This is a genomic window from Streptomyces sp. DG2A-72 (assembly GCF_030499575.1).
Taxonomy (GTDB): Bacteria; Actinomycetota; Actinomycetes; order Streptomycetales; family Streptomycetaceae; genus Streptomyces.
Map to the genome: position 1 here is coordinate 1,874,602 of NZ_JASTLC010000001.1, position 112,316 is coordinate 1,986,917.

A 112,316-nucleotide genomic window follows, 5' to 3' on the forward strand; every position below is an offset into this window, starting at 1 on the left:
CGTCGGCGGACGCCGGCACGCTGTGGCTGCGCGCGCCGCGCGGGATGACCGCCGGCAGCGTCTCGGCGCGCGGGTCGCGCTCCAAGGTGTAGGCGACGTGGGTGGCCGCCGCGACGCCGGGGCGCGGACGGTGGCCGACGAGCCGCCCGAGCAGCACCAGCGACCGGTGCTCGTTCGCCGTACGGACATACGCCTCGTCGGCGATCCGCTCCGAGTGGAAGGTGAGCAGGTCGCCCAGGACGGCGGTGGCGTCGAGCAGGCCGATCGCCGGGTCGTCGGGGGTGCGGACGGTCAAGCCGTCGAGCGCCGGGTACGCGGGTGAGGCGAGCCGGTCGAGCAGGGCGGCCAGGAAGGAGCCGTACTCGCCGACGCGGTAGTCCAGCGCGGTGCGGCCGGGTGGGTTGTGGAGCGGGGCGGGGGCTAGGCGCTCGTCGTGGCCGCCGCATGCGCCGCCGCAGGAGCACGCGTCGCTCATCGGGCACCTCCCAGGGATATCGCCAGCAGGCCGTTCTCCGGCCGGTCCGGGTCGTTGTCGCAGGTGGCGATCTCCAGCGGGCCGAGCCGCAGCACGCCGTCCTCCCTCTCTCCTCGGTCCTGTTCGAACAGCCGCCGCAGCCGGGTCACCCGGACGCTCTCCACGCCCGCGACCGCGGCGGCCACGGCGACCAGACGGCTGAGCCGGACGGGTTCGCCGAAGCTGAGCGCGTCGGGGTGGAAGAAGCCGTTGCGGCCGCTGCCCAGCACCCGGTACAGCTCGGCCAGGATCTGGCCGTGCTGGTGACCGGGCTTGGCACACACGGTCAGCACGATGTCGAGCGGGACCAGCCGGGCCGGGCCGACCACGAGGTCGTGACCGATGCGCCGGTACGGCTCCAGGGCCTGCTCGACCGAGGCGAGCAGCGTGGCCAGCGGGGCGCCGGTGCCGTAGGCGTCGATCGCGATGTGTGCCTCCTGGAGGCTGCCGGTCCAGCGGATCTCCGCTGCGGCCCGCTGCACGCCGGGCAGGGCGGAGGCGAGGGCCGCGTAGTCCTCGGCGGTGACCGCGCGCAGCCGGGTGCGGCGCAGGTCGAGCGGGGCCAACTGGCGTGCCTGCTCGACGGGTTCGGGTTCCGTGCCGCCGGTGGCGGGCAGCGGGTTGCGGACCACGGCGGCCGGTGGCGGCTCGCAGTCGTCCTGGACGACGAGGTGGTTGACGGCCTCCGCGCCGACGTTGCCCGCGGTGCCGCCGCCGAGCCGGTAGTGCAGGGCGAGGCGCGATCCGGGGGTCGGCCTGGCCCCGTGCCGTCCGTCGCCGAAGCGCAGCGCGATACGGCCGTCGTCCTCCAGTTCGCCGACGAAGTGCCGGTCGCGGGAGCCACTGTCGAGCAGATCGCGGCGCGGCTCCCAGACGGTGTCGTCGCCTTCGAGGGCTCGTACGGCGGGCAGCGCGCGGCGCGGATCCTGCGCGAGCCCGGCGGTCGCGGAGCCACGGAGCACCGGCTCGTCGGGGTGGAGTCCGGCCGCGTACGACGGTCCCCAACTGTGCGCGATCTCCCAGGCGATGTGGCCGTCGAGGACCGTGCCCGCACGGGCCCGTGCCGCGAGCACCTCGACGCGCTGCAGCTTGGCGTCGAGCAACTGGTCGCTGCGGTACAGCAGTTCCCGCAGGGCCCGGACCGGATGCAGGCGGAGTTCCAGGCGCTCGAGGATCTTCAAGCCGTAGACGACGGCGAGTTCGGCGATCTCCGCGTCGCCGAGCCCGTCCCGGTCCCGGGCGCTGCGCCACAGTTCGACGAGCCGCTGCCGTATCCGCCCGGGGATGGCGGCGATCCGCTCCGCCTGGCCCGCGGACACGGTCCGCGGGTCGGGGAAGGGGACGGCCTGGGTGACGGGCGTACGGCCCAGGACGGGCCGGAAGCGGGGCCGGATCCCCGGGTAGACGGACTGGGCGAGCAGGGTGCGCAGGGCGGCGGCCTGGGCGTACGCGGTGCCGGGGACTACGCGCTCGTGCCGCTGCCCCGCCCGTTCCAGGCCGAGTCCGGCGCGTACGGTCGTGGCCTCGCCGACCACCTCGAACAGTTCGCGGACGTCGTCGGGCGTGAGCGCCTGGCCCTCTTCCGTCTTGTCCGTGAGGGAGTTGATGAGCCGCGCGGGCGCGTTGCCCTCCTCGCGGTCGTGGCAGCCGAAGGCCGGGGGGTCGCAGGGGGCGACCACGGCGGGCTCCTGGGGCACGGTGACGGTCTCGGGGAGCCCGGTCAGGGAGCGGCCGTGATCGACGAGGACGACATTGCCGCGGGCGAGGCTCACGTCCTCGACGGGCAGGCAGTCCCGGCCGCCGCGCGTGGTGAGGCAGAGCGAGAAGCGCAGGGCGTCCTCGGTGGCCCAGGTGACCTCCAGGACCGGCTGGTCCTCGATGCGGTCGACGGCCGGGGTGACGGAGGTGAGGCGTACGGCCTGGCGGTGGGCCGGGTCCTGGTCGCCGGGGGTGCCGGTGCGCGGGCCCTTCACTTCCTCCAGGATCAGCAAGTCACCCGGTTTCAGGTCCAGTTGGCGGTCCCGGCAGGTCTCCGGGTCCTGCCACTCGTCCCTGAGCGTGGCCGACGTGGCGCCCTTGGGCAGGGTGCACACCTCGCCGCCCCAGGTCCACAGGCGGATCGCGTTGTGCGCTACCCGCAGCTCCAGCGGGTCGGCGGTGACGACCGGTTCGAAGACCTCCACCGAGCCGCGTTCGTCGAGGTCGCCGAGGTCGGCCTCGCCGATGACCGTGCCGGGCTCGGGCCGGTCGTGCGGGTCGAGGGTGCGGACGTCGACGGAGGCGAAGCGGTAGGTGCCCGGGGCGAGCGTGTGGTCGCCCGCGGTCTCCACGGCGACGTAGGCGCGGGCCGTGCAGCCGTCGTGCATCGCGTAGTCGATGAGGCGGACATGGCGGCGTACGGAGACCCGGCGGCGCGCGGTGTCGAGATAGGCCTCGGTGGCGACCGCGTCCTGCTGGTAGCTGATCTGGTCGCCGGTGTACGCGAGCAGCTCGACGAGGGTCATGCCGAGGTCGGCGGGGTTGCGCTCGACCCAGTCGGGGGTGGTGAGGGCGAGCCGGTCGAGGAGGAGCTTGCGGATGGTGTCGTAGTCGCGGGCCGTGTAGTCGACGACGGGGGCGTCCGGGAAGTCCGGGGTCTCGTCGCCGTCTTCCTTGCAGTCGAAGGGAGTTGGGCAGTCGGGCCGGAAGGAGAAGGCCGCGCTGTGGTAGCGCTGGTCGAAGCCGCGGTACGGCTCCGTGCCCGGGCGGCCGTACGGGTCCGTCTCCACGAGGGCGAACCGGTAGCGGGAGGTGTCGCCGGCCCGGTCGAGGGTGACGTAGAGCCGGTCGTCGAGCTCGGGGTCCTCCTCGCGTTCGACGCTGACGTCGACGGCGGTGATCCCGGTGATCCGGCGGCCGCCGTCGATGCGGACGTTCTCCGGGCCGATGCCGTGCGGGGCCTTGCCGAGGAAGGTGACGGTGAGCAGCAGCCCGTCGTCGCTGACCTCGACGGCGTCGACTCCGTTGAGCTGGGCGGCTCTGACCTTGGCCCGCCGGGGAGTTGTCGTGTGCGTCATGCGGTGGCCCTCCCTTCGAAGACGTCGTCGCGGCGGGTCCCGTCGGAGCGCAGGGCGTACGACAGGTTCACGCGGACGACGTGGTCCTCGCTGACCACGTCGAGGGCCTCCACGTCGATGAGGTCGCCCAGCCAGCGCTGGAGGGATGCCTGGACGGAGAGTTCGAGGGTGCTGATCAGCTCGGGGCTGGCCGGCGCGAACACCAGATCCAGCAGCCCGCACCCGAAGTCGGGGCGCATCACGCGCTCCCCGGGGCTGGTGAACAGCAACTGCTCGATCAGGTCGTGGACATGGTCCCCGTGCCGGGCATGCGCGGTGCGGCCCCGACGGTCGGGGCGGAAGGGGAAGGCAATGTCGCTGCGGGGGTGGGTGCGTGGGCTCATCGGACGGACACCTTCCGCTGGGAGCCGGTGACGACGGGCGGCCCCTGTGGCACCAGGGCCGCGCTGAAGCACTGGCCCGCGGAGCTGTCGAGCAGTGCCGGGGCGCCCGCGAGGGTGACACCGCTCGCGGAGGCCGTGAACCGTACGGACACGCACGGATGCGGTAGGCCGTTCACGGTGTGGGTGCAGCCGACGACGGTGTAGGTGTCGGCTGTGGTGGCTACCGCCCGGCCGCCGATCAGCACCGCCGCAGACGGCGCATGTGCCGCTGTGGCACGTCCCCCGTGCGGGCAACTGATCACGGCGTCGGCGCCGAGCAGGTTCCCGGAAGTCCCGGACACGATCCTCGTTCCCCCGTTCCTAACGCTTCGAATCCACGGTCAACTGGCCCTCGTTGACGGTGACCCTGCCGTCCTTGAGGGTGATGCGGGCCGGACCCGAGGCGATGACGATCGCCTCCTCGGTGATCCGGATGTACGCGCCCCCCTTGGCCTGCAGCAGAATCCCCTCGTCGGGTCCCGTCACGTCGTTCATCACGATCTTGTGCGCGAGTTGGGTCTGCACGACGACCGGCTTCAGGGCCGACGGCCGCGCCAACTCCCGTTGCGCGTCGGGGGAAGCTCGGTGCGCTCGCCCCACCAGCAGCCCGTCCAGATCGGGAAGCTGGGGTCGCCCTGCTCGAACTCGACCCACACGCCGGCGTCCTTCGGCGGCACCACGAACTGCCCCGCTTGCTCGCCGGTGAACGGCAGGCAGGGCAGCGCCCAGGTGGAGGGCTCGTCGCCGAGCACATCGGGGACCTGGACGGTGATCCGTCCGATGCCCAGGGGATCGTTGTTGTCGATCACCCGGCCCCGGAACTTGCCCATGTACCGGTTGTTCGCTGCCGCCATGCTGGACTGCTCCTGTTTCTAGGATTCTTCGGGGTGTGCGCCACCGTCACGGCCGTACTGTGTCGCCGCGCGCGACGAGGCCTTCCCTGGAGAGCGTGAAGTTCTGGGTGAACGAGCCCGGGCGGAGCGTGTGCGTCACGGACTTGACGTAGTAGTCGCCGTCGTACATCGCCCCGGAGCCACGGACCCCGACAAGGCTGCGCGGGTGCAGCAGATAGCCGTGCCGGGTGACGTCCAGGGAGCCGGAGCCGGTGATGACGTCGGCGGAGGTGGCGGCCCGGGCCAGGAGTTCGGCCTGTGCCTGCTGGATCTGCTGCTTGGCTGTGCCGGTCAGGGTCCTGCGCTTCAGCGCGGGGGTGGGCCGACGGCCGAGCGGCGGCCGCAGCGGGCTGATCGAGGGCTGGCCGAGCAGCGTCGTCTGCCGGTTCGCCGGATCCTGCCAGCGCGCCTGGGGCTCCTCGCGGGCGGTCCCGTCGTACGCGAACGTCAGCTGATCGACGGTCGAATTGGGGCCCATGTTGACGTTGAGGGCGTGCTGCCGGGTGCCGAGCCGTACCTCGGGTCCCCAGTAGGCGGAGGACTGTCCGGGCGTGGGCCCCGGCTCCAGATAGAAGGCGTACCCGTTCCCCTGTGCCAGCTCGTTCACGTACTGCAGATCGGTGCTGCTCTGGTAGTGGACCCGCAGTTGCTCGTGCGGGGGTTGCAGGATCTGCTCGTCCTTGACGTCGGGCTGGATGCCGTAGTCGCGGTAGCGGCCGAGGATGGCGTGGACGCGGCGGGAAGGGGCGAGATTGGGGTAACGGTCGGTCCGCTCCTCCAGGTCCATGAGCAGGGTCAGGTCCTCACCGGTGACGGTGAGGGTGGTCTGCCCCGGCTGGTTGCTGGCCCCGACTTCCTGCCGCACGATGACCCCGTCGAAGAGCACCTGAGGAGTCCCACGCACACTGACGGAGACGATCACCCGAGTCTTGGGATCGAAGAATCCCTCGGGCAGCAGGTTCCTTTGAATGAGCCCGCGTTTGCTGAGATCGAAGGCCATCTGGAACCCGCTGCGCTCCCCCGCCGTGACGGTGATCTGCGCGGAGAGCAGGGCCTCCATGACCTCGGCGGGCACGGGCCGGGTGAGCTTGGGGCCCATGTGCAGGGTCATGTGGACGGGCCCGGCCCCGACGGGCACTTCCTCAGGCACGCCGGCCTCCCTGCGGGAAGCCACCGGGCAGCGGTACGTCCACGACCCGGCCGGCCTCGTCGGTCAACTCGCGTGGATCGAGCGCCGGATTGGCGTCCGCGATCTGCCACCACTGCCCCGGGTCACCGAAGTACCGCTGCCCGAGCAGATCCGGCCGCTCACCCGCGCGGACCGTGTGCTCCTCGGTCTCCTGCGCATCGAGCGGGGGCAGCAGCCGGCGCTTGGTGTACCGCACTTCGGTGCCGTCCTCGGTGACGTGCACGCCGATCTCGGCGTCGTGATACCGGCTGGAGCGGGGGTAGGGGTGGGCCCCGGGTATCGCGTCCAGAGCGCTCTCGTACGGCTGGATGCCGTCGCTACCGGCCATGTCGGTGTCAGCCCCTTCCCAAGGTGACGGCGCCGCGCCCGCTCAGCCCGAGCGCACCGAGGCTGCCGCCACGGGCGGAGGCGGCGAGCCGCTCCTTCTGCGCGAGATGCGCCATGTACAGATCGGCACCGCGGTGCCCGGCCGGCAGGTCGCTGACGCTCAGCACCTTCAGCCCGATACTCAGGCTCGCCCTGATCGGATTGAGATTGACGTCGAAGGCGGACTCATTGATCGACAGCTCGGTCAGCCGGACCGGGAGCACGCGCTTGCTCCCCCACGTGAACAGGGTCAACGGCATCTCGATCGGCGTGATCTCGATGGTTCCCTTCTGCGTCTGCTTGGCCGCTTCGCGCAGTTGGGCGGTGGTGGGGTGCACGAGCATCTCGAGCGTGGCGAGCTGGGGGTGTATGCCGTCGGGCGCGGCGATCTCGAGTTGATCGGTGGCGTCGATCTCGGCGGTGAACTTCCAGGTCTCTTCGGCGGGGCCCTTCAGGCGGAGCGCCTCATTCCGGTCACCACTGCCGGTCCCGCCGCCTTCGCCGCCCTGGCCCCCGGCGGCCTGCGGCGCGAGCGAGCGCTCCAGGGTGTCGGGGTTGAACTGCAGGACGATGATGCGCTGGGGGGAGCCGGTGTCGGGGTCTACTACGACCAGGCCGGAGCGGATGGGTTTGGGGATGTCTGCGTAGCGCGTCACTCGTCCTCCGAGGAGTCGTCGCTTTCGGCCAGGATGTCTCTCACGTCAGAGGCCGGATAAGGGGCGTCCTCTGGCCACGTGGCGGCCTTTGCCTCGATGAGACTTCGATGGGACACCAGATCGTGCTTGGCGAGTGCGCGTGCCGCAGTTGCCTGCAGTTCGAGATCGTTCAGTTCCAGGGCCCGTCGGAAATCGGCGAGAGCCTGCGGGGACGAGCTCTTGGAGAGTGCCTGCAATGCTTCGAGACGGTCATCGACGTCCCTGCCGTCGTCGAAAACCACTCGGGTCAGTGCGGTCACCAGCCGCTCGTCCACGCCGGCCGACAGCTGGAGGATTCTTCCTGCCGACCTGAACGCCGCCGATTCGGCGTCGTAGTTCGGCGGCGCGTCAAGTACACGGGCGATCGACTCGCTGTCTTCCACCTCTGCCCTGTTGATCATGATGAGGAGTGCGCTCGCGGAATCCCTGCCCTTCATCGAAGCGCCCGTTTCCGAAGCGGCAGAAGGCGCATCCCGAAGGATCTGTCGCGCGCGCTGCAAAACCTCCTGGTCGAAGTCCCTGAGCACATTTCCGAAGCCGTGCCGCTCCATGGAAATCGCATAGTGGTAGTGGTCGAGAGCGATCCCCACGGCTGCCGTGACTCCGCTCCGCAGGAGGTCGACGAAGGCGCGCAGGGCCGCATCCTCGTCGGATGGGCTCGCGAGCTCGGACCGTGCGGCGTCGAGAGCGGGGTCGCCGAGCTTCACACCCTGCCAGTGGTACGTTCCGAACCGGCTCATCTCTGTCCTCCTTTCAGGCCTGCTAGAGCATCTTGATGGCGCTCTGTGGAATGACTCCTCTGATCAGCACTTCCTGCGTTCGAATGACATCCCGCAAGGCCTGTTGCAGGACGGCGGTGCCCGGTGAGTCCAGTTTCCATTCGCGCTGTCCAACAGTGGTCGTGAGGTCGAAGATGTTTTTCTGGTTGATATGAGAGAGATCTATCTCAGCCATACCGTAGAATTTCTGCCCCTTGGCCGTGCTCCAGGGCCGGCCCTGCGGGTCCAGGATGGTTTGGCTCTCCAGCTTGGTCGTCGAGATGAACTGGGATGCTTCCGTGCCGGTCACATGCTCCCAGGCCTCGTTGTCCGCCCGCTGTTTGTCCGGCCTCATCCTCAGTCTGTCGTCCCGATAGCCTCGCGGGATCATCCCCTGGCCTCGCTTGTGAGTCACCTTGTCCTCTGCCGCTATGTTCCTGGTGACATAGCGGGGAACGTATTGGTTCTTCGCGTCGCGGACGAGTTGCTTGTCGTTGACATCCTTGTAGATCGGCTGCGCCTTGCCCATCTTGACCATCTGATACATGTTGGGCTCGCGGAACATACCCACGGGCTTTATAGCGGCGCCCGGATGGTGTAGCGAAAGCAACCAGTACGAGGGCATCTCTTTCCACTCCAGCTGCCCGCGGTTGATTCCCTTCGTGTGGTCCGCGACCTCACCACACAGATTCCTCACGTCGTCGATGGAGGCGTTGTCGTCCAGACTGCGGAGTCGTGCCCGCACGGCCGCGCGGAAGGCCGCGACGTTCGGATCGTCCTCCTTCTTCTCCTTGTCCTTCTTGTTGGATTTCCGATGCCGGTCCTCCACGTCGAAGGCGTCGAAGTAGGCGGTCTCTTCCTCCCACTCCCCCGGCAGGACCGGTGCGCTCGGATTCAGCGTGGCAAGGATGCGGAAGTTGGGCTGCCCCACCGAGCGGAGTTCGGTCAGGCGATACCAGGTCTTCAACCCCTGGAGCAGGGCGTAGTACACGGGGCCCTGGATTCCTCGCTTGAGCAAGGGAGTGATCATACGCCGGATGCGGGCCACGATCTGACGGAGGCGCGCTTCCTTGGACTCTCGCGAATTCTTCCTGTTCTTGTGGTCCTTGCGGTTCTGCCGCCTTTGCTCCGTCTGCCTCCGCTTGTTCTCCCGCAGCCGGTCACGCTTGTTCTTGTACGCGTTGCGCAGCTTCGACGCGCTGTTCTTGAGCGCCTTGCCAACCTTGGACTTCTTCAGCTTTCGGCCAAGGGTCTTTGCCGCGTTGCCAGCCTTCTTCACGGCGGATTTCACGGCGCCCTTGGCCTTCGCCAAGGCCTTGGCCGCGGGGGACTTGGGCTTCCTGGGCTTGGTCGGCTTGGGGCCCTCGGTCTCCTTTTTCTTCCTGGGCACGGCGTCGGGAGTCTTGTCTTTGGCGGGGCCCTGATCTCGTTTCTGGGTGGGCGTCCTGTCCTTCGATGGCCCCGCCTCCCCCTCCTTCGGCTTCGCCCTCGTCGGATCCGGCTTCGCAGGCCCCTTCGGTGTCGCGTGGTCCTTCGGCTTCACCGGCGCCTTCGGCTCAGGTGACGGCTCGCCCCTCGGCTTGCGGGAGACGGGGGGCTCCGCCATCTTCTGCCGCGCGTTCCGCATCGCGCCCCGCGCGTTGTTGACCGCGTCTCCCGCCGCCTGCTTGCCACCCTTACCGGTCCGCTTCAGGCCGTTCATGATCTTCTGCGACATGTCCTGGAGGCGTTTGCCGACGCCCTTGGTCGCGGAGGACAGGCGGATCATGAGGAAGTTGGCGATGAAGTCCAGAAGGGCGACCACGCCCGCCGCGACCGCCTCCGCGAACAGGCACGCCGCCGGGCCGGCCTTCACCGCCTTCAAATAGGCCCAGAACTTCGAGAACGCCGTCAGGATCGAGCTGATGCTCTGCCAGGCGGCCATCAGGCCCTGAACGATCGTCAGGATGGCGCCCGCCGCAGGCACCAGCATCGAGACGACTTTCTCGATGACCAGCGAGGCGATCATCATCGGGAGGGAGGCGACGATCGCGTCCCACGCCATCTTGCCGATCTGCTTGAGCGAGACGCAGCCCTTGACGAGGACGTTGATGACGGCCTTGCCGAGGCCGAGGATGCCCTCGACCTTGGTGTCGAACCAGCGCTTGACGGCGACCTTGATGGCGCCCCAGAGGTGGTCGGTGATGCCGGACTTCGCGGACGAGCCGGCCTTGGCGAGCCAGCCGCCCGGGTCCGGGGCGATGTCCGCGATCAACGCGGCGAACTTGCCGAGCGCCTCGATCGCCGCCTGCGCGAACTTGATCGCGCCCTCGATCACCGCCTGGTATGCCTTGATGACCAGCTTGACGCCCGCCTCAAGGGCGGTCAGTAGTGCGTTCAGGCCTGCGGCCAAGGCGTCCAGTAGGGCGTTGACCGCCTTCTTCAGGCCGTCCGCCAGCTGATTGACGGCCGAGATGGCCGCGTCCCGCATTCCCTCGATCGCCTTGCGGAACTTGTCCCGCAGTTCGGGGAAGGCGGCCAGCAGCACGTCACCGATCGCGATCAGGACGTCCGCCAGCGCGTTGATCGCGGAGATGGCCAGGTCGCGGACGAAGTCGATCGCCGCGTTGGCCCACTCCTTGAACTGGTCGATGATCCCGTTGACGGCGGCCCGCGCCGCCTCGAAGACCGCCGTGACCGCATCGAGCAGAGCACTGAAGAAGTCACCGACCGCGTCGGCGAGCATGCCGAAGAAGCCGCCGGAGGGCTTCTCCTCCTCCTTCTTCTTCTCGGCCTCCTGCTCGGCGTTCTCCCGCTCGGTGTCGATCTTCTCGTTGTCTTTGTCCTTGCGGTCGGCGACCTCCTTGTCCTTCTCGTCGCGGGCCTTGACGATCTCCTTGTTCTTCTTGCCGTGCTCCTCCTCGGACTTGGTGTCCGCTTCCTCGACCTTCTTGTCCTGCTCGGACCGCCACTGCTCACGCTGGGCCTGGGTCTCGCGGGCGACCTTGCCCCGTTCGGCGGTCTGCTTCTCCGTGTTCTGGGAGACCTCGCGGTCGATCTCGGCCTGCTTCTCCTGCTTGGCCTGCTGTTCGCCCTGCCGCTGCTCCTGCTCCTTGGCGGCGAGGTCGCCCTGCGCCTGCCCGGCGGCACCGCTGATCTCGCCGCCCTTCTCCTCCTGGGCGACCTTGCCGACCCCCGCCTTGGGCGGCGACATGGCCCGCAGCGCACCGCCCTTGCCCCCGCCGGGGCCGCCGGATGCCTTGCCGGTGAGCTGTTCCTGCGGCGCGTCGGGGAAGATCTGGTCCTCGCCCATCGGCTTGGCCGCATCGTCACGGCCGGTCGCCTGGATGTCGGACTGCTTCTCCTTGAGCGCCTTCTGCTGGTCGTCCGTACGGGTCGGGTCGCTGGCGCCCTCCAGACGGATCTTGGGCGCCGGTCCGACCGTCTTGTTCTCCAGGGCCGGGTCGCGCGTGGGCACGGCGTCGGCCGCGGCCTCCACGTTCTGCGCCTCGGCCTCGCTGAGCCCCTCCGTCGGCACGGCGGGAGGCGGCGGCGGAGGCGCGCTCGGCTTCTCGCCCGCGGCCTTCTCGCTGCCCTTGGCCTTCTGCTTGTCGGCCTGGTCCTCCGGGCCGAGCTTCTCGACCTTGCCGGTGACCTGGGGCGCCGCGGGCGCCGCCTCGGGGGGTGCCGAACGGGTCTGCGGCGCGCCCGAGGGCCGTTCCCGCGTGGGCGGCGCGGACTCCAGGCGCTGCTGCTCCTCGCTGATCTTCTTGTCCGCGGCCTGGTCCACTCCGGGCATGGCGGCGGCGGCCTGGTCCGGCGCGAGCTTGCTCACGGTCTGGACGGCGGCCTTCGGGTCCTGTCCGGAGACGTCCGGCGGCTCCTGCTTCTTCTCCTCGGCCGCGGCCTCACCGCCGCCACCGCCACCGCAACTGGCCCCGCCTTCGGGCTCAGCGGCCGGCTCGGGCGGCGCACAGCCCCCGCCGTCCTTCTCCAGGGACGCCTCGGGCTGCGGAGCCGGCGCCTGGGCGGTGCCGGGGGCCTGGTCGGGGGAAGCGGCCGGACTGACCCCTGTCTGGGCAGCTGACGGCGCGGCACCGGGCCCGGCGGCCGCCGTCGGCCCGGGCGCCCTCTCGCTGCCGCCGACCGGAGCCCGCGGCGCGGCCACCGGGCCCGACTCCTGCGGCACCTGCGACTTCGCCTTGGGCGCCTCCCGCTCCGGCTTCGGCGGCGCGGCGGCCCGCCGCGCCGCCGGTGACGGGTTGCGGTCCTCGACCGCCGTACGCGGAGTCGCGGCACCGGCGGGCTTGCGTACGGGAGCGGGGGCGGTGTTCGCCGTGGGTGTGGCCGGTGCGGTCCCGGGCCGGGCCCCTTCCGCCGTACGCTCCGAGGGCTCGGCCGCGGTCCGCGCCGTCCGGGAAGCCTCAGCACTCCCCCGCTCCTCCGCGTCCGGCCGCTCGTCCTCGTCGCCTGCCCCCGCGCCCGGTTCCTCCTCGGCGCTCGGCTCCTTGGCCTGCTCCCGCTCCTGTTCCTGCGCGGGGTCGGGCTTCTCGGCCTCGGGCTCGGGCCGTTCCTTGTCCTCGGTGACCGGGTCGGGACCGACCTCCTGGTCGAGGGGCTTCTCGGTCTCCTGCAGGTCGTTGGCGCCGCGGTCCTCGGCAAGGGCGGCGGGCCCGCCCTCGGGCTGAGGTGCCTCGCCCTCGACGGGTCCTTCGTCCTGTCCGGGAGCCTTGGTCTCGGGACCGTCCGTGACCGCATCGTCCCCGTCCCGCTCCTGCTCGTCCTTCTCCCGCTCCCGCTCGATCCTCTCCGCCTTGGTGGGCGGCGGCGTGGGGAAGGACGGTACGGACGGCTCGGCGGCGCCGGGCTGCATCTGGTCGGCGGTGGGTACGGCACTGAGGTCGAGGTCGGCCTCCGGCAGGTGGTCCTCGGGCTTGATCGTCGGTTCGGGCTTGGCCTCCGGTCCCTTCTCGTCGGCCTCACCGCCCTTGACCTCGTCGTCGGCGCCCGCTTCCAGCCCGAGCGGCTTCTCCTCCTCGCGGACGTCGTCCTCGTGCTCGTCCTGCTCGTGCAGGCCGTGCTCGGAGAGCGCCGAATCGCGCTGCTCGGCGCGCTCGTCGACCTTCTCGGGGCGTACGCGGCCGGCCTGTGCCCTGGCTTTCGGGTCCAGTTCCTCCCGCTTGGACCCGGCGGCGGGCTGGGTCTGCTGATCGCGGCGGCGACGCTTGTCGGCCCCGGGGGCGGACGCCTGCTGCGGGTCGGCCTCCTCGCGTTCCCGCTGCTCCTTGCGCTCCTCCTTGGCCTGTTCGGTGCCCTCCTGCTGTCCCTGGGCGCGCTCGTCGGAGGCCTGGTCGGTGCGCTCGCGGTCGGCGGAGGCCTGCTCCTCCTGCTGTTGCTGCTCCTGCTCGGCCCGCTCCCGGGAGGCGGCCCGCTCGTCCTCCTGCTCCTTGCGCTGCGCGGCCTCCTGGTCCTCGGCCGCCACGTCGGACCGGGCCCTGCTCCGCTGCGAACCGGCTTGCTGGTCGCGGTCCCTGGCGTCCCGCTGCTCCTCGCGCGTGTCGTCGGCCCGCTTGTCGGAGGAACCGCGGTCGGACTCCTTCTTCTTCTGCCACTGGACGCGCTCGACGCCGAGTTCCTCGAAGAGGTCCATCTCGGGCAACGGCACGTCGGCGGGCTGGAGTTCGACCGGCCCCGGGCGGGCGTCGTCGGCGAGGTCCAGGAGCCGCTCGTACTCGGGGGTGAGCAGCCTGCTCTCCAGGCGCTCGACGACCGCGTCCTCCAACCGCTCGGACATACGGGCGAGTTGGAGACGTACCCGGCCGGAGGCGTCGGTGGGGTCGCCGCGCAGGCTGCGCAGCACGTTGCCCGCGAGCCGGTCCACGAGGGTCGCCGGGTCGATCGCCTCGGCACGCATTCGGTCGGCGTCGACGGTGGTGTACCGCAGCCAGCCGGGGGTGGCCTGGCCCTCCTCGACCTGCGGAGCTTCTTCTGAGGCCTGTACGAGTGCCTGGGCCGCCGCCTCCGCCTCCCGCTCGATGGCCTGCTGCGGCAGGCTCACGGCACCCAGTTCCCGGCCCGCCCGCAGCGTGCCGAGGCCGTGCGGGTTCTGCACGGTGTGCTGGACTTCGTGGGTGAGCAGGCGCCGGCCCTCGTCGGTGCCGGGCTTGAAGGCGCCCTCGCGGAAGAAGATGTCCTGCCCGACGGCGACGGCGTCCGCGCCGAGCAGTTCAGTCAGCTGCCCGGCGTCCCGGCCGGTGTGCAGCCGGACCCGTCCGAGGTCGTGGCCGAGCTGTTCCTCCAGCTCCCGCCGCAGGCCCGGGTCGAGGGGCTGGCCGGCACCGCTGACGATGTTCTTCGGTTCGGGCGTACGGGACTTGGCGGCGCGTTCCTTGCGCTTGCGGCGCCGCTGCTCGGCGCTCTGTTCGGCGCGGGCGTCCTGGGTCTGGGAACTCATCGGCTCACCTCCCCGTGACCGCTCAGTCCTTCGTGCACGACGCGCGCCAGCTCCTGGCCGAGCCGCCGCGCGGACAGCCCGGCGGGCAGGGGCGGCAGCGCGGACAGGGCGTCGACGGACAGGGGGCCGTCCGCGGCCAGCGGCACGCCGTGCAGCCGTACCAGCCGGGTCAGTTCGTGCTCGAAGGCGGCCGAGACCCGCTCGGGGTCGGCCCGGAAGCCGTCGAGGGCCAGTTCGCCGATCTCGACGCGGATCGCCGAAGGCTCCTGGTCCCGGGGGGAGTTCACACCCTTCACACCCATCCGCGGACCTCCGTCGGCGTCAGGGAACGCTCCAGCTTCAGATACTCGGTGCGGGCGGCGGCCAGCATGTGCCGCATCTGGAGCCGGTCACCCTCCTCGGCGGCGAGGAAGGCCCCGGACAGGGCGATGTTGCGGATGGAGCCGCCGGCGACGGTGAGCTGGGCGAGCAGCCCGGGGTCGATGTCCTTCACTGGTGCCTGCGCCGGCAGCACGCGCCGCCAGATCTCGGCGCGCTCGTGCTCGGCCGGGAAGGGGAAGTCGACGACGAAGCGGATGCGCCGCAGGAAGGCCGTGTCGAGGGCGCTCTTCATGTTGGTGGTCAGGACGGCGAGGCCCCGGTAGGCCTCCATCCGCATCAGCAGATAGCTGACCTCCAAGTTCGCATACCGGTCGTGGCTGTCCTTGACCTCGCTGCGCTTGCCGAACAGGGCGTCGGCCTCGTCGAACAACAGCAGCGCGCCGCCGCGTTCGGCGGCGTCGAAGACACGGCGGAGGTTCTTCTCGGTCTCGCCGATGTACTTGCTGACCACCTGGGAGAGGTCGATGACGAAGAGGTCGAGGCCGAGCTCCTTCGCCATCACCTCCGCGGCCAGGGTCTTTCCGGTGCCGGAGCCGCCCGCGAACATGGCGGTGACGCCCAGGCCGCGGCGCAGGGCGGCGCCGAATCCCCACTCCTGGTGGACGGTCGCCCGCTGCCGCACATGCGCGACGATCTCGCGCAGGACGCTCGTCTGCCGCTCGTGCAGGACGAGGTCGCCCCAGCCGGCCTGCGGTTCGATCCGCCGCCCCAGCTCGTCCATGCCGATCCGGGCCTCGTCGAGCCCGGCCCGCCAGGCGAGTTCGGCGGCGTCCAGCTCGTCCTCCTGCGGGAGCCGGCGCCGTACGGTGGCCGCCGCGGACCGCACGACGTGCGGGGGCAGCTGGAACTGGGCGACGAGGGAGCGCAGTTCGCCCTCGTCCAGGTCGAGCTCCTCGAACGCGTCGGTCCACAGGCCGAGTTGTTCCTCGTCGTCCATCTGGGGTACGGCGATCCGGGCCCCGTACGACCGCTCGGACCGCAGCGGATCCTCGCTCGACACGACGACGGGTACGGCGGCCCCGGCCAGGAAGGACTCGGTGGCGGCCCGCTGGTCGCGGTCCAGGTCGCCCGCCTCGACGAGCAGCGCGGCGGGCAGCAGGATCGCCTCGCGCTGCCACAGCCGGGCGAGCCGGTCGCGCTCGGCGGGGTCGGTCGGGACGTCCTCGGCGCTCATCGAGTAGAGCCCGAGCCCCGAGCGGGCGGCCGCCGCAGCGCCGATGTCGGCCCGGCTGCGCAGATCACCGCCGGTGAGCTCGACGAGCGGTGTCTCGGTGCCGTTCGTCCAGCCCTCGGCGAGCCGGGTGGCCGCCAGGTCGTAGGCCGGTGGCAGCGCCTGGGGTACCGGGGTGCGGCGCAGCTGGCCGTGGAGCCGGGTGTCCAGATAGGGCGAGCCGAGCAGGAAGTGCAGGATGCGCTCGTCGAGCCGGAGCCGGGACAGCGTCAGCCGTGACTCGTCGTCGAGTTCGACGATCCGCCAGCGCCGCAGCGGAGCCACCGGGGTGAGCGCGCTCCAGTGCGGCTCGGCCAGCGCCGCCAGGGCGAGCGAGAAGGTCGGGTACGCCCGCTCGGGGTCCCCGCAGGCGGCGGCGCACCGGGCGGCGGTCGTGGGCTCCAACTCCTGTGCGGCGGTGAGGAGTACGAGGTCCCGTTCGAAGGGCGTGAGCCCGAAGCAGGCGAGAAGCGCTTCGAGGGGGGCGGTGCCGGGGCCTGCGGTGGGAACCAGGGAGGCGGCAGGTGTTTCGCCCTCTTCGGCAGCGGACGTGTCGCCGCTCTCCGCGGCCCTACCCGCGTGTGCGTCGACACGGGCCAGGACGCGCTGGATCTCCGCGGTGAGCGTGGTCGTGCTCGCCTGCCCGCTGTGCTCGTTCGTCCCCATGTCCTCACCTGCCCCCGTCGTCTCCATGCCGTCTCAGTCCTGTGCGGGCTTGGGCGCCCGGGGTGTCGTCTTGCGGGCACGCGCCGGGGACTTGGCGGCGGTCTTGGCGACGGCCTTCGCAGGAGCCTTCGTCGCCTTCTTCGCACTTGACGGAGCGGGCGCCGCTTCGGCCGCCGCCTTCACCACCGGCCCGTCCGGCACCACGGTCGGCGGTGTCTCTGGCCTCGGCTCCGCCCCCGGAGGGACCGGCGCGCCCGGCGCCCCGAAGGGCAGCACCCGCACCTCGGGCCGCTCCACGGGCTTCCCCGGGACCGGGCCCTCGCGGCCGTCGATGAAGACAAGGGCCGCCTGGTAGACGACCGACAGCGCGTACGGCGTCTGGTAGAGCATCCCCCACAGCTTCGACGTCTCGTCGACGTCCATCACGGTCGGCGTGAACCGCACCCGCTGCGCCGCCTCGGCCAGATCGCTGCCCGCCAAGTAGGGCCGCTCACCGGCCTGTTCGATGACGTCCTTCGGCAGTACCGGGATCTCGTGCAGCGTGCGCACCACGGACCCGATCAGCCGCTGGCCGACCAGTTCCTTCTCGTTGCCGTACGCACTGATCAGGAAGTGCAGGTCGAGCGCCGCCGCGGGCCGCTTGACGAGCGTGCCGTCGGCCGCCCGGGTCGGCAGATCGTTGTTCCGCTGCGAGGTGTTGGGCGTGACCTGGTACAGGAACACCGAGATCGTGGGCTGGTCCAGCTGCGGGTCGGCCGGCGGCTTGCGCGGCTCGACCTTGACGGCCTCGCCGAACTCCGGCCCCACGTTGTTCTCGATCAGCCGGGCGAGGGCCTGGGTGACATGGGCGATGGCCAGTGCGTTGCTCATGACGTCAGTTCCTCGGCTTCTCTCGTCCTGCTGCTGTGGGCGTACGGCTCACTCGTGCCCCCGTGCCAGGTAGTCGGCGAGGCTCACGGTCGCGGCCTGCCGCGGCGTCGCCCCGGCCCGTGGCCTGGCGCCGTTCGCCGCGGGCGCCGCCGTGACTTCCAGCCGCCCGATCTGCACCTGAACCACCTGCTCGGCCGCCCGTCCCGGCCGCCGTGCCGCGGCCTGCCGTACGGCCTCGCGGGCCGCCGCCGTTTCCGCCGCGCTGGGACGCAGGGCCGGTACCGCGGTGCGGGGGGCGGCGTCCGTGCCCGGGGGGATGGGTACGGACGCCGCGGTCCGGGACGTGTCCTGGTCCCCGCGGCCCGGGCCCGCCGTGCGCCGGGTGGCGTCCGGCACGGGGCGCGGGCCGGGCGTGACCGGCGTGGCGGGGCGCAGCAGGGGTGCCTCCGCCACGACGGGAGGCATGCTGCGCACCACCGGGTCGGCAGGCGCCCGTTCGGTGCGTACGATCGTCCGCTCGCGTTCCGTGCGCGGTCCGGCCGGGGCAGGCGCCGGGCGCGATACGTCCGGCGTCGGGGCAGCCGTCGGGGTCGAGGCCGGCCACAGCAGGTCGGTGCCGTCCGGTTCCGGCGCCCCGGCCCATACGGCCTCGATCCGCTCGAACGGGCCGGGCAGCCGGGGCTGTACCCGCACCACGCCCGGACGCGGCGTCGCCGCCGGGGCGGCGTGCCGGGCGAGCAGCCGGTCGAGGAAGTCGGGGACCGGCGCCCCGTCGGCGTCAGACATCCGCACACAGCTCCAGGTAGTAGCGGCGCCGCAGCGGGCTGAGCGCCAGGATCTCCGGCTCGCTCCAGCCGTAGGCGGTGGCCAGCAGGTGGACGTCGAGCAGCACGTCCCGTGCCCAGGCGTCCAGTTCGGTCCAGAGGTAGGAGGCGATGTCCAGCTCGGCCCGGGTGGCCTGCCCGCACTCGGGGCAGGCCACGTTGAGCGTCACGTCGGCCCCCGGGTCGGCGGCCTCGACCGCCTCGGCGATCCGGTGCTGCACGGGCGCGGGCAGCGCGTCGGCGGGGCGGACCTCGCCGGCGTACGCGGCCGAGACCAGGCACCGCGCGATCAGCGCCCCGCGCGGGTCCGCGGCCCGGGCCGCCGCCGTCAGGTCGGCGACACCGGGCAGCCGGAACTCGACCTCCCAGTCGCCCTCGGACACCCGCACCACGGAGTCGCCGCCCACGCCGAGGCCCGCGGCGAACTCCCCGGCGTCCAGGTCGAACTCCATGTCCTCGCCGCACGCCGTGCACACGAGCCGCACCTGCATCCGCTCGCCGAACAGCGCCCGGCGCAACGCGAACAGGTCCGACTCGCGCTCGCCGACCGGAAGCCGGGGCAGGGTACCGGCGTCGAGGTCCGGGCGCGCGGTGCCGTGCAGCAGCAACGCGCGCCCGGCCGGTGCCGCGCCGAGCCCGGCCTCCCAGGTGGCCAGCAGGTCAGCCGCCCCAGCCATCAGCTCCCCCAACTTCCTTCAGTTCAGGCCGGGTTGAGGAACGACGGCTCCTCCGGCTCGGGCACCTCGTAGTCCCGCTCCCAGCCCTCGCACTCGAGCTTCAGCGACTGGATGGCCACCGCGTTGGCGTTGGCGTCCAGCTCGCCGAGCACCTGGTACTCGCTGGGCCAGGTCCGGTACAGCTTGTGCGAGACGGCGACCTGGCCGGCCTCGTTGAGCACCTGGATGACGATGTCCTTGCGGAAGTCCGCGAGGGACACCTCCGAACCGAGACCCGCCCCGACCTGCCAGACCTTGTTGGCCCAGCGGTCGAACTCGGGGTCGTGGGTGACCCCGCGCTCCAGGGTGATGCCCTCGAACTCCGAGCGGCCGGGCGACTTGCGCGGCGACGACGGGTCGCCGCCGTGCCGGTGCTTGACGACCTCCGTCGTCCGCTTCAGCGGACTGATCTTGCTGATGCCCGCGACCGTACGACCGTCCCAGAGGACCAGGAACTTGAAGTTCTTGTACGGGTCGAACCGATGGGCGTTGACCGTGAACTCTGCCATCGAAATGTCCTCGGGATTCCTTAGAGCTCGAACTGCCCGGACGTCTGCTGGATCCTGACGATCACGAACTCGGCCGGGCGGACCGGAGCAATGCCCACCAGGACGTTGACGACGCCGTTGGCGATGTCCTCGTCGGTGGTGGTCTCGTGGTCGCACTTGACGAAGTACGCCTCGCGGGGCGTCTTGCCCTTGAAGGCGCCCTGGCGGAACAGCGTGTGCAGGTACGAGGAGGCGCTGAGGCGGATCTGCTGCCACAGGGACTCGTCGTTGGGCTCGAACACGACCCACTGCAGGCCGCGTTGGAGGCTCTCCTCCACGTGCAGCGCGAGCCGCCGTACGGGCACGTACTTCCACTCGCTGTCCAGCGCGTCGGAGCCCTCCAGCGTGCGCGCGCCCCAGACCGTCGGGCCGGTCACCGGGAAGGTGCGCAGGCAGTTGACGCCGAGCGGGTTGAGCAGCCCGGTCTCCCGGTCGGTCAGGTCGACCGTGAGCGAGCGCACGCCCGCGAGCCGCGCCTCGGTGCCGGCCGGCGCCTTCCACACGCCGCGCTCGGAGTCGGTGCGCGCGATGACGCCGGCGACCGCGCCGGACGGCGGGAAGGCACGCAGCCGCCCGGTGAGCGGGTCGGTGAGCTGGAGGTGCGGGAAGTACAGGCCGGCGTGGTTGCCGCGGACGGCGTCGAACGAGGCGAGCCCCGCACGAGCGGTGTCCACGCTGACCCAGGTGCTCGGCGCGTCGACCAGCAGGAAGATCCGCCGCTCCTGGCACAGCCGCTGCGCCGCCGAGACGACGGTGACCATGTCCTCGGTGTTCTCGTACGCCGCCAGCTCGGGCAGCGCGAGAAGGTTGACGTCGGCGACGCCGCGCAGCGCCTGGATGCCGGTCTTGTCGGCCTCGGAGCCGATGAGGTCCCGCGGACCGGGCGCCTCGCCGTCCTCGCCGCCCTCCAGCGGGAACACCGGCGGGTTGACGGAGGCCTCCAGGCCCAGGTCGTTGGCGCACTCGCCGAGGAAACGGACGACGTCCTCGGGGTCGGTGGAGCCCGCGACGACCTGGATGCGCCGGCCGAAGGCGGTGACCTCGGCGCCCGCGAAGGCGTGCTTGCCGGGCGCGTCGGGCAGCGCGCGCAGCTTGCGCTCAAGCAGCAGCGCCAACTCGGCGACGCTGCACGGGGCTTCGCCGTCGCAGTCGGGGTCGTAGAGCTTGAACTCGCGCTCCACGTCGCCGATCTTGACGGTGAGGTCGACCTCCAGGTTCGGCAGTTCGTCGCCGAACGGCTTGGAGACGGTGCCGGACGGGTCGGGGCGGCCCTCGCCGACCGCCTCGACGCGGATGAGCTTCGAGCCGGCGTTGATCACGGTCGGCGCGTACCGGCCGTGCGAGGAGTCCATGGACAGGCCGGTGAAGCTCTCGCGGGCGTCGCCCTTGGCGTCGTACACCCGCAGGTTGAAGGTCTCGTCGGGGTGGGGCGTGTCGTAGTCGACGGCGACGCGCAGGCCGTTGCCCCACACGCCGGGTTCCTTGGCGTGGACTTCGAGGACCCGGGACTCGCTGTGGCCCTCGGTGGACTCCAGGACGACGCATGCGGCCTTGCCGCTGCCGGCCTTGGCGACCCGGACGATCACGGCGACGGAGCCGCCGTTGGCGAAGAACTGGTGCACCGCGTACGCGACGGCGCTCTGCGAGCTGAGCCCGCCGAAGCGGCGCTCGAACTCGGCGAAGCCGGTGACGCGCACCGGCTCGTTCAGCGGACCGCGCCGTGTGTGACCCACGAATGCGGTCACCGAAGTGGTCACGGCGGAGACCGTGCGGGTGCTGCTGGGAAGCTCTTCGACGTAGACGCCCGGGTACGTCGGCCTGGCGGCGCTCACTGCATTCGTCGGCATTCCCCCTCCAATCCCTTCTCAGGCACCGGTCAAAGGCACCAAGAGGCGGCAGAGGGTGACGTCCGTTCCGGCGCACGCGGAGACCCCGCGTGTGACAACGCGGCCGGTCCACGGACACCGCATCAGCTTTCCCCCGTCAGTTCCCGGACGGACGGCCGTCCGGGACAAGCAGCGCGCTTGTGACTCCTGATGCTCATGTGCTCAACCCACCTTGGTGAGTGAGCAGTTGGCATACAAGGCGTGTTCACGCCAGCCCTGAGGGAGGTTCCATGGAGGGTGCCGAGCATGACTCGCACACGATGTGCGCGTGTCGGAACGGATGCTCCACAGCCTCTCCACATCCGGTGTGGGCGCAGAATGGAGGCATGTCCCGACGCAACGCGGCTCACCGGCCAGAACGCGCTTCCTTCGCCGCGCACACACGTTCCTGCCCGTGCGGTCTTGCGGAGACGTACGAGAAGTGCTGTGGCCGGTTTCATCAGGGTGCCGCGGCGGCACCGACCGCCGAGGCACTGATGCGCTCGCGTTACAGCGCTTTTACGAAACGGGACGAGGCGTATCTGCTGCGCACCTGGCATCCGCGCACGCGGCCCGCGCGGGTCGAGTTCGATCCCGGGATGAAGTGGACGGGGCTGGAGATCCTCGGCACGGGTGAAGGGTCGGCCTTCCACTCCACCGGGACGGTCATCTTCCGCGCCTCGTACCGGGGCGGCTCACTGCACGAGCGCAGCCGGTTCGAGCGGGTGGAGGGCGCGTGGGTGTACGTCGACGGGGAGTTCGTGGCCGACTAGGGCGCGAGGATGTCCAGTTCCTGGAGGGCGCCCTCGGTGATTTCCCTCGTCAGGTGCTCGGCGCGGGCCGCGTCGCCCGCGCGGACCGCCTCGGCGACCTGGACATGCAGGGTGACGGCGGCCGGGTCGGGGTCCTCGAACATGACGTCGTGATGGGTGCGGCCCGCGAGGACCTCGGCGACGACGTCTCCGAGGCGGGCGAACATCTCGTTCCCGGAGGCGTTGAGGATCACCCGGTGGAAGGCAACGTCGTGGAGGAGGTAGCCCTCCAGCTGGTGCCCCTTGGAGTGGGCGACCATGCCGAGGGCGCACTCGGTGAGTTCGGCGCACTGCTCGGCGGTGGCGTGCTTGGCGGCAAGGCCCGCGGCGACCGGCTCGATCGCGGAGCGCAGCACGGTGAGGGAGCGCAGTTGCTGGGGGCGGTCGGCGCCGGCCAGCCGCCAGCGGATGACCTGAGGGTCGTACACATTCCACTCGACCTTGGGGCGGACCGTGACGCCCACGCGGCGGCGGGACTCGACCAGGTGCATGGATTCGAGGACGCGGACCGCCTCGCGCATCACCGAGCGTGACACGTCGAACTGCTGGGCCAGTTCGTCCGTGCGCAGGACGCTGCCCGGCGGGTACTCGCCCGCGGTGATCGCGGGGCCGAGGGATTCCAGTACATGGCCGTGCAGCCCCCGGCCCGGTGTGCTCATGCACTCAGCGTACGGGGAAGGTCACGGAATCAAAAAGTCAGACTTATTTGTCACAGGCTCTTGAATTCGTCGTACCTAATGAGCTTCAGTTTCATTCAGATTTTTCGAGGCACGTGTCGACGGAGACATGCAGACAGTGAGGGCACGATGAAGCAACTGCGTACCCCCCATGTCGTCGTGGTCATGGGCGTCGCGGGCACCGGCAAGACCACCATCGGCCCCCTGCTCGCCGCCCGGCTCGGCGTCCCGTACGCCGAGGGCGACGACTTCCACCCGCCGGCCAACATCGCCAAGATGTCGGCCGGCACCCCGCTCACCGACGAGGACCGGTGGCCCTGGCTGGACGCCATCGGCTCGTGGGCGCACGGGCGGGCGGGGCTCGGCGGGGTGGTCAGCAGCTCCGCGCTCAAGCGGTCGTACCGCGACCGGCTGCGCGCGGCGGCTCCCGGCATCGTCTTCGTGCACCTCACCGGCGACCGTGCCCTCATCGAGGACCGGATGGCACACCGCCAGGGCCACTTCATGCCCACGGCGCTCCTCGACTCCCAGTTCGCCACGCTCCAGCCGCTGGAGCCGGACGAGGCGGGCGTCGCGGTGAACGTCTCCGGCAGCCCTGAGGAGATCACCCAGCGGGCCATGACCGCTCTCACAGCGCTCCCCGAGCCGACTCAGTAACCCCGAATTTCCCGGTGAGCCGGGCAACCCCCCACGCCCCTCCTCCCCCCGTCCCCGTACCTGCAAGGGAACCCCGTGACCAGACTCAACGCCGAGCTGCTGGCAGCGGACACCGTCGAGCCCATCACCTCGGCCGGCCACGCTCAGCTGGGCATCGCCGTCCTGGCGGGCATCGCCGTCATCGTCCTGCTCATCACCAAGTTCAAGTTGCACGCCTTTCTTTCGCTGACCATCGGGTCGCTGGCGCTCGGCGCGTTCGCCGGGGCGCCGCTGGACAAGGCGATCACCAGCTTCACCACCGGACTCGGGACCACGGTCGCGGGCGTGGGTGTACTGATCGCGCTGGGTGCGATCCTCGGCAAGATGCTCGCCGACTCCGGCGGCGCGGACGAGATCGTCGACACGATCCTCGCCAGGGCGGGCGGCCGTTCGATGCCGTGGGCGATGGTGCTGATCGCCTCGGTGATCGGTCTGCCGCTGTTCTTCGAGGTCGGCGTCGTGCTGCTGATCCCGGTCGTGCTGATGGTCGCCAAACGCGGCAACTACTCCCTGATGCGCATCGGCATCCCGGCGCTCGCGGGCCTGTCCGTGATGCACGGCCTGGTTCCGCCGCACCCCGGCCCGCTGGTCGCCATCGACGCGGTCAAGGCCAACCTGGGTGTCACGCTGGCGCTCGGTGTGCTGGTCGCCATCCCGACGGTGATCATCGCCGGTCCGCTGTTCTCGCGGTACGCGGCCCGCTGGGTGGACGTCCCGGCCCCCGACAAGATGCTGCTTTCAACTGGGGGTTCCCCCCAGGCCCCCGCCCAGCGCGCCTCGGAGGAGTTGGAGAAGCGCCCGGGCTTCGGCGCCACCCTCACCACCATCCTGCTGCCGGTCGTCCTGATGCTGTCCAAGGCGCTCGTCGACATCGTCATCGACGACCCCGAGAACACCACGCAGCGGGTCTTCGACGTCATCGGCTCCCCGCTGATCGCCCTGCTCGCCTCCGTACTGCTGGGCATCTTCACGCTGCTGCGGCCCGCGGGCTTCGCCAAGGACCGGGTCTCCGGGCTGGTCGAGAAGGGCCTCGCGCCCATCGCGGGCATCCTGCTGATCGTCGGCGCGGGCGGCGGTTTCAAGCAGACGCTGATCGACTCCGGCGTGGGCCAGATGATTCTGGAGATATCCGAGGACTGGTCGATCCCGGCCCTGCTGCTGGCCTGGCTGATCGCGGTGGCGATCCGGCTCGCGACCGGTTCGGCGACGGTGGCGACGGTCTCGGCGGCCGGTCTGGTCGCCCCGCTGGCGGCCGGCATGTCCACCACGGAGACCGCGCTGCTGGTCCTCGCCATCGGCGCCGGCTCGCTCTTCTTCAGCCATGTCAACGACGCCGGATTCTGGCTGGTGAAGGAGTACTTCGGCCTGAACGTCGGCCAGACCATCAAGACCTGGTCCGTCATGGAGACGATCATCTCGGTGGTCGCGGGCGGCATCGTCCTGCTGTTGTCCTTGGTGATCTAGGAGGCATACGACGATGACGGCTCACCCCCTCTTCGACATCACCGGCCGCACGGCCCTGGTCACCGGCTCCAGCCGCGGCATCGGCCTCGCGCTCGCCCGCGGACTGCTGGAGGCGGGCTGCACGGTCGTCCTCAACGGACGGGACGAACAACGCCTCGCCAAGGCCGCGTCCGAACTGCCCGGCGACGTCCACACCGCGGTGTTCGACGTCACCGACGGCCCCTCGGTGGCCGCCGGCACAGCGGATGTCGAAGAGCGGGTGGGCCCGCTCGACATCCTGGTCAACAACGCGGGGATGCAACTGCGGGCCCCGCTCCTGGAGTTCACCGACGCGGACTGGCACCGAATCCTGAACACCAACCTGACCAGCGCGTTCCTGGTCGGCCGCGAGGCGGCACGCCGGATGACGGAACGCGGCCACGGCAAGATCATCAACATCTGCTCGCTGCAGAGCGAGGTGGTCCGCCCCGGCATCGCGCCCTACGCCGCCACCAAGGGCGCCCTGAAGATGCTCACCAAGGGCATGTGCGCCGACTGGGGCCCTTCCGGCGTGCAGGTCAACGGCCTCGGCCCCGGCTACATCGAGACCGAGCTGACCGAGCCCCTCGTCGCGGACGAGGAGTTCAGCGCCTGGGTCCGGCGGCGCACCCCGGCCGGCCGCTGGGGCCGTACGGAGGACCTGGTGGGCGGAGTGCTGTTCCTCGCCTCGCCCGCCGCGGACTTCATCAGCGGACAAGTGCTGTACGTCGACGGCGGCATGACCAGCGTGCTGTGACTTCCGGGAGGCATTGATGCTGGGTTGTGTGATCCACGGTCAGGGCGATCTGCGCGTCGACGAGCTGGAGGCCCCCTCCCCCGGCCCCGGCGAAGCGCTCGTCGCCGTCCGCTACGGCGGAGTCTGCGGCTCCGACCTGCACTACTGGCGGCACGGCGGGGTCGGCGACTTCCGCCTCAAGGAGCCGATGGTGCTCGGGCACGAGGTGGTCGGGACGGTCGTCTCGTACGGCGCCGGCGCCTCGGGTCCCTTGCCCGGTACGGCCGTCGCGGTGCACCCGGCCACGCCCTGCGGGGTCTGCCCGGAGTGCGCGGACGGGCGGCGGAACGTCTGCCGGGACACGCGATACCTCGGCAGCGCAGCCCGATTCCCGCACGTCCAGGGCGGATTCGCGGGCCGTTTCACGGCGCCCGCGGAGCAGTTGCGGCCCCTCCCCGCCGGCCTGGGACCGCGCCGGGCGGCGCTCGCCGAGCCGTTGTCCGTGGCCCTGCACGCCGTGCGCCAGGCCGGAGCGGTTGCCGGGAGGCACGTCCTGGTCACCGGTGCCGGGCCCATCGGCTGCCTGGTGGTCGCGGCGGCGAAGGCGGCGGGGGCCGGGCGCGTCACGGTGACGGACCTGCTGCCTGAGGCGCTGCGGTACGCGCGGGTCGCCGGCGCGGACACCGTCGTACGGGCCGATGATCCGTCCGATGCCGGGTGGCCGTCCGAGGTGGACACCGCGATCGAGGCGTCCGGGGTGGCCGCGGGCCTGGACGCGTGTCTGCGGCTGGTGCGGCGCGGCGGGACGGTCGTGCAGCTCGGGATGCTGCCGCCGGGCCAGAGTCCCTTCGCGGGCAACCTGGTGGTGAGCCGGGAGATCGAACTGCGCGGGGCGTTCCGCTTCGACACGGAGTTCGACGAGGCGCTGACGCTGCTCGCGGCCGAGCCGTCGTTCGACGGGCTGGTGAGTGCGGTGGTGCCGGTACGGGAGGCGGAGTCGGCGTTCGCCCTGGCGGCGGACCGGAGCCGGTCGTGCAAGGTGCTGCTCGACTTCGGCAACTGAGTCACACCCGCCTGGCAGCCATCATTCGACGGGCCGGTGAGTGCACGAAGCGGCTCCGGTGAGCCGGCTGCGGTTCGGCAGCGCCCCGAAGGGGCGCGGGGCTGTATCGATATGCGGCTCCGCCGCGTGGGCGCGACCAGCCACAACGGTGCCGCGGACGATAGATGGCCCGTCGCGGCACTTCCCGCGGAGCGCTTAGTGCCGGTGCGAGAGGCCGAATCGGCATTCGCTCTCGCGGCGGACCGGAGCCGGTCGTGCAAGGTGCTGTTCGACTTCGCCTCTTGAGTACCGGTTTGCTCCATCTTTCGCTGCCTGAGTGAAGCCGCTTCCCGGATTCGAGGTCGTCGTCCCGGTTCCCCCTGTCCGGCACCTATCCGCTCAGCGCCGACGTGAGCATCGCCTACGGCGGGACGGCGACGCTGGACGACGCCTTCACCTTCGTCGCCCCCGGCACCACGGGCTCCGCGAGCCCCTCGCCGGTCGAGTCGTCCGGCACCCCGTCGACCGGCCCGCCCCGGTGAGCGGCCGCGTTCACGGCCGCCACAGCGGATGCTCCCGGTCCGCCCACTCCCGCGACACGGACCCCGTGCGCAGACCGCGGCGGGCCTCCGGATCCGCCAGTGCCATGCCGATGTGGCCGGCGAGGACGATGCCGATGGTGAGGGCGAGCCAGTCGTGGACGAAGGTCGCGCTGGTGCGCCACATCAGGGGGGTGAGGTGGGTGAACCACATGATCAGGCCCGTGCCCAGCATCACCAGCGTGGCGCCGGCGATCCAGGCGGCGTAGATCTTCTGCCCGGCGTTGAACTTGCCGGCCGGACGGGCCGACGCCCGCTTGTCGCGGCGCAGGGCCGCGCGCAGCCAGAGCCGGTCGTGCGGGCCGAAGCGGTTCAGGAAGCGCAGGTCGGAACGGAAGGCCCGGGAGACGAGACCGGCCAGCACCGGGACGGGCAGGGCGAGTCCGGCCCATTCGTGGATACGGACCACCAGCTCGCGGCGGCCGACGAGTTCGGCGAGTTCGGGCAGGTAGAGAACGGCCGCCGTGACCACGCAGACGCCCATCAGCGCGGCGGTCAGCCGGTGCACCCACCGTTCGGCCCGGCCGAACCGGCGGACCTGCGCGGCCGGGGGCGCCTCAGCTCGTAGGCTCATCGTCGCGTCCGTTCGAGCGGCCGACCCAGGCGTCGATGTCGTAGCCGCGTTCCTCCCAGTAGCCGGGCTCCACCTCGTCGGTGAGGGTGATGCCGGAGAGCCACTTGGCCGACTTGTAGAAGTACATGGGGGCGACGTACAGGCGGACCGGGCCGCCGTGGGAGTGGCCGAGGTCCTTGTCCTGCATGCGCAGGGCGACCAGGACGTCCGCGCGGCGGGCCTGGTCGAGGGTGAGGCTCTCCGTGTAGGTGCCGTCGAAGCAGGTGAAACGCACCGCCCCGGCCGTGGGGCGCACTCCCGCGGCGTCCAGCAACCGGGACAGGCGTACCCCCTCGAAGGGCGTGTCCGGGACGCGCCAGCCGGTGACGCACTGGACGTCCTTGACCATCCGGGTCTGCGGCAGGGCCCGCAGGTCGGCCAGGGTGTAGGTCTTCGGGCGGTCGACCAGCCCGTCGACGGTGAGCCGGTAGTTCCCGGCGTTCTTGTGGGGGACGGAGGACGCGACCGAGTAGTAGCGGAAGCCGCCGCCGTTGGGGAGCAGGCCGGTCAGTCCCGTGGGGTCCTTGTCGGCCGCGTTGCCGAGGAAGGACTCCAGGCCACGTTGGAGGGTGGGCGCGGCGACCACGCCGAGGGCGCCCAGGCCGAGGGTACCGAGGAGGACCCGGCGGCCGATCGGCTTGCCGCGTTCCTCGGGTGGTGCGGACTGCTCCGGCCGCTTGGGCTGTTCGGGGTTCACCCGTTCATTCGAGCACCCGCGGGCCCTGCGGGACCAGGGGTCGCGGGTGCTCGTCAGGTTTCCGTAATCAGTTCCCGGCGTCCGCCTCCGCCGCCTTGTCCAGCTGGAAGGCCTGGTTGCCGAGGCCGATGCGGGCGTGGGTCTCGGGGGCGCGGGAGCGCAGGAGCAGGCCCTGGACGAGGCCGATGACGAGGGCGGCGCCGATGATGCCGGGCAAGGCCCAGCTGAGGGCCGAGTCGGGGCCGGTGCCGACCAGGACGTCGAAGTCCTTGACCGTGTAGCCGGCGATCACGAGCAGGGCGATCCCGGCCAGCATGGAGGTGACCAGCCGCCAGGCCTGGGTGCCGGCGGCGCCGCGGCGGGCGAAGAAGACGACCACCGAGAGGGAGGCCAGCGCCATCAGCACGATGACGCCGAGGGCGCCGACGTTGCCGAACCAGGTGAACAGGTGCAGGACGGGCGCGGTCGGGTCGCCGGTCGGCTTGTCGTCGGCGATCGCGAAGACGATGACGACCACGGCGGCCACGGCGGTCTGGAGCAGTGATCCGGTGCCGGGAGCGCCGCTGGTGCCGGAGGTGCGGCCGAAGGCGGCGGGCAGCAGTCCCTCGCGGCCCATGGCGAAGGCGTACCGGGCGACGACGTTGTGGAAGCTGAGCATCGCCGCGAACATGCCGGTCACGAACAGGACGTGCAGCACGTCGGTGAAGGTGCCGCCCAGCCGTTCCTCGGTCAGGAAGAACAGCAGCCCGGCGCTCTGCTCGCGGGCCACGCCGACGATCGCGGACGGTCCGGCGGCGACGGTCAGGGCCCAGCTGCTGAGCGCGAAGAAGACGGCGACGCCCCCGACGGCGAGGAACATCACGCGCGGGACGAGGACATGCGGGCGGCTGGTCTCCTCGGCGTACACCGGCGCCTGCTCGAAGCCGAGGAAGGCGGCGACGCAGAAGCACAGGGCGGTGCCGACTCCGGCGCCGCTGAGCGTGTCCGGGTTGAAGGCGTGCAGGGACAGCCCCTCCCCCGCCGGGTCGGCCACGGCCGCGATGTCGAAGACGACGACCAGGGCCACCTCGACGATCAGCAGCACGCCCAGCACGCGCGCGTTGACGTCGATCTTCAGCCAGCCCAGCGCGCCGACGACGGCGACGGCCGCCAGCGCCGGTATCCACCAGGCGACCTCGACCTCGGTGTAGGTGGCGAACAGGCCGGAGACCTCGAAGCCGAAGATGCCGTAGATGCCGACCTGGAGGGCGTTGTAGGCGACCAGGGCGACCAGGGCGGCGGCCGCTCCGGCGGTGCCGCCGAGGCCGCGGGAGATATAGGCGTAGAAGGCGCCCGCGTTGTGGACGTGGCGGCTCATCTCGGCGTATCCGATGCCGAAGAGGACGAGGACCACGCCGAGCACGACGAAGAGCAGCGGCTGTCCGACGATGCCCATCACCGCGAATGTGGTGGGCATGACACCCGCGACCACCATGAGAGGGGCGGTCGCGGCGAGGACGGAGAGCAGAAGGCCGCCGGTGCCGAGGCGGTCGGCGCGCAGGGCGCGTTCCTGTCCCTTGAAGGTACTGATGCCTGAGTCGGGGGCGGTGCTCGTGTGCGAACTGCCCGTCGTCATCGGGGCCGTCCTTCCTGGTGGGGACATATGTGGCGAGGGATGGGGCGATACGGGGGTCATGCCGTGCCGAGTGCGGTGGCGCGTGCGGCGCGGAACGCGGTGTGCGGGTCGTGGTCCGGGTACGACCACGGGTCGGGGGTGGCGTGCTCACCGATACGGTGGAACAGGGCGGCGGCCTCGGCGCCGCGGCCTTCGCAGACCTTGGCGTGGGCGAGGAAGTTCAGGTCGACCAGGCGGCGCGGATGGCCCTCCTGCTCCCACTCCAGCCACCAGTCGAAGGCGGCCTTCATCACCTGCCGGGCCCGGCGCCCGGACCAGTGGCCCGAGCCGGCCGGGTCGGCGGGCACCTGACCGGCGGCGGCCAGCGCGCGGTAGCGCTCGGCGTGCGCGACGACCGGGAGGATCGCGAGCGGCGAGTCCGCGGGCGCCTGCTCGGCACAGTGGGCCGCGAACTCGTAGACCTCGTGCAGCGGGTCCGGGCCCGTCCCGGCGCGGCGCTCGGCGAGCCGGGCGACCATCAGATGGTGCGCGTGATGGTGGTCGGCGTACCGGCCGCGGATCTCGCCGAACAGCCGGACCGCCTCCTCCTCGGCGCCGAAGCGGCGCTCCAGCATCAGCAGCCCGAGCCACGGCGTGGGGTCGGCGGGCGCGAGCGCGGCGGCGGCATGGCAGGCCTCACGGGCCCGGACCGGCTTCTCCTTGCCCCGCAGCGCGCGCCGGACCAGAGAGAGGGCCAGCAGGACGCACGCGTCGGCGGAGTCGGGTTCGGCGAGCAGCCAGTCCCGGGCCCAGGCCGTGCTGTAGGGCTCCTCCGCGAGAACGGTGACGCGGTGGCCGCGGCGGTCGAAGTCGTCGCCGGTGTGCGCGAGCAGCGAGCGGACCGCCTGCCAGCGCCCCTGGGCCAACGCGGTGCGGGCGGCGGCGAGTTCGGCGTCGTCGAGGGCCGGGTCGAAGGCCTGGGCCGCGCGTCTTCGGGCACGGCCCAGGGGTGGCGGAGGTGGGGGCACCGCGGGAACTTCCTCACGCGACGCGCGCAGTCGTCGGTCTCGGTTTGCCATCAAGTGATCACGCACAGCAAACCCCCAGCCAACACATCGCGTCAAGGCCCACGAAGTCGTTACACGCGTCAACTCCTGTTACATGAGAGACACTTGCGGTTCATCGGCCCAACGAGACCACTACATGATCACCACACCACGCCTCTTGACTGTGGCGCACGCCATGGCGCCACTCGCCCGGACATCGGAGCATGGCGTGACGGTCGTGCGACCGCCCTTGACCGACGGGGTGCCGTGACCGAGTCCACTGCCCGGTCCGGGCACTCCCAGGGGCACACCGGGCCCTGGGGCACTACAGTCGGCCGGACGCAGCCCCCGGCCCGGCCGAACGATCGAGGTACGCAGCGTGTCGCTTCAGGTTCTGATTCTCGCCGTGAGCGCCGCATGCTGCCTGGGCTTCGGCTTCGTCCTCCAGCAGAACGCGGCCCAGCGGGCACCCCTGAACGACTTCCTCTCCCCCCGCCTGCTCCTGGACCTGATGAAGGTGCCGCGCTGGCTGGGCGGCCTCGGACTCATGGTGGTCGGTATGGCGCTCGGCGCGGTCGCGCTGGGCCAGGGCGAGATATCCCTGGTGGAGCCGCTGCTCGCGACGAACCTGCTGTTCGCGATGGCCCTGTCCCGCCACCAGACCAAGCAGCCGCTGGGCCGCCAGGGCTGGGCGGGGCTCGCCCTGCTCGCGGGCGGCGTGACCGCGTTCATCATGGCGGGACAGCCGACCGGCGGCACCGCGATCACCGACCCGATGCGCCACTGGCTGATCATCGGCGTGATGGTCGGAGCCGCGCTGCTGCTCACGGCGTATGCGAAGCGCTCCAGGCTCAGCTCGGGCCCGGCGCTCCTCGCCGTGGCCGCCGGTCTGCTGTACGGCGTGCAGGACGCCCTGACCCGGGTGAGCGGCCAGCGCTTCTCCGAGGGCGGCTTCGTCGAGCTGATGACGGGCTGGCAGCCGTACGCCGTGCTGGTGCTCGGCGTCACCGGCCTCGTCCTGGTGCAGAGCGCGTTCGAGACGGCGTCCCTGCGCATGTCCCTGCCCGCCCTGACCGCCGCCCAGCCGCTGGCCGGGATCGCCTGCGGGGTGGGCTTCCTCGGCGACCGGCTGCGTACCGACCCGGGCGCGCTGGCCTGGGAGTCGGCGGGCCTCGCGGCCATCGTCGTCGGGATCATCCTGCTGGGCCTGCACCCGGCGATGCCGTGCGGGGCGCCGGTGCGGGAACGGGCGCGGGATCTGCAGCCGAGCCGACTCAGCTGATTTATTGGCGGCATGAGCGCTGCTGACGAAATCCTCGACATCGTCGACGAGAACGACCAGGTCATCGGCCGGTCCCCGCGCGGCGAGGCCTACGCCCGCGGGCTGCGCCACCGCTGCGTCTTCATCCAGGCCCGCGACGCCACCGGCCGTCTCTTCGTCCACCGCCGCACCCCGACCAAGCTGGTCTTCCCCTCCCTCTACGACATGTTCGTCGGCGGAGTCGTCGGCGCGGGCGAGTCCTATGACACCGCCGCCCTCCGCGAGGCCGCGGAGGAACTCGGCGTCGCGGGTCTCCCGCAGCCCGAGTTCCTGTTCAAGTTCCTCTACGACAACGGCGCCGGCCAGAGCTGGTGGTCGGCGGTGTACGAGGTCCGCTGCGACCTGCCCGTACAACCGCAGGCCGAGGAGGTGGCCTGGCACGACTTCCTGCCGGAGGCCGAGGTGGAGCGACGCCTGGCGGAGTGGGAGTGGGTGCCGGACGGGCTGGCGGCGTATGAACGGCTGAGGGCCTTCAGGTCGTGAGCTGATCACGCTGGCCGGCATCATCCAGCCAGTCCGGCGATTGAGGACGAGGCCGTTCAGGCCGAAGCGAGGGTCTGGGGGCGGCAGCCCCCAGGGACGGGAGCCCGTCCCACCCGCACGACCCGGCCCAGGCCCAGCGCAGCGCCCCGGTATCGTCCTGAGCGTGATCGATTTCGCTCGGAACGTCCGTCTGTGGTTCGCCCCACAGGAGATCCGCGACGAGGGCACCACCCCCGACTACCGCTTCTCGCTGGCGAACGAGCGCACCTTTCTGGCCTGGCTGCGGACCGCCCTCGCGCTGATCGGCGGCGGCTTCGCGGTGGACCAGTTCCTGCCGGACCTGCGGTGGGGCTGGCGCGTCGGCCTCGCGCTGGCGCTGCTCGCCGCGGGCGTGCTGTGCTCGCTGCGCGCGGTCAACCACTGGATCCGCTGCGAGCGGGCCATGCGCAAGGGCGAGGATCTGCCGGTGTCACGGTTCCCGGCGGTGCTGAGCCTCGCCGTCGCGATCGTGGCCCTCGCGATGGTCGTCGTCGTACTCGTCGGCTGGGAAGGGTGACCGCCGAACCGGCCGGAGGCCGGACCAGGGACCCCGGTCTGCAGCCCGAGCGCACCCGGCTCGCCTGGCGGCGTACGACACTCTCGGGCACCGTCGCCGCCGTGCTCGCCGTGAAGACGGCGCTGCACGGCGGCGCGACGGTGACCGGTGTCCTCGTCTGCGCCCTGTGCGTGGCGCTCTGGCTGGGCTTCCTGCTGGTCGCCCACCGCCGCATCCGCACCCTCGCGGCGGCCCACGCCCCCGCGGCCCTCTCTCCCCGGCAGGCCGCGGCGGCGGTCCTGTGCACGGTCGCGCTCGCGGTGTGCGCGGCGGCCCTGCTCTTCTAGGGCCTTCCTCTTTTGGCACGCCCTGTTCACGATGCATCCCCGAATGCGAGCACCGCGGGCCCGCCGTAGCGTGTGTAGCCGATGCCCTTCAGGGGCCGGCCGAGCATCCGAAGGTGAATCAGCATGACCGTCCTGCACCAGGAACACTCCACTCACCCGCACGCCCACGGACCGGACTGCGGGCACACCGAAGTGCCGCACGGGGACCACATCGACTACGCGCACGACGGGCATCTGCACCGCGCGCACAGCGGCCACTGGGACGAGTGCGAGCCCGCCGGGCACACCGCCCACGAGGGCCACGACCACCAGCACGGCGAGGACTGCGGACACCTGCGTGTGCAGCACGGCGACCACATCGACTATCTGCACGACGGCCACCGGCACGCCGCGCACAACGGCCACTGGGACGACCACTGAGACGACCATCGGCCTGACCGAGAAGCACCACCCGACAGCTCCCCGCGGCACCGCCCGGGGAGCTGTCGGCCTAAGGTGGCCCCGATCACGTTGGCTCCCTGCACTGGACGGCATACCGACCGGTCGGCATCATGGTCGGGACCCGTTCTCGCGCCGGCAAAGGAGCAACGATGAGCGCCGACCACCCGCCAGGTCTCGATCTCGACCGGCTGCGCGGGCTGCTCGACAGCGAGCGGCCCGGTCTGGTCCACGGCCCTCTGACCGGCCGGCTGATCGAGGGCGGACGGTCGAACCTCACCTACGCGGTCTCCGACGGCACCTCCCGCTGGGTCGTACGGCGCCCTCCGCTGGGCCATGTCCTGGCCACCGCGCACGACATGAAGCGCGAGCACCGGGTGATCAGCGCGCTGCACCCGACGAACGTACCGGTGCCGCGGCCGGTGCTGATGTGCGAGAACCCCGAGAACGGGGCGGTGCCCGGGGCGCCGTTCTACGTCATGGAGTTCGTCGAGGGCACCCCGTACCGCACGGCCGACCAGCTCGCCCCGCTCGGCCCGGAGCGCACGCGCGACGCGGTGCTGTCCCTGGTGGACACGCTCGTCGAGCTGCACGCGGTGGACCCGGCGTCGGTGGGCCTGGCGGACTTCGGCCGCCCCGAGGGCTTCCTGGACCGGCAACTGCGCCGCTGGGGCAAGCAGTTGGACGCCTCCCGCAACCGTGAGCTGGCGGGAATCGACGAGTTGCACGCCGCTCTCGGCCGGAACCTGCCCCACTCCCCCGCGCCGACCGTCGTACACGGCGACTACCGGCTCGACAACGTCCTGATCGGCCCCGCGACACCGGCAGAGAGCGCCCCGGAGGCGAACGAGCCACGAACGGGTGTCGACCGGATCAAGGCGATCCTGGACTGGGAGATGTCGACCCTGGGTGATCCGCTGACCGACCTGGGCCTGCTGGTGATGTACAGCACGCCGCTCGGCACGTCCGGCTCCCCGGTCTCCACGACCGCGGAGGCCGCGGGGCACCCGGATCCGGCCGAACTGATCGAGCGGTACGCCGAACTGTCGGGGCGCGACGTATCCGCGGTCTCCTGGTACACGGCGTTCGCCTGGTTCAAGCTCGCCGTGATCCTCGAGGGCATCCACTACCGCTACACCCTGGGCCAGACCGTCGGCCCCGGCTTCGACCGCATCGGCGACCTGGTCCCCGTCTTCATCGAGCACGGCCTCACCACCCTTCAGGAAGGCTGACCCGACATGGACTTCGCGTTCGACGCGCGCACCGAGGAACTGCGCGCCAAGCTGCTCGCCTTCATGGACGAGTACGTCTATCCGGCCGAGTCCGTCGCGGAGGAGCAGCGCGCACAGCTGGCCTCCCCGTGGGACACCCCGGCCGTGGTCGAGGAGCTGAAGGCCGAGGCTCGCCGGCAGGGCCTGTGGAACCTCTTCCTCCCCGACTCCGGGTACGGCGCCGGACTGACCAACCTCCAGTACGCCCCCCTCGCCGAAATCACCGGCCGCTCCCCGCAGTTGGCCCCCACCGCGCTGAACTGCGCCGCGCCGGACACCGGCAACATGGAGGTGCTCGCCCAGTTCGCCGACGAGCAGCAGAAGAAGCAGTGGCTGGAGCCGCTGCTGGCCGGTGAGATCCGCTCGGCGTTCGCGATGACCGAGCCGGAGGTGGCCTCCTCGGACGCCACGAACATCACGACGCTGATCGAGCGAGCCTCCGACGGCACAGACGAGTACGTCATCACGGGCCGCAAGTGGTACATCTCCGGGGCGATGAACCCGGACTGCAAGATCTTCATCGTGATGGGCAAGACGGACCCGGACGGCGCCGACATCCGCCGCCAGCAGTCCATGGTCCTGGTCCCCCGCGACACCCCGGGTGTCACCGTCAAGCGCGCCATGCGGGTCTTCGGCTACGAGGACCACTACCACGGCGGCCACGCCGAGGTGATCTTCGACCACGCGCGCGTGCCGGTGTCGAACCTGATCGGCGAGGAGGGCGGCGGCTTCGCCATCGCGCAGGCCCGCCTCGGCCCCGGCCGCATCCACCACTGCATGCGGCTGATCGGCATGGCCGAGCGGGCGATCGAGCTGATGTGCCGCCGGGCCGTCTCGCGCAACGCCTTCGGCAAGGCGCTGGCCCAGCAGGGTGTGGTGCACAACTGGATCGCCGACGCGCGCGTGACGGTCGAGCAGCTGCGCCTGCTGGTCCTGAAGACGGCCTGGCTGATGGACACGGTCGGCAACCGGGGCGCCCACACCGAGATCCAGTCCATCAAGATCGCCACGCCCCGCGCGGTCGTCGACATCATCGACCGCGCCATCCAGCTGCACGGCGCGGGCGGTGTCAGCCAGGACTTCCCGCTCGCCGAACTGTACGCGGGCGCACGGACGTTGATGATCGCCGACGGCCCGGACGAGGTGCATCAGCGGTCGCTGGCGCGACGGGAGCTCAAGCAGTACCTGTGACTCAGGGCCTGAGAGCCCGCAGGAGCAGGTCGGCCAGGTGGTCGGCGACCTCCTGAGGGCTCATCGGGCCGTCGGGGCGGTACCAGGTCGACAGGTGGTGGACGGACCCGAAGTGGTAGTCCACCACCAGATCGGCCGGGGTCGCCTTCGAGAAGACTCCCGCCTCCTGCCCTTCCTCGATGAGTGCGCGGAAACGTTCGTGGTAGAGGCGCCGCTCGGCGCGTACCCGCTTGTTCTTCTCGGGGCTCAGATGGTGCATCGAGCGGAAGAAGATCATCGCGTCGTCGAGGTTCTCGATCGTCGTCACCACGACATCTGCCGCCGCGTCCCGCACCCGCTTCTCGATCGGCTCGTCGGCGCCCGCGAACGCGTCGAGCCGCTCCTGCTGGACGCGCAGCACGCGCGCGTACACCTCGTGCAGGAGGTCGTCCTTGGAGCCGAAGTAGTGGTAGAGCGCCCCCTTCGTGACGCCGGCCGACTCGACGATCTCCTGCACGGAGGTGCGGTCGTAGCCCTGCTCCGCGAAGAGCCGGGTGGCGGCGGCCAGCAGCCGCTGCGGGACGGGCGTACCGTCTCCGTCCGTCGTCCTGGGCACTGCCGCCACCTGCCTTTCCGAGCTGTCTGCTGTTCTCTTGTTCTTCACTGACCGTCTTGCGGCCGGGAACGAAGCTCCCGACGGAGGATCTTCCCACTCGCCGTCTTGGGCAACTCGGGCAGGATCTCCACCTGCCGCGGATACTTGTAGGCGGCCAGTCTCTCCTTGCAGTACGCGGCCAGCGCACCGGGGTCGATGTCGGCGCCCGGACGCAGGCTGATGTACGCCTTGACGGTCTCTCCGCGGTACCCGTCCGGCACCCCGACGACAGCCGCCTCGCGCACCGCCGGATGCGTGTACAGCACGTCCTCGACCTCACGCGGCCACACCTTGAAGCCGGACGCGTTGATCATGTCCTTCTTCCGGTCGACGACGTACAGCCACCCCTCGGCGTCCATGAACCCGATGTCGCCGGTACGCAGCTCGCCGCCCGGGAAGGTCTCGGCGGTCGCGTCGGGGCGACGCCAGTAACCGGGGACGACCTGCGGTCCCCGTACGACGATCTCGCCCTGCTCGCCGAACGGCACCTGAGCACCCCGGTCGTCGACGATCCGTACGTCCGTGTCGGGCCCCGGCACCCCGACGGCCAGCGTCCCGGACACCGGGTCGACGGGCGCCTCCCGCCCCGGCGGCACGGACGCACAGGGTGCGGTGCACTCCGTGAGGCCGTATCCGTTGCGGATGTACGGCCCGAAGCCCGCCCGGAACTTCTCCACCAGCGCGGGCGGCAGCGGAGCACCGCCGGAGGAGATGATCCGGAACGAGGAGAAGTGGTCCGGGGTGACGTCCGGATGGGCGGCCAGCGCCATGAAGGCGGTCGACGGGCCGACGGTGTAGTGCGGCCGGTGCTCGGCGAACGCGTCCAGCACGACCCCCGCCTCGAAGCGGTACACCAGCACCAGCGTGCCCGCGCTGTTCAGACACGCGCCGAGCTGGCAGACCATTCCGGTGATGTGGAACAGCGGCGCCAGCGCGAAGTAGACGGGCGCCTCGGGCAGCCCGAGCCCGGTCCGCTGCCGCTCGGCGTTGTACATGATGTTGCCGTGTGTGTTGGTGGCGCCCTTGGGGGTGCCGCTGGTGCCCGAGGTGTAGCTGATCAGCGCGATGTCGGAGGAACCCGGCTCACGCCCCTCCGGTGCCTTGTTCCCCTGCCGGGCGACGACCGTCAGATCATCGGCATCGACGGCCTGCGGCAGCCGCTCGAAGGACAGCACGCGCGCGTCGCCACGAGTTTGGAAGTCCAACTCACTGGCGGTGAGCACGATCCGCACCGGCGAGCCCTGTGCCGTCTCGCGCAGATACGACTCCCAGGCCCGGTCGGCGCAGATCAGCGCGGCCACGTCACCGTCCCGCAGCACATGGCCGACCTCCCCCGCCTTGTACATGGGGTTGACCGGCACGACGACCGCGCCCGCCTTCCAGGCGCCGAGCAGCGCCAGCACGAAGTGCGGCGAGTTCTGCAGCAGCACGGCGACCCGGTCGCCACGCTCCAGGCCCCGCGCGGCAAGATGCCCGGCGACGGAGTCGCTCAGCTCGTCGACCTCGCGAAAGCTCAGCCCGGCGTCGAAGTAGGCGAGGAAGGTACGGTCCGGCGTCTCGGCGACGGCTCGGCGCAGTGCGTGCACGAGAGAGTCGAGGGGTTCGACGGGAGCACGCTGGGCGTCGCTCAGCAGCCCCAGCCAGGGCCGCTCGGCATAGCGGGAGTCGCTCATCAGGCCTCCTCCCACTTCTGCTGGATGTGGTTCATGTTCGTCAGCCAGCGGTCGGGGTCGGTGGCCCGAGCCTGGTAGTACCCGGCGACCTCGGGATGCGGCAGGATCAGGAACCGGTCCTCCTCGATCCCCTTGAACAGCGCGTCCGCGACATCCTCCGGCTCGATCGCGGTCGGCTTCAGCACCAGATCGCCCGCGCTGCCGGTACCGGCCAGCATGTCCGTCCGCACACCCTGCGGACAGATCGCATGCACTTTGATCCCCCGATGGCGATACGTCAACGACAGCCACTCGGCGAAGGCGTACGCACCGTGCTTGGTCACGCTGTACGGCGCGGCCCCGATCATGGTGAGCAGCCCCGCGGCGGACACGGTGGACACGAACCGCCCCCGCCCACGCTCCAGCCACCCCGGAATCAGCTCCTGAGCAGCCCGCACATGCGCCATCACGTTCACATCCCAGGCCAACGCCCAGACCTGCTCCTCAGCTGCCTCGGACCCACCCGAGGGAAGCCCGGCATTGGCGCAGTAGACATCGACGGTGCCACCGAGAGCGTCGCGAGCCTCACCGACAATGGCGGAGGCATCACCGGGCACGGCAATCCCTCCGACCTCCTCAGCAACGGCTTTGGCCTTGCCGGCGTCCAGATCATTGACGACGACCCGGGCCCCCGCGGCAGCAAACCGCCGGGCCAGGGCGGCCCCGATCCCCCCTCCAGCCCCCGTGACGACGACTCCGGCACCCTGAACGGCTTCCACCATCGGTCTCCTTCGACTGCGACTCCTGCGGGCCAGACTAACCGGTCGGTATGTACCAGAGGAAGGGCACGGGCATCGCCGCTCAGGGGCGCGGGGAACTGCGCGACAAGCCACGAACCACGGACGGCTTCCACACAACCCGCGGGAGCAATACCGTGCACCCCATGCGCCTATCCAGACGAGCCCTACTCGCAGCGACAACGGCAGCAACAGCACTCACCAGCGCACCTCCCGCCTCCGCCGCCCAGCGCCGCAGGCAAACCGGCTTCGAGCGGCTGGCCGCAGACGGCTACACGGCACTCAACGGCGATCGGGTCGGAATCGTCACCAACCCCACCGGCGTAACCAGCGACGTCCGCCACATCGTCGACGTCATGCACAAGGACAACCGAGTGAATCTAGGGGCCGTCTTCGGCCCCGAACACGGCTTCCGCGGCACCGCCCAGGCAGGCGGCTCCGAAGGCCGCTACGACGACCCGGCAACCGGCCTCCCCGTCTACGACACGTACCTCAAGAGCGGCCGCCCCCTCGCCGACATCTTCACCGCATCCGGCGTCGACACGATCGTCTTCGACATCCAGGACGTCGGCGCCCGCTTCTACACGTACATCTGGACGCTGTACGACTGCATGGAGGCGGCCCAACTCGCCGGCAAACGCTTCGTCGTGCTCGACCGCCCGAACCCGGTGACCGGCCGCGAGGCCCAAGGCCCGGTCCTGCACAAGGAGTTCGCGACCTTCGTCGGCCGGCAACCGATCTCGCAGGCGCACGGCATGACGGTCGCCGAGCTGGCGCACCTGTTCAACGGGGAGTTCCTGAAGACCCCGGTCGAGCTGGACACCGTACGGATGACGGGTTGGAAGCGGTCGGAGTTCTACGACGCGTCCGGGCTGCCGTGGGTACCTCCGAGCCCGAACATGCCCACCCCCGACACCGCTCTCGTGTACCCGGGGACGTGTCTGTTCGAGGGCACCAACCTCTCCGAGGGACGCGGCACCACCCGCCCCTTCGAACTGCTCGGTGCAGAGGGCATCGACGGGCGCTGGGCGGCCGAGATGAATCAACTCCGCCTGCCCGGCGTCCACTTCAGGGAGGCGTACTTCGCTCCCGTCTTCTCCAAGTTCCAGGGGAAGACCATCGGCGGCGTACAGATCCATGTGCACGACCGGGCCGCGTACGACCCCGTACGCACGGGCATCGCGCTGCTGGTGACCGCCAAGAAGGTGTGGAGCGGCTTCGCCTGGCGGTCGGACAACTGGATCGACAAGCTCACCGGATCCACGCGGGTGCGCACGGCGATCGACGCGGGAGCCGGTACGGACGAGGTGGTGGCGGGCTGGCAGAAGGAGCTGGCGGCGTTCCGGAAGGTGCGCAGGGAGTATCTCCTCTACAGATGACTCCGGCCGTCTGGCCAACCCCGCCCAGCCGCAGGACGATGTCACGCATCACGCGACATCGGGGGACAAGGGGGCCCGGCATGGCGGATCCGGAGATGAGTGTGACTCCCTACTGGGAGCTGACGTTCGACGCGGACGGCGACGTGAACGGCAAGCAGCGGGACCGGCTGCTCGCCGGTGTCGCGGACCGGAAGGTCCGCGACCTGATCGTCTTCGCGCACGGCTGGAACAACGACCGCTCGATCGCGACCCGGCTCTACAGCCGCTTCTTCGCACCGTTCCCCCAGCTCGCGCCCAAGGCCAGGCTCGGGTACGTGGGTGTGCTGTGGCCGTCGATGCGGTTCTCCGACGAGCCGATCCCCGACTTCCCACGGTCGCTGGCTGCCGAGACGTCCCAGCAGCCCGCGCTGGACAAGGACACCCGGCACTCGCTGCTGGAGACCTTTCCCGGCCGGGCGACCGTGATCGACCAGATCGCGCGCATGCTGGACCAACAGCCGCGTGAGGAGGCCGAGTTGGAGGAGTTCGGCCGACTGGTGCGGCTGCTGGTGGAGGTCGTACCGCCGGGGCCGCAGGCGCTGTTCGCGGCCGACACGCTGGCGGAGGGGGTGCCGCAGAGCGAGCCGCGGATGTTCTCCGGGTCCGCGGCGACGGTCTGCGAGGAGTTCGCGCAGGCGCTGACCGGTCTCGGGTCTCCGGGCGGCACGGCCTCCTTTTCCCTGCCCAACCCCTGGAAGGGTGCCCAGGAACTGCTGCGGCAGGCGACGTACTACGCGATGAAGCGGCGCGCGGGAACCGTCGGGGAGCGCGGGCTCGGCCGGGTCGTCGGGCAGCTGGCCACGGCCGTGCCGCACGCGCGCGTGCATCTCGTCGGGCACAGCTTCGGCGGGCGGCTGGTGTCGTTCGCGCTGCGCGGGCTGCCCGAGGGGGTGCGCACGGTGAAGTCGGTGACGCTGCTCCAAGGGGCCTTCTCGCACTACGCGTTCGCCGCCCGGCTACCGCACGACCCGCGCGCGGGAGGGGTGCTCCAGGGTCGGCAGAACCGCATCGACGGCCCCCTGGTGTGCTGCCACTCCCACCACGACTCGGCCCTCGGCACGATGTATCCGCTGGCCTCGCGTATGGCGGACGACGATCGGACGGTCCTCGGCCTCGACGTCGGGCGGATGCTCGGCGACAAGTGGGGGGCGATGGGGCACAAGGGGATGCGGGCGGTGCCGGGCACGCGCGCGTTGCAGCTCGCCGATGCGCTGAAGAAGGGCAAGCTGCCCGCGTCGGGGTGTGTGAACGTCGACGCGGCCGCCGTGGTCAGACGCGGCGGCCCACCGGCCGGCGCGCACAGCGACATCGCGCACCGGGAGCTGGCGCAGGTGGTGCTGGCGGCGGGCCGTATCGCCTGACCCGCCGCCCATGAACTCACCGATGTGACGTGAACTCGACCACCTGCTGGTACGTCGGCCGGTTCTGCCAGCTGATGTTGGGGTGCTTGATGCCGCCCAGCGTGCGCTGGTTGATCGAGTCGGCGCACCACTGGTTGCCGGCCGCGCACAGGTCGTCGCCGGGGTAGACCTGGGCCGCGGTCTTGCCGGCCGCCTCCTTCAGCGTGCTGATCAGCGTGTCCCGGCAGGCGCTGAGGCTGCCGCCGCCGCAGTACTTCCGCGCGAGCGGACCCTCCACCTTCTCACCGAGCACCGCCCGGATGTCCTTGTCGACATAGCTCCACCAGCCGTACTGGAAGGCGCTTCCGGCATGGGCTCCGGTCGGGCCGTGGGCGGCCGACGGGGTCTCGTCGATCGGCAGGTTGGCGGTGAACGCGCCGTACAGCTCGCTGCCGAGGCCGGGTTCGAACTCGGCCTTCACCAGCAGTGGCCACCACGCGTCCAGGATGCGGATCGCGTCGGCATGGGCGTACGTCTTCGAACCGGCCTTCGTCTCCGTGCGTTTGCCGCCCGCCGTCAGCCACGCGGACAGCTTGTCGACCGCCGCCTTGGCCGTGGCGTCGGTCACCGTCGAGCTGTTGACGACCTTGAGCAGATCCGGCAGCACGTCCTGAGCCCGCAGGTCGGCGAGCCCGGCGTCGGCCATCGCCTTGGTCAGCGAGGCCCGAGTGACTCCACCGGCGGCGACCAGCTTCTTCACCCGGTCCTCCAGCAGATCGCCGCGGTGCACGGACCCGACGCCCCAGGGCGCGGCCGTGTAGTCCTTGGCCTGCTTGTTGTTCCAGGAGATGTAGTAGTCCTGGTCGATGGAGTTCGGGTGCGCGGACGCAGGCGTGTAGTCGGCGGTGTTCGTCGCCGGGTTCCAGTTCTTCCACTCGTACGCCGGCCGCGCCCACACCGGGAACTCGGCGTCGACGCCGGTGGCCCGTACCGGGTTGTCGCCGCTGTTGTAGTACGCGGTGTGCTCGGAGTCGACGTAGAACCAGTTGAACGTGTAGTTGATGTGCTGCACCGCGCGCTGGAAGGTCTGCGGGCTGTTGACGTAGCCCGGGTCGTTGAGCATCTGGAAACCGATGATCGAGTCGGCCTCGTGCAGGAAGGACGAGCGCAGGGTGGTGTAGGCGACCTTCTTGCCGTCGACGGTGGCGCGGTATTGGACGGGGCCGTACTTGGTGCGCCAGACCCGCATGGTGTACGAGCCCGCCGCCGTGCCGTCGGCGGTGGTCGGCTTCCAGGCGTTCTTCTGCTCGACCTTCTCCATCGCCGTACAGGTGCCGCGGTACAGGTAGTGGTAGTCGTCCTGGCACAGTTCGACCGCGTAGCTGTCGATGATGTCCTGGCCGGAGGTCGTGGCGCTCCACGAGTAGTCCTGGCCGCGGCCGAGTTCGACGTACATGCTCAGCCCCGCGAAGGAGGCGCCGCGGGCGCTGAGACCGGGGCCCTGGATCTCCTGGAGCATCAGCAGCTGGGGCGCGAAGTAGCCGGTCTGGGGCCCGAAGACGGCGACCGGGTGGCCGCTGGCGGTGTGCTCGCCGCCGACCACCAGGGCGTTGGACATACCGCGTTTGGCGGAGGAGAGCGCGGTGGCGGTCGCGGTGCTCGACGTGCTGGCGGCGCTCGACGTCGAGGCACTGCCCGTACGGTCGTACACCAGCTGTTCCTCGTCCACCGAACCGGCGTCGGGCATCGCGGTGCCCTGCGGGTCGTCGGGCTTCGAGGCGTACGGGAAGCTGCCGTCATGGAGGGTGAGGACGGCCTCGGGGTCGTTGCGCTCGCGGAAGGACTCCCAGACCTTGGTGCCCTCGGCGACGCCGTACTTCTCCTGCGCGGCGAGCAGGGAGAGCGCGTTGTTGACCTCGCCGCCGCCTCCGGAGCCGAACAGGGCGCCGATGACGGAGGCCAGCGCGACCAGGTCGGTGGGCTTGAAGTGCTGGATCGTGCCGGCGTTGGTGATGGAGTCCTTGTGGCCGGTCAGGACGTACTCGCCGGGGAAATAGCGGCCTTTGTCGGAGGCGTCGATGTAGGCGTTGATGCCGGCGATGTAGGCGTTGACGTCGGCGAGAGCCTGCCGGCCGCGCTCGCCGTTGCTGGCGACGGCGTTGTCGATCTGCGCCTGGAGGTCGGCCTCGGTGTAGGGCGCGGCGCGCCAGAACTGCTGCTCCAGGCCCTGGTTGGAGGGAGCACCGCCCGCGAAGGGGGTCAGCTGGCCGCGTCCGACATGGCGGAAGACGTCCATCAGCCACAGCCGGTCCTCAGCTGCCGCGTAGCCGGCGCCGAACTCCGTGCCGTACCGAGTGGTACCGGTGATGTGCGGCACACCCGTCTTCTTGTCGCGGACGATCGTCACGTCGCTGCGGCCGGCGGGCTTGACGGTGGAGGCGACTTGATCGGCGGGGACCCCGAAGGACGCGTCGTTGAAGAACGAGTTGATCGTGGAGTTGGTGAGGCCGGAGTAGCCGGTGGCCAGGTTGGCGTAGGGGCCGAGCTGGTCCTCGGCGTGTGCGGGCTGGGTGCCGAAGGCCTGGTTCAGGATGATCTGGGCGAGGGTGGCGTTGCCGTTCTGGCCGGCCGGGAGGATGTCGGAGCACTGGCTGCCGCAGTGGTCGGTGACCGCCGCCGCGTCGACCTCCGCGGTCTCGGCCGCCGCCGCTTGGGAAAGCGGGGACAAAAGACCGGCAATCAGGACGCATACGGAAGCCGACTTCAGGAACCCGGGGAATCTACGGGGAGTTCTCAGTCTGTCGAGTGCGGTGCGTGGGGTGCGCCGTGGCATGGCAGCTCCTACGGACGGGGGTGGGCCCGGACGTTACCGCCGGTATCCCCGAGATGGAAGGTGAACATGCGTCAACTTCTGGAGGTCATGGAAAAAGGATGGAGCCGAATCGCGTGTCGATACGTCTATTCGGCAACGTCCGAACGACGACGCCGAAGTAACCGAAGTACAGGTGCAGGTGTGACGGAGGTGCAGGGCGATGGCCGGTTTCCGGAGTCTGGCGAGACAGGTGCGAGATCCACGGTGCGATCTGGCGCTACGGCGCTACTCGCTCCGCAAGTGCCTTGAGCGGTTCGCTCCGTACGGGCACAGGGCGACCTGGGACCATTTGTGCTCCCGGGCGGGGTTCGGTCCCGAGGACCGGTCGCCCGATCCAGCGCGGCTCGTGGCCGCGTTGGACGAGCTGGAAGAGGCGCGTTCGGTGTGGCTTGCCTATGAGGGTGGGTTCGCCGAGCGGCGCAAGAAGGAAAAGCACGACGGACTGCGCAGGCCGGGCAGCGTTGATGACTGGCACCGGCTGACCTGGGGCGGTTTCGGAGTCGCCTGGTGCGACGATCCGCGGGTCCACCCGCGGGAACCCCTGGCCGAGGTACTGCGCCGACTGATCTCCGCCCTGGAACGCGAACCGGGGTCCGACTGCCCGGTGTGCGGCGGAGCGCGCCTGATCTGGAAGTACAACCTGGCCCATGAACCTTCGTCGGGCCCGGTGTGCACGGACTGCGGCATCGTGGTGCCGCGTCCGGTGCTGACGCCCGAGGCGCTGGCCACGGCCAGGCGCGGACGGCTGCTGGTGTCCGCATCCGCATAGGTACGGCGGGGGTGCGCCGGGGATGCCGCACCCCCGATCGAACGCGGTGAGCTGCGGTGCCGGAGGGCATTGTCAGTGGTGGCTGGCACCATCGAGGCATGGTGCAGGTGTGTCTCAACGGGGCCCGGGGGGCCGCCGACAGTGCCGGGGTGCCGCTGTCGCCGGAGGCGATGGCCGAGTCGGCCGTGCTCGCCGTCGCGGCCGGAGCGACGGACGTCCATGTTCATCCCAAGACGCCTTGCGGACAGGATTCTTTGTCGCCGCGGGTGGTTGCGGCGACGCTCGATGCGATACGGGCGCGGGTGTCGGTGCCGGTCGGGGTGACCACCGGTGCGTGGGCCGAGCCTGATCCGGTGGCGCGGCTGGAGCGCGTGCGTGGGTGGACGGTGCTTCCCGATCACGCCTCGGTCAACTGGCATGAGCCGGGCGCCGAGGAGATCGCCGCCGTGCTGATCGAGCGTGGGGTCGGTGTGGAGGCGGGGATCTGGTCCGGGACGGACGGGGCGGATCGGTTCGCGCGCTCGCCCCTCGGGGGAAAGGTCCTGCGGGTGCTGGCGGAGGTGACGGATCCGTCGCCGGACACGGCCGAGGAGAGCGCGCGGGTGTTGTTGGCCGACCTGGGGTCGGCGCATGGCCGGCCTGTGTTGCTCCATGGGGAGGACGGGGGCGCGTGGCCTGTGCTGCGGCTGGCGGGGCGGTTGGGGCTGGCGACGCGGATCGGGATGGAGGACACGGTGGTCCTGCCGGACGGGGGGCGGGCGGGGTCCAATGCGGAGTTGGTGGCGGCGGGGGTTCGGGAGTACGGGGCGTGCCGTTAGCGGTGCCCGAGTGATCGTGGGCTGAGTGGTGCCCGGGGTTGGGGCTGGGCGGGGGTGGGTCGCGCAGCCCGGCGCTGACGGGGCGCCGCGGGGATGGGCGCCGTGAGGTGGGTCGCGCAGCCCGGCGCTGACGGGGCGCCGCGGGGATGGGCGCCGTGAGGTGGGTCGCGCAGCCCGGCGCTGACGGGGCGCCGCGGGGATGGGCGCCGTGAGGTGGGTCGCGCAGCCCGGCGCTGACGGGGCGCCGCCTGCGCCCACCCGTGCCGCCCCAGGCGGCACGCATGCCCGCAGCTTGGGCGGGACAGCAGCCCGCAGCTGGGCGGGACGGCGGCCCTCAGCTGGGCGGGACGGCCGCCCGCAACCCGGTGGCCGTGCGTGGTTACTCGGCCTTCCTGCCGTCTCGTTCCACCATCAGGCGGGAGCCCGAGCGGCGTTCGCCGAAGACGTCGTCCGGGTTGGAGAGGACGCAGGTGTTGAGGGAGAGGCAGCCGCAGCCGATGCAGTCGGTCAAGTGGTCGCGGAGGCGGTTGAGTTGCTTGATGCGTTCGTCGAGTTCGGAGCGCCAGGCCTCGGAGAGGTGGGCCCAGTCGTCCTTGGTGGGGGTGCGTTCCTCGGGGAGTTCGGCCAGGGCCTCGCGGATGGTGGCCAGGGGGATGCCGACGCGTTGGGCGGCGCGGATGAAGGCGACTCGGCGGAGGGTGTCGCGGGTGTAGCGGCGTTGGTTGCCGGAGGTTCGGCGACTGGTGATCAGGCCCTTGGACTCGTAGAAGTGCAGGGCGGAAACCGCGGCGCCGCTGCGGGCGGCGAGCTGACCGACTGTGAGCTCGTGGACCTTCTCGTGAATCTGGGGCACCCCTCGAAGGTTACCCATCGAAGACCTGCTGCGGCTCCGGCTGTCCGGAGAGCTCCTGTGCGTTGACAGGTGACCCGCCACCTACCATGCTAAGCAGTTGCTTAGGCAGGTCACATTGCGACGCGAGAGGCCGGGACATGGCAGAGCCGAGGATCTTCACGTCCGCCGACGAACTGAAGGCGGCGGTGGGCGAGCAGCTGGGACACACCGACTGGCTGGAGATCGACCAGAAGCGGATCGACCTGTTCGCGGAGGCCACGGGTGATCACCAGTGGATCCACGTCGACCCGGAGAAGGCGGCGACCGGACCCTTCGGGACCACCATCGCCCACGGGTATCTCACGCTGTCGCTGCTTCCGCTCTTCGGACCCCAGCTGATCAAGGTCGAGGGCGTGAAGATGGGCGTCAACTACGGGACGAACAAGGTCCGTTTCCCCGCACCGGTGCCGGTCGGATCGCGGCTGCGCGCCACCGCCGCGATCAGCGGCGTCGACGAGGTGACCGGGGGCGTGCAGGTGACCGTCGCCTTCACCGTGGAGCGCGACGGCGGCGACAAACCGGTGTGCGTCGCCGAGTCGGTGTCCCGCTATTACCTCTGAGGGCAGGGCCTGTCCGGCAGACCGGACTACTTCGCCCCCACCATCCGCAGCACGAGGTCGGCATAGAGCGCGCCGACCTCGTCCGGGGTCCACGGACCGTCGATGCTGAACCAGCGGGCGACGTCGACGCAGAGCGAGAGCACCGCGAGCGTGGTGCCCTTCACATCGAGGACGTCGAACTCGCCCGCGGCCACGCCGTCCTCGATGATCCCGCGCACCTCGGCGTCGCACTGACGGCGCAGCGCGACGATCTCCGCGCGGGCCTCGGGGCCGAGTGAGTCGAGTTCGTACTGCACGACCCGCGCGGTGGTGCGCCCCCCGGCGTGCCAGCGCACGAAGGAGCTCACGGCATCGGCGAGCCGCTCCGCCGGGCTGCCCTGGCGCTGCGCCGCCGTACGCAGGATGTCGAGTGCCTTCTCATGCCCGATCCGGCTGATGCGGTGAAGCAGCTCTTCCTTGGTCTTGTAGTGGATGTAGAGCGCGGCCGGGCTCATACCAGCGCGGCCCGCGATGTCACGGGTCGTGGTGGCGTGGTAGCCGCGCTCGGCGAAGGCCTCCACGGCGGCGATCAGCAGCCGCCGGGCCGCGTCCGGCGTGACCTCGCCCCACGCCTGCGGTTCGCCGCCGGCCGTCTCCTGCGCCGCACTCATCGCTCGTTCGCCCCTCTCACTGACAAGGACAACACCATACCGCTCAAGGTGAGCGAGCGCTTAGTGTGCCCGATCAGCACCGCCCGAAGCTCAGAGCTGCTCGAACGCTCAGAGCTTCTCGAACGGGTGGTACGCGCGGTTCTCCGCCTCCTGCCGGTCCCTGATCACCTTGGCGAGGGTGAAGGCGGAGGTGACGAGGTACAGGACGGCGATCCCCAGGAACGCCCGCACCCAGACATCGGCCTCCAGCTTGAAGATGCCGATCGCCGTGGCGGCCATGGCGACGACGAAGGAGGCGACCGCCTGCCCGTAGAAGGCGGCCGTGTTCTGCTGCTTGCCCGCTGTGTCACTCATGGGGACAAGGGTCGACAGATGTGGGGGGCGCCACATCCGCCGAAGTACTCAGTCAGGTACCTAGAAAGCAGGTACCTAGAAGGCCGAGACGCCCGTCAACGCCCGCCCGATCACCAGCTTCTGGATCTGGCTGGTGCCCTCGTAGAGGGTCATCACGCGGGCGTCGCGCAGCAGCTTGCCCGCCGGGTACTCGTCGATGTAGCCGTAGCCGCCGAAGACCTGGAGGGCGTTGTTGGCGGCGCGGACGGCGGCCTCCGAGGCGAACAGCTTGGCCTTGGAGGACTCGGTGGCGAAGGGCAGGCCGCGGTCGACGAGGTCGGCGACGCGCCAGGTCAGCAGTCGGGCGGCGTCGACGTCGACTGCTATGTCACATATCAGCTCCTGTACGAGCTGATGGTGGGCGATGGTCCTGCCGAACTGCTCACGCTCGGTCGCGTACGTCACCGCCGCGTCCAGCGCGGCCTGCGCTATGCCGACGCAGCCCGCCGCCACCGACATCCGCCCCTTGGCCAGCGCCGACATGGCGACCGAGAAGCCCTTGCCCTCGGGCGCGAGCATCGCGGAGGCGGGGACGCGGACGTCCTCGAGGACGAGTTCGGCGGTGGCCTGGCCGCGCAGGCCGAGCTTGCCGTGGATGGCGCGGCGGGAGAGGCCGGGCGTGGCGGTCGGCACGAGGAACGCGGAGACGCCCTTGCGGCCGGGCGAGTCCGTGGAGCGGGCGAAGAGCAGGACCACGTCGGCCCACGTGCCGTTCGTGATGAACATCTTGGTGCCGTTGATGACGTAGTCCTCGCCGTCCCGGACGGCGCGTGTGGCGAGGTTGCCCGCGTCGGAGCCGGTGCCCGGCTCGGTGAGGCCGAAGCAGCCGACGTACGCGCCGGAGGTCAGTCCCGGCAGCCAGCGGCGCTTCTGCTCCTCGCTCCCCCAGGCGGCGATGGTCTTGGCGACCAGGCCGAGCGAGACCGACACGATGCCGCGCACGGACGAGTCGCCGCGGCCGAGTTCCTCCGTCACCAGGCAGTACGCGAGATGGTCGCCGCCGCTGCCGCCGTACTCCTCGTCGATCGTCAGCCCCAAGAAGCCGACCGCGGCGAGCTTCTTCACGATCGCCCGGTCGACGTCCTCCGCACGGTCCCAGGCGACGACGTTCGGGGCGATCTCGCGGTCCACGAAGTCCCGGGCGAGCTGCCGTACGGCGGTCTGCTCCTCGCTGAGCTCCAGGTTCATGCCGAAGTCACCCCTAAGTCAGCTCTACTTGAAGGCCGTACATTTAAATTAGCACTGCTAGTTTCTCGCTCGCAGCCCTACTATGTGCGCCATGGCCCGACCGCGCAAGCCCCTCCTCAGCACCGACCGGATCGTCGACACCGCACGGGCGCTCGTGGACGCGGAGGGTCTTGCGGCGGTCTCGACCCGCCGGCTCGCCGCCGAGCTGGGCGTGAGCGGGCCCTCGCTCTACAACCACTTCCGGACGAAGGACGAGATCCTGGAGGCGGTCGCCGACTCGGTGAGCACCCAGGTCGATCTGTCGATGTTCGAGGACGGCCGGGACTGGCGGACCGCGCTGCACGACTGGGCCGTCTCCTACCGGGCCGCACTGCGCGACCACCCGAACATCGTCCCGGTGCTGGCCCAGGGCCCCGGCCGCCGTCCCGCCGGACTGCGCCTCGCCGACGCCGTCTACGGCGCGATGGTCGAGGCCGGCTGGCCTCCCGCGCAGGCCACCTCGATCGGCGCACTGATGCGGTACTTCATCATGGGCTCCGCGCTCGGCTCGTTCGCCGGGGGCTTCGTGGACGACGCGAGCGCGTACGACCCCGCCGACTACCCCCACCTCGGGCAGGCGCACCTCCTCGCCGAGCAGCAGGAGAAGATCGACGAACGGGCCTTCGAGACGGGACTGACCGCGCTGCTGGACGGGCTGATGCAGCAATACGAACAGGTCAAGCGGAGCGCTCCGCGGGAAGTGCCGTGATGGGTCGTCGTTGGCCTGCGGGGCCGTCGTGGCTGGTCGCGCAGTTCCCCGCGCCCCTTAGGGCGCTGCCGAACCGCACATCAACATTTCGGTGTCCGCCGAAGTGTCCGTGGCCCATCCTGGAACGCATGACCGCCAAGGACGCCCGCGCCCCCGAGCTGGCCCGGCTCGCCGGGCTCGTCGCCGACGAGACGCGGGCCGTGTGTCTGCTCGCGCTGCTCGACGGGCGGGCGTGGACCGCCGGGGAGCTGGCCCGGCACGCGGGTGTCGCCGCGTCGACGCTGAGCGAGCACCTGGGCAGGCTCGTCGCGGGCGGACTGCTCGCGGAGGAGCGGCAGGGGCGCCATCGGTACGTCCGTCTCGCCGATCCGCAGGTCGCGCAGCTGCTGGAGGACCTGGCCGGACAGGTCGCCCCGGAAGCGGCAGCGCGCCCGCGCACCCTCCGGGAATCGAACGCCGGGTCCGCGATGGCCCGCGGCCGCACCTGCTACGACCACCTCGCCGGGCGGCTCGGCATCACGCTCACCGACGCACTGACCGAGCGCGGACTGCTGAGCCAGGACACCGGCTTCGCGCTCACGGAGGCGGGGCTGCGCTGGTTCGACTCCGTCGGCATCGGGCTCGACCGCGAGGGACGGCGTCCGCTGGCCCGGGGGTGCCTCGACTGGACCGAGCGCCGCTCGCATCTCGCGGGCGTCGCGGGCGCGGCGCTGTGCCGGCATGTCCTGGACGCGGGCTGGTGTGTGCGGATCGGATCCGAGCGGGCCGTGAAAGTGACTCCGTCGGGTGAGCGGGCGCTGGGGGAACTGCTCGGTATCTCGGCGGGGGCGTTGCGGTGAGCTGGGCGGCTATGGGGGTGGGAGCTTTCGTCGTCTGCCGGGTGCGGGCTTGTGGGGGCTGGTCGCGCAGTTCCCCGCGCCCCTTTCGGGGCGCTGCAGTGCCCCGTGCGAATCCCCTGACGTGCCGATCTCACCGTCCGAAATACGCGAGCCTCACCCATCCTCCTCCCCTAGCCTCTGGAGCATGATGAACGCCTCCCCCGCCCGCCGCACCGACCTGCTCGCCGCCGGTGCCGCCACCGTCACCGTGGTGCTGTGGGCCTCCGCCTTCGTGTCCATCCGCAGCGCGGGTGAGGAGTACTCGCCGGGTGCGTTGGCGCTCGGGCGGCTGCTGGCGGGAGCTCTCACGTTGGGGATCTTCTGTCTCGTACGGCGGGAAGGGTGGCCGCCGCGGGCGGCGTGGCCCGGGATCGCGATATCGGGGCTGTTGTGGTTCGGCTTTTACATGGTCGCCCTCAACTGGGGCGAGCAGCAGGTGGATGCGGGGACGGCCGCCCTGGTCGTGAACATCGGGCCGGTCCTGGTCGCGCTGCTCGCCGCGCGGCTGCTCGGTGACGCGATGCCGCCGCGGCTGCTGGCGGGCATGGCGGTGTCGTTCGCGGGTGCGGTGGCCGTGGGGCTGTCGATGTCGAGCGGGGGCGGGTCGTCGGTGCTCGGGGTGGTGCTGTGTCTGCTGGCCGCCGTCGGCTACGCGGGCGGGGTCGTGGCGCAGAAGCCCGCGCTCGGCCATGCCAGTGCGCTCCAGGTGACGACGTTCGGGTGTCTGGTCGGGGCGGTGGCCTGTCTGCCGTTCGCCGGGCAGTTGGTGTCGGACGCGGCGGACGCCCCGCTGTCGGCGACGCTCAACATGGTCTATCTCGGCGTGTTCCCGACCGCGCTGGCCTTCACGACGTGGGCCTACGCCCTGTCCCGTACGACGGCCAGCCGGATGGGCGCCACCACCTACGCCGTCCCCGCACTCGTCGTCCTGATGTCGTGGCTGGCGCTCGGCGAGGTGCCGAAGCTGCTCACGCTCGCGGGCGGGGCGCTGTGCCTGGCCGGGGTGGCGGTGTCGCGGTCGCGCGGACGGGCCACGGCGCCGGAGGTGGTGTCGGCACCGCAGCCCGAGCGGGCCTCGGAATCAGCGTGAACGTGCCCTGTCCGCAAGGACCTTGATGGACAGCAGGGCGATGACGGAGAGCCCGATGATGTAGGCCGACACCGCCATTGACGTGCCCGTGGCCTCCAGGAGCAGCACCATCACGAAGGGCGCGAGTCCGCCGCCGCACACTGCCGCGATCTGGTAGCCGAGAGAGGCGCCGGTGTAGCGCATCTCGGGCGTGAACAGCTCGGCGAACAGGGCGGCCTGGGGGCCGTACATGATGCTGAGGAAGCAGCTGGCGACGAACGTGCCGACGGCCAGCCACAGCAGCGAACCCGTGTCGATCAGCAGGAACAGCGGTACGGCCCACAGCGCGATGCCGGCCGCGCCGAACGCGTAGACCCGGATGCGGCCGACCCGGTCGGACAGGGCGGCGGACGCGGGGATGAGGATCAGCTGGGTGAGGCTGACGCAGAGGGAGACGGTGAGGACCGCGCCGCGTTTCATGTCGAGTTCGCGGGTCGTGTAGTCGAGGACGCCGGTGATGAGGATGTAGAAGGTCGCGGTGTTCACGGCGAAGGAGCCGCCGGCGAGGAGGACCGTGCCGAGGTGGTTGCGGAGGATCGTGCGCAGCGGGGAGTTCCGCTCCGCCTTCTCCTGCTCGCTCAGCTCCCGTTCTGCCGCACGGAATTCCGGGGTCTCCTCGACGCGCGTGTGGATGTACCAGGCGAGCGCGAGCACGAACAGGCCGATCAGGAACGGGATACGCCAGCCCCAGGCCGCGAACGCCGACTCGGAGGTGAACGCCCCGGCCAGCAGGAAGACGGTGTTGGCGGTCACCACGCCGATGGGTACGCCGAGTTGGACGACGCTGCCGTACACACCGCGCTTGCCCTCGGGGGCGTACTCGGTGGCCAGCAGCATCGCACCGCCCCACTGCGCGCCGACGGCGACGCCCTGTGCGACGCGGAGGAGGACCAGGAGGATCGGGGCGGCGACGCCGATCGTCTCGTACGTCGGGAGCAGGCCGATGCCGGTGGTGGCGACGCCCATCAGCGTGAGCGCGAGGACCAGCATGGGCTTGCGGCCTCGCTTGTCACCGAGCTGGCCCGCGACGATGCCGCCGAGGGGACGGGCGAGGAAGCCGACCGCGAAGGTGGCGAAGGAGGCGAGTACGCCGGCGGTGGAGCTGCCGGCGGGGAAGTACAGGTCGCCGAGGACGAGGGCGGCGGCGATGCCGAAGACGAAGTAGTCGTACCACTCGACGGCCGAGGCGAGGGCTGCCGCGGTGGCGACGCGGCGGCGATTGGCTGTGGGGAGGGCGGCCGTGGGGAGAGGCTGAGCGGAGGGGGCCATGTCCATGCGTGCACACTCCGGTGGGTGCTGGGGACGTTGGCGGCGAACGTACTGACCGGACGGTATGGCGTCAACGGTTGTGCGCGAAGGTTGCCCGGAGCACCCAGGGGGCTCCGGGCTCCCGTCTGCCTCAGAACACCACCAGCGCCCGTCCGCCCTTCCCCGCCAGCATGTGCTCGAACGCCGCCGGAATCCCGTCCAGCGCGATCCGCTCCGTCACCAGCGCTCCCAGGTCCAGGCGGCCCGCGCGGACGTGCTCGGCGAGGACCGGGAGGTCCTTCGCGGGGTCCGAGTTGCCGTAGACGCAGCCGGACAGGGTGCGGCCCCAGTGGAAGATCTCCAGGGCGTTGAAGGTGACCTGCTGGTCCTTGCCGCCGATGCCCACGACCGTGGTGCGTCCGCCGCGGCGGGTGGAGTCCCAGGCCGTGCGGATGGTCGTCGCACGGCCCACGCACTCCACGGCGACGTCGACGCCCTGCCTGCCGGTCAGGGCGCGGATCTCGCGGGCCGTGGCGTCGGAGGCGACGACGTAGTCCGTGGCGCCCGCATTCCGCGCCAACTCCTCCTTCTCCGGGGAGACATCGACCGCGACGATCTTCGACGCGCCCGCGATACGCGCCGCCTGGAGTGCCGCAAGACCCACTCCCCCGACGCCGTACACCGCCACCGTCTCCCCCGGCTGGACGCGTGCCGAGTGGTGGACGGCGCCGTAGCCGGTGAGGACCGCGCAGCCGAGGAGGGCCGCGTCGGTGAGCGGGATGCCCTCGGGGAGGGTGAGGGCGCAGGACGCGGAGACGACGGTCTCCTCGGCGAACGCGGCCACGTTGAGGCCGGGGTGCAGGTCGGTGCCGTCGGACGTGCGCCGGGCGTGGACGTCGGCGGCGCCGTTCAACGCGTTGGCGCACAGCCAGACCTCACCGAGGGCGCAGGCGTGGCAACTGCCGCAGGAAGGAGCCCAGTTGAGGACGACACGGTCACCGGGTACGAGGTGGGTGACCCCCTCGCCCACGGCGACGACCGTCCCGGCGCCTTCGTGGCCGAGGACGGCCGGGACCGGTACCCGCATGGTGCCGTTGGACAGGGACAGGTCGGAGTGGCAGACGCCGGCGGCGGCGAGGCGGACGCGGATGCGGTCCGGGCCGGGGTCGGGCAGGTCGATGTCGGTGATCTCCAGCGGGGAGCCGATGGCGGGCAGAACGGCGGCGCGGACCATGTGCGGGCTCCTCAGAACTGCAGGGACTTGGTCTGGAGGTACTCGGCCAGGCCGTGCGCACCGAGCTCCCGGCCCACGCCCGACTGCTTGTAACCACCAAAGGGGGCAAGCGGGTTGAAGCGTCCGCCGTTGATGTCGACCTGCCCGGTGTCCATACGGCGCGCGAAGGCCACCGCCTCCGACGCGTCACCCGCCCACACGGCGCCGGCGAGCCCGTAGACCGTGCCGTTGGCGATCCGCAGCGCGTCGTCCTCGTCCTCGTACCGGATGATCGACAGAACCGGCCCGAAGATCTCCTCCTGGGCGATGGTCATCTCGGGGGTGACGTCGGCGAAGACCGTGGGCGCGATGAAGTAGCCCTGCCCATACGGGGGTTCCGCGCCGCCCGCGACGATCCGGGCGCCCTCCGCGACCCCCTTCTCGATGTAACCGCGCACCCGCGCCTGCTGCTTGGCGCTCACGACGGGGCCGATGCGCTCGCCGTACTTGGCGGCGGCTGTGGCGGCCAGCTCCACCGCCTCCTCGTACTGCTCCCGGTGGACCAGCATCCGCGTCCACGCGCTGCATGTCTGGCCGGAGTTGGACATGACGTTGGCGACGCCGACGTTGACGGCCTTGGCGAGGTCGGCGCTCGGCAGGATGACGTTGGCGGACTTGCCGCCCAGCTCCAGGGCGACCTTCTTGACGGCCGCGCCCGCGGTCGCGCCGATCTGCCGTCCGACGGGCGTGGAGCCGGTGAAGGAGACCAGGTCGACGCCCGGGTGCTCGGCGAGGGCCTGGCCCGCGACCGGGCCGAGGCCGGTGACGAGGTTGAAGACACCGGCCGGGACGCCCGCCTCGTGGACCGCCTCGGCGAAGAGCTGGGCGACGAGCGGGGTGTCCTCGGCGGGCTTCAGCACGACCGTGCAGCCTGCCGCCAGTGCCGGAGCCACCTTGGCGACGATCTGGTGGAGCGGGTAGTTCCAGGGCGTGATCGCGCCGACCACGCCGATCGGCTCGTGGAAGACGGTCGAGTTGCCGACCTTCTCCTCGAAGGCGTACGTCGCCGCCAGCTCGGCGTAGGAACCCGCGACCGCGATGGGGACGGCCGCGTGGACCTTCTCGGAGAACTTCAGCGGCGAGCCGAGCTCGGCCGTGACCGTCTCGGCGATCTCGTCCTTGCGGGCCGCGAGGACGTCCCGGAGGGCGGTCAGCCGAGCGGCCCGTTCGGCGGGCGGGGTCGCGGCCCAGCCCGGGAGGGCGGCGCGGGCGGCCCGTACGGCGGTGTCGACGTCCTCGGCGGTACCGGCCGGTACCCGGCCGATGACCTGTTCGTCGGCCGGGTTCAGGACCTCGACCGCGTCCTGGCCGGCGGCGGGGCGCCAGGCGCCGTCGATGTACATGCCGTCGTGTGCCTTCATCGTGCTTCCTCCCGGGTGGGACCATGTGCTCCGAGCACCAAACTAGCGATGTTAGTTTTCGCTCGCCAGAGGGGCCTGCGCTCCCGGACCGGTCAGAAGTCGACCTGGGCCCGGTCGTCGACCCGGCCCACCGACTCCTGGCCGAAGGCCTTCTCGTAGTCCCGGCGGATCTCCTCGATCTTCCGGTCGCTCGTACCCGCCTCCGCCGCCGGATACAGCAGGATCAGCTCGTACGACCGCTCCTTCTCGATCGTGCCGCTCACGTCCTTCCACTGACCGCGCCCGCTCTGCACGGTCAGCCCGTTCGGGAAGCCGGGCGTGACCTCCTTGTCGATGAAGGCCATGAACTGCTTGTCGGTGACGGCCGGACCGCCGTCCGGGCGCGCGGTGCCGAAGAAGAGCTGGGTCTCGATGTACGGCTCCCCGCGCCGCGGCGCGGCGGAGGTCCCGTCGTCGAAGGTGGCGTAGGCGGTCGGAGCGCCGACGGCGAGCAGCAGCCCGGCCACGGCGAACGCGGCCTGAGTGCGCGTGAGTTGGAGATTCATGCACCCATGGTCGCGGGCCTCACCCGTCCAAGTCCGGCAAACGCGCCGGAGCCGGGCAGATCCGCTCGCCGTGCCGGTCGAAGACGAACAGGTGGGCGATGTCGACGAGGAGGGGGACCTGCATACCGTGCCGGAGTTCGATGTCCGGGGTGGTGCGGACGATGAGGTCGCCGGGGAGACGGCCCTCGGGCGGCGCCGGTTCGGGGGCGGCGTCCGCCGGATCCAGGACCACGACCGGTCCTGCGCGCCGCGCGCCCGCGCGCTCCCGGAGGCGGTCCAGGACCGTGCCGCCCTCGCGGCGCCGGCGCCGGACCGGGTGGGCCGGGCGCGGGGCCTCCAGCTCGGGTACGACGGCCGGATGGGAGCCGGTGTTGAAGTGGACGAGGACCTCGTGACCCTGGAACTCCACATGCTCGACCAGACCGCTGAGCACCGCCTCACCGGGCCGGGCGGACGCCGGTGTGGCGATGCGTATCGCCTCCGAGCGCAGGCCGACGATGACCTCCCGGCCCTGCTGGACGCGGAGCAACTGGTGGTCCAGGGACAGGGGTTCGGGCAGCCGCAGATACTGCTTGCCGAGGCTGATGGTCATGGCGCCGTCGAGCGGGGCGCGCACCAGGCCGCGCAGCAGGTTGATGCGCGGGATGCCGATGAAGGCGGCGACGAAGACGTTGCGGGGCAGCGCGTACACCGAGCGCGCGGTGCCGACCTGCTGGAGGATGCCGCCGCGCAGGACGGCGACCCGGTCGCCGAGCGACATGGCCTCGGCCTGGTCATGGGTGACGTACACCGTGGTGACGCCCAGCTCACGGGTGAGGGCGGATATTTCGGCCCGCAGGTGGTTGCGGAGCTTGGCGTCGAGGTTGGACAGCGGCTCGTCCATCAGGAACGCGGAGGGGTGCCGGGCGATGGCGCGGCCCATGGCGACGCGCTGGCGTTCGCCGCCGGAGAGCTGGCCGGGAAGGCGGTCCAGGAGGTCCTCGATGCCCAGCATGCGGGCGGTGGCGTCCACGCGCGGGCGCGGGTCCGCGCCGGGCGCCTCGAAACGCAGCGGGAAGCCGATGTTGTCGCGGCTGGTCATGCTCGGGTACAGCGCGAAGTTCTGGAAGACCATCGCCATGTCCCGCCCGGACGGCGGCAGATCGTTGGCGTACTCGCCGTCGAGCAGCAGCTCGCCCTCGGTGATCTCCTCCAGCCCCGCGATCATTCTGAGCACGGTGGACTTCCCGCACCCGGACGGCCCGAGCAGCACCAGGAACTCACCGGGCTCGATGTCCAGCGACAGCCGGTCCACCACACGGACACCATGGTCGTAGACCTTGCTCACATCGTGCAGAGAGATGGCGCGTGTCATGACAGGTGCCCCCGAGGGCTCCGCGGTCGAAATACCCCGTGCGGGTTGAACGAGGCCGTGAGTCACGGAAGTTAACGGAATGTGCGCGGTCGGGGAAGAGGTTGGTCACTTTGTGGCGGTCAGGTGGGCGAAGACCACCACGTTGCTGGTGTAGCCCGAGCGCCGGCTGAAGAGGCCACCGCAGGTGATCACGCGGAGTTCCGGGCGCTCGGTCGGGCCGTAGACCTCCTTGTCGGGGAAGTCGGCCTTGTCGAAGACCTTCACCCGGTCCACGGTGTAGACGGCGGTACGGCCGTCCGCGCGCCGCGCCTCGATCGGCTTGCCGGGCTTCACCTCGGCCAGCCCGGCGAAGACGGCGCGGCCGGTCCTGGTGTCGCGGTGGCCGACGGCGATCGCGGTGCCGGGCTCGCCGGGGGTGGGGCCGCCCTCGTACCAGCCGACGAGCTTCGGCTTGTCGATCGGGGGTGTCTCCAGCTCCCGGTCCCGGTCGAGCCCGAGGCCCGTGATCGGGGCGTCGATGCCGAGGGACGGGATGCGGAGGGTCGTCGGCCGGGACCGGGGCAGCGGGCGGAGCGGGGGCGTGGGCGTGGGACGGCGGGCGGCGCGGACGGGGTGAGCGGAGGGGGCGGGGCGGGCCGGGCCGGGGGCCGCCACGGTGGCCGGGCCGTCGGCTCCCTCCGGCGCCACCGGCATGACCGGCCTCTCGCACCGCACCCCCACCGTGACCAGGACGACCGCGAGCAGGGCCGTCCTGGTCAGGCGGTAGGCGCGAGTCCGGTGCCAGGGCCTGCGTCTGCGCCTACGCGGCACCATGGGGCCGGCGGCGGTTCATCCGGAAGTACACGGTGCCGCCGAGGGCGACCACGGCCGCCGCGCCGGTCACCGGCGCGAACGCGGCGGCGCTGTCGACGAGACCGCCGCCGCCCGCGTGCACACCGCCCCGTGGGCCGCGGTGGTCGCCCGGCCCCCAGGCCGCGTCGGCGCGTTGGTGATCCTCGATGCGGTTGCGGTCGCGGCAGTTGACGCGGAAGACCTTCTCCTTGGGGGCGCCCAGCACGATCCAGGTGATCTTGTACTGCCCGTCCGCGAGCCTCAGCTGGTCGGTGTGACCGGCGCCCCCGCCGAGCTGGATGGTGCCGGCGACGGTGGCGGCGGTGGGCAGTGGAGGCTGCGGCGTGATGGTGTAGGCGATGGCGGGGAGGACGTCGAAGTTGACGGCGTCGAGATAGAACCTGCAGACCACCGGCTCGTCTCTCGAGTCCCCGAAGGGCACGCCCACGCTGTGGATCCTGATGTCGCCGTTCTCCCCTTGGGCCGACGCCGTCGGCGCCGCCACCCATGACGCGCCCGCCGCGGTAAGGGCAGTGAGGACGACAGTGGCGCCCGCGCGGCGGCGGAAGGTACGTGTGGGTGTCAGGGTGGGCATGCGCGCTCCTCCGATTCAGACGATTTTCATACAAATCGTTCTTTCGCCTGACTCTCCGTTACGCGCACTGCGACTCGCCGTACCGGCACCGGCGCGTCGTCAGATATCACTCGTCCGGCGGAATCTGGAGCGCTTCGGCCGCTCCCGCGCGGCCGGTCCGTCCCCTTCCGGCCGTCCCGGCCGCCCCGGAGACCGCAGCGCGACCCCCGCCGACAGCAGCAACAGACCCCCCAGCATCACGAACGGCGCCGCCACGCCCGCGACCCCCGCGACCAGGCCCGCGGTCGCCGGCGCGGCGACCTGGCCGAGGCGGTTGCCGGTCAGCCGGAGTGCGAGGGCCGTGGAGCGGGCGCCGTCGGGGGCCGCCTGGACGACCGTCGTCATGGACAGCGGCTGGCCGACGCCGAGACAGAAGCCGAGGGCGACGAGGATCAGGGCCAGCGCCCACACCGGCACCGGCAGCGCGATGCCCGCGCACAGCAGGGCCGCCAGCACACAGGTCAGGGTGAGCAGCAGCGTCCGGCCCAGCAGCCTCAGCAGCGGGGTCAGCACCAGACGGCACGCGATCGTGGCCGCCGCACGCAGGCTGAGCAGCACGCCGATGACCGACGGCGCGATACCCCGGTGCTCGCCGACCACCGGCAGATAGGCGGTGAGGATGTCGGTCGCGGACAGTACGGAGAGGCTGATGAGGATGCCCGCGGGGACACCCCGGGCACGCAGGATGCGCTGGACGGGGATGCGATCGCCCTGCCCGCTACGGGACTTGGCGGTCGTACGGTGCTCGATCCGCCACAGCGAAGTGAACGCGACCGCCGCCCCCGCACCCGCGACCAGCAGCGCGAGAGCGCTGGTCCCGGCCATGTCCCGGCCGCCGATCAGCGCGCCCGCCGCGATCGGGCCGACCAGTTGGCCGAGCGAGGCGCCGATGGTGAAGTGGCCGAAGTTGCGGTCCTGTTCGTGGGGCGCGGACTGGCGGGCCACCAGGGACTGGGCGCCGATGACGAAGCTGAGGTGACCGAGGCCCATCACTCCGCTCCAGATCGCCATCGCCCAGAGGGAGTCGACGAGACCGCTGAGCGCGCAGCCGCCGGATATCAGGACCACGCCGGCGGGCAGCAGGGGCGCACAGCGGCCGTGGTCGGTACGGCGGCCCAGCGGGACGGCGGCGAACAGCGGGAGCAGGGCGTACACACCCGCGATGACGCCGACCGCCCGCTCGTCGGCGCCCAGCGCGAGCGCCCGGTAGGAGACGGCGGGCCGGGCCATCGACACCGCCCCCTGCGCGAAGCTGAAGGCGATGACGAGGCGGAGCAGCCAGCCGCGGTTCCCACCGGGCGCCATGGTCAAGTCCTCCGTGGCGGTACGTCAGATGATTCCGAAGAGGATGCCTGCCCCGAGGATGATCAGACATGTGAGCGCCGCCCACTTCACCACGAACCTCGTGTGGTCGCCGAACTCCACCTTGGCCATGCCGACCAGGACATAGACGGCCGGGACGAGCGGGCTCGACATGTGCAGCGGCTGGCCGACCAGGGAGGCCCGGGCCATCTCCAGCGGGGAGACGCCGTGGGCGGCACCGGCCTCGGCGAGGACCGGCAGGACACCGAAGTAGAAGCCGTCGTTCGACATGAAGTAGGTGAGCGGAAGGCTCAGCAGACCGGTGACCAGGGCCATGTGCGGGCCCATGCCCTCGGGGATGACGTCCACCATCCACTTCGCCATGTGGTCGACCATGCCGGTGCCCTGGAGGACGCCGGTGAAGACGGCGGCGGCGAAGACCATGCCGGAGACGTTGAGGACGTTCTCGGCGTGGGCGCCGATGCGGGCCTTCTGGTCGGGCATGTGCGGGAAGTTGACGGTCAGCACCAGGGCCGCGCCGAGCAGGAACAGCACCGGGATCGGCAGCCACTCCATGATCATGGCGGTGAGCAGGACCACCGTGAGCAGCGCGTTGAACCAGTACAGCTTGGGGCGCAGGGTGGGCCGGGCCGGGTCGAGGACCTGGAGCATACGGTCGTCGTCCGCGTCGGGCGCGTCGGCGTCCGTGCCGGAGCCCGACCCGCCGGTGGCCACCGGGCTCTTGCCGGAACCTCCGGCGCCCACGAGAACGGTCTCCGTCTCCTTCTCGTCCACCAGCACCTCGTCCAGCGTCAGCGTGCCGAGCCGCTTGCGCTCGCGCATGCCGAGGACGTACGAGAGCACGAAGACGCCGAGGAGGCCGACGGCGAGGGCCGGGATCATCGGGACGAAGATGTCGCTGGCGTCCAGCTTGAGGGCGGTGGCGGCACGGGCCGTCGGGCCGCCCCACGGCAGGGTGTTCATCACGCCGTTGGCCATCGCGGCGATACCGGTCATGACGACCAGGCTCATCTTGAGGCGCTTGTACAGCGGGTACATCGCCGAGACCGTGATCATGAAGGTGGTCGAGCCGTCGCCGTCGAGCGAGACGATGGCGGCGAGTACGGCGGTGCCGACGACGATGCGCATCGGGTCGGCCTTGCAGAACTTGAGGATCCCCCGGACGATCGGGTCGAAGAGCCCGACGTCGATCATCACTCCGAAGTAGACGATCGCGAACATGAGCATCGCCGCGGTCGGGGCAAGGCTGGTCACGCCGTCGATGACATAGTCACCGAGCTTGGCGCCCTTCCCGACGAACACGCAGAACAGTGCCGGGATCAGCACGAGCGCCGCGATCGGCGACATCTTCTTCATCATGATCAGGACCAGGAAGGTCGCGATCATGGCGAAGCCGAGGATGGTCAGCATGAGTGGATACCTAACGTTCGCCCTTGAACTCCCACCGGAGTCGGCAGTGCGATGACGTTAGGTCCCGTCGAACGGCGTTAACAAGACGTTGACATGCGAGCAATAAGCGCAAAACTCCTGGTCACGGCTTTGCTCAGGTCAGCGGGGTGAGCTTTTCGGTCACAGCTTCGGTCGCGGCGGAGATTTCCACGGGCACTCCGTTGAGGACCGCGTTGCCCGACAGCAGGTCGAGCAGACTGCCGTCGAGGAGCTGGTTGACGTTGACGCCGGGGTCGGTGGAGGCGTGGCGGAGCCGGGTGCCGGGACGGTCGTGGCCCCACCCGTGCGGCAGGCTGACCACGCCCTGCCGGACGCCGTCGGTGACCTCGGCCGGGGCGGTCACCTCTCCCCCGGCGCCCTTCAGCCGCACCGGCGCCCCGTCGCGCACGCCGAGGCGTTCGGCGTCGGCGGGGTGGATGTGCAGGGTGCAGCGGTTGGTGCCGCCGGTGAGGGCGGGCACGTTGTGCATCCAGCTGTTGTTGGAGCGCAGATGGCGGCGGCCGATCAGAACGAGTCCGTCGGGCCGCTCGTCGAGGGCACGCGTCAGCCGGGGCAGGTCGTCGGCGATCGGCCGCGGCAGCAGCTCGATCTTGCCGCTCCTGGTCTTCAGCGGCTGCGGCAGCCGCGGGCGCAGCGGTCCGAGGTCGATGCCGTGCGGATGCGCCAGGACCTTCTCCAGGGTCAGGCCGTCCGGTCGTACGCCGAACCCGTCGCCGTAGGGGCCGAGGCGCAGCATCATGTCGAGCCGCCGCTCGGGGCCGTTCTCCCCGGTGAGCTGCTCCGCCAGTTCCTGGGCGTCCCTGCCGTGCACGGGAGAGTGCGGCTCCTTGACGGCCTTGCCCAGGGTCTGCTGTACGACCATCGCGTCCACGGCCGCGGGGTCGGCGCCGTGCATGCCGGTCGCCGCAAGCGTGAGCCGGGCGAGGATCTCGCTCTCGGACATACGGCCGGGTTCGAGCGGGACGGCCGCGCGGGTGTAGCGGACCTGGTTGCGTACGGCGAAGGCGTTGAAGGCGAAGTCGTGGTGGGCGCTCTGGGAGGGCGGGGGCGGCGGCAGGACGACGTGGGCGTGGCGGGAGGTCTCGTTGAGGTAGGGGTCGACGCTGACCATGAAGTCGAGTGAGTCGAGGGCCTTGTCGAGCCGGTCGCCGTCGGGGGCGGACAGCACCGGGTTGGCGGCGACGGCGACGAGGGCCCGGACCGGCTCGCCCTCGGGTGTCGCGGTGTCGATCTCCTCGGCGAGCGCGGACAGCGGCAACTCGCCCTTGGCCTCGGGGTGTTTGCTGACGCGGGAGTGCCAGCGGGCGAGCTGGAAGCCGCGGCCGGGTCCGGCGGGCCGGGGCGTCTTGTCGGTGGCCGCCTGCGGGAAGAGCGCGCCGCCGGGGCGGTCGAGGTTGCCGGTGAGGATGTTGAGGACGTCGACGAGCCAGCTGGCCAGGGTGCCGTGCGAGACGGTGCAGCTGCCGATGCGGGCGTAGACGGCGGCGGTGGGGGCGGCGGCGAGTTCGCGGGCGAGGGCACGGATGACACCGGCGTCGATGTCGCAGGCGGCGGTGACGGCTTCGGGGGTGAAGTGCCGTACGGCGTCCCGGAGTTCTTCGACGCCCTGCACATGGGGCGTCAGGTCTCCGAGGTCGACGAGGTCCTCCTCGAAGAGGACGTACGTCATCGCCGCGAGCAGCAGGGCGTCCGTGCCGGGCCGGATCGCGAGGTGTCGGTCGGCGAGTTTGGCGGTGCGGGTGCGGCGCGGGTCGATGACGGTGAGGGTGCCGCCGCGGGCCTTGAGGGCCTTGAGCTTGCCGGGGAAGTCGGGGGCGGTGCACAGACTCCCGTTGGATTCCAGGGGGTTGGCGCCGATGAGGAGCAGGTGGTCGGTGTGGTCCAGGTCGGGTACGGGGATCGCGAGGGCGTCGCCGTAGAGGAGCCCGCTGGAGACGTGCTTGGGCATCTGGTCGACCGTGGAGGCGGAGAACAGGCTGCGGGTGCCGAGGCCGGCGAGCAGCACGGGCGGGTAGAGGGCGCCGGCCATGGTGTGGACGTTCGGGTTGCCGAGGACGACGCCGACGGAATTGGCGCCGTAGCGCTCGACGACCGGCCGGATTCCGGCCGCGACCGCGTCGAACGCCTCCTGCCAGGTGGCCTCGCGCAGCTCGCCGTCCTTGCGGACGAGGGGTGTGCGCAGCCGGTCGGGGTCGCCGTCGACAGCGCCGAAGGAGGCGCCCTTCGGGCAGATGAACCCCTCGCTGAACACATCGTCGCGATCACCGCGGGCACCGGTGACACGGGTGCCCTCGATGGTGAGGGTCAGCCCGCAGGTGGCCTCACACAGGGGGCAGATTCGCAGGGCGGTGCGGGACACGGGTCCTCCCGGGGGCGGCGGCAACGGTGACGCACGAACTGCGGTCGAGCATACCGACCGGTATGCACAAGGGGGAGGGTCTGCCGGGGGTGAGGTCGGAAACCCGCGAGGGCCGGAGGGCCGCGGGGATCAGTCCAGGACGCGCGCCAGGTACGCCCGCAGCAGCTCCCGCGCCTCCTCGATGATCTTCTCGTCACCCTCGGGGGCCACCCGGAAGGCCAGGTGGACGAGGGTGTCGGCGGTTTCCACGGCGATGAGGAAGGTGCGCCGCAGATCCTCGTCGGGGGTGCGGTCGAGATAGCCGGAGAGCAGGTCGGTGAGGCGGTCGGCGACGCGATGGTTGGGCTCGGAGTGCCGGGTGCCGACCGGGATCTGGTTGCCGAAGTCGACGAGGGAGAAGCCGGGCGCGGTGCGCTTCATGGCGAGGTACTCGTCGAGGACGGTGTCCATCGCGACCCGCCAGCCTCCGTCGCCGGTCTCCTCGAGGCGGGCGGTGACGCGTTCGGTGTAGCGCTCGAGGTTGCGCTGGGCCAGCGCGTCGGCCATCTGCCGCTTGTTGCCGAAGAAGCGGTAGACCGAGCCGATGGGGACGCCCGCGCGCTGGGCGACGGCACGGGTGCTCAGGTCGTCGTAGCCGACCTCGTCGAGGAGGTCGGCGCAGGCGTCGAGGATCCTGGTCAGCCGTTCGGCGCTGCGCCGCTGGATGGGCGCACGACGGAGCGATGTCGCATGGGGCACGGGTTTCATGATGCCTCTCCGTCTGGCCCGGGTGAACCTCGCCCCCGTTGTCGGGCACATTCACCGTCCGGCGGGTGCGCTCGTGGGCGCCGTCGGCCCCGGCTGCGACGCCGTGATGTCGGCCGTGCTCTCGACGGGCTCGCCGTCCACGGCCCACACCGTGCCGTCGTCGGCGTAGAGCCGGGCGGTGACGTGGTGCGTGCCGCGCTGGACGAGGTCGGCCGAGAAGCGGTACTCGGGTGCGCGGAGCCGGGCGATGCGGCGGCCGTCGACGAAGAGATGCGCGAGACCCCGGCCGGGCACGGCCTCGGCTCTGGTGCCGGGCGGCGAGAAGCGGAAGTTGTGGACCGTCAGGCGTACGTCCCAGCCCTGGTCGGCGTCCGGCTGCACCTCGATGCCGACCTCGGGTGCGTCCTCTTCGTCCACCTCGCGGTAGCGCCGCCCCTCGTCGTCGGTGTCGTCGAGGAGCTCGCCGACCGGTGACATCGATTCCCCGTTCTTCCGGCTCACGCCCTCGCCCGCGCCACCGGAGCCGCAGCCCGCCGCTCCGGCGAAGAGCAGGACACAGACCGCGAGCGCTGCGAGCAGTACGCGCGTCCACGACATGCCGGGAGCGTAGAACATCGGTCCGACACCCCGAATCCCCCTGGAGTCTGGTTCTCGGCGTACACCGTGAGGAGGTCATGCAGTCCCTCTTGCGCCCGCGAAACCGCAATCCTACGGTGGAGCATAGGAATAAGATCGCAAGGGAGCACTGATCATGAGCGGGGACGCACGGAAGACCGCCGAGGGGCTGGCCTACCTCTCCGGTTTCGGCAATGAGCACAGCTCCGAGGCCGTCCCGGGCGCCCTGCCCGAGGGCCGCAACTCGCCCCAGCGAGCCCCGCTCGGGCTGTACGCGGAACAGCTCAGCGGTACGGCGTTCACCGAGCCCCGCGCCCACAACCGCCGCTCCTGGCTGTACCGGATCCGCCCCTCGGCCGCGCATGCCGCGTTCACGCGCACGGAGAACGGCTCGATCCGTACGGCGCCCTTCACGGAGTCGGTACCGGACCCGAACCGGCTGCGCTGGAACCCCCTGCCCGAGCCGCCGGCCGGCACGGACTTCCTGCGGGGCCTGTGGACCCTGGGCGGCAACGGCGACGCCACCCAGCGCACCGGCATCGCCGTGCACCTCTATCACGCCAACTCCTCCATGGACCGCGTCTTCAGCGACGCCGACGGAGAGCTGCTGATCGTGCCAGAGCACGGCGGGCTGCTGCTGCGCACGGAGTTCGGGCTGCTGCATGTGGAGCCGGGACATGTGGCGCTGGTTCCTCGTGGGGTGCGCTTCCGTGTGGAGCTGCTGGATGCTTCCGCCCGGGGTTATGTGTGCGAGAACTACGGGGCACCGTTCCAGCTGCCCGACCTCGGCCCGATCGGCGCCAACGGGCTCGCCAACGCCCGGGATTTCCGGGCGCCCGTGGCCGCGTACGAGGATGTCGAGGGTCCGGTCGAGGTGGTGAACAAGTTCTGCGGGAACCTGTGGACGGCCACCTATGACCACTCCCCCCTCGATGTGGTCGCCTGGCACGGCAACCATGTGCCGTACGCCTATGATCTGCGCCGCTTCAATGTGCTCGGCACCATCAGCTACGACCACCCGGACCCGTCGATCTTCACGGTGCTGACATCGCCGAGCGACACCCCGGGGCTCGCGGGCGTGGACTTCGTCGTGTTCGCGCCGCGCTGGCTGGTGGGCGAGGACACGTTCCGGCCGCCGTACTTCCACCGGAACGTGATGAGCGAGTACATGGGGCTCATCGAGGGGGCGTACGACGCGAAGGCGGAGGGCTTTGTGCCCGGCGGCGGGTCGCTGCACAACATGATGTCGGCGCACGGCCCGGACCGTGAGACCTTCGACCGCGCGAGCGCCGCCGAGCTGCGGCCGCACAAGGTCGACGACGGGCTGGCGTTCATGTTCGAGACCCGCTGGCCGGTGACGCTCACTGCGCAGGCGGCCGGGGCGGAGCATCTGCAGCGCGGGTACGACGACGTGTGGCGGGGCCTCGAACGCCACTTCCGCCCCTTGCACTGAGGATCCCCTGCCGGTACGGATGGCTCAATGACCTCCTTCGCCCCGGACTCGATCGTCCTGAACCGCAAGCTGCCGCTCTGGTATCAGGTGTCGCAGTCGCTGCGCGCGTCGATACTCGGCCGCTCGCCCCAGGACCCGCTGCGGCTGCCGACCGAGGAGCAGCTGGCGGGGCACTACGGCGTGAGCGTGCTGACCATGCGGCAGGCGCTGAAGGAGCTGGAGGACGAGGGGCTGATCACCCGCCATCGCCGTCGCGGCACGTTCATCGAGCCGGATGCCAAAAGGGGCGCCCCCGTGCGGCTGCTCGGCTCCGTGGACGCGATCGTGGCCCAGCAGTCCGGCATGACGACCGAGCTCCTCGACCACGGCAAGGCGCCGGCACCCGCCGAACTCGCCGTGTACTTCCCGGAGATGGACGAGGTGGCGACGTACCACCGCCTGCGCAGCGACGAGAAGACGGGCGAGCCGACCAACCACGCCCGCAACTACGTGCGCCCCGAACTGGCCACGCGCATCGATCCCGCCGATCTGCTGCGCTGGCCGATGACCAAGGTGCTGCGGGACGTCGTCGGGGCGGACATCAGCCGCATCACGGACACCGTGCAGGCCAGGCTCGCCGACCCGGAGACGGCCCGGCTGCTCCAGGTCCCGCTGCTCAGCCCGATCCTGCACTACACGGGCGTGACCTACGACGTGGACGGCCGGGTCCTGGACGCGGCAGTGATCCACTACCGAGGGGACCGCTTCTCGTTCACGGTGACCCTCGATGCGTAGCGCTCCGCTGGAGGGGCGGTTCTTTGTCTGCGGGTCCGGTGGGGGCTGGTCGCGCCCACGCGGCGGAGCCGCAAATCGATACAGCCCTGCGCCCCTGCGGGGCGCTTGTACCATGCCCAGCGTGACGCACGACGACGCTCCGCTGCTGGCGGATCTCATGCCGTGGTCCGTCGCATCGCCGCGGATCGGGCGGGGGTGGCCGACGGGTCCCGATGCGGCGTCCCTGAAAGCTCGGTGGGATGCGTTGGTGAAGGCCGAGGGGCCGGATCGGGAGGCGTTGTTCGAGCCGACCCGGTCGCGGACGCTGCACTCGGCGGTCGGGCAGTTGCCGGGGCAGTCCAGTGGTACGGAGAAGCTGGCCCGGGCCGCCGGGCCCTGCCCGGAACCCGTGCGAGTGCTGCGCGCGCCCTTCGATGAGCAGTGGCTGATCCCCGATCACCGGCTGATCGACGTGGCCCGGCCGGAGTTGTGGCGGGTGGTGGACGAGCGGCAGGTGTTCGTCGCTGAGACGGCGTGCGGCGGGGGCGGGCCGGTTCTCCTGGCGACTTCGCTGTTGCCGCTGCTGCGGCCCGGCCGTGTCCGGCCGCTGTATCGCCGTCCGGGCGGGGTGGAACCGAACCTGGCGCCGGGCCTGTTGGAGTTCCTGGGTGAGCGTCTGGGCGAGGTGCCTGAGCCGGCGGACGTGCTGGCCTGGATCATGGCGGCGGTCCGTGTCGACCTCGCCGTGCCCCTGACCGGGGACCCCGAACTCTGGGCGTTGGGCGTGGAGTCGGGCCGTCGGGCGCTCCGGCTGATGTGCCGCGACGGCGAGCGCCCGAAGCTCCCCGGCGGTCGCCGACCGTATGTCCGCGCCCCGCTTCCCGCCCGGCCGCACACCCTTCTCTACGACCGTGAGGAGGAGGCCCTGCAGATCGACGAGGGCCGTATCTCCCCGGTGCCGCCCGAGGCCTGGGACTTCGAGGTGAGCGGGGTCCGGGTGCTGGAGGAATGGTTCACGGCACGGACGGCACCCGCCGAACCACCGGGCACCCTCGAGGCGATCCGCCCGGCCACCTGGCCCCAGACCTGGACCTCGGAGCTGCTCGAGCTGATCACCGTACTGGCCCTGCTCTCCGAAGTCCCGCCCCTCCCCGACCCGTTGACGTCCCCGGTGACCACGGCCGACCTGCACAAGGCGGGCGTACTCCCACCGCCGGCCCCGTCCCGCCGCCCGGCGTCCGTACTGGACGCACACGAGGAGGGACCGGAGGGCCAGCTCACGCTGATCTAACGCAGATCCGGGTCGAAGGCGTCCAGTACCCGTCCCAGCGCCCGCTCGAACACCGCCTCCAGGTCGATCGGTCCGCTCTGCTCCATGAAGGCCGCGGCCAGTCGCGGATACGCGCCGGTGGCCACCTGGCTGCCGAGGTAGGCGATACGGACCGCGTTCTCCTCCTCCTCGGACCAGGGCATGGAACGGGTGCGCTCGGCGGTGGCGATCTCGTTCGCGGTGTACGTGGTCACCACGCCGTTGAGCAGCGCGACCAGCTCCATCTTGGTGCTGTACGGGAGGCCGAGCGGTTCGAGGCAGTCCAGGCAGTGCTCCAGATAGCGCAGGGTGTTGGGGCTGAAGCCGTACACGCCCGACATCAGCCGCGGCACCCAGGTGTGGCGGTGCATGATGGCGCGCGTCTCGCGCGCGTTGCGGAGCATGTCGGCGCGCCAGTCGCCCGAGGGCTCCCGGATGTCGTGCTCGGCACCGATGGCATCGATCATCAGCTCGTACAGGTCCTCCTTGCGGGGGACGTAGTTGTAGAGCGACATCGTGCCGCAGCCCAGCTCACCGGCCACCCGCCGCATCGAGACCGCGTCCAGGCCCTCCGCATCGGCGATCCGCACCGCCGCCGCCGCGATGTCGGCGCGTGTGTACGCGGGTTTCGGCCCCCGGCCCGTCCGCTCGGGACGTGCCCAGATCACTTCGGGTTCGGCCGCTCGGCCCGCCATCGATCATCACCTCGGCCACCATCCTAGTTACGTACAGCGTACGTAGTGCGCTATGGTCGACCCATGACTTCTACGTACGCTGTACTTAGTGAGGGTCTGGAGAAGCGGTTCGGGACGGTTCACGCCCTGCGCGGACTGGACCTGGCCGTCGCGCAGGGCACGGTCTGCGGGGTCCTCGGGCCCAACGGGGCGGGCAAGACCACCGCCGTCCGGCTGCTCACCACGCTGCTGCGGCCCGACACGGGATCGGCCCGGGTCGCGGGGCACGACCTCGTACGGGAGGCGGCGGCCGTACGCCGCCGGATAGGCGTCACCGGGCAGTACGCGTCAGTCGACGGGGACCTCACCGGGCGGCAGAACCTGCGGCTGTTCGCGCGGCTGCACCGGGTGCGGGGGCCCGCCGAGCGGGCGGGCGAGCTGCTGGACCGCTTCGGGCTGACCGAGGCCGCCGACCGGCCCGCGTCCACCTACTCGGGCGGGATGCGGCGCCGCCTGGACCTGGCGGCGAGCCTGATCCGCCGCCCCGACGTGCTCTTCCTCGACGAGCCCACCACCGGCCTCGACCCGGCCACCCGCAATCAGATCTGGGATGCGGTCCGCGACCTCAAGGCGGACGGCACGACCGTGCTGCTCACCACGCAGTACCTGGACGAGGCCGATCAACTCGCCGACGACATCGCCCTGGTGGACCGCGGACGGGTCGCCCACACCGGCTCCCCGGCCCAGCTCAAGGCGCTCATCGGCTCGTACGCCGAGGTCGTCGTCGCCCACGCCGACGCCCTGACCGAGGCCGCCGCCGTCCTGCACCAACTCACCGGCGGCGAGCCCTCGTTCGACCGTGAACGCAACGCGGTCGGCGCGGTCACCGCCGACCAGACCCTCACCGTCCCCCGTCTCGTCCGTGAACTCGACGCCGCGGGCGTGCCGTTGCTCGACGCGAGCCTGCGACCGCCCAGCCTCGACGACGTCTTCCTCCGACTGACCGCCCGAAAGGAACTGGTGGCATGAGCACCTTGGCGTTCGACGGCACCGCCATGCTCGGCCGGCAGCTGCGGCGGGTGCGGAACAACCCGGGGCTGCTGATCCTCACCCAGACCATGCCGATCACGATGCTGCTGTTCTTCGGCTATGTCTTCGGCAGCGCCCTCGCCATGCCGGGCGCGGAGTACCGCTCCTTCCTCGTGCCGGGGCTGCTGGTGGCGACCGCGGCCAACGGGATCATGACGGGGATGTTCCAGGCGGCCCAGGACTCGCACCGGGGTGTGATGGACCGGCTCCGCACCCTGCCGATGAGCCGAGGGGCCGTTCCCCTCGGCCAGGCGGTCGCCGATGTCGTCGTCACCGCCGTCGGGACGGTGCCGTATCTGCTGGTCGGGCTCGCGGTGGGCTGGCGCGTCGAGGGGTCCGCGCTGGAAGCGGCGGGCGCCGTCGGGCTGTTGCTGCTGTTCCGGTTCGCCTGCACCTGGGTGGGGATCTTCCTCGGGCTGCTGTCCCGGAGCGAGGAGGCCGCCGGTCAGCTCGGCAGTGCGACCTTCATGCTGCCGCTGCTGTCCAACGCCTACATCCCCACGGACAATCTGCCGGGCTGGCTGCGCACGATCGCCGAGTGGAACCCGATCAGCGCCGTGACCACGGCCCTGCGGGACCTGTTCGGCAACGCTCCGGTCCCGGAGGGCTCCGCCTGGCCGGTGGCGCATCCCGTGGCCGGGTCGCTGGCCTGGTGCGCGGCGCTGATCGCCGTCTTCGGGCCGCTCGCCGTACGACGGTACGCGCGCGGCGAGCGGTGAGGCCCTCCTTCCGCGGAGCGCCACTCGTGGGTCATGATCCACGGCATGGACCCCCTTCCCCTTCCCCTCGAAGGCATCACCGTCGTCTCCGTCGAACAGGCCGTCGCCGCTCCCTTCGCCACCCGTCAGCTCGCCGACCTGGGCGCCCGTGTCATCAAGGTCGAGCGGATCGACGGCGGCGACTTCGCCCGCGGCTACGACACCGCCGCGCGCGGTCTCGCCTCGCACTTCGTGTGGTGCAACCGGGGCAAGGAGTCGATCGCCCTCGATCTGAAGGACCCGCGCGGGCTCGATGTCGTACGGCGGCTGGTGGCGGACGCGGACGTGTTCGTGCAGAACCTCGCCCAGGGGGCAGCCGCCCGGCTCGGGCTCGACGCGGGCACGCTGTGCGCCGCGCACCCGCGGCTGGTCGCCGTGGACATCTCCGGATACGGGGCGTCGGGACCGTACGCGGACAAGCGGGCGTACGACATGCTCGTGCAGTGCGAGGCGGGGCTGGTGTCGGTCACCGGGACGCCGGAGCAGCCGGTGAAGGCGGGGATTCCGGCGGCCGACATCGCGGCGGCCATGTACGCCTTCTCGGGCGTCCTCGCGGCGCTCGTACGGCGGGGGACGACGGGCCGTGGCGGGCCGGTCGAGGTGTCGATGCTGGAGGCGCTCGCGGAGTGGATGGGGCATCCGCTGCACCATGTGATGCACGACGGCACACCCCCGGCGCGCACGGGGCTCGCGCACGCCGTCATCGCGCCGTACGACGCCTATCCGACGGCGGGCGGCGGGAGAGTGCTGCTGTCGGTGCAGAACGACCGGGAGTGGCGGCGGCTGGCCGAACAGGTGCTGGAGCGGCCGGAGCTGGGGAGCGATCCGGCGTACGCGACGAACGCGGCGCGGGTGGCGAACCGGGAACGTACGGACGCGGCCGTCGCGAAGGCGCTGGCCGCGCTGGATCCTGATACGGCCATGGCGCGACTGGAGGCTGCGGGCATCGCGTGCGCCAGGCTCAGGGACGTACGGGAGGTCGCAGAGCATCCGCAGCTGGCGGCCAGGGGGCGGTGGCGGGAGGTGGAGTCGCCGGTGGGGCCGCTACGGGCACTGCTGCCGCCCATCACCATGCCGGGCGGGGACGAGGCACGGATGGGGGCCGTGCCCGCGCTCGGGGCGCACACCGAAACGTTGCTGCGTGCCGTGGGGATGACGGACGAGGAGATCGCAGCATTGCGCCGGGACGGTGTGGCGGCCTGAGCGCGGGACTCGATGAACGGTCTCGAGAAGCGCGGTGCCGCTCAGCGGTCGCCGAACAGTGAACGGCGCAGCCGGCGCAGTGGCGCGAAGAGCGAGAGCCGGCCCACCCTCTTGCCCCTGTCGCTGCGCTGGTGCGCGGTGTCACGTGCGGTGATCTCGCGCATCAGCGAGGTCGCCTCTGCTGCCTCCGTCTGCGGCACCGCAGGACCTGCCAGTACCGAGAGATGGCGGTCGAGGCGCGAACTGGTCGCGCTGCTCCCGCAGGTGATCGCAGGGACCCTCGCCCTGCTGCGCACTGTTATCTGTTCCATGTCACTCCCCACCCGTACGAGTCCACCCGGCCCGGGCAGGGTAACCCTATCGCCCTCATGGGGCACTCGTGTATCGCGGTCACAGGATTCACCTTCCCCGTAAGGGGGTTGACGACTCTTCCCCGGCTACTCTCCGAATCCAACCGATTCCAGGGCGAGTTGGACAACTGGCTGGGTGGTGGGCTGCTCCGACCCGCCGTCGGGCTCCACGGTCACAGCCAGTGATGTCGCGGATTTCTCCAATCCGGCCGCGACCAAGGGCGTGTCGCCGTCGAAAAGCCCGAGGGAGCGCGGTTGCGCATCGGGGCGCATGAGCCAGAGCTGGTTCACGGTGCCGCTCGGCAGATCGCCGTATCCGCTCAGGGTGACCACCGCGCTCCCCTCGGATGCCGAGGCGATGACTCCGATGCTTCGGCCCCGCGCATCCTGTCCGGTGCTCGAGCGCGCGTCCGGTGCCGCGAGAACGTGGGCGATCTCACGTGCCTGCGCCCGCTGGGCGTCCAGCTGGTCCTGCGTCTGGTTGGCCTGCACGGCGAAGAGCGAGGCGACGACCAGGGCCGCTGCGGCCGTCGCGGTGGCGAACGGGACGAAGAGGGGGCGCCCCCTGCGCGCCCGGGCGCGCGCGGGCAGCGGCTCGGTGCCCCAGACGTGCGGCGGCAGCTGCGGCGTGCGCGCGCGTGCCGGTTCGGGCTGTGCGGCGGGTTCCTGGGGAGTGGCGCGTACGGCGGCCAGGACCCGGTCACGCATCGCGGCCGGCGCGGGTGCGGCCGTGGACCAGGCGAGGCGGACGGCGTCCTCGGTGAGGGCCCGCACCTCGGCGGCACACAGGGGGCAGTCGTCGAGGTGCTTCTCGAAGCGCACGCGTTCCGCCGGTTCCAGGGCGTCGAGGGCATAGGGGGCGGCCAGGGAGTGCAGGTCCTCGCGGCGCAGCAGTCGGTCGAGGAAGCTCATGCGACACCTCCCAGGCACTCGCGCAGCCGGGTCAGTCCGTCGCGCATCCGGGTCTTGACCGTACCGAGCGGCAGCGAGAGCTGCTCGGCCACTTCACGGTACGTAAGCCCGTCGTAGTAGGCGAGGGTGACGGACTGCCGTTGGAGCACGGTGAGGCTGTCCAGGCAGCGGCGTACCCACTCGCGTTCCAGTCCGGCCTCGACCTCCTCGGAGACCTGGTCGAAGGCGGGGCTGTGGGAGCGGCGTGCCTCGCGCTGCTCGCGCTCGCCGGCCGCGCGGGCGCTGCGCACCCGGTCCACGGCGCGGCGGTGGGCGAGGGTGAGGATCCAGGACAGGGCGCTGCCCCGGCCGGGGTCGAACCGCGCGGCGGACCGCCAGAGTTCGAGCAGCACCTCCTGTGACACCTCCTCGGACTGCGCCGGGTCGCGTACGACTCGTCTGACGAGTCCGTACACCGGCCCGGACACCAGTCCGTACAGCTTCTCGAAGGCCTTCTGGTCGCCCCCCGCCACCAGTAACAGAAGCTCGTCCGCCTCCACCCGGTCCCCCTCTCTTCGGCCGCACGGGGCCGATCCCGTCCCACGAGGCATTCGCAACGAACCCACCTCCGGATGGGGTTACGGATCAGCGTGCCCAAAACGCCAGTCCAGCACCGGGAAATTTTGTTTTGAGGTTCGACCAATCCGCCCTGCCACCGGCGTCGAATCCTCGTGCGTCAGGCAAGTTGGACTGAGGACGGACGGCATGACACCTATCTCCAGGAGCGGCGTGGGCGCGCGGAGCGTCGCGACCCTCGTATGTGGTGCGCTGGCCGCCGGGGCGCTCGCAGCCGCCGGCGTGGCCACGCTGGAACCGGGGGCGGCCTCCGCCTCCAGCCACCGGGAGGCCCCGCTGATCTCGGGGACCCCGCAGTACGACAACACGGACGTGTACGCCTTCGTCAGCCCGGACAAGCCGGACACGACGACGATCGTCGCGAACTGGATCCCGTTCGAGGAGCCGGCCGGCGGACCGAACTTCTTCACGTTCGCCGAGGACGCCCAGTACGACATCCACATCGACAACAACGGCGACGCCCAGGGCGAACTGCTGTACCGCTACACCTTCAAGACGCACATCAAGAACGACAAGACGTTCCTGTACAACACCGGTCCGGTGGAGAGCCTGGACGACCCCGACCTGAACATCACGCAGACGTACGACATCGATCTGCTGCGGCTGAAGAACCAGCACCTGGTGTCGAAGACGAAGGTCGCGGACGACGTTCCGGTGGCCCCGTCCAACGTCGGCAAGGCGTCGATGCCGGACTACGCCAAGCTGCGCTCCCAGGCCGTGCACGAACTGACCAGCGGCGCCACGACGTTCGCCGGTCAGGCGGACGACCCGTTCTTCCTGGACCTGCGCGTCTTCGACCTGCTGTACGGCGGGAACCTCTCCGAGGTCGGCAACGACACGCTCAAGGGCTACAACGTCAACTCCATCGCCCTGCAGGTGCCGACGGACATGATCACCGAGTCGGCGGACCAGCCGATCGTCGGTATCTGGTCGACGACCCAGCGCAAGAACGCGCAGGGGCACTTCACGCAGGTGTCGCGGCTCGGCAGCCCGCTGGTGAACGAGGTCGTCAACCCGCTCAAGGACAAGGACACGTTCAACGCGTCCTCGCCGTGGGACGACGCGCAGTTCCTGAAGAACGTGACCAACCCCGAGCTGCCGAAGCTCATCGAGGCGATCTACAAGATCGACGCTCCGGACGAGCCGCGCACCGATCTCGTGGACGTCTTCCTCAAGGGCGTCGAGGGCCTCAACCAGCCGCCGAACGTACGCGCGTCGGAGCAGCTGCGGCTCAACACCTCGATCAAGCCGGCCGCCGAACCGAAGCGGCTCGGCGTCCTCGACGGGGACAATGCGGGCTTCCCGAACGGGCGTCGGCTGACCGACGACGTGCTCGACGCCTCGCTCCAGGTGGTCGAGGGTGAACTGGTCGGCGCCAAGAACGACTTGGGCGACGCCGTCGACCAGAACGACAAGGACTTCGAGAAGGCGTTCCCGTACGTTGCACTGCCTACCGAGGGTTCGCGCGGTCCGCTCGCCAAGGGCACGACCGGGGGCAACGACGTGCGTAACCAGCTGGGCGATGCGCTCACCTCCGGCGGTTCGGACGACACCACCCTGATCGCCGCTTCGGCGGGTGCCGGTGCGGCGGGCATTCTGCTGATCGGCGCGGGGCTCATGTGGTGGCGGCGGATGCGGGGGCGTGCTTACTGACTCCGCCGGGTCATGGGGAAACTGCGGGGCCGTTGTGGCTGGTCGCGCAGTTCCCCGCGCCCCTACGGGGCGCTATGACTGGCGCGGCCCGCTCGTACCCATCCCCCACGGCGCGGGCCGCGCCGCTTGATCTCATCACTTCCTTCAGGCGACCGAGGAGAGGGCATGTCCCCGCGTACGAACGACAGTGAGCCTCGTGAGCGGCCCAAGGCCCTACAGCTCGCCGCATGTGCCGCCATGTTGGCCGTCGCCATGACCGCAGGCGCCATCGTGTTCGGGGCCGTGCGGGACAACGGAGGCCAGACCGTCGCGTCCGCGCCCGCGGCCGTCTCACCGGCGCTGCTGTCCAGCGGCGATCTCGACGCGAGCGTCGCCTCGCTGCAGGTCCGTCTCCGCGCCCAGCCAAAGGACTTCGGCGGCTGGGCCACCCTCGGGCTCGCCTATGTCGAGCAGGCGCGGACGAAGGGGGACCCGTCGCGCTATCCGCAGGCCGAGCGGGCGTTGAAGCGGTCCCTGGAGCTTGCGGCCGACAACGACCAGGCCCTGGCGGGGCGTGCCGCGCTCGCCGCCGCCCGGCATGACTTCGAGGACGCGCTGAACTTCGCCGACCAGGCGCTGAAGCAGAACCCCTACAACGAACGCGCGCTGTCCTCCCGTATCGACGCCCTCGTCGAACTCGGCCGGTATGCCGACGCGTCGAAGGCCGCGGACGCCGCCGACTCCCGGCGTCCGGGGGTCCCCGTCTTCAGCCGGTACGCGTATGTGCGCGAGCTGCGCGGCGACGTACGGACGGCGAAGCGGGTGCTGGAGCAGGCCCTCGCGTCGGCCACGGCGCCCGGAGACGTGGCGTACGTGGCGACGCAGCTCGGTCAACTCGCCTGGAACCAGGGCGACTACGAGACGGCGCTGGAGCACTTCGCCCGCGCGCTCGCCGCCGACGAGAACTACCTCCCCGCGCTGGAGGGCCGCGCCCGTGCGCAGGCCGCGAGCGGTGACAGGGCCGGCGCGATCAAGGGGATGGAGCAGGTCGTGGCGCGGTATCCGCTGCCAGGCCCGCTCGTCGTCCTGGGCGAGCTGTACGAGGCCCGGGGCGCCGACGGGGACCGGGCGAAGGCGAACGACCAGTACGCCCTCGTCGACGCGTGGACCGCGCTCGCCCGTGCCAACGGCGTCAACGCCGACCTCGACACCGCGCTCGCCGCCGCCGACCACGGCGACGCCAAGTCGGCGCTGCGCGCGGCCCGTGCCGAGTGGGACCGCCGGCACACCGTGCACACCGCGGACGCCCTCGCCTGGGCGCTGCACAGGAACGGCCGGGACGAGGAAGCCCTCCCGTATGCGCGCCGCGCCACCGCGACCGGCTACCGCAACGCCGCGTTCCTCTACCACCGCGGCATGATCGAGCAGGCCACCGGCAACGCCGAGGAGGCCCGCGCCTCCCTCACGTCGGCGCTGAAGCTGAACCCCGGCTTCTCGCCGCTGGGCGCGCGGGAGGCCCGTACGGCGCTCAAGGACCCGGAGGCGGCCCGGTGATGAGCCCCCGTCGTCTGTTCGCCTCCGGCGCGGCCGTCCTGACGGCCGTCTGCGCGCTCGTGCTCGTCCCCTCCGGAACCGCGAGCGCGCACCCTCTCGGCAATTTCACCGTCAACCGCTACGACGGTCTCGTCGCCGCCCCCGGCGAACTCCGCGTCCGGCACGTCGAGGACCTGGCGGAGATCCCGGCGACCCAGGCCGAGCCCGACATCGAGAAGGCGGGCATGGCCGACTGGGCCCGGCAGCGGTGCGCCTCGGCCGCGCGGGACAGCGAGGTCACCGTCGAGGGGCGCGCGGTCGGCCTCTCCGTCGCGGAGAGCCACGCGCGCGTGCGGCCCGGACAGGCGGGGCTCGACACGCTCCGGGTGGAGTGCCGGCTGACCGCACCGCTCCCCGACCAGGAGTCCCTGGCCCTCGACTTCCGCGGCGCGGGCGCCGACTCCGGCCCCGGCTGGCGCGAGGTCACCGCACGCGGCGACCGTATGACGCTCACCGCGTCGGACGTCCCGGAGAAGTCGATCTCCCGTGAACTGACCGAGTACCCAGAGGAGTTGCTCTCCTCCCCCGCCGACACCGCGACCGCGTCCCTGGGCATACGCTCCGGCGGCCCCGCCCTCACCGACGACCAGCAGGACGCCCCGGCCGCCTCCGTGCTGCCGCGCGGCGCCGACCGCTGGACCCGCGCCCTGGACTCCCTCGTCGCCCGCCACGACCTCACCCTCGGCTTCGCCGCGCTGGCCCTGGTCATCGCGGTCGGCCTCGGCGCGATGCACGCCCTTGCCCCGGGCCACGGCAAGACCCTCATGGCCGCGACCGCAGCGGCCCACGGCGGGCGCGCCCGCCTCCGGAACGTCCTCCCCCTCGCCGCCTCCGTCACGGTCACCCACACCCTCGGCGTCGTCGCCCTCGGCCTCCTGGTCACGGCCGGCTCGGCGGCGACGCCCTCGGTGATCGCCTGGCTGGGCATCGCGAGCGGCGCCCTGGTGATCGCGGCGGGCGCGAATCTCGTACGACGAGCCTGGCGCAACCGGCGCCACACGCATGGACCCGGTCACACGCACGGGCATACGCACGGGCACACCCATGACCACCCGCACCCGCACGAGCCCGACAAGCCCCCCGCCCGCCAACTCGCCCTGGTCGGCGCGGTATCCGCATCCCACTCAGCGAACGCTCACGCTCACCCCCACGACCACCATCACGACCACCCCCACAGCCACTCACACACCGTCGAGCACTCGCACGGCGGCTTCACCCACACCCACTCCACCGCCCCCACCCTCCGCGGCACGCTCCTCCTCGGCTTCGCCGGTGGACTCGTGCCCAGCCCGTCGGCCGTCGTCGTGCTCGTCGGTGCCGCCGCCCTCGGCAAGGCCTGGTTCGGGCTGCTGCTCGTCGTCGCGTACGGCGCGGGGCTCGCGCTGACCCTCACCGCGGCCGGGTTCGCCGTTGTCAGGCTGGGCACCGGCATGACCCGAGTGCTGGACAAACGTCCGCGCTGGACCGCCAGTCCTACGGTGACCCTGCTGCGCAGGACCGCACCGCTGCTGTCCGCGTTCGTCGTCGTCGCGCTCGGGATCGGATTGCTTCTCAAGGGGGCCGCATCCGCATTTGGCTGAGCTACGTTCGGGGAGAATTGAGGAGAATCAGCCCGGATGCGAATGGGGGAAGCCCGTGTCCGAAGAACCGGGCAGTGAGCGTGTGATCGCGGACCGCTACCGTCTGCTGTCCCCGCTCGGCGAGGGCGGCATGGGGACGGTGTGGCGGGCCCGCGACGCGCTGCTGCACCGCGAGGTCGCCGTGAAGGAGGTGCGCGCGCCCGCGGGGCTGCCGGCGTCGGAGGTCGAGCGGCTGTACGCCCGGCTGGAGCGCGAGGCATGGGCGGCGGCGCGGGTCGCGAACCGCAATGTGGTGACGGTGTACGACGTGGCCTCGGAGGGCGGCCGACCGTGGATCGTGATGGAGCTGATCCGCGGGGTGTCGCTGGCGGACCAGCTGGAGGCCGAGGGCACGTTGTCGCCGCAGCGTGCCGCCCACATCGGCGCGGAGGTGCTGGCCGCGCTGCGGGCCGCGCACTCCGCCGGGGTGCTGCACCGGGACGTCAAGCCGGGCAACGTGCTGATGTCGAACGACGGCCGCGTCGTCCTCACCGACTTCGGCATCGCCATGGTCGAGGGCAGCTCGGCGCTGACCATGACCGGAGAGGTCATCGGCTCGCCCGAGTTCCTGGCGCCGGAGCGGGCGCTGGGGCGCACGCCGGGTCCGGAGTCGGACCTGTGGTCGCTGGGCGTACTGCTGTACGCGGCGGTGGAGGGCAACTCCCCGTTCCGCCAGAACACCCCGCTCAGCACCCTGCGTGCGATCGTCGACGAGGAGCTGCCGCCGCCGCACCGGGCCGGTCCGCTCGCCGGGGTCATCGAGGGGCTGCTGCGCAAGGACCCGGCCGAGCGGCTGTCGGCGGACCGGGCGGAGCAGGATCTGCGGCTGATCGGAGCGGGAGGCACCCCCCACGCGGACACTCCCCCCGCGGCCCCTTACACACCGACGCTCGCGGCCCAGCCGCAGCAGGCGCCCACCCCGCCGTTCCCCTCCACCCAGCCCGTCCCCACCCCGGCGACCACCACCACGACCCGGGAACCCGACCGCAACCGCCGTGCCGCCATCGCCATCGTCGCGGGCCTCGCCGCCCTCGCACTGGCCCTGGCCGGACTGACGTACGCCCTGCTGAACAGGGAGGACGACGGGGGCGATCAAGGGGGCGGTGCCACCACCAGCCAGACGAGCGAGGGCAGTTCGCCTTCCGAGGACGACGACGGGGCCGGTGGGGCGACCGGGCCCACCGAGAGTCCCCGCGAGGAGGAGACGACCTCGGCCCCGCCGCAGCAGTCCGTACAGGTCTCGTTGGCGGGCGCGAACACGGAGTACTCCGGGGCGTGTCCGCCGCCGAACGGCGAGGCGCCCGCGTTCACGGCGACGATCACGGTCGGGCAGCTTCCGGCCGAGGTGAGTTATCGGTGGGTGTCCCAGGACGGCGAGGTGATGGACGCGGGCTGGAAGACGCTGTCGTTCCCCGAGGGCGGCTCACGGACCAAGCAGGACCGGGCGTTCGTGACGACGTACGACGACAGCGGGACCTTCGAGAACGAGATCAGTGTCGAGGTGCGCGACCCGGTGCGGACCACGTCCAACTCGGTGCCGTTCTCGGTGACCTGCGAGTCGGAGACCCCGACGAACGGGGTCTCCCCTTCACCTACGGCCTCGCCCTGAGCGGAACTGGTGAACTCCGGTGCGGTACAGCGCCCCCGAAGGGGCGCGGGGAACTGCGCGACCAGCCCCCACCGGCCCGCACGTTCATCACCGTGCTTCCAGCGGAGCGCTCAGCACCGGCAGGTACCCGCCGGACTGGCCGCTCGCGTTCGGGTGGTACGACTCGCTGATGTTGGCCAGGTTCACGCTGTGCAGCCAAGGGCTGCCGGAGCAGATCTCGTGGCCGGTGAAGGCGGGGCGGACGTCGCCGAAGGCGAAGCCGTGGTTGGCGGCGCGCTTGGCGATGGCGGTGTCGAGGTGGTCGGCGGCGTCGTTGATCGCCTTCCGCTTGGTCTCGGAGAGCCCGAGGCAGAGGGCGCCGAGCCGGTACAGGCGGGGGTAGCCGAGCACGACGACGCGGGCGGACGGGGCCTTGGCCCGGATCACCGAGTAGACGTTGTCGAGCTTGCCGGGCAGCGTCGAGTCGACGTACGCCCGGGCGGTGTTGACGCGGGAGACGCAGGCGCTGTCGGACTGCAGCACGCAGGTGACCATCACGTTCATGAAGCCGGCGTCGTTGCCGCCGATGGTGATGGACACGAGGGACGTGGCGGCGCTGAGCGGGCCGAGCTGACTCGCCAGAACATCATCCGTTCGGGCGCCCGCGCAGGCGGTGAAGTCGAACGTCGAGGGTGAGTTGGCGGCGGCCCAGAGGTAGGCGTACGCCCTCGTGCTGCGCTTGCACTCGCCGCTGGAGGAGATGTAGCCGCCCGCGCCGAGCCCGGAGGAGTAGGAGTCGCCGAGGGCCACATAGCCGCCTTCTGCGGCGGGCTGGGCGGCCTGCGCGGCGGCCGATCCGGTGAGGGTGACACCGACGGCCAGGAGGAGTGAACTGACGTATACGGCAATTCGGGAACGTCTCATGGAACCTCCCTATAGCAGGATCTCTGCCACAACCGTCGTAGCAACTACGCGTGTTGAATGGAAGTGTCCATGCCAAGACTTTCCCGGCCCGGCCGCTGATTTCGTGCTCATGACAGGTGTGTTGACAGACGCTCAACTCCCTTTCGCCACGCCCGTGGACGGCTGATCCTTTACTTCAGCCCGGGACGGAACGCGACGCTCCGGGCCGTGTGCGCGATGACGCGCCCCCCGAGGCCGCACCGGCCGAGGGAAGGTGCTCGCGGCCGAAAAAGCCGCGTCGAGCGCGAGCAAGAGCCTGGTCACGGAGCACGGCGGCACGGTGAAGAAGACGTTCGGCACCGCACTGAACGGCTACCCGGCCACCCTCTCCGCGACCGAGGCCAAGCAACTCGCCGCAGACCCGGCTGCGGGCTGCGCGAAGTCCTCAGCGGAGCTCGTCCACCCTCCTGCGGCCCTCGGCTGCAAGCGCCCCGACGGGCAGCCCTCTCGGCACGATCCTCTGGTCGCACAGAGCGCGAGCTGACCCACCGTGACCTACGCGGTCGCTGCGGGCAACAGCGGCGCCAACGCTTCCTCGCACTCCCCGGCCCGCGTCGCCTCGGCGATCACGGTGGGCGCCACCACCAACACGGATGCAAAGACGAGCTACTCCAACTACGGCTCGATTCTGGACATCTTCGCGCCGGGCTCCTCGATCACGGCGGGCTGGTACACCAGCGACACCGCGACCAACACCATCTCCGGTACGTCGATCGCGACGCCGCACGTCGCGGGCGAGGCCGCGGTCTATCTCGCGAATCACGCCTCGTCCACCCCGGCGCAGGTCGCCTCGGCGCTGACCAGCGGCGCGACCACCGGCGTGGTCACCAGCCCGGGCACCGGCTCCCGAACCGGCTGCTGAAGATCGTTCCGTGACGGCAACGGGCCTGAAGTGACAGGGAGTTCCCCGGAGGCGTCCGTCGTCTCCGGGGAACACTTGTGCAAAGAGCGTCACGAGTAGGGGTGACCGTCTTCCCCGTCTTGACGGCCCCCGCACGGCTGCGTCACATTGAAGCCCGGCATCCGGCGCTTCAGGGGGCAAAGTCGCCAATGCAGACCATAGGTATCAAGCGTTCTTCAACGGACGGCGCCGAGCGCGCACGTCCCGGGCCGGCGACAGACCTGACGCCGCTGCTCGCGGGCGCGGCGACCGCCGTCGCGGGGATCGGCGCGGTGCTCGCGCTCGCCGACTCGGGCTCGCCGCTGCGCGGCCCGCTCACCCTCTTCTTCCTGCTCGTGGCACCGGCTGCGGCCATCGCCGCGGCCCTGCACGGACTGCCCCCGCTCGGCCGGATCCCGGTCGCGGTCGCGGGCGCGATCGTCGTGAACATGCTGGTCGCCCAGGCCATGCTGGCCGTGCACCGGTGGTCCATCGGAGGCGGTGTCGCGGCCGTGACCGCGATCAGCTCCCTGACTCTCCTGCTGGTTCTGGTACGGCGGCTGCGCGGCCGTACGGCTCAAAGGCGGACTGACTGACGTGGACATCAGCGTGTACCGCCCCGGCGAGCTGAGCGAAGCCGACCGGGCGGCCTGGACAGCCATGCAGTCGAAGGCTCATCTGCACGGATCTCCCGAACTGGCGAACCCTTTCCTGTCCCCCGAGTTCACGCTCGCGGTCGGCCGGCACCGGCGCGGGGTGCGGATCGCGGTCGTACGGAAGGGCGGCGAACCGGCCGCGTTCTTCCCGCACCAGCGGTCCGCCGCCGGCATCGGACGGGCCATCGGCCTGGGCATCTCGGACGCCCAGGGCCTGGTGCACCGGCCCGGGTTCAGCTGGGACGCCCGGGCGCTGCTGCGGGCCTGCGGGCTGTCCGTCTGGGAGTTCGACCACCTGGTGCAGGGCCAGGGGCCGTTCCAGGCGGAGGCCACCGGAAGCTTCGCGTCGCCCGTGATGGACGTCGACCAGGGCTACGACACCTATCTGAGCGATCTGCGGGCCCGGTCACCGAAGTTCACCAAGACCACGCTCGCCAAGGACCGCAAGCTCGGCCGGGACGCCGGCGAGGTGCGCTACGTCCACGACGAGCGCGACCCGGCCGCCCTGCGCACGCTCATGGCGTGGAAGTCGGCGCAGTACCGCAGGACCGGGCGCAGCGACCGGTTCGCGCACGAGTGGATCACGCAGCTCGTGCGGCACCTGTTCCACACCCGCTCCGAGCCGTTCGCGGGGATCCTGTCCGTGCTGTACGCGGGCGGCAAGCCGGTCGCCGCGCACTTCGGGCTGCGCACCGAGCGGGTGCTGGCCTGCTGGTTCCCGGCGTACGACCCGGCGTTCTCGAAGTACTCGCCGGGTCTGATCCTGCATCTGCGGATGGCGGAGGCTGCCGCCGCCGACGGGATCGCCTATCTGGATCTCGGCCGGGGCCAGAAGGAATACAAGGACTCCCTCAAGACACGGGAACTCAGCGTGTCCGAAGGGTGGGTGACGCGCCGCCACCCGGTGGCGCTCGGGCACCGGGCGCGCCGCGCCCCGGTCCGGGCGCTGCGCAACACGGTGGTGGCCCGGCCGGAACTGTTCGAACGAGCGGACAACATGCTCAAACGGATAGGAAAAATCCGATCGGGACTATAGGTATCGCTATCTATCGTTCGATAGCGGACACAACAACAAAAATGTGAGGCCTTGTTCCAGGTCTTGCCATACAGGCTCAATCGTCAATACCGTCGTACATCTCACCCGCATCGGGTCATCGGCGTTCGGTCCAAGGGGAGGGGCTCGAGGACCGCGATGGCTCCGGAGCGGGGCGCGGTAGGGGGGTGCCGTGCTCGGTGACCACACCATGTGCCGAGTCGTGCCGCGCGACCGAATGCCCGATCGCGGCAGTCGGCCGGCTTTGCCAGCTCACCCGGCATGCACGGAGATCGATGTCGGCATGCCGTAAGTGAGATACCCCCCTTTCGAACCGGACAAAGAGCCGGGCCGCCCGGGGGCGGGCGGTCCACCGGACGAGAGGGACCAGACTCATGAGCTCAGTTCTGCGCCCGGCCAGTACGGGCCAGGATCCGACCACCGCCGGTGCCTACCGGCCCATCTCCACTCACCTGGCCATCACGCCACCGGTGAGTGTGGTGATTCCCGCCATGAACGAGGCGGAGAATCTTCCGTACGTCTTCAAGACGCTGCCCAGCTGGATCCACGAAGTGGTTCTGGTGGACGGCAACTCCACCGACGGCACCGTCGAAGTGGCCCGCGAGCTGTGGCCCGACGTCAAGGTCGTCGAGCAGCGCGGCAAGGGCAAGGGGGACGCGCTGATCACCGGGTTCGAGGCGGCCACCGGCGACATCATCGTGATGGTCGACGCGGACGGCTCGGCCGACGGCAACGAGATCGTGTCGTACGTCTCCGCCCTCGTCTCGGGCGCGGACTTCGCCAAGGGCTCACGCTTCGCCAACGGCGGCGGCACCGACGACATGACGCCGATCAGAAAGCTCGGCAACTGGGCGCTGTGCACGGCCGTCAACCGCAAGTTCGGCGCCCGCTACACGGATCTCTGCTACGGATACAACGCGTTCTGGCGGCACTGCCTGGACAAGATCGAGCTCGACTGCACCGGCTTCGAGATCGAGACCCTGATCAACATCAGGGTGGTCAAGGCGGGTCTGAAGGTGCAGGAGATACCCAGCCACGAGTACCTCCGCATCCACGGCACCAGCAATCTGCGGGCCGTGCGGGACGGGCTGCGGGTGCTCAAGGTGATCCTCAAGGAGCGCTCCAACCGGCGTGCCCTGCGCCGCCGTGAGCAGCACTCCCCGATGCTCGACTCGGTGCTCGACTCGGCGCGGGGAGAGGTGTCTTGAGCAGTCCGGACATCTCCGTCGTGATCTGCGTCTACACCGAGGACCGCTGGGAGGACATCCTCGCGGCGGTCGCCTCGGTCCGGGCACAGTCCCGGCCCGCCCTGGAGACACTGCTGATCGTCGACCACAACGCGGCGCTCCTGGACCGGCTGGCCCAGGAGTACAAGGAAGTGGCCGAGGTGCGGGTGCTGGCCAACGCGGGTCCCCGCGGTCTGTCCGCCGGCCGGAACACCGGTATCGCGGCCTCGCACGGCGAGGTGATCGCCTTCCTCGACGACGACGCCGTCGCCGAACGCGACTGGCTGCGGCACTTCGCGGACGGGTACGCCGACCCGCGCGTCCTGGCGGTCGGCGGGCGCACCATGCCGATCTGGGCGTCGCGGCGCCGGCCGGCCTGGTTCCCGGAGGAGTTCGACTGGGTGGTGGGCTGCACCTACAAAGGCCTGCCCGCCGGCCGGGTCCGGGTGCGCAACGTCCTCGGCGGCAACGCCTCGTTCCGTCGTACGGCGTTCGAGGCGGCCGGCGGATTCGCCACCGGCATCGGACGCGACGGCGACAAGCGCCCGCTGGGCTGCGAGGAGACGGAGCTGTGCATCCGGCTCACCCGGGCCAGACCGGAGGGCGTGCTGCTGATCGACGACCGTGCGGTGATCCACCACAGGGTGCCCGAGGCGCGTGAGCACTTCGGGTACTTCCGCACGCGCACATACGCCGAGGGCCTGTCCAAGGCGCTGGTGGCCCGAAGTGTCGGCGCGGACAAGGGACTTGAGTCGGAGCGCCGGTACGCGACCCGGGTGCTGCCCGCCGGAGTGGCCCGCGGGCTGCGCGACGCCCTGCTGGCCCGGCCGGGCGGCGCGGGACGGGCGGGCGCGATCGTCGCGGGGGTGCTGACGGCGGCGGGTGGATACGTCGTGGGGAGCGTGCGGGCACGCAAGGGGGCTTTCGTCGTGCCGGAGTCGGGGGGCGGTCGTGACTGACGCGCGCGTGCCGATACTCATGTACCACGCGGTGGCAGCCGAACCGAGCGATGCCACCCGTGCCCTGTCGGTGACACCCGAGGCGTTCGCCGAACAGATGGCGGCGATCGCCGACCTGGGCCTCACCCCCGTCTCCACGGCGGAGCTGGCCGAACGCTGGCGCTACGGCGGACCGCTGCCCGACCGCCCGGTCCTGGTCACCTTCGACGACGGCTACGAGGGCGTGCACCGGCACGCCCTGCCCGTGCTCGCCAAGCACTCCTTCGCGGCAACCGTGTTCGTCACCACCGGCTGGCTGCGCGGCCCGCACAACGCGGGCGGCGCACTCGACACCATGCTCGACTGGGACCAGGTCCGCGACCTCGCGTCCGCCGGCGTCGAGATCGGCGGGCACAGCCACACCCACCCGCAGCTCGACCAGCTCCCGGACGACCGGCTGCGCCGGGAGCTGATCCTGTGCAAGGAGATCGTCCAGGACGAACTGGGCTCCGTACCGGCCTCGTTCGCCTACCCGTACGGCTACTCCAGCCGCCGGGTGCGCGAGGCGGTCCACGAGACGGGGTACGGCCAGGCGCTCGCCGTCAACAACGGCCTCGCGCGGCGCCGGCAGGGGCCGTACGCCCTGACCCGTCTCACCGTGCGGCGCAGCACGTCGACCGACGAGTTCACGCGGCTGGCCGAGGGCCGCCGAATCGCGCGTACGTTCGCGGGGGACCGTGCCCTCACCAAGGGGTACGCCCTGGTCCGCAGAGCCCGACAGGTCCGCCGGAAGGCCATCCGTTCCCGTGTCTGACACGACCACCAAGACCGAGGCCCAGCCCGGGACACAGGCGCCCGAGCGGTCGCGGCGCCGGCTGCGTCTGCCCGGCCTCGGCCGGTCCGGGGGCGGCAGCCAGCTGTTCCGCAACGCCTACGCGCTGATGCTCAACACCGGTATCTCCGCTGTGCTGGGCCTCGGCTACTGGGTGGTCGCCGCCCGCTACTACTCCGAGTCCGCGGTCGGCCAGGGCTCCGCCGCGATCGCCGCGTTGAAGCTCCTCGCGGGGCTGACCGCGGTGACGCTGACCGGCGCGCTGGCCCGCTTCATACCGCTCGCCGGACGCAGCACCGGGCGGCTCATCTTCCGTACCTACGCGGGCAGTTCGGTGATCGTGGCGCTGGCCGCGGGCGTCTTCCTGCTCACGCTGGACATGTGGGGGCCGTCGTACCGCTTCCTGAACGGGCCGTTGCCCGCACTCGGGTTCGTGGTCGCGGTGATCGCCTGGAATCTGCTCACCCTCCAGGACGGGGTGCTGACCGGACTGCGCAACGCGCTGTGGGTGCCGGTGGGCAACACCGTGTTCTCCGCGGTCAAGCTGGTGCTGCTGGTCGTGATCGCCGCGGCGGTCCCGATGGCAGGCGTCTTCGTGTCGTGGGTCGCGGCGATCGCCGTGTCGGTGCTGCCGCTGGGCTGGCTGGTGTTCCGGCGGCTGGTGCCGGGGCACGTCAAGGCGACCGACGAGCACGCCGAGCCGCCGACGCTGAGGGAGATCGGGCGGTTCCTGGCGGGCGACTACACCGGTTCGCTGTTCTCGCTCGCGGTGGTCTATCTGGTGCCGGTGATCGTCGCCGCGCAGGTGAGTTCCGCCGACAACGCGTACTTCTACATCGCCGCCACCATCGGCGGGACGGTCAATCTGCTCGCCATCAACATGGGCGCCTCCCTGACCGTCGAGGGCTCGCACGATCCGGGGCGGCTGGCCGCCAACACCCGTGCCGCACTGAAGCGGATGGCCCGGATCATGGTGCCGGTCGCCGTCATCCTGTTCTTCGGCGCCCCGTGGATCCTCGGTGTCTTCGGCGGGGGCTACGCGGACGCGGCCACGCCGTTGCTGCGGTGGTTCGCGGTGGGCGGGCTGCTGCGGGTCGTGATGGAGACGTACTTCGCGGTGCTGCGAGCGCAGAGCCGTACCGCCGGACTCGCGTGGCTGCAGGGGCTGTTGTGTGCCCTGGTGCTCGGGCTGACGCTGGTGCTGCTGCCCCGCATGGGGCTGACCGGAGCGGGCGTCGCCGAGGTCGGCAGCCTCGCCGTGATCGTGGCGATCGCCGCGCCCAAGCTCTTGCGGACCGTCATGACCGCACCGGCCGCCGCTCCCCAGGACGCGGCACCGCCCGACGGGGACCTCGCCGACCTGGGGGCGCGCGAGGTCCCCGTCAGGCCCGGCTGGGCGCTCGACTCCGACACGCTCACCCTGGGCATCCACGTCGACTTCGACCATCAGGAACGCCGTCCGGATGTGCGTCCGGGGCCGGGGACGCCGCCTACGGGGACGCCGGTGGTGCGGGTGGACCATCACCGGCCGACCTGGGCGCATCAGCCGAGGGTGCCGGAGGTCGTGGGGCTGCCGGTGGAGGAGCGGGAGCCGGGCCTGGAGGTGTCTGCCGCTCCTGATCCGTCTGCTCCGGCGCCGGTGGCCGAGGTTCCGGACATCCCGGAACCCCCGGAACCCCGCTCCCTCCGCGAACGCCTGCAACCCACCCGTTCCGGCCTGTTCCTCGGCTGTCTGCTGATCGCCGCCCTGCTCCTGTACTGGGTCCCGGCGCTGCGCCTCGGCGAGACCGACCTGGACGGCATGGGCGGGCTGGGGCTGATCTCCGTACTGCCGCTGCCGACGCTGACCGGCGCCGCGCTGCTGATCGTGGTGTTCGCCTCGCTGCTCTGGCCTCAGCGTGAGCACCGGGCCCTGCTGCTGATCACGCTGCTCGCCACCGTCGTGTCGCTGCACGCGCTGCCCGCGGTGATCGAGACGGAACCGCGGTTCGCGACGGCCTGGCAGCATCTGGGCTTCCTCGACTACATCGACCGGACCGGGTCCGCCGTACCCGACCTGGACGCGCGCTGGAGCTGGCCGGGCTTCTTCGCGGCGGCCACGTTCGTGGCGGAGGCCTGCGGGGTCACGGACTTCACCGGGATCATCCGCTGGTGGCCGCTGACCATGCAGCTGCTGTACCTGGTGCCGGTGTTCCTGCTCACCCGCTCGATGCGGGCGAGCTGGCGCGCCAAGTGGACCGGCGTCTGGGTGTTCGTGCTCAGCGGGTGGGTCGGCCAGGACTACTTCTCACCGCAGGGCTTCACCTATCTGCTGTACCTGGTGTTCGCGGCGATCCTGCTGGTGTGGTTCCGCGCGCGCCGGGTGATCTGGACGAAGCAGCGGCCCGGCGAGGCGGAGGTCGAGCCGACGGACCGGCGGCAGCGTGCCGTGCTGCTGATGGTCGTGCTCGGCCTGTTCGCGGCGACCGTGCCCGCGCACCAGCTGACCCCGTTCGTGATGCTGGGCTTGGTGACGGTCCTCGTCCTGATCGGCAAGTCCGAACTGCGCGGCCTGCCCATCCTGTTCGGCGTGATGGTGATCTCCTGGATCGGCTTCATGGCCGAGCCGTACTGGTCCGGCCACTTCGACGAGCTGTTCGGCGGGGTCGGCGGCGTCGGCGGCAATGTGTCCTCGTCGGTGTCCGGCCGGATCGAGGGCGGCAGCTCGACACACAAACTCGTGCTGTACGCGCGCGTGCTGCTCGCCGGCGGTGTGCTGGCGTTCGCCTGCTGGGGCTGGTGGCGGCGGCGCGACCACAAGTACCGGGAGCGCTCGCTGCTCGTCCTGACCTTCGTGCCGTTCCTGGGCTTCGGCATGCAGTCGTACGGCGGTGAAATGGCGCTGCGCGTCTTCATGTTCGCGCTGCCGGGCGCCGCCCTGCTCATGGGTCTCGCCCTCTTCCCCCGTACCGGCGTCACCGCGAAGGAGCGCGCCAAGGACCGGGTGAGCCTGGCACCGCTGGCCGCGCTGATGGCGGGGCTCGTCCTCATGGGCGGCTTCCTGGTGGCCCGTTGGGGCAACGAGCCGTTCGAGCGGGTACGGCCCGGCGAGGTCGCCGGCATGGAGTACGTGTACGCCCATGACGAGCCGAGCGCCCGGCTGCTGTGGCTGAGCAGCGACACGGTGAACGACGTGACTCCGGCGATGCCGTGGGGCTCGCAGGACATGGAGAAGGTGGCGTATCTGCCGACTCTGGCGCCGACCGACCCGGTGCTGGTGTCGGGGCTGGTCAAGGCGCTGAAGGACGCGGGCCCGAACTCGTATCTGATGATCAACCGCAGTCAGGTGGTCTATCTGCAGTTGGACATGGGCTATTCGAAGACCTGGGACACCAGGCTCATCCAGAACCTGGACAGGCGGCGGGAGTTGACGAAGGCCTACGTCAACGAGGACGTGACGATCTACACCCTGCGCAAGCAGCCCGCGGGCGACATCCCCAAGGCCGACCCCGGTCCGATCGGGCCCCAGGTGACCTGGACGCCCTGGTCGGTCGTCGGAGGCCTCGCCGCCCTCGCGCTGATCGTGCTGCTCACGGCGCGCGAGGTGGTCCGGGTCGCGGTGCGGCCGAGCGTGCGGCAGCTGCGCCGGCTGCAGAGCACGTTCTGGTTCTCGCTGCCTCTGCTGGCGGTGCTGCTGGCTTCGCTGGTGCAGCGGTTCCTGACGATCAAGTAGGTGAAGTGGCTCAACGCCGGAGCCACTTCACCTCGTACGCCTGCATCGTGATCCGATGGCCGTCGACCGTCACGCCGACCTGCCGGTCCCGCGTGTTGACCACGAGGGCGACCTTGTCGGTGGCGAGGACCCGGACCTTGGAGACGTCTGCCTTCGCGACGGAGACGTTCTCGTACCGCGTGCCGGGCGGGAACTCGGCGTTGAAGCGCGAGACCAGGTCGTACATGGGCAGCTTCTGGCCACCCCGACTCCCGGATGTGGGCGTCCACAGGCATCCGGGGCATTCGGTGCCCTTCTCCTCCTCCGGGTTCCAGTAGAAGCCGGAGGAGGCGCCGCCCTTGGCCATCGCGATCATCCCGGCGGCCTGGACGGCGCCGCGGCGGGGCTCGGACCAGTCGTGCCGGTCGTCGTTGCCGTCGGCGGGCTCGACGTAGTACTCGGCCCACCACAACGGCAGTCCGGGGGCCCGCTCGCGCACCCACTGGCCGACGGCGGTGAACTTGTCGGCGGCGGCGAACTCGTCGGGCAGCAGTTCGTCGTCCCTGGTGTAGCTGGAGCCGTCGACGACGACGAAGTCGGCGCCGGCCTTGTGCTCGTTCCAGTAGTCGAAGGCGTCCAGGATCCGCTGGTCCATCGCGCCCCAGGGCCCCTTGAACGTCCTCGACGCGTCGTCCTCACGCGGATCGAGACTGTCCATGACCAGGTACGGGCCGCCGACCAGGATGTCCTTGTCGACCTTCTTCAGCGCCTTGTGGACGAGGTTGTAGAGCTTGGTGTAGCCCTCGTGGTCCCAGCGGGCCTCGGCGTCGTTCCAGAAGCCCTTGAACTCGTTCCAGACGATGAAGTGGCGCACGTCCGGATAGCGCCTGGCGACGGTCGCGGCGAGCGCGGCGTAGTCGTCGAAGTGCTCGGGCTCCGGCGCGGTCTCCAGAGCGGCCTGACTCCAGTCGGTGTCGTCGACACCCGCCTTGCCGCCCTTCATCCAGTCCGGCGCGCAGCACAGTGTGACCACCGGGGTGCCGCCGGACCGACGGACGAAGTCGATACGGCTGTCCATCGCCTCGAAGTCGTAACGCCCCTTCACCGGCTCGGGGTTGTCGGCACCCCAGCCCATGATGTGCTGGATCTGCGGCAGGCCCCCGCCCTGCGACAGCAGCCCCTCGACGCGGGCGACGGCGGCGGAACTGCCCTCGTCGGCGCTGAACTGGGTGTGCGTGAAGCCCCAGCCGACCTCGGGCTCGGGCTTGTCCGGCGTGGGGGCCGGTGTGCCGTGCACCTTGTCGCCCGCGCGTGAGGTGCCGTCGGTACTCGTGCCGTTCCCCGGAAGCGTGTTGAGCAGGGTCACGACCAGGGCCAGCGCGGCCGCACCCACACCGAGCAGCGCGGTGAGCCGCCACCGCCCTGCCCCCGAATTCCACCCATGACGTCCCATCGGGGGCAACAATATCGGCGGAAACGGCCGTTCGGGAGGCTGTTCCCGTTACCGGACGGACACCACCAACACCGGCGATACACCACACACCCGACACTCCGGGCCCACTGCGGAAACCGGGTGCGCACGGCGCCCGCGTGCCGGATCATGGCCCCATGTCTGTGAACCCTCACGAAGCTCTGCCGATCCGGCTCAACGTCGACGACAGCGACTCGCCGTCCGACGTCGTCGACGCGCTGTTCCTCGGCCGCTTCGCGACGGGCGAACAGCCGTACTCGCACGCGGCGAACATCGAGCGCGTACGGTCCGGGGCCACCCTCCTGCCGCCGGGCGCCCGCGTGCTGCGCTCCGCCCGCGACGACGACCGCAGCGCGACGCTGGCGGAGGGCGACGGCTGGACGATGCTGATCTCCCGCTGGAACCGGGGCGCCGACGTCACCGTCACGGCGACCAGCGAGGAGCTGGCGGAGAAGGTCCTAGACCAGGCCACGGACGGCGCCGCGGACGAACCCGAGCCGCAGCCGGAGAACGTGACGATGGGGTTCTGGTACGTCTCCCCCAGGCGCGGCCCGCACCGCACGACACGGCAGATCTCCGCGGGTACGTGGGACGAGGTGCGGCCCAACTACACCGCGCCGGTCGCGGACGCGATGGACCGCCTGATGAAGACGACCCCGGAGGACATCGCGGGCCGTCTGCTCCTGCTGCACGGCCCGCCGGGCACCGGCAAGACGTCGGCGCTGCGCACGCTGGCCCGGTCCTGGCGGGACTGGTGCCAGGTGGACTGCGTGCTGGACCCAAGCGGCTCTTCAGTGACGTCGGCTATCTGATGGACATCGCGATCGGCGAGGAGGACTCGACGGGCAAGGGCCGCTGGCGGCTGCTGCTCCTGGAGGACTGCGACGAACTGATCCGCGGCGAGGCGAAGCACACCGCCGGCCAGGCGCTGTCGCGGCTGCTGAACCTGACGGACGGCCTCCTCGGACAGGGCCGCAACGTCCTGGTCGGCGTCACCACCAACGAGGACCTGGAACGCCTCCACCCGGCCGTCGTCCGCCCCGGCCGCTGTCTCGCCCGCATCGAGGTCGGGCCGCTGACCCACGCGGAGTCGGTGAACTGGCTCGGCACGGACGAGGGCATCGACCGCGAGGGCGCGACCCTGGCCGAGCTGTACGCACTGCGCCGGGGCACGTCACCGACGTCGCTGCCGGAGCCGCGGGGGCGGGCGGACGCGGGGCTGTATCTCTAGGCGGTAGCTGTAGCCAGGCGGTAGCTGTAGCCGGTGGTTTCGGGCGACCGGTGCTTTGATGGACGTATGACCCTGTTCGTCGGCACGTCGGGGTGGCAGTACAAGGACTGGCGGGGCGTTCTCTACCCGGCGGACTGCCCCACGCGGCTCTGGCTGGAGGAGTACGCGAAGCGGTTCGCGACGGTCGAGATCAACAACGCCTTCTACCGGCTGCCGACGCGGGAGAACTTCGAGGCCTGGCGGGAGCGCGTCCCGCCGGACTTCGTGGTCGGGGTCAAGGCGAGCCGCTATCTCACCCACATCAAGCGGCTGCGGGACCCCGAGGAACCGGTGCACCGCCTGATGACCCACGCGGCCGGCCTCGGCGACCGCCTGGGCCCGGTCCTCCTCCAGCTGCCGCCCACCCTCCGCGCCGACCCCGGTCTCCTTGACGCCTGCCTCGCCTGCTTCCCGCGCGGCACCCGCGTCGCCGTCGAACCGCGCCACCACTCCTGGTGGACCGAGTCGATCCGCCAGGTCCTCGAATCCCGGGGCGCGGCCCTGTGCTGGGCCGACATCCAGGCCCGCCCGATGACCCCCCTGTGGCGCACCACCGACTGGGGCTACATCCGCTTCCACCAAGGCCGGGCCCAGCCCTGGCCCCGCTACGGCCGCCAGTCCCTGACCACCTGGGTCCACCGCATCACCGACACCTGGACCGACGGCCACGACGTCTATGCCTACTTCAACAACGACCCGGGCGGAGCGGCGGTGGAGGACGCGGTGCTGTTCGCGGGGGTGGCGAGGAAGGCGGGGCTGAGGGTGACGCGGGTACCGGAGCAGGTGCCGACGACGTGACCGTCTGTCCTCTCAGCCCTTGCTGTATGCAGCCCGCACCGCATCCCGGACGGCGGCAAGTGCTTCCTCTTCGCCGAGCCCCAGCCGCCGCACACGCTCCACGTACGCCTGAGCGGCCGACGCGGCCTCCCGTTCAGCGGCGGAGCCCGCGGCAGCCACGAACGTCCCGTTCCGCCCCCGCGTCTCGATCACCCCGTCCGCCTCCAGCGCCCGATACGCCTTGGCGACCGTGTTCGCGGCCAGGCCGAGCGACTCGGCGAGCCCCCGCACCGTCGGCAGCCGGTACCCCACGGGCAGCACCCCCGCCCGCGCCTGCTCGGAGATCTGCGCACGCACCTGCTCGTACGGCGGGGCACTGTCATCGATGTGGATCTTCAAGGTCACGGGCCGATTGTCCCGCACCGCAGGAAAATGAGAGGCATCCCGGCGCACGGTCCACGTAGCGTGCGCGCATATGACAGTCACCGTGCGCGAGCTGCGCCCCGAAATCCGGGCCGACGTCGAGGGCTTCGCCCACGTCCGCCACCTGGCACTCCCCTTTTATCTCGTCACCCCGGACTCCATCGCCTACGACGTCAATCACGCCCACCCCGACGCGCACTACAGCCCCCTGGTCGCGGTAGAGGACGGCGAGGTCATCGGCACAGCGCAGGTCGGCATGGTCTACGACAGCCCGGACCCCGGCCAGGGCTACGTCAATGTGTACGTGCGCCCGGACCGGACCCGTCGCGGCGCCGGTGCCCTGCTGGTCCGTGCCGCCGAGGAACACCTGGCCGCGCAGGGCGCCACAGCCCTCTTCGCGTGGGTCCTCGACGAGCCCGGCAACCACGCCTTCGCCGAGCGACACGGCTATCGGGCGAGCCGCTCCGCGCACTTCCTCCGCCTGGACCTGGTGGACGGTTCCCTCCCTCCGCTGCAGGACCTCCCACCGGGCGTCGAACTGCGGCCGGCCGCCGACTTCGCGGACGATCCGCGCCCGCTGTTCACGCTGGACGCGGAGACGACGTCGGACGAACCGAGCGACGTCGACTACGAGTTCACGGACTACGAGGCCTGGCTGGAGAGCACCTGGCGGCATCCCCTGTTCAGCCCCGAGCTGACCTCGGTGGCACTCGTCGACGGCCGCCCCGCCGCCTTCAGCGCGGCCCGCACGGACGGTGGCACCCGCTACGGCACCGTGATGACCGGCACCGCCCGCGCCTTCCGCGGCCGGGGCCTCGCCAAGCTCGCCAAGAACGACTCCCTGCACCGCGCCCGCGCCGCCGGATTCACGGAGGCGTTCACGGGCAACGACGCAGGGAACGGCCCGATGCTCGCGATCAACAAGTGGTTCGGGTACGAGATCTGCGCGACGGAGGTGCGCTATGTCCGCGAACTCGGCTGACTCGAAGACCTTTGTAGATGTCGTCCTGGTCAAGGCGGGCCGCACGAAGATCCGTTACCCGGCGCAGCTGCTCGGCGACGACGGCACCCGGATCACGGTGCGCGCCCCCTGGGCAGGCGACACCACCCGTGACTTCGGCTTCGTACGCTTCGAGTCCGGTGACGTCTTCACCGAGTACTACTGGCGCGACCGCTGGTACTCGGTGAAGGAGGTCCGCGACGCCCGAGGCGAGCTGAAGGGCTGGTACTGCGACATCACGCGCCCGGCCGTGCTCTCCGGCGCCGAGCTGGTCGTGGAGGACCTGGACCTCGACCTCTGGCGATCGGCCGACAGCACGGACGTACGACGTCTGGACGAGGACGAGTTCGCCGAGAGCGGGCTGGAGCGGCGGGATCCCGAGGCCGCGGCCTCGGCGATGGCCGCCCTGGACGAGCTGGAGGCCCTGGCGCTCACGGGCGACTTCGAAGCGCTGCTGGCCTGAGGATCACAGCCGGACCACCACCGCATACCGCTCGTCCTCCACCGCCCTCCCCCACAGCCGGGGCTGGTCCGACAGCCGTTCCACGCGCGTTTCTCCAGCGAGCGGCGCGAGCAGCTCGGTGAGCCGGTCGGCGGGTATGCCGACCGGGCTGACCGTGCCCCACACGCCCTCGACCAGCACGAGGCGCCCTCCCCCACTGCCGAAAGCGTGGGAGGTACCCCCAGGGCGCAGCAGGTCTCGCCAGTGCCGCAGGGCGCGGCCGGGGTCGGGCAGGGCCCACAGGACATGGCGTACGAGCACGGTGTCGAACCGGTCCTCGCCCACCGGTGGCGCCGCCGCGTCACCGACGAGGAACACGGCGTCACGGCCGGCGAGCTTCGCTCTCGCCAGCGCGACCATGGCCGGGGACAGATCGACGCCGGTGACGCGGTGCCCCTGCTCGGCCGCGAGGAGCGACAGGCTGCCGGTACCGCAGCCGAGGTCGAGGACGTCGCCCGGCCGCGGGGGCAGCCAGGCGCGCAGCCGGTCGGCCCAGGCCAGGCGCACGTCGGGGTCGCGCAGGCCGTGGTCGGGCTCGTCGTCGAAGGTGAGGGCCGCCGCGTCCCAGTCCGCGACCGCTCCGGCGTGCGTGTTCTCGTCATCACTCATGCTCACAGCGTGACAGCCACCACTGACACTCGAGTCCTGGTCGAGGCTCGCTCGAATGAAGGTCGAAATCGTGATGACCGCCACTGACAGCCGGGCGCCGATGAGGAACCCTCGCCGAAAGGGTCTACCTCCGTGACAACGCGGAACCCGGTAGCCCTGAAGGAGGCAGCCATGCGCCGAGTCACCGTGCAGAAGCCCCTGAAGAAGACGGACGTCCGCCGGCTCCGTGAGCAGGCCGACGAGCGCCCCGCCGAGCGTTCCGAGGTCCGAAAGGACATCGCGCGCACATGGTGGCCGGACGGCTGACCGGGCGGGTGAGGTCAAGACGCGTCAGTGCAGCCGCTTGCTGTAGTGGATGCGGTCGTACGGCCCGTCCGCGCGATGCTCGATGACCTCGTAGCCGTATTTCGGGTAGATCTTCTGGTTCTCCCACATCATCACGTTCGTGTAGAGCCTGACCTCGGGCAGGCCGAGCGCACGCGCGCGTGCGTCCACGAACTCCAGCAGCCGTCGCCCGACGCCCTTGCCATGGGCGTCGGGGTGGACGGCGATGCTGTCGAGGAACAGATGGTCCTCGTGCGTCTCGATCACGACCAGGCCGATCACCGGATCGCCCGTGACGAACACCTTCCCCGCGGCCACGTTCGCCGCGTGGTCCGCCTCCATGGGCACCGGCACCACCCCGATGCGCTCGATATAGGGGCGGTACGCCGCGTCGGTGACGCTCTTCACAGCCGGTACGTCGGCGACCGCGGCGGGCCGGATCTCGTCGTCTGTCATGTCTCGAACCGTAGCTACCTGATCCCAGTCTGAGCACTCCCTTAAAGCAACCATAAGGATCTCCCTCCCCCGCCTCCAGCAGGCGATTTCACGGTCGTCCGGGGCTAGCTTGCTGATCCCCCCCCCACGGGTTCCGGCCCATCGATCCAGTGACCGTTCCGAGGAGTTCCGTCATGCCCGTACGCCGCAAGGTCGCCGCCGTCGCAGCCGTCGGCATCGCCCCGCTCGCCCTGACCGCGCTGGCCGCGCTGGCCGCCGCGCCCGCGTCCGCGCACGGCTCGATGGGCGACCCGGTCAGCCGGGCTGGGAGCAGTTCCTAGATGGGTCGGTCACGGTTGGGCATTTTCGGGCAGGTCAGGGTGGCCTGCGGTGCGAGGCCTGGCGGGTGATCATCTTTGGGCATTCCCGTACGGAATCGATCAGTTGTCTGCCAATCGCAGACACGTACGCCGTAGGGGTGAGATGTGGCGTTAGCTTCGGCTCGTCGAGATCGTCACGGATGGGGCGGGGGTGTGTGGCGTGGGAAAGCGGGCGCGTGGCGGGAAGAGGTGTGAGCTGCGCCCCTACCGTGCGCTGGTGGCCCCGTTCGTGGTCGCCCCGCCGTCCGGCTGCCGGATCCGGACCCGGCTGCACCTCTCGCCGACGGACGCGGTGGTGCTGCGGGCGGTTGGCGAGCATCTGGGGGCGCTGGCCGGGGCGGACCTGGCGGCCCGGGTGCGGATGGGGAACGTACCGGCGGCGAACACCCGGCGGGCGGAGCGCAAGAAGGCCCTGACCTCGCAGTCGTCGTCGCGGTGGGCGGGTGCGATCACCCGCACCTCCGAGGACCAGTACCAGCTGGGCAGGCGGGCGTTGAACGCCCGGATCGGGTCCCTGCGCCGGGCGATCAGTGCGATCGAGGCCCGTCTCGCTGTCCCGCCCGGGACCAGCGTCCGCCGGGGACGAAAGACGGTGCGCGGCTACGCCGACCATGCGGAGCGGCGGGCCAAGCAGCAGCGCCTGCAGATCCTGAAAGGCGATCTACGCCAAGCGGTGCGGGAGCGGGATCGCGGCCGGGTGCGGGTCACCCGGGGCGGGCGCAGGCTGCTGAATTCCCGCCACCACCTCTACGACAACGCGCCCGGACCCAAGCCGCTGTCCGAGGCCGCATGGCAAGCAGAGCTGGGCGGTTGGGATGAGGAATGGTCGGCGCGGTGGATGTTCCTGACCGCGGACGGGGAGGCGGGGGCGCCGTTCGGGAACTACACCATCAGCATCAACCCCACCGACGGCGCCATCGCCCTCGTCCTGCCCGAACCCCTGCGCCAGAAGTACGCCAATGCCCCGCGCGGCCGGTATCTCCTGGACGCGGCGGCACTCTTCACCCACCGGGGCGAGCAGTGGGCCGACCGGATCACCTCGGGCGCCCCGGTACGCTACGACATCACCTACGACCCCGGACGCGGACGCTGGTATCTCGACGCCTCCTGGTCCACGGTGAAGAAGGGCCAGCCGGTTCCCATCCCCACCTTGGACACTCTGCGCGAGCACCGGGTACTGGCGGTCGACGTCAACGCCGGCCACCTCGCCGCCTGGATCCTCGACCCGCACGGCAACCCCGTCGGCACGCCCCGCACCGTCCCCCTGGAACTGGCGGGCCTTCCCGCCCCGACACGGGATGCCCGGCTCCGCGAGGCCGTTTCCCAGCTCATCCACCTCGCCCAGCTCCACGCCTGCGCGGCCCTGGTGATCGAGGACCTGGACTTCGCCGACGCCCGCACCACCGGCCGGGAGAAACTGGGCCGGGGCAGGCGCGGTAAGACCTTCCGCCGCACGGTGGCCGGGATCCCGACCGCGAAGTTCCGCGACCGGCTCACCGGCATGGCCCACCACGCCGGACTGTCCGTGATCGCGGTGGACCCGGCATACACCAGCAAGTGGGGCGCCCAGCACTGGCTGAACCCCCTGAAAGAACAGACTTCCACCAGCACGACCACCACCGTCACGGGGCATCATGCAGCCGCGGTGGTCGTCGGCAGACGCGGTCTGGGCTGCACGGCCCGGCGCAGGAAAGACGGACCCCGCCAAACCCCCGCCACCCACGCCGTAGGGCGTGTTGAGGTGGGGGCCGTGCGACCGGAGGATCGCACCGGGCCAGCCGTCCCCGCAGCGCCGAGTCACCGCAGCCCAGGCCGTATGGAGCGGACGGCTCCGGTCAGGACGACGCGCGGCACCACACCCGGGGTGCGTCAGACGCGAACACGCCCACCCGGAAAGCACCCGCCCCACGGCCCCACCACCGTTCGGGGGCCCAGCATCCACGACCAGCAACTCGAGCTGTTCGGAATGCCCGAAACGGCCGAAACCGGCCAATCAACTTAGGAACGGTTGTTCAGGTCCAGGTCGTCCCAGGCCAGCGGCTGTGCCGGGTCGTAACCGGCCTTGGTGATGTACAGCTTGAAGGTGCCCTTGTGCGGGTCCATGACACGGCACTTGACCCGGTGGCGACGGTCACCGACCCGGCCGCCTCGGGCGGCTACTACACGTTCTCCGGCCGCCTGCCCGAGCGCTCTGGCAAGCATGCTGTACGCGGTCTGGCAGCGTTCGGACAGCCCGGAGGCGTTCTACTCCTGCTCGGACGTCACCTTCGGCGGCAGCAGCGCGACGACCGTTGGCTCCTCCGCGACCCCGTCCGCGCCCTCCGAGGAGCAGATCGAGGATGGTGCCGACAAGTCGACCGTCGAACACCACGGTCACGGCGACGACGACGCGAGTACGTCCGCGGAGCCGACCACCGCGGCTCAGACCGAGGCGGTCGTCGCCAACGACCCGAAGGCGGCCGGCACTTCGGAGATCCTGGCCGAGACCGGCGGCGACAGCAGCACCCCCTACATCGCGGTCGGCGGCGCAGCCGCCCTCGCGCTGAGGGCTGCGGCCCTGTTCGCGTCGGTCCGGCGGCGCACGGTGAGCGGTGGCCGCGAGTGAGCCGTAGGGGCACGCCGGAGGCGAACGAGCAAAAGGCGCAGCACGCCCGCTGACACCCCTGGGGCTCCGGGGCCTGACCGGCGGCTCAGGCCGGTCAGGCCCCGGCGCCGTTCAGCTGGCCCCCGATGCGCAGGTGGTCGGGGTGGCGTGGGCCGGGTCGAGGGCGTTCGCCACCTCGTGGAAGGCGATCCGGCTGAACAGCCCGATGGACACATGCTCGGAGAAGTCGAGCGGGCACAGATCCTGGAGCAGGACGTTGCGCACGCCGGATCCGCTCAGGAACTGGCTCCGGTACGGCGTGACGATCTCGTCGTACTTGGTGGCGAGGACGGTGTAGCTGACGCCGGGGACGGTGTCGCCGCCCGCGTTGAGCTTGGCGAGGAAGGCGGAGCCGGCGATCTGGTCGGCGAGCGCCGGGGTGGCGGTGGTGAGCAGGTCCTCGGCGCCCGGGAAGTACGGCAGCAGCTTGGTCAGGCCGTTGAGGTCAGTGCCGTAATTGCTGGGCGCGATGCCGACGAGTGCCTTCACCTTGGCGGCGCCGCCGAGGAACTTGACGTAGTAGCGGGGCATCATGCCGCCCTGCGCGTGGCCGACGAGGTCGGTCTCGGTGGCGCCGGTCGCGGTGAGCACCTTGTCGACGAAGGTCTTCAGCTGCTCGGCCGACTTGTCGACAGGTCCGAGGCCGTGAAAGAAGGGGACGCCCGGCAGTTGGCCGTAGTCGAGGGAGAAGACGCAGTATCCGCGGTCCTTCAGATACAGCGCGAGGCCCAGACCCAGCCAGTTGTCGACGGAGTTCCCGAAGGTGCCGTGCACCAGGACGACGGGCGTCAAGGTCAGTGCTAGTCAACGACTGTGGTAGCGCTACTGACGAAACGTCACCAGATGGGCCTGAGAGGGCCATAGGGCGCGATGCGTCCCAATCGGTCGCACAACGCCCGCACTTCACTCTCACCGAGCACGTCGACCCACTCCCGCACCGCATCCGCAGCCGCCTCCTCCGCGGCCCGCGTGCAGGCCCACCCCCGCTCGGTCAGCACGACCAGCCGGGCGCGCGCGTCATCGGGATGCGGCCGGCGCTCGACATACCCCTTGCGCACAAGCTCCTCGACGAGCTGACTCGCGGCCTGCTTGGTGACCCCGAGATGGACAGCGAGGTCGGTGACCGTCGCCCCGCCGGGGGCGAGCCGAGTGAACGCGAAGCCGTGCGCGGGTCGCACCTCGAACCCGCGCGCAACGACGCCGTCGTTGATGCGCTGCGTCAGGTCGGCCGCGGCGGAGAGCAGGGCGGCAGTCAGGGCGAGGGCTTCGGAGTTCTGCACGGGGGCATTGAAACACCCTTGACGGATCGGTCAAGCTGCTTGACCATGTTCCATATAGTCAAGCAGCTTGACCATCACGGCCAGGAGGTCCACCCATGCCCGTCATCCGCCCGACCGACGCCGTCACCCACGAGATCCACGGCGCCCGCTTCGTCTCGTACGCCACCCCCCGCACCGGCAGCAAGGAACTCTGCGCCTGGCGCGGTGAGATCCCGCCCGGGACCAAAGCGCCCGCGCACACCGTCAACCGGGAGGAAATCCTGCACCTGCTCGACGGCGAGCTGCTGATCACGCTCGACGGCCGTACCGACCGCGTCACGGCCGGCGACACCCTGATCATCAACCCCGGCGCGACCTTCGGCGTCGAGAACCCGACCGACCGGACCGCGCTCACCTGGGTCACCACCTCCATCGGCCTGGAGGCGGAGCTGGCCGACGGCACGCGCATCGTGCCGCCGTGGGCCAACTGACAGATCACCGAGGAGAGTTACGCCGCCAGCGTCCCCGACATCACCGCGTGCGGGCCGAATTTCGCTCGCGCGCGGTCCGCCACCTCCTCGATGCGGCGGGCCTTCTCGTCCACCGGGTCGAAGGTGAGCTGGTAGGAGGCCTGTTCGGCGGGGCCGAGGGCCTCGGCGCGCAGGGTGACCGACCGTACCCGGGCACGCTGGAGGCCGAGGGCCTCGTACATGTCGTACGCGGTCCGGATGAGGGCGGCCGAGTGGGCGGTGGGTTCCTTGAGGGTGCGGGTGCGGGTGGTCGCGGTGCGGTCGGCGTAGCGCACGGTGAGGGTCAGGGTGCCGCAGACCTTCTCCAGGGCGCGCAGCCGGGCGCCCAGTTCCTCGGCGGCCGAGAGCAGGGCGCGGCGGTGCCGGTCGGGGTCCAGCTCGTCGCGGCGGAAGGGGCGTTCGGCGGCGAGGGAGCTGGAGACGGCGTTCGGTACGACCCGGCCGCGGTCGAAGCCGTTCGCCTTCTCGCGCAGCTCACGGCCGGTCTTCGCGCCGACCAGGCGCTGGAGCGTGGACAGGGGGGCGGCGGCGACCAGGCCGAGGGTGTCGAGGCCGTACTCGCACAGGGTGCGGGCGGTCGCGGTGCCGACGCCGGGGAGCGCGGTGACGGGCAGCTCGGCGATGCCGTCCGGCCCTTCGGGCAGCTCATGGGTCACCCCGGGCCGGGCGTCGTGCAGCGCCATACGGGCCAGCATCGGGCCGGGCCCGGCGCCGATCGCACAGTCGACCCCGTGCAGGGCCAGGGAGCGGACGCGGATCACCGCCGCCAGTTCGACGGCGCTGCGCCCGAAGTACCGCTCGGCGCCCCGCAGATCGGCCAGCGCCCCGTCCGGCGGCAGCGCCTCGACGACCGGCGTGAACTCCTCGAGCAACCCGATCAGCTCCGGCAGGGCCGCCTCGTGCACCGGCGGCAGCTGGAAACGTACGCAGAGGATGGTCATCCCGCACTCCCCGGACTCTGGTGCCACAATTTCCGTATCTGTGAAGGCTCTTGACCCGCCGGACGCAGATCGGCCCACGGGTGCATTTCGTATCCGGTGGGCATCTGGATTCGCCGTCCGCCCGTCGAATCGCCGCCTCCTTCCGGCACCGGCTCCGCGAGCCGGGCCGCCACCACGTCGAGGCCGCCCTCGGCGCGCAGTTCGACCAGCTCGGCGAGGTTCCAGGCGGCGGCGCCCACCACGCTGAGGCTGCGCGGGCCGCGCCGCTGCACCACTCCGCGCACCAGCAGCAGCCAGGAGTGGAAGACGGTGTGGGCGCAGGCGTCGTGGGAGTCGTCGAAGAAGGCGAGGTCGACCAGGCCGGTGCCGTCGTCCAGGGTGGAGAAGATGACCCGCTTGCCGGACCGGATCGGCGGGGTCTGCGTCGCCGCCTTGGCGCCCGCGACCAGCACCGTCTCCCCGTGCCTGGCATCCCGCAGCCGCCGCGCGGACACCACGCCCAGTTCGTCGAGGAACGCGCGGTGGTCGTCCATCAGATGGCGCGAGGTGTCCATGGACAGCACTCCCAGTTCGGCGCTGAGCCGCTCCGCCGAGGAGAGGTCGGGCAGCCCGGCCGACGCGGTCTTCCGCCCGCCGGACAGCGGGAGTTGGCCGCCGCCCGCACCCCGGGCGCCTCGGTGCAGCTCGGTCAAGTGCAGTTGCAGATCACGGCGGTTGGCCCCGAAGGCGTCCAACGCGCCGACTTGGGCCAGCCTTTGGGCGAGTGGACGGCTGGGCCGCGCCCGCTCCCAGAAGTCCAGCAGCGAGGCGTACGGCTGCCCGTCCGCGATCCGCGCCGCCTCGGCCTCGCTGATGCCGTGCACGTCGGAGAGGGCCAACCGCAGCCCCCACACTCCGGATTCAGACACCAGTTCGATACGGTGTGCGACCCCCGACACATTCACGTCCAACGGCAGGATCGGCACCCCCCGCCGCCGCGCGTCCGCCAGCAGCAGCCGCTTCGGATACATCCCGGGGTCGTGCGTGAGCAGCCCAGCGTAGAAGGCGGCCGGGTGGTGCGCCTTCAGCCACGCCGACTGGTAGGTCGGTACGGCGAAGGCGACGGCGTGCGCCTTGCAGAAGCCGTACGAGCCGAAGGCCTCGACGATCTCCCAGGTCCGCTGAATCGTTTCTGCGTCGTAGCCCTTCGCCGCCGCGTGCTGGGCGAACCACACCTTGATCCGCCCCTGCGACTCCGGGTCGGACAGCCCGCGCCGCACCCGGTCCGCCTCGGCCCGTCCGCAGCCGGTCATGATGTCGACGATGTGGATGATCTGCTCATGGAAGACGACGACTCCGTACGTCTCCCGCAGCGGCCCTTCCAGATCCCGGTGCGGATAACGGATCGGCGCCCGCCCGTGCCGCGCCTCGATGAACGGCCGCACCATGTCGGCGGCGACCGGCCCCGGCCGGAAGAGCGAGATGTCGACCACGAGATCGTGGAAGGTGGCCGGCTGAAGCCGCCCGACCAGGTCCCGCTGCCCCGGCGACTCGATCTGGAAGCAGCCCAACGTCTCGGTGGAGCGGATGAGTTCGTACGTCGCCGGGTCGCCGTTCCCCCGTTCGAAATCGAGCGCGTCCAGGTCGACCCGCTCCCCCGTCGTCCGCTCCACCTCCGCGACCGCGTGCGCCATCGCCGACTGCATCCGCACCCCGAGCACATCGAGCTTGAGCAGCCCGAGGTCCTCGACGTCCTCCTTGTCGAACTGCGACATGGGGAAGCCCTCGCCACTGGTGGGCATGACCGGCGTACGGCTCAACAGGGACGCGTCGGACAGGAGCACTCCGCAGGGGTGCATGGCGATCCCGCGCGGGAGGGCGTCGAGGGCCTCGGTCAGCTCCCAGAGCCTGCCGTACTTCTCCTTCTCACCCGCGAGCCCGCGCAGTTCGGGCAACTCCTCCAGGGCCGCGCGGGCGTCCCGCGCGCGAATGTGCGGGAAGGACTTGGCGATGCGGTCGATGTCGGCCGGGTCCATGGAGAGGGCGGCGCCGACGTCCCGGATCGCGTGGCGGACGCGGTAGGTCTCCGGCATCGAGACGGTCGCGACCCGTTCGGTGCCGAACCGGCCGATGATCTCGCGGTAGACCTCCAGCCGGCGCGCGGACTCCACGTCGATGTCGATGTCGGGCAGTACCAGCCGGCGTTTGGACAGGAAGCGCTCCATCAGCAGCCCGTGCTCGACGGGGTCGGCGTGGGCGATGCCGAGGAGGTGGTTGACGAGGGAGCCGGCGCCGGAGCCGCGCGCGGCGACCCGGATGCCCATCTTCTTCACGTCGTCGACGACTTGAGCGACCGTCAGAAAGTAGGAGGCGAAGCCGTGGTGGGCGATGATGTCCAGTTCCTCGTGCATCCGCTCCCAGTAGGCGCGCCGGTGGTCGTAGCCGTGCAGCACCATGCCCGCCGCCGCCCGGGAGGCCAGCGCGCGCTGTGCGGTGCGGCGGCCGGCGCCGACGAGATGCGGTTCGGGGAAGTGGACGGTGCCGATGCCGAGGTCGTCCTCCGGGTCGACCAGGCACTCGGCGGCGGTGGCCTGCGTCTGCTCCAGCAGACGCAGTGCGGTGTCGCGCCGGAAGCCCGCGGCTTCGACGATCCGCTCGGCCGCCTCGAGCATGACGCCCGCGTCCTTGAGCCAGGCCTCCCCCGAGTCCAGTCCCTTGGCGGGGTCGACGGGGACGAGACGGCGGGCGGCGTCCAGGACGTCGGCGACCGGGCCGAGGCCGGGGTCGGCATAGCGGACGGCATTGCTGAGCACGGGCCGGATCCGCTGCTCGGCGGCGAAGCCGACGGTGCGGGCGGCCAGTCGCAGGGAGCCGGGGCCGGTGCCCGTGCGGTCGTGCCAGACGGCTTCGAGGCGCAGGGCGTCGCCGTAGGCCTCCCGCCAGGGGGCGAGGAGCCTCGCCGCCCGGTCGGGGCGCCCCGCGGCGAGCGCGCGGCCGACGTCGGAGTCGGGGCCGAGCAGGACGGCCAGACCCTCGGCGGGGGCGGCGGACCGGGGCAGCAGCGGGGTGTCCTCGGCGGTGTGGGCGGCGGTGACGAGACGGCACAGGCCGGCCCAGCCGCGGGCGCCGTCCCGGGCGAGGAAGGTCACCCGCGGTGTCGACTCGTCGATGAAGGCACCGCCGCGGACCGGGGTACGGCGCTTTTGTCGACGTACGGACTCCTGCTCCTCCACCGCCAGGTTCACGCCGAACAGCGGACGGACGCCCGCCTTGGCGCAGGCCTTGGCGAAGCGGACCGTGCCGCCGAGGGTGTCGCGGTCGGTGAGGGCGAGGGCGTCCATATGCCGTTCGGAGGCGCGCTCGGCCAGCCGCTCCGGGTGCGAGGCGCCGTAGCGCAGGGAGAACCCGGAGACGGTGTGCAGATGGGTGAAGCCAGGCATCCGCACCTCCCGCTATCGAACATCAGTTCCCGACTGCCTCACCCTCACCATAGACCAAATCCCGAACGTCTGTGCGATTGCCATGCGAACGTCCTTCACCTGCGGAAACGGCTACTCGGAGTCAGGAGCGTCCGTCTCGGCGGGTTCCTCGGCGTCCCTGACGGTCGCCTGGGCGGTGGTGCCGGGCGTCGTGCGCTGCGCGGTCTCCAGGGCGTGCAGCCGGCGCTTGATGTCGCGGAGCTCGGTCAGGAGGGTGTCGGGGCGGTTGATCCTGGTCACGGGATGCTCCTGTGCGTAGTGGGTGTCACGGTCAGCTGGACCTGTTCCTCGCCCGCGTCATTGCCCGGGGTGACCTCGATCCCGGTGATCCGTACGTCGAACTGGGTGCCCTCGGGGAAGAAGACGTCCTTGATGACGACGGTGGCGTCGTCGCCCACCTGGTAGGAGCCGAGCACCGGGTCCAGGTCGGCCCGCACGGTCAGCTCGGGCAGGACCACGGGGGCCGAGACGGCGGCGAGGGCCGAGCGGGCCTGGGAGGCCAGGAGGGCCGCGTCGGTGAGATGGACGTAGGAGACCTCGGTCTCGGTGAGCGGGCGTCCGGTGGCGCGGTCCTCGGCGACCGCGACGAGCTGGCTGTTCTCCCCCTCGCCCTGCTCGCCGAGGGCGAAGACCCGGCTCGCGGTGGAGGCGCCGTCGACCGGCCAGGTGTAGCCGATCAGGTTGGCCCCGTACTCCCACACGTGCGGGGTGCCCTGCTGGCCGAGGTGCGGGATGCCGACGCGCAGCCGGCGGACGGGGCGGCCGTCGGTGCCGTACGTCATGTCGAAGACGAAGTCGGGGCCGTTCTCCAGGCTCGCCAGCTCACGCAGGGCCTCGCCGGTGCTCTTGAGGTCGCTGCCGCGATAGACGAGGGTGCGGGTGATGCCGGAGCCGGCCGTGGACTCGGGGCGCACCCTGATGTCGCCGCCGGGGTGCGCCTGGGCGGTGGCGACGAGGGCGCGGGCGATGTCGGACTGGTCTCGGTCGATGAAGGGCACGTCGGCCGAGGACAGATCGGTGGCGTCCGGGTCGAAGTCGGCGGGCAGGACACGGCGGTGGTCGAAGTAGGAGAGGAAGCCGGCCGCCCCGACCTCCAGGTGCTGGTCGGCGGAGGTGTACTTGACGGTCCAGATCACCCCGCCCCATACGAGCACTCCGTCCCGCTCGACGTAGAGGGCGGTGCGTCCGGGCTCGGTGAGTTCCCGGGGGCGGTGCACGGTGACGCGCGGGTCGCCCAGGGGCAACCGGGCGCGGAACTCGCCGGCTTCGTTGAGTTCGCTGCTGAACGTGACGTCGTACAGCGGGAGTTCGTCGGTGACGGCGCCGGTGGCGAGGTCGGCGGTGTAGTAGGTGTAGCGGGTCGGGATGCGGGTCACTGGTCCACCAGCCAGGTGGTGTTGAGGTAGATCAACTGGGTGGCCGGCAACTGGACGCCCTGAGCGAACAGCACCACGGTGCCGTCGGTGCGGAGCATGAGTTCGAGCCCTCGTGTCACACCGCCCAGCGCGGTGTACCAGTGGTGCCCCACCGCCGGGCGGAAACCGGCCGGGACGGCGATCATGGAGATGGCGTTGGCCGAGAGGGCGACGGCGGTCTGCAGGGCGCCGCGCATGTGGACGGTGGCGCCGACCCGGCGTACGGCCGGTGTCTCGTTGTTGTACACGTTCCAGTTGGGAAGCAGGGGGAGGGTGACCCAGCCGGTGTCGTCGTTGACCGCCCGCCAGCCCGCCGAACTGTCGTACCACTCCAGATGGTTGGTGTCCCATCGGTGGATGTACATGCCGGTGTAGGGGTACGTGGGCCGGTTGGCCGCGCCCCAGACCCGCAGGATGCCGCCGGCTGCCGTGGTCCAGGGGCGCAGGTCCTCGATGTTGGCGTTGGCGACGGACGTGGCGTTCTTCGGAATCTTGATCCGGGCGAGCGGGAAGTGGTCGCCGGTCACCGCGGGGTCGGTGGGGGTGGCGGCGGCCGTTCCCTTGACGAGTTCGACGGTCATGGCGGTGGTGGCGTCGCCGTACTGTTCGTCCCGCTGCCGGGCGATGACCAGGTCGTTGCGCGGGTTGGCCGAGTCGGCGGGGTGCGTGCCGAGTACGTCGAGGAGCTTCTCCTGGTCGAGCGTGACGAGGTAGGCGCCGGTCGCGGTGGCGCTCGTCCCCTGGATCACGCCCTGGAAGGGGGCCACGGTGACCTTGCCGGACACCGTGGCGGTGGCCTGGACCCGGCCGGGGTCGCCGGTGGCCGCGCGGATGCCGCTGCGGGCCTGGACCGGTCCGGCCCCGGGTGCGGCGAGCACGCCGGTCGCGAGGCGGGCGTCCTCGGCGCTGACGGCCCTGTTGGAGACCCAGCCGGAGTCTCGTTCTGGGATGGGCGTGCTCATGGGGATGTCTCTCCTCAGTGCCTCGGGGATGTCACGGAACGGGGAACGCCATCACACGCAGACCGGTGAAGGCCGCGGAGCCCGTCGGCACGGCCGCGGTGCCGGTCGTCATGCCGCCGCCCCGGCTGAGGGTCTGCTGCAGCACCCAGGGCCCCGTCGTCGCGGGGATCAGCTGGTGGCCGATCGTGACCGTGGTGGTGAGCTTCGTGTGTCCGCCGTGAAAAGTGGCACAGGTGAGGCCCGCTCCGTCCGGCCCGCGCACCACGTGGTCCCATCGCTCGTCGCCCGAGGTGGACACCATCACCTGCCCCGAGAAGGAGAGCATCCGAGGGTAGGGCGCCGCCGGGACGGTCACCTGGTTGAAGACGAAGGAGTCGGCGCCCGCCGTGCCGGTCTGCGGCCAGCCCGCGTCGGCCGGGCCGAAGAACTGCACCGAGCCCGTGACCGCGGGGCGCCAGGCGCTGCCGACGCGTACGAGGTCGAGCCCGGTCTCCAGGTCGTACAGGCGTTGGCCCGTGTAGCCGTCGGCTGGGAGGTTCTCGTGGGTCTGCAGTGGCAGCATTCCGCCCGCGGCGACGGTGGACACACGCAGGTCCTTGATGTCGCCTCGGGCGATCGACCCAGCGTTCGCCCGGACGGTGATCGCGGCGAGCGGGATGTGGTCG

The 112,316-nt window shown here is 71.0% G+C and carries 106 protein-coding genes and 3 pseudogenes (2 of these 109 only partly in view); 48 read left to right on the plus strand and 61 right to left on the minus strand.

Annotated elements, in window-relative coordinates; translation table 11 throughout:
• The 18 genes in view from QQY66_RS09000 to QQY66_RS09085 are tightly spaced (at most 48 nt apart) and all read right to left on the minus strand, a layout consistent with a single transcriptional unit that may run on beyond the window.
• On the minus strand, positions 1-475 hold the 5' portion of the coding sequence (locus QQY66_RS09000) for a putative baseplate assembly protein (protein ID WP_301978587.1). Its footprint begins 3,311 nt before the window's first position; 475 of the gene's 3,786 nt are visible here — the first part of the coding sequence; it begins with the start codon at positions 473-475; the stop codon falls past the left edge of the window.
• Positions 472-3,570, minus strand: coding sequence for a putative baseplate assembly protein (locus tag QQY66_RS09005; protein ID WP_301978588.1), 3,099 nt, complete (start codon positions 3,568-3,570; stop codon positions 472-474). The genes QQY66_RS09000 and QQY66_RS09005 overlap by 4 nt, the downstream gene beginning before the upstream one ends.
• Positions 3,567-3,953: a GPW/gp25 family protein gene (locus tag QQY66_RS09010; protein WP_301978589.1), complete on the minus strand. Its 387-nt coding sequence runs from the start codon at positions 3,951-3,953 to the stop codon at positions 3,567-3,569. Before QQY66_RS09010 ends, QQY66_RS09005 begins: the two co-directional genes overlap by 4 nt.
• Entirely contained in the window at positions 3,950-4,294 is a 345-nt protein-coding gene (locus tag QQY66_RS09015; protein WP_301978590.1) for a hypothetical protein, read from the minus strand. Before QQY66_RS09015 ends, QQY66_RS09010 begins: the two co-directional genes overlap by 4 nt.
• Before the next feature lie 19 nt (positions 4,295-4,313).
• Positions 4,314-4,517 (minus strand): hypothetical protein, encoded by a 204-nt coding sequence (locus tag QQY66_RS09020; RefSeq protein ID WP_301978591.1) that lies wholly within the window; start codon positions 4,515-4,517, stop codon positions 4,314-4,316.
• A gap of 11 nt (positions 4,518-4,528) precedes the next feature.
• Positions 4,529-4,846 carry a phage baseplate assembly protein V gene (locus tag QQY66_RS09025; RefSeq protein ID WP_301978593.1) on the minus strand — a complete coding sequence of 106 codons (318 nt, stop codon included), beginning with the start codon at positions 4,844-4,846 and terminating at the stop codon, positions 4,529-4,531.
• Positions 4,847-4,892: 46 nt separating this feature from the next.
• The gene (locus tag QQY66_RS09030; RefSeq protein ID WP_301987238.1) at positions 4,893-5,984 is read right to left on the minus strand and encodes a hypothetical protein; all 1,092 of its coding nucleotides are present in this window, start codon (positions 5,982-5,984) and stop codon (positions 4,893-4,895) included.
• Positions 5,985-6,027: 43 nt separating this feature from the next.
• A complete protein-coding gene (locus QQY66_RS09035; protein ID WP_301978594.1) occupies positions 6,028-6,402 on the minus strand; it encodes a hypothetical protein in 375 nt (124 codons plus the stop codon).
• A 7-nt stretch (positions 6,403-6,409) separates the two neighbouring features.
• On the minus strand, positions 6,410-7,096 hold the full coding sequence (locus QQY66_RS09040; protein WP_301978595.1) for a hypothetical protein: 687 nt from the start codon (positions 7,094-7,096) through the stop codon (positions 6,410-6,412).
• Complete coding sequence (locus tag QQY66_RS09045; protein ID WP_301978596.1) at positions 7,093-7,875, minus strand: hypothetical protein; 783 nt, start codon at positions 7,873-7,875, stop codon at positions 7,093-7,095. Before QQY66_RS09045 ends, QQY66_RS09040 begins: the two co-directional genes overlap by 4 nt.
• A 22-nt stretch (positions 7,876-7,897) precedes the next feature.
• On the minus strand, positions 7,898-14,326 hold the full coding sequence (locus QQY66_RS09050; RefSeq protein ID WP_301978597.1) for a DUF4157 domain-containing protein: 6,429 nt from the start codon (positions 14,324-14,326) through the stop codon (positions 7,898-7,900).
• On the minus strand, positions 14,323-14,628 hold the full coding sequence (locus QQY66_RS09055; RefSeq protein ID WP_301978598.1) for a hypothetical protein: 306 nt from the start codon (positions 14,626-14,628) through the stop codon (positions 14,323-14,325). Before QQY66_RS09055 ends, QQY66_RS09050 begins: the two co-directional genes overlap by 4 nt.
• On the minus strand, positions 14,619-16,583 hold the full coding sequence (locus tag QQY66_RS09060) for an ATP-binding protein (protein WP_301978599.1): 1,965 nt from the start codon (positions 16,581-16,583) through the stop codon (positions 14,619-14,621). The genes QQY66_RS09055 and QQY66_RS09060 overlap by 10 nt, the downstream gene beginning before the upstream one ends.
• A gap of 33 nt (positions 16,584-16,616) precedes the next feature.
• On the minus strand, positions 16,617-17,453 hold the full coding sequence (locus QQY66_RS09065; protein ID WP_301978600.1) for a DUF4255 domain-containing protein: 837 nt from the start codon (positions 17,451-17,453) through the stop codon (positions 16,617-16,619).
• 48 nt (positions 17,454-17,501) lie between these two features.
• Entirely contained in the window at positions 17,502-18,239 is a 738-nt protein-coding gene (locus QQY66_RS09070) for a hypothetical protein (RefSeq protein ID WP_301978601.1), read from the minus strand.
• Positions 18,232-18,954: a hypothetical protein gene (locus QQY66_RS09075; RefSeq protein ID WP_301978602.1), complete on the minus strand. Its 723-nt coding sequence runs from the start codon at positions 18,952-18,954 to the stop codon at positions 18,232-18,234. Before QQY66_RS09075 ends, QQY66_RS09070 begins: the two co-directional genes overlap by 8 nt.
• Before the next feature lie 23 nt (positions 18,955-18,977).
• On the minus strand, positions 18,978-19,502 hold the full coding sequence (locus QQY66_RS09080) for a phage tail protein (protein ID WP_004003113.1): 525 nt from the start codon (positions 19,500-19,502) through the stop codon (positions 18,978-18,980).
• Positions 19,503-19,522: 20 nt separating this feature from the next.
• Positions 19,523-21,388 carry a phage tail sheath subtilisin-like domain-containing protein gene (locus QQY66_RS09085; RefSeq protein WP_301978603.1) on the minus strand — a complete coding sequence of 622 codons (1,866 nt, stop codon included), beginning with the start codon at positions 21,386-21,388 and terminating at the stop codon, positions 19,523-19,525.
• Positions 21,389-21,753: 365 nt separating this feature from the next.
• Here QQY66_RS09085 and QQY66_RS09090 point away from each other — a divergent pair, with 365 nt between their 5' ends.
• The gene (locus tag QQY66_RS09090; protein ID WP_301978604.1) at positions 21,754-22,179 is read left to right on the plus strand and encodes a YchJ family protein; all 426 of its coding nucleotides are present in this window, start codon (positions 21,754-21,756) and stop codon (positions 22,177-22,179) included.
• Here QQY66_RS09090 and QQY66_RS09095 read toward each other — a convergent pair.
• On the minus strand, positions 22,176-22,877 hold the full coding sequence (locus tag QQY66_RS09095; RefSeq protein ID WP_301978605.1) for a FadR/GntR family transcriptional regulator: 702 nt from the start codon (positions 22,875-22,877) through the stop codon (positions 22,176-22,178). The genes QQY66_RS09090 and QQY66_RS09095 overlap by 4 nt on opposite strands.
• Positions 22,878-23,024: 147 nt before the next feature.
• Between QQY66_RS09095 and QQY66_RS09100 the strand changes: the two genes are divergently transcribed.
• The 5 genes from QQY66_RS09100 to QQY66_RS09120 all read left to right on the plus strand — a co-directional run bounded on the left by QQY66_RS09100 (position 23,025) and on the right by QQY66_RS09120 (position 27,393).
• Positions 23,025-23,552, plus strand: coding sequence for a gluconokinase (locus QQY66_RS09100; RefSeq protein ID WP_301978606.1), 528 nt, complete (start codon positions 23,025-23,027; stop codon positions 23,550-23,552).
• A 75-nt stretch (positions 23,553-23,627) separates the two neighbouring features.
• The gene (locus QQY66_RS09105) at positions 23,628-25,055 is read left to right on the plus strand and encodes a GntP family permease (RefSeq protein ID WP_301978607.1); all 1,428 of its coding nucleotides are present in this window, start codon (positions 23,628-23,630) and stop codon (positions 25,053-25,055) included.
• Between the two features lie 13 nt (positions 25,056-25,068).
• Positions 25,069-25,830, plus strand: coding sequence for an SDR family oxidoreductase (locus QQY66_RS09110; RefSeq protein WP_301978608.1), 762 nt, complete (start codon positions 25,069-25,071; stop codon positions 25,828-25,830).
• 16 nt (positions 25,831-25,846) lie between these two features.
• Positions 25,847-26,872: an L-idonate 5-dehydrogenase gene (locus tag QQY66_RS09115; RefSeq protein WP_301978609.1), complete on the plus strand. Its 1,026-nt coding sequence runs from the start codon at positions 25,847-25,849 to the stop codon at positions 26,870-26,872.
• A 389-nt stretch (positions 26,873-27,261) separates the two neighbouring features.
• Positions 27,262-27,393 (plus strand): hypothetical protein, encoded by a 132-nt coding sequence (locus tag QQY66_RS09120; RefSeq protein ID WP_301978610.1) that lies wholly within the window; start codon positions 27,262-27,264, stop codon positions 27,391-27,393.
• Positions 27,394-27,403: 10 nt separating this feature from the next.
• Here QQY66_RS09120 and QQY66_RS09125 read toward each other — a convergent pair whose 3' ends face one another.
• From QQY66_RS09125 to QQY66_RS09140, 4 genes are all read right to left on the minus strand, one after another.
• A complete protein-coding gene (locus QQY66_RS09125) occupies positions 27,404-28,024 on the minus strand; it encodes a cytochrome b/b6 domain-containing protein (RefSeq protein ID WP_301978611.1) in 621 nt (206 codons plus the stop codon).
• Positions 28,008-28,760, minus strand: coding sequence for a molybdopterin-dependent oxidoreductase (locus QQY66_RS09130; RefSeq protein WP_301978612.1), 753 nt, complete (start codon positions 28,758-28,760; stop codon positions 28,008-28,010). Before QQY66_RS09130 ends, QQY66_RS09125 begins: the two co-directional genes overlap by 17 nt.
• A gap of 67 nt (positions 28,761-28,827) precedes the next feature.
• Positions 28,828-30,375: an APC family permease gene (locus QQY66_RS09135; RefSeq protein ID WP_301978613.1), complete on the minus strand. Its 1,548-nt coding sequence runs from the start codon at positions 30,373-30,375 to the stop codon at positions 28,828-28,830.
• A gap of 56 nt (positions 30,376-30,431) precedes the next feature.
• Positions 30,432-31,382, minus strand: a complete 951-nt coding sequence (locus QQY66_RS09140; RefSeq protein WP_301978614.1) for a hypothetical protein — start codon at positions 31,380-31,382, stop codon at positions 30,432-30,434.
• Positions 31,383-31,779: 397 nt separating this feature from the next.
• On the opposite strand from QQY66_RS09140, the gene QQY66_RS09145 reads away from it, so the two are divergent.
• The 7 genes from QQY66_RS09145 to QQY66_RS09175 all read left to right on the plus strand — a co-directional run bounded on the left by QQY66_RS09145 (position 31,780) and on the right by QQY66_RS09175 (position 36,986).
• A complete protein-coding gene (locus QQY66_RS09145; RefSeq protein ID WP_301978615.1) occupies positions 31,780-32,682 on the plus strand; it encodes a DMT family transporter in 903 nt (300 codons plus the stop codon).
• Between the two features lie 12 nt (positions 32,683-32,694).
• Entirely contained in the window at positions 32,695-33,204 is a 510-nt protein-coding gene (locus QQY66_RS09150; protein WP_301978616.1) for an NUDIX hydrolase, read from the plus strand.
• A 163-nt stretch (positions 33,205-33,367) separates the two neighbouring features.
• A complete protein-coding gene (locus QQY66_RS09155; RefSeq protein ID WP_301978617.1) occupies positions 33,368-33,760 on the plus strand; it encodes a YidH family protein in 393 nt (130 codons plus the stop codon).
• On the plus strand, positions 33,757-34,086 hold the full coding sequence (locus QQY66_RS09160) for a DUF202 domain-containing protein (protein WP_301978618.1): 330 nt from the start codon (positions 33,757-33,759) through the stop codon (positions 34,084-34,086). Before QQY66_RS09155 ends, QQY66_RS09160 begins: the two co-directional genes overlap by 4 nt.
• Before the next feature lie 123 nt (positions 34,087-34,209).
• The gene (locus QQY66_RS09165; protein WP_301978619.1) at positions 34,210-34,506 is read left to right on the plus strand and encodes a hypothetical protein; all 297 of its coding nucleotides are present in this window, start codon (positions 34,210-34,212) and stop codon (positions 34,504-34,506) included.
• Between the two features lie 170 nt (positions 34,507-34,676).
• Positions 34,677-35,756, plus strand: coding sequence for a phosphotransferase family protein (locus QQY66_RS09170; protein WP_301978621.1), 1,080 nt, complete (start codon positions 34,677-34,679; stop codon positions 35,754-35,756).
• A gap of 6 nt (positions 35,757-35,762) precedes the next feature.
• Positions 35,763-36,986 carry an acyl-CoA dehydrogenase family protein gene (locus QQY66_RS09175; protein WP_301978622.1) on the plus strand — a complete coding sequence of 408 codons (1,224 nt, stop codon included), beginning with the start codon at positions 35,763-35,765 and terminating at the stop codon, positions 36,984-36,986.
• Between the two features lies 1 nt (position 36,987).
• On the opposite strand, the gene QQY66_RS09180 is transcribed toward QQY66_RS09175, so the two are convergent.
• The 3 genes from QQY66_RS09180 to QQY66_RS09190 are packed head-to-tail and all read right to left on the minus strand — an operon-like array spanning position 36,988 to position 40,054.
• Positions 36,988-37,581 (minus strand): TetR/AcrR family transcriptional regulator, encoded by a 594-nt coding sequence (locus tag QQY66_RS09180; RefSeq protein ID WP_301978624.1) that lies wholly within the window; start codon positions 37,579-37,581, stop codon positions 36,988-36,990.
• A gap of 44 nt (positions 37,582-37,625) precedes the next feature.
• A complete protein-coding gene (locus QQY66_RS09185) occupies positions 37,626-39,293 on the minus strand; it encodes a class I adenylate-forming enzyme family protein (protein ID WP_301978625.1) in 1,668 nt (555 codons plus the stop codon).
• Positions 39,293-40,054: an SDR family oxidoreductase gene (locus QQY66_RS09190; protein ID WP_301978626.1), complete on the minus strand. Its 762-nt coding sequence runs from the start codon at positions 40,052-40,054 to the stop codon at positions 39,293-39,295. Before QQY66_RS09190 ends, QQY66_RS09185 begins: the two co-directional genes overlap by 1 nt.
• Before the next feature lie 161 nt (positions 40,055-40,215).
• On the opposite strand from QQY66_RS09190, the gene QQY66_RS09195 reads away from it, so the two are divergent.
• Both QQY66_RS09195 and QQY66_RS09200 read left to right on the plus strand, forming a co-directional pair.
• Positions 40,216-41,448 (plus strand): DUF1343 domain-containing protein, encoded by a 1,233-nt coding sequence (locus QQY66_RS09195; protein WP_301978627.1) that lies wholly within the window; start codon positions 40,216-40,218, stop codon positions 41,446-41,448.
• Positions 41,449-41,528: 80 nt separating this feature from the next.
• Complete coding sequence (locus QQY66_RS09200) at positions 41,529-42,848, plus strand: serine-threonine protein kinase (protein ID WP_301978628.1); 1,320 nt, start codon at positions 41,529-41,531, stop codon at positions 42,846-42,848.
• 16 nt (positions 42,849-42,864) lie between these two features.
• Here QQY66_RS09200 and QQY66_RS09205 read toward each other — a convergent pair whose 3' ends face one another.
• Complete coding sequence (locus QQY66_RS09205) at positions 42,865-45,660, minus strand: penicillin acylase family protein (RefSeq protein ID WP_301978629.1); 2,796 nt, start codon at positions 45,658-45,660, stop codon at positions 42,865-42,867.
• A 199-nt stretch (positions 45,661-45,859) separates the two neighbouring features.
• On the opposite strand from QQY66_RS09205, the gene QQY66_RS09210 reads away from it, so the two are divergent.
• The gene (locus tag QQY66_RS09210; RefSeq protein WP_301978631.1) at positions 45,860-46,468 is read left to right on the plus strand and encodes a hypothetical protein; all 609 of its coding nucleotides are present in this window, start codon (positions 45,860-45,862) and stop codon (positions 46,466-46,468) included.
• 98 nt (positions 46,469-46,566) lie between these two features.
• Positions 46,567-47,286: a 3-keto-5-aminohexanoate cleavage protein gene (locus QQY66_RS09215; protein ID WP_301978632.1), complete on the plus strand. Its 720-nt coding sequence runs from the start codon at positions 46,567-46,569 to the stop codon at positions 47,284-47,286.
• A gap of 379 nt (positions 47,287-47,665) precedes the next feature.
• On the opposite strand, the gene soxR is transcribed toward QQY66_RS09215, so the two are convergent.
• The gene (soxR, locus tag QQY66_RS09220) at positions 47,666-48,139 is read right to left on the minus strand and encodes a redox-sensitive transcriptional activator SoxR (protein ID WP_301978633.1); all 474 of its coding nucleotides are present in this window, start codon (positions 48,137-48,139) and stop codon (positions 47,666-47,668) included.
• A gap of 137 nt (positions 48,140-48,276) precedes the next feature.
• Between soxR and QQY66_RS09225 the strand changes: the two genes are divergently transcribed.
• A complete protein-coding gene (locus tag QQY66_RS09225) occupies positions 48,277-48,738 on the plus strand; it encodes a MaoC family dehydratase (RefSeq protein WP_301978634.1) in 462 nt (153 codons plus the stop codon).
• Positions 48,739-48,764: 26 nt separating this feature from the next.
• Here QQY66_RS09225 and QQY66_RS09230 read toward each other — a convergent pair whose 3' ends face one another.
• From QQY66_RS09230 to QQY66_RS09240, 3 genes are all read right to left on the minus strand, one after another.
• Positions 48,765-49,388, minus strand: a complete 624-nt coding sequence (locus tag QQY66_RS09230) for a TetR/AcrR family transcriptional regulator (RefSeq protein ID WP_301978636.1) — start codon at positions 49,386-49,388, stop codon at positions 48,765-48,767.
• Between the two features lie 108 nt (positions 49,389-49,496).
• Positions 49,497-49,742 carry a YiaA/YiaB family inner membrane protein gene (locus QQY66_RS09235; RefSeq protein ID WP_301978637.1) on the minus strand — a complete coding sequence of 82 codons (246 nt, stop codon included), beginning with the start codon at positions 49,740-49,742 and terminating at the stop codon, positions 49,497-49,499.
• A gap of 75 nt (positions 49,743-49,817) precedes the next feature.
• Complete coding sequence (locus QQY66_RS09240; RefSeq protein WP_301978638.1) at positions 49,818-50,969, minus strand: acyl-CoA dehydrogenase family protein; 1,152 nt, start codon at positions 50,967-50,969, stop codon at positions 49,818-49,820.
• A gap of 91 nt (positions 50,970-51,060) precedes the next feature.
• Between QQY66_RS09240 and QQY66_RS09245 the strand changes: the two genes are divergently transcribed.
• The 3 genes from QQY66_RS09245 (at position 51,061) to QQY66_RS09255 (ending at position 53,685) form a co-directional block, all read left to right on the plus strand.
• Positions 51,061-51,717: a TetR/AcrR family transcriptional regulator gene (locus tag QQY66_RS09245; RefSeq protein WP_301978640.1), complete on the plus strand. Its 657-nt coding sequence runs from the start codon at positions 51,061-51,063 to the stop codon at positions 51,715-51,717.
• A gap of 128 nt (positions 51,718-51,845) precedes the next feature.
• Entirely contained in the window at positions 51,846-52,556 is a 711-nt protein-coding gene (locus tag QQY66_RS09250) for a helix-turn-helix transcriptional regulator (protein WP_301978642.1), read from the plus strand.
• A 187-nt stretch (positions 52,557-52,743) separates the two neighbouring features.
• Complete coding sequence (locus QQY66_RS09255) at positions 52,744-53,685, plus strand: DMT family transporter (protein ID WP_301987240.1); 942 nt, start codon at positions 52,744-52,746, stop codon at positions 53,683-53,685.
• Here QQY66_RS09255 and QQY66_RS09260 read toward each other — a convergent pair.
• The 12 genes from QQY66_RS09260 to QQY66_RS09315 all read right to left on the minus strand — a co-directional run bounded on the left by QQY66_RS09260 (position 53,677) and on the right by QQY66_RS09315 (position 67,445).
• Positions 53,677-54,999, minus strand: a complete 1,323-nt coding sequence (locus QQY66_RS09260) for an MFS transporter (RefSeq protein ID WP_301978644.1) — start codon at positions 54,997-54,999, stop codon at positions 53,677-53,679. The genes QQY66_RS09255 and QQY66_RS09260 overlap by 9 nt on opposite strands.
• A 124-nt stretch (positions 55,000-55,123) precedes the next feature.
• A complete protein-coding gene (locus tag QQY66_RS09265) occupies positions 55,124-56,206 on the minus strand; it encodes a Zn-dependent alcohol dehydrogenase (protein ID WP_301978645.1) in 1,083 nt (360 codons plus the stop codon).
• An 11-nt stretch (positions 56,207-56,217) separates the two neighbouring features.
• Positions 56,218-57,606: an aldehyde dehydrogenase family protein gene (locus QQY66_RS09270; RefSeq protein ID WP_301978646.1), complete on the minus strand. Its 1,389-nt coding sequence runs from the start codon at positions 57,604-57,606 to the stop codon at positions 56,218-56,220.
• 92 nt (positions 57,607-57,698) lie between these two features.
• Entirely contained in the window at positions 57,699-58,151 is a 453-nt protein-coding gene (locus QQY66_RS09275) for a DUF3574 domain-containing protein (RefSeq protein WP_301978647.1), read from the minus strand.
• A gap of 19 nt (positions 58,152-58,170) precedes the next feature.
• Positions 58,171-59,505: an ABC transporter ATP-binding protein gene (locus QQY66_RS09280; protein WP_301978649.1), complete on the minus strand. Its 1,335-nt coding sequence runs from the start codon at positions 59,503-59,505 to the stop codon at positions 58,171-58,173.
• 105 nt (positions 59,506-59,610) lie between these two features.
• The gene (locus QQY66_RS09285; protein ID WP_301978650.1) at positions 59,611-60,318 is read right to left on the minus strand and encodes a class F sortase; all 708 of its coding nucleotides are present in this window, start codon (positions 60,316-60,318) and stop codon (positions 59,611-59,613) included.
• Complete coding sequence (locus tag QQY66_RS09290) at positions 60,305-60,931, minus strand: hypothetical protein (RefSeq protein WP_301978651.1); 627 nt, start codon at positions 60,929-60,931, stop codon at positions 60,305-60,307. The genes QQY66_RS09285 and QQY66_RS09290 overlap by 14 nt, the downstream gene beginning before the upstream one ends.
• 99 nt (positions 60,932-61,030) lie before the next feature.
• A complete protein-coding gene (locus QQY66_RS09295; protein ID WP_301978652.1) occupies positions 61,031-62,275 on the minus strand; it encodes an MFS transporter in 1,245 nt (414 codons plus the stop codon).
• 24 nt (positions 62,276-62,299) lie between these two features.
• A complete protein-coding gene (locus QQY66_RS09300; protein WP_301978653.1) occupies positions 62,300-63,703 on the minus strand; it encodes a CitMHS family transporter in 1,404 nt (467 codons plus the stop codon).
• Between the two features lie 133 nt (positions 63,704-63,836).
• On the minus strand, positions 63,837-66,101 hold the full coding sequence (locus QQY66_RS09305; protein ID WP_301978654.1) for a molybdopterin-dependent oxidoreductase: 2,265 nt from the start codon (positions 66,099-66,101) through the stop codon (positions 63,837-63,839).
• A 129-nt stretch (positions 66,102-66,230) separates the two neighbouring features.
• Positions 66,231-66,848: a TetR/AcrR family transcriptional regulator gene (locus QQY66_RS09310; protein ID WP_301978655.1), complete on the minus strand. Its 618-nt coding sequence runs from the start codon at positions 66,846-66,848 to the stop codon at positions 66,231-66,233.
• Positions 66,849-66,899: 51 nt separating this feature from the next.
• A complete protein-coding gene (locus QQY66_RS09315) occupies positions 66,900-67,445 on the minus strand; it encodes a hypothetical protein (protein WP_301978656.1) in 546 nt (181 codons plus the stop codon).
• Between the two features lie 154 nt (positions 67,446-67,599).
• Between QQY66_RS09315 and hmgA the strand changes: the two genes are divergently transcribed.
• The 3 genes from hmgA (at position 67,600) to QQY66_RS09330 (ending at position 70,960) form a co-directional block, all read left to right on the plus strand.
• Positions 67,600-68,916 carry a homogentisate 1,2-dioxygenase gene (hmgA, locus tag QQY66_RS09320; RefSeq protein WP_301978657.1) on the plus strand — a complete coding sequence of 439 codons (1,317 nt, stop codon included), beginning with the start codon at positions 67,600-67,602 and terminating at the stop codon, positions 68,914-68,916.
• Between the two features lie 27 nt (positions 68,917-68,943).
• Entirely contained in the window at positions 68,944-69,690 is a 747-nt protein-coding gene (locus QQY66_RS09325; protein ID WP_301978658.1) for a GntR family transcriptional regulator, read from the plus strand.
• Between the two features lie 112 nt (positions 69,691-69,802).
• Entirely contained in the window at positions 69,803-70,960 is a 1,158-nt protein-coding gene (locus QQY66_RS09330) for a type ISP restriction/modification enzyme (RefSeq protein ID WP_301978659.1), read from the plus strand.
• On the opposite strand, the gene QQY66_RS09335 is transcribed toward QQY66_RS09330, so the two are convergent.
• Entirely contained in the window at positions 70,957-71,673 is a 717-nt protein-coding gene (locus QQY66_RS09335) for a TetR/AcrR family transcriptional regulator C-terminal domain-containing protein (protein ID WP_301978661.1), read from the minus strand. The two genes, QQY66_RS09330 and QQY66_RS09335, sit on opposite strands and share 4 nt — an antisense overlap.
• Positions 71,674-71,736: 63 nt before the next feature.
• On the opposite strand from QQY66_RS09335, the gene QQY66_RS09340 reads away from it, so the two are divergent.
• Genes QQY66_RS09340 through QQY66_RS09350 form a run of 3 tightly spaced genes read left to right on the plus strand, consistent with a single transcriptional unit; the run spans position 71,737 to position 74,702 of the window.
• Positions 71,737-72,681, plus strand: coding sequence for an ATP-binding cassette domain-containing protein (locus QQY66_RS09340; protein ID WP_301978662.1), 945 nt, complete (start codon positions 71,737-71,739; stop codon positions 72,679-72,681).
• On the plus strand, positions 72,678-73,460 hold the full coding sequence (locus QQY66_RS09345) for an ABC transporter permease (RefSeq protein ID WP_301978663.1): 783 nt from the start codon (positions 72,678-72,680) through the stop codon (positions 73,458-73,460). The genes QQY66_RS09340 and QQY66_RS09345 overlap by 4 nt, the downstream gene beginning before the upstream one ends.
• Positions 73,461-73,493: 33 nt before the next feature.
• Entirely contained in the window at positions 73,494-74,702 is a 1,209-nt protein-coding gene (locus QQY66_RS09350) for a CaiB/BaiF CoA-transferase family protein (RefSeq protein WP_301978664.1), read from the plus strand.
• Between the two features lie 41 nt (positions 74,703-74,743).
• Here the strand turns inward: QQY66_RS09350 and QQY66_RS09355 are convergent, their stop codons facing one another.
• From QQY66_RS09355 to QQY66_RS09365, 3 genes are all read right to left on the minus strand, one after another.
• Complete coding sequence (locus QQY66_RS09355) at positions 74,744-75,013, minus strand: hypothetical protein (RefSeq protein WP_301978665.1); 270 nt, start codon at positions 75,011-75,013, stop codon at positions 74,744-74,746.
• 126 nt (positions 75,014-75,139) lie between these two features.
• Positions 75,140-75,964 carry an anti-sigma factor gene (locus QQY66_RS09360; RefSeq protein WP_301978666.1) on the minus strand — a complete coding sequence of 275 codons (825 nt, stop codon included), beginning with the start codon at positions 75,962-75,964 and terminating at the stop codon, positions 75,140-75,142.
• Positions 75,961-76,554, minus strand: coding sequence for a sigma-70 family RNA polymerase sigma factor (locus QQY66_RS09365; RefSeq protein ID WP_301978667.1), 594 nt, complete (start codon positions 76,552-76,554; stop codon positions 75,961-75,963). Before QQY66_RS09365 ends, QQY66_RS09360 begins: the two co-directional genes overlap by 4 nt.
• Before the next feature lie 154 nt (positions 76,555-76,708).
• On the opposite strand from QQY66_RS09365, the gene QQY66_RS09370 reads away from it, so the two are divergent.
• The 4 genes from QQY66_RS09370 to QQY66_RS09385 all read left to right on the plus strand — a co-directional run bounded on the left by QQY66_RS09370 (position 76,709) and on the right by QQY66_RS09385 (position 83,032).
• Positions 76,709-78,232, plus strand: coding sequence for a DUF4331 domain-containing protein (locus QQY66_RS09370; RefSeq protein WP_301978669.1), 1,524 nt, complete (start codon positions 76,709-76,711; stop codon positions 78,230-78,232).
• Between the two features lie 165 nt (positions 78,233-78,397).
• On the plus strand, positions 78,398-79,765 hold the full coding sequence (locus QQY66_RS09375) for a lipopolysaccharide assembly protein LapB (RefSeq protein ID WP_301978670.1): 1,368 nt from the start codon (positions 78,398-78,400) through the stop codon (positions 79,763-79,765).
• Positions 79,765-81,384, plus strand: coding sequence for a nickel transporter (locus QQY66_RS09380; RefSeq protein ID WP_301978672.1), 1,620 nt, complete (start codon positions 79,765-79,767; stop codon positions 81,382-81,384). The genes QQY66_RS09375 and QQY66_RS09380 overlap by 1 nt, the downstream gene beginning before the upstream one ends.
• 55 nt (positions 81,385-81,439) lie before the next feature.
• Positions 81,440-83,032, plus strand: a complete 1,593-nt coding sequence (locus QQY66_RS09385) for a serine/threonine-protein kinase (RefSeq protein ID WP_301978673.1) — start codon at positions 81,440-81,442, stop codon at positions 83,030-83,032.
• Positions 83,033-83,119: 87 nt separating this feature from the next.
• On the opposite strand, the gene QQY66_RS09390 is transcribed toward QQY66_RS09385, so the two are convergent.
• Complete coding sequence (locus tag QQY66_RS09390; protein WP_301978674.1) at positions 83,120-83,935, minus strand: SGNH/GDSL hydrolase family protein; 816 nt, start codon at positions 83,933-83,935, stop codon at positions 83,120-83,122.
• Between the two features lie 253 nt (positions 83,936-84,188).
• Here QQY66_RS09390 and QQY66_RS50265 point away from each other — a divergent pair, with 253 nt between their 5' ends.
• The 8 genes from QQY66_RS50265 to QQY66_RS09425 all read left to right on the plus strand — a co-directional run bounded on the left by QQY66_RS50265 (position 84,189) and on the right by QQY66_RS09425 (position 93,272).
• Entirely contained in the window at positions 84,189-84,458 is a 270-nt protein-coding gene (locus QQY66_RS50265) for a protease inhibitor I9 family protein (RefSeq protein ID WP_367666963.1), read from the plus strand.
• A 6-nt stretch (positions 84,459-84,464) separates the two neighbouring features.
• Positions 84,465-84,836 (plus strand): S8 family serine peptidase, encoded by a 372-nt coding sequence (locus QQY66_RS50270; RefSeq protein ID WP_367666964.1) that lies wholly within the window; start codon positions 84,465-84,467, stop codon positions 84,834-84,836.
• 188 nt (positions 84,837-85,024) lie between these two features.
• On the plus strand, positions 85,025-85,450 hold the full coding sequence (locus QQY66_RS09400; protein WP_301978675.1) for a hypothetical protein: 426 nt from the start codon (positions 85,025-85,027) through the stop codon (positions 85,448-85,450).
• Position 85,451: 1 nt separating this feature from the next.
• Positions 85,452-86,546 (plus strand): GNAT family N-acetyltransferase, encoded by a 1,095-nt coding sequence (locus tag QQY66_RS09405; RefSeq protein ID WP_301978676.1) that lies wholly within the window; start codon positions 85,452-85,454, stop codon positions 86,544-86,546.
• A 392-nt stretch (positions 86,547-86,938) separates the two neighbouring features.
• Positions 86,939-87,772 (plus strand): glycosyltransferase family 2 protein, encoded by an 834-nt coding sequence (locus QQY66_RS09410; RefSeq protein WP_301978678.1) that lies wholly within the window; start codon positions 86,939-86,941, stop codon positions 87,770-87,772.
• Entirely contained in the window at positions 87,769-88,749 is a 981-nt protein-coding gene (locus tag QQY66_RS09415) for a glycosyltransferase family 2 protein (RefSeq protein WP_301978679.1), read from the plus strand. Before QQY66_RS09410 ends, QQY66_RS09415 begins: the two co-directional genes overlap by 4 nt.
• Complete coding sequence (locus tag QQY66_RS09420) at positions 88,742-89,542, plus strand: polysaccharide deacetylase family protein (protein ID WP_301978680.1); 801 nt, start codon at positions 88,742-88,744, stop codon at positions 89,540-89,542. The genes QQY66_RS09415 and QQY66_RS09420 overlap by 8 nt, the downstream gene beginning before the upstream one ends.
• Complete coding sequence (locus QQY66_RS09425) at positions 89,535-93,272, plus strand: lipopolysaccharide biosynthesis protein (RefSeq protein WP_301978681.1); 3,738 nt, start codon at positions 89,535-89,537, stop codon at positions 93,270-93,272. Before QQY66_RS09420 ends, QQY66_RS09425 begins: the two co-directional genes overlap by 8 nt.
• Before the next feature lie 10 nt (positions 93,273-93,282).
• Here the strand turns inward: QQY66_RS09425 and QQY66_RS09430 are convergent, their stop codons facing one another.
• Positions 93,283-94,704, minus strand: a complete 1,422-nt coding sequence (locus QQY66_RS09430) for a xylan 1,4-beta-xylosidase (RefSeq protein ID WP_301978682.1) — start codon at positions 94,702-94,704, stop codon at positions 93,283-93,285.
• Between the two features lie 155 nt (positions 94,705-94,859).
• On the opposite strand from QQY66_RS09430, the pseudogene QQY66_RS09435 reads away from it, so the two are divergent.
• Both QQY66_RS09435 and QQY66_RS09440 read left to right on the plus strand, forming a co-directional pair.
• A pseudogene (locus QQY66_RS09435) lies at positions 94,860-95,953 on the plus strand (DUF5925 domain-containing protein).
• Positions 95,954-96,019: 66 nt separating this feature from the next.
• Positions 96,020-96,790 (plus strand): DUF72 domain-containing protein, encoded by a 771-nt coding sequence (locus QQY66_RS09440; RefSeq protein ID WP_301978683.1) that lies wholly within the window; start codon positions 96,020-96,022, stop codon positions 96,788-96,790.
• Positions 96,791-96,802: 12 nt separating this feature from the next.
• On the opposite strand, the gene QQY66_RS09445 is transcribed toward QQY66_RS09440, so the two are convergent.
• Positions 96,803-97,174: a GntR family transcriptional regulator gene (locus tag QQY66_RS09445; RefSeq protein ID WP_301978684.1), complete on the minus strand. Its 372-nt coding sequence runs from the start codon at positions 97,172-97,174 to the stop codon at positions 96,803-96,805.
• A 70-nt stretch (positions 97,175-97,244) separates the two neighbouring features.
• Here QQY66_RS09445 and QQY66_RS09450 point away from each other — a divergent pair, with 70 nt between their 5' ends.
• The gene (locus tag QQY66_RS09450) at positions 97,245-98,174 is read left to right on the plus strand and encodes a GNAT family N-acetyltransferase (RefSeq protein WP_301978685.1); all 930 of its coding nucleotides are present in this window, start codon (positions 97,245-97,247) and stop codon (positions 98,172-98,174) included.
• The gene (locus QQY66_RS09455) at positions 98,155-98,655 is read left to right on the plus strand and encodes a DUF402 domain-containing protein (protein ID WP_301978686.1); all 501 of its coding nucleotides are present in this window, start codon (positions 98,155-98,157) and stop codon (positions 98,653-98,655) included. The genes QQY66_RS09450 and QQY66_RS09455 overlap by 20 nt, the downstream gene beginning before the upstream one ends.
• 3 nt (positions 98,656-98,658) lie before the next feature.
• Here QQY66_RS09455 and QQY66_RS09460 read toward each other — a convergent pair whose 3' ends face one another.
• Entirely contained in the window at positions 98,659-99,303 is a 645-nt protein-coding gene (locus QQY66_RS09460; RefSeq protein WP_301978687.1) for a bifunctional 2-polyprenyl-6-hydroxyphenol methylase/3-demethylubiquinol 3-O-methyltransferase UbiG, read from the minus strand.
• 171 nt (positions 99,304-99,474) lie between these two features.
• On the opposite strand from QQY66_RS09460, the gene QQY66_RS09465 reads away from it, so the two are divergent.
• Positions 99,475-99,609 (plus strand): hypothetical protein, encoded by a 135-nt coding sequence (locus QQY66_RS09465; RefSeq protein ID WP_301978688.1) that lies wholly within the window; start codon positions 99,475-99,477, stop codon positions 99,607-99,609.
• Positions 99,610-99,633: 24 nt separating this feature from the next.
• Here QQY66_RS09465 and QQY66_RS09470 read toward each other — a convergent pair whose 3' ends face one another.
• Positions 99,634-100,083, minus strand: a complete 450-nt coding sequence (locus tag QQY66_RS09470) for a GNAT family N-acetyltransferase (protein WP_301978689.1) — start codon at positions 100,081-100,083, stop codon at positions 99,634-99,636.
• A gap of 173 nt (positions 100,084-100,256) precedes the next feature.
• Here QQY66_RS09470 and QQY66_RS09475 point away from each other — a divergent pair, with 173 nt between their 5' ends.
• Positions 100,257-100,403 carry a hypothetical protein gene (locus QQY66_RS09475; protein ID WP_301978690.1) on the plus strand — a complete coding sequence of 49 codons (147 nt, stop codon included), beginning with the start codon at positions 100,257-100,259 and terminating at the stop codon, positions 100,401-100,403.
• Between the two features lie 256 nt (positions 100,404-100,659).
• The gene (locus QQY66_RS09480) at positions 100,660-102,444 is read left to right on the plus strand and encodes a hypothetical protein (RefSeq protein WP_301978691.1); all 1,785 of its coding nucleotides are present in this window, start codon (positions 100,660-100,662) and stop codon (positions 102,442-102,444) included.
• Between the two features lie 5 nt (positions 102,445-102,449).
• On the opposite strand, the pseudogene QQY66_RS09485 reads toward QQY66_RS09480, so the two are convergent.
• Positions 102,450-102,557 (minus strand): annotated as a pseudogene (locus QQY66_RS09485) (lytic polysaccharide monooxygenase); the annotation flags it as partial.
• Positions 102,558-102,560: 3 nt separating this feature from the next.
• On the opposite strand from QQY66_RS09485, the pseudogene QQY66_RS09490 reads away from it, so the two are divergent.
• Positions 102,561-103,047 (plus strand): annotated as a pseudogene (locus tag QQY66_RS09490) (lytic polysaccharide monooxygenase); the annotation flags it as partial.
• 111 nt (positions 103,048-103,158) lie between these two features.
• Here QQY66_RS09490 and QQY66_RS09495 read toward each other — a convergent pair.
• Complete coding sequence (locus QQY66_RS09495; protein WP_301978692.1) at positions 103,159-103,878, minus strand: triacylglycerol lipase; 720 nt, start codon at positions 103,876-103,878, stop codon at positions 103,159-103,161.
• Positions 103,879-103,922: 44 nt separating this feature from the next.
• On the minus strand, positions 103,923-104,366 hold the full coding sequence (locus QQY66_RS09500) for a MarR family winged helix-turn-helix transcriptional regulator (RefSeq protein ID WP_301978693.1): 444 nt from the start codon (positions 104,364-104,366) through the stop codon (positions 103,923-103,925).
• 95 nt (positions 104,367-104,461) lie between these two features.
• Here QQY66_RS09500 and QQY66_RS09505 point away from each other — a divergent pair, with 95 nt between their 5' ends.
• Entirely contained in the window at positions 104,462-104,836 is a 375-nt protein-coding gene (locus tag QQY66_RS09505; RefSeq protein WP_301978694.1) for a cupin domain-containing protein, read from the plus strand.
• A 17-nt stretch (positions 104,837-104,853) separates the two neighbouring features.
• Here the strand turns inward: QQY66_RS09505 and QQY66_RS09510 are convergent, their stop codons facing one another.
• From QQY66_RS09510 to QQY66_RS09535, 6 genes are all read right to left on the minus strand, one after another.
• Entirely contained in the window at positions 104,854-105,816 is a 963-nt protein-coding gene (locus QQY66_RS09510) for a hypothetical protein (protein WP_301978695.1), read from the minus strand.
• A complete protein-coding gene (locus tag QQY66_RS09515; RefSeq protein WP_301978696.1) occupies positions 105,813-109,235 on the minus strand; it encodes a DNA polymerase III subunit alpha in 3,423 nt (1,140 codons plus the stop codon). Before QQY66_RS09515 ends, QQY66_RS09510 begins: the two co-directional genes overlap by 4 nt.
• A 111-nt stretch (positions 109,236-109,346) precedes the next feature.
• Positions 109,347-109,514, minus strand: a complete 168-nt coding sequence (locus QQY66_RS09520) for a hypothetical protein (protein ID WP_301978697.1) — start codon at positions 109,512-109,514, stop codon at positions 109,347-109,349.
• Complete coding sequence (locus tag QQY66_RS09525; RefSeq protein ID WP_301978698.1) at positions 109,511-110,650, minus strand: hypothetical protein; 1,140 nt, start codon at positions 110,648-110,650, stop codon at positions 109,511-109,513. Before QQY66_RS09525 ends, QQY66_RS09520 begins: the two co-directional genes overlap by 4 nt.
• Positions 110,647-111,651, minus strand: coding sequence for a hypothetical protein (locus QQY66_RS09530; protein WP_301978699.1), 1,005 nt, complete (start codon positions 111,649-111,651; stop codon positions 110,647-110,649). Before QQY66_RS09530 ends, QQY66_RS09525 begins: the two co-directional genes overlap by 4 nt.
• A gap of 31 nt (positions 111,652-111,682) precedes the next feature.
• A protein-coding gene (locus QQY66_RS09535; protein WP_301978700.1) for a hypothetical protein crosses the window boundary here: on the minus strand, positions 111,683-112,316 show its 3' portion. It continues 452 nt past the right edge of the window; only the last 634 of its 1,086 coding nucleotides appear in the window; the start codon falls outside the window, past its right edge; the stop codon is at positions 111,683-111,685.

Bases quoted from the DNA above. Each gene is read 5' to 3' on its own strand.
- QQY66_RS09005 (WP_301978588.1), bottom strand. From the start codon at position 3,570: ATGACGCACACGACAACTCCCCGGCGGGCCAAGGTCAGAGCCGCCCAG.
- QQY66_RS09010 (WP_301978589.1), bottom strand. From the start codon at position 3,953: ATGAGCCCACGCACCCACCCCCGCAGCGACATTGCCTTCCCCTTCCGC.
- QQY66_RS09025 (WP_301978593.1), bottom strand. From the start codon at position 4,846: ATGGCGGCAGCGAACAACCGGTACATGGGCAAGTTCCGGGGCCGGGTG.
- QQY66_RS09030 (WP_301987238.1), bottom strand. From the start codon at position 5,984: ATGGGCCCCAAGCTCACCCGGCCCGTGCCCGCCGAGGTCATGGAGGCC.
- QQY66_RS09035 (WP_301978594.1), bottom strand. From the start codon at position 6,402: ATGGCCGGTAGCGACGGCATCCAGCCGTACGAGAGCGCTCTGGACGCG.
- QQY66_RS09045 (WP_301978596.1), bottom strand. From the start codon at position 7,875: ATGAGCCGGTTCGGAACGTACCACTGGCAGGGTGTGAAGCTCGGCGAC.
- QQY66_RS09050 (WP_301978597.1), bottom strand. From the start codon at position 14,326: ATGAGTTCCCAGACCCAGGACGCCCGCGCCGAACAGAGCGCCGAGCAG.
- QQY66_RS09055 (WP_301978598.1), bottom strand. From the start codon at position 14,628: ATGGGTGTGAAGGGTGTGAACTCCCCCCGGGACCAGGAGCCTTCGGCG.
- QQY66_RS09060 (WP_301978599.1), bottom strand. From the start codon at position 16,583: ATGGGGACGAACGAGCACAGCGGGCAGGCGAGCACGACCACGCTCACC.
- QQY66_RS09065 (WP_301978600.1), bottom strand. From the start codon at position 17,453: ATGAGCAACGCACTGGCCATCGCCCATGTCACCCAGGCCCTCGCCCGG.
- QQY66_RS09070 (WP_301978601.1), bottom strand. From the start codon at position 18,239: ATGTCTGACGCCGACGGGGCGCCGGTCCCCGACTTCCTCGACCGGCTG.
- QQY66_RS09075 (WP_301978602.1), bottom strand. From the start codon at position 18,954: ATGGCTGGGGCGGCTGACCTGCTGGCCACCTGGGAGGCCGGGCTCGGC.
- QQY66_RS09080 (WP_004003113.1), bottom strand. From the start codon at position 19,502: ATGGCAGAGTTCACGGTCAACGCCCATCGGTTCGACCCGTACAAGAAC.
- QQY66_RS09085 (WP_301978603.1), bottom strand. From the start codon at position 21,388: ATGCCGACGAATGCAGTGAGCGCCGCCAGGCCGACGTACCCGGGCGTC.
- QQY66_RS09090 (WP_301978604.1), top strand. From the start codon at position 21,754: ATGTCCCGACGCAACGCGGCTCACCGGCCAGAACGCGCTTCCTTCGCC.
- QQY66_RS09095 (WP_301978605.1), bottom strand. From the start codon at position 22,877: ATGAGCACACCGGGCCGGGGGCTGCACGGCCATGTACTGGAATCCCTC.
- QQY66_RS09100 (WP_301978606.1), top strand. From the start codon at position 23,025: ATGAAGCAACTGCGTACCCCCCATGTCGTCGTGGTCATGGGCGTCGCG.
- QQY66_RS09110 (WP_301978608.1), top strand. From the start codon at position 25,069: ATGACGGCTCACCCCCTCTTCGACATCACCGGCCGCACGGCCCTGGTC.
- QQY66_RS09115 (WP_301978609.1), top strand. From the start codon at position 25,847: ATGCTGGGTTGTGTGATCCACGGTCAGGGCGATCTGCGCGTCGACGAG.
- QQY66_RS09125 (WP_301978611.1), bottom strand. From the start codon at position 28,024: ATGAGCCTACGAGCTGAGGCGCCCCCGGCCGCGCAGGTCCGCCGGTTC.
- QQY66_RS09135 (WP_301978613.1), bottom strand. From the start codon at position 30,375: ATGACGACGGGCAGTTCGCACACGAGCACCGCCCCCGACTCAGGCATC.
- QQY66_RS09150 (WP_301978616.1), top strand. From the start codon at position 32,695: ATGAGCGCTGCTGACGAAATCCTCGACATCGTCGACGAGAACGACCAG.
- QQY66_RS09165 (WP_301978619.1), top strand. From the start codon at position 34,210: ATGACCGTCCTGCACCAGGAACACTCCACTCACCCGCACGCCCACGGA.
- QQY66_RS09170 (WP_301978621.1), top strand. From the start codon at position 34,677: ATGAGCGCCGACCACCCGCCAGGTCTCGATCTCGACCGGCTGCGCGGG.
- QQY66_RS09175 (WP_301978622.1), top strand. From the start codon at position 35,763: ATGGACTTCGCGTTCGACGCGCGCACCGAGGAACTGCGCGCCAAGCTG.
- QQY66_RS09185 (WP_301978625.1), bottom strand. From the start codon at position 39,293: ATGAGCGACTCCCGCTATGCCGAGCGGCCCTGGCTGGGGCTGCTGAGC.
- QQY66_RS09190 (WP_301978626.1), bottom strand. From the start codon at position 40,054: ATGGTGGAAGCCGTTCAGGGTGCCGGAGTCGTCGTCACGGGGGCTGGA.
- QQY66_RS09195 (WP_301978627.1), top strand. From the start codon at position 40,216: ATGCGCCTATCCAGACGAGCCCTACTCGCAGCGACAACGGCAGCAACA.
- QQY66_RS09200 (WP_301978628.1), top strand. From the start codon at position 41,529: ATGGCGGATCCGGAGATGAGTGTGACTCCCTACTGGGAGCTGACGTTC.
- QQY66_RS09205 (WP_301978629.1), bottom strand. From the start codon at position 45,660: ATGCCACGGCGCACCCCACGCACCGCACTCGACAGACTGAGAACTCCC.
- QQY66_RS09210 (WP_301978631.1), top strand. From the start codon at position 45,860: ATGGCCGGTTTCCGGAGTCTGGCGAGACAGGTGCGAGATCCACGGTGC.
- QQY66_RS09215 (WP_301978632.1), top strand. From the start codon at position 46,567: ATGGTGCAGGTGTGTCTCAACGGGGCCCGGGGGGCCGCCGACAGTGCC.
- QQY66_RS09225 (WP_301978634.1), top strand. From the start codon at position 48,277: ATGGCAGAGCCGAGGATCTTCACGTCCGCCGACGAACTGAAGGCGGCG.
- QQY66_RS09230 (WP_301978636.1), bottom strand. From the start codon at position 49,388: ATGAGTGCGGCGCAGGAGACGGCCGGCGGCGAACCGCAGGCGTGGGGC.
- QQY66_RS09235 (WP_301978637.1), bottom strand. From the start codon at position 49,742: ATGAGTGACACAGCGGGCAAGCAGCAGAACACGGCCGCCTTCTACGGG.
- QQY66_RS09240 (WP_301978638.1), bottom strand. From the start codon at position 50,969: ATGAACCTGGAGCTCAGCGAGGAGCAGACCGCCGTACGGCAGCTCGCC.
- QQY66_RS09245 (WP_301978640.1), top strand. From the start codon at position 51,061: ATGGCCCGACCGCGCAAGCCCCTCCTCAGCACCGACCGGATCGTCGAC.
- QQY66_RS09250 (WP_301978642.1), top strand. From the start codon at position 51,846: ATGACCGCCAAGGACGCCCGCGCCCCCGAGCTGGCCCGGCTCGCCGGG.
- QQY66_RS09255 (WP_301987240.1), top strand. From the start codon at position 52,744: ATGAACGCCTCCCCCGCCCGCCGCACCGACCTGCTCGCCGCCGGTGCC.
- QQY66_RS09260 (WP_301978644.1), bottom strand. From the start codon at position 54,999: ATGGACATGGCCCCCTCCGCTCAGCCTCTCCCCACGGCCGCCCTCCCC.
- QQY66_RS09265 (WP_301978645.1), bottom strand. From the start codon at position 56,206: ATGGTCCGCGCCGCCGTTCTGCCCGCCATCGGCTCCCCGCTGGAGATC.
- QQY66_RS09270 (WP_301978646.1), bottom strand. From the start codon at position 57,606: ATGAAGGCACACGACGGCATGTACATCGACGGCGCCTGGCGCCCCGCC.
- QQY66_RS09275 (WP_301978647.1), bottom strand. From the start codon at position 58,151: ATGAATCTCCAACTCACGCGCACTCAGGCCGCGTTCGCCGTGGCCGGG.
- QQY66_RS09280 (WP_301978649.1), bottom strand. From the start codon at position 59,505: ATGACACGCGCCATCTCTCTGCACGATGTGAGCAAGGTCTACGACCAT.
- QQY66_RS09285 (WP_301978650.1), bottom strand. From the start codon at position 60,318: ATGGTGCCGCGTAGGCGCAGACGCAGGCCCTGGCACCGGACTCGCGCC.
- QQY66_RS09290 (WP_301978651.1), bottom strand. From the start codon at position 60,931: ATGCCCACCCTGACACCCACACGTACCTTCCGCCGCCGCGCGGGCGCC.
- QQY66_RS09295 (WP_301978652.1), bottom strand. From the start codon at position 62,275: ATGGCGCCCGGTGGGAACCGCGGCTGGCTGCTCCGCCTCGTCATCGCC.
- QQY66_RS09300 (WP_301978653.1), bottom strand. From the start codon at position 63,703: ATGCTGACCATCCTCGGCTTCGCCATGATCGCGACCTTCCTGGTCCTG.
- QQY66_RS09310 (WP_301978655.1), bottom strand. From the start codon at position 66,848: ATGAAACCCGTGCCCCATGCGACATCGCTCCGTCGTGCGCCCATCCAG.
- QQY66_RS09315 (WP_301978656.1), bottom strand. From the start codon at position 67,445: ATGTCGTGGACGCGCGTACTGCTCGCAGCGCTCGCGGTCTGTGTCCTG.
- hmgA (WP_301978657.1), top strand. From the start codon at position 67,600: ATGAGCGGGGACGCACGGAAGACCGCCGAGGGGCTGGCCTACCTCTCC.
- QQY66_RS09325 (WP_301978658.1), top strand. From the start codon at position 68,944: ATGACCTCCTTCGCCCCGGACTCGATCGTCCTGAACCGCAAGCTGCCG.
- QQY66_RS09330 (WP_301978659.1), top strand. From the start codon at position 69,803: ATGCCCAGCGTGACGCACGACGACGCTCCGCTGCTGGCGGATCTCATG.
- QQY66_RS09335 (WP_301978661.1), bottom strand. From the start codon at position 71,673: ATGGCGGGCCGAGCGGCCGAACCCGAAGTGATCTGGGCACGTCCCGAG.
- QQY66_RS09340 (WP_301978662.1), top strand. From the start codon at position 71,737: ATGACTTCTACGTACGCTGTACTTAGTGAGGGTCTGGAGAAGCGGTTC.
- QQY66_RS09345 (WP_301978663.1), top strand. From the start codon at position 72,678: ATGAGCACCTTGGCGTTCGACGGCACCGCCATGCTCGGCCGGCAGCTG.
- QQY66_RS09350 (WP_301978664.1), top strand. From the start codon at position 73,494: ATGATCCACGGCATGGACCCCCTTCCCCTTCCCCTCGAAGGCATCACC.
- QQY66_RS09355 (WP_301978665.1), bottom strand. From the start codon at position 75,013: ATGGAACAGATAACAGTGCGCAGCAGGGCGAGGGTCCCTGCGATCACC.
- QQY66_RS09360 (WP_301978666.1), bottom strand. From the start codon at position 75,964: ATGAGCTTCCTCGACCGACTGCTGCGCCGCGAGGACCTGCACTCCCTG.
- QQY66_RS09365 (WP_301978667.1), bottom strand. From the start codon at position 76,554: ATGCCTCGTGGGACGGGATCGGCCCCGTGCGGCCGAAGAGAGGGGGAC.
- QQY66_RS09370 (WP_301978669.1), top strand. From the start codon at position 76,709: ATGACACCTATCTCCAGGAGCGGCGTGGGCGCGCGGAGCGTCGCGACC.
- QQY66_RS09375 (WP_301978670.1), top strand. From the start codon at position 78,398: ATGTCCCCGCGTACGAACGACAGTGAGCCTCGTGAGCGGCCCAAGGCC.
- QQY66_RS09380 (WP_301978672.1), top strand. From the start codon at position 79,765: ATGAGCCCCCGTCGTCTGTTCGCCTCCGGCGCGGCCGTCCTGACGGCC.
- QQY66_RS09390 (WP_301978674.1), bottom strand. From the start codon at position 83,935: ATGAGACGTTCCCGAATTGCCGTATACGTCAGTTCACTCCTCCTGGCC.
- QQY66_RS09400 (WP_301978675.1), top strand. From the start codon at position 85,025: ATGCAGACCATAGGTATCAAGCGTTCTTCAACGGACGGCGCCGAGCGC.
- QQY66_RS09410 (WP_301978678.1), top strand. From the start codon at position 86,939: ATGAGCTCAGTTCTGCGCCCGGCCAGTACGGGCCAGGATCCGACCACC.
- QQY66_RS09430 (WP_301978682.1), bottom strand. From the start codon at position 94,704: ATGGGACGTCATGGGTGGAATTCGGGGGCAGGGCGGTGGCGGCTCACC.
- QQY66_RS09440 (WP_301978683.1), top strand. From the start codon at position 96,020: ATGACCCTGTTCGTCGGCACGTCGGGGTGGCAGTACAAGGACTGGCGG.
- QQY66_RS09450 (WP_301978685.1), top strand. From the start codon at position 97,245: ATGACAGTCACCGTGCGCGAGCTGCGCCCCGAAATCCGGGCCGACGTC.
- QQY66_RS09455 (WP_301978686.1), top strand. From the start codon at position 98,155: ATGTCCGCGAACTCGGCTGACTCGAAGACCTTTGTAGATGTCGTCCTG.
- QQY66_RS09460 (WP_301978687.1), bottom strand. From the start codon at position 99,303: ATGAGTGATGACGAGAACACGCACGCCGGAGCGGTCGCGGACTGGGAC.
- QQY66_RS09465 (WP_301978688.1), top strand. From the start codon at position 99,475: ATGCGCCGAGTCACCGTGCAGAAGCCCCTGAAGAAGACGGACGTCCGC.
- QQY66_RS09470 (WP_301978689.1), bottom strand. From the start codon at position 100,083: ATGACAGACGACGAGATCCGGCCCGCCGCGGTCGCCGACGTACCGGCT.
- QQY66_RS09475 (WP_301978690.1), top strand. From the start codon at position 100,257: ATGCCCGTACGCCGCAAGGTCGCCGCCGTCGCAGCCGTCGGCATCGCC.
- QQY66_RS09505 (WP_301978694.1), top strand. From the start codon at position 104,462: ATGCCCGTCATCCGCCCGACCGACGCCGTCACCCACGAGATCCACGGC.
- QQY66_RS09510 (WP_301978695.1), bottom strand. From the start codon at position 105,816: ATGACCATCCTCTGCGTACGTTTCCAGCTGCCGCCGGTGCACGAGGCG.
- QQY66_RS09515 (WP_301978696.1), bottom strand. From the start codon at position 109,235: ATGCCTGGCTTCACCCATCTGCACACCGTCTCCGGGTTCTCCCTGCGC.
- QQY66_RS09530 (WP_301978699.1), bottom strand. From the start codon at position 111,651: ATGAGCACGCCCATCCCAGAACGAGACTCCGGCTGGGTCTCCAACAGG.